The organism is Nitrosomonas cryotolerans ATCC 49181 (assembly GCF_900143275.1).
GTDB classification, from domain to species: Bacteria; Pseudomonadota; Gammaproteobacteria; order Burkholderiales; family Nitrosomonadaceae; genus Nitrosomonas; species Nitrosomonas cryotolerans.
This window is the reverse complement of sequence record NZ_FSRO01000001.1, coordinates 2,076,170-2,191,512: the sequence shown is the minus strand read 5'-3', so window position 1 is coordinate 2,191,512 and position 115,343 is coordinate 2,076,170. Positions and strand designations below refer to the sequence as shown.

The following is a 115,343-nucleotide window of genomic DNA, read 5'->3' as shown; positions in this document are numbered from 1 at the left end:
CAAAGCCCATATCACCGGGTTTAACTTTACCCAGTAACGCATTTAGATTAGCACCATCGTAGTATAGCAAGCCGCCTGCTTGATGAACAATCCTGCTCATCTCGCTGATGTTTTTTTCAAAGACGCCGAGTGTAGAAGGATTTGTCAACATTAATCCCGCAGTTTTTGGTCCTACGGCCGCTTTTAATGCAGCCAAATCTACGTTGCCTTCTTTATCGGTTGAAATTTCTACTACCTTGTACCCACACATAACCGCCGTAGCTGGATTGGTGCCATGTGCAGCATCTGGTACAATAATTTCGGTACGCTCTAGGTCTCCCCTGGACTCATGGTAGGCACGTATCATCATGACCCCGATGAGTTCGCCTTGTGCTCCAGCCATGGGAGTAAGGCTTACGCCTGCCATCCCGGTTATATTTTTCAGAGTTTCTTGTAATTCATATAAGCAGGCTAAAAAACCCTGACCAGTATCTTCTGGCGCTAGTGGATGTCGTGCCAGAAATTGTGGCAACATGGCCAATGCATTACATGCACGCGGATTGTATTTCATTGTGCATGATCCCAGTGGATAGAATTCTGTGTCTATCGAGAAATTCTTTTGCGATAACCGGGTGTAATGACGTACCGTATCCATTTCCGATACTTCTGGCAGGAGTGGGGGGGTTTTACGTAACAGGTTTTCTGGAATTTTCTCTGTTTTTGCTGTAGTCGTTGGGGACTGGGAATAATTACGCCGCCCTGGGCGGGAGTGTTCAAATATCAACATGGTTATTAAGTGGTATGTGTTATTTATTGTAAGGCAGCCAAAGCGGCATCATAATTTGGTTCATCTTTAATTTCTGAGACTAACTCTGCATGGATCACGCTGTCAGATTCATCGAGTATGATGACTGCGCGCGCTGTGATGCCAGCAAAAGGACTGTCAGTAATGGCAACACCATAATCACGCATAAAGTTTGCTCCGCGCATGGTAGATAGTGGTATCACTTGATCTAGATTTTCTGTATCACAGAAACGACTCATGGCAAAAGGTAAATCTGCGGCAATGATTAAAACAACGGTATTGTGCATATTACTGGCCTTTTCATTAAATTTGCGTGTGGAAATAGCGCAAACAGGAGTGTCCAGGCTGGGTACAATATTAAGCACTTTTCTTTTGCCCGCAAAATCGGCTAATGTAATATTTTCCAGATTTCTATTAACCAGAGAGAAAGGAGGGGCCTTTTCTCCTATCTTGGGGAAAATCCCATCAATCTTAATTGGGTTGCCTGCAAGCGTGACCATAGTATTTCCTTAATTAAAAATGGCTCTATATAATAAAATTACAGGTATATAAGCTAAAGATGTGGTTTATTGGTTTAAGGCTTGCCCGAGTTGCGCTACGAATGTCTTTAAATCATCCGAAGTTTTCGTCTCAGTTACGCATACGAGCATGGCATTTCCGATTTCTGGGTAAAATTCCTGTAAATCCAATCCAGCCAGTATTCCTTTTTCCTTCATGGTCTGTAAAACACTTTTGGCTGGGATCGGCAGCGATACAGCGACTTCGTGGAATAGCGATTCACTGAAAATCCGTTTAACGCCGGGCAATTTCTCCATTTGCGTCACAAGTTCCAAGGTATTAGCATGAGATTGCGCTGCTATTCGACGCAATCCTTCAGGACCAAGCAAGGACATATAAATGGTCGCTGCTGTGACCATCAAACCTTGATTAGTACAGATATTGGATGTTGCTTTAGAGCGGCGTATATGTTGTTCACGTGCTTGTAGCGTGAGCACAAAGCCAGGCTTATTGTCTAAATCATTGGTACGACCAATAATACGTCCGGGTATTTGCCGCACTAATGCATTCTTACACGCCATGAAACCAAAATAAGGACCGCCACTGGAAAGTGGAATACCTAACGGCTGGCCTTCACCTACGGCTATATCTGCGCCTTTACTTCCCCATTCACCAGGGGGGGTCAGCATTGCCAATGTTACCGGGTTAACGACACCAATAGCGAATGCATTCTTACTATGTGCCCAATCGGTAAGGGCGTCAACTTGCTCTAATACACCAAAGAAATTAGGCTGTGGAATGACCAATGCCGCGAATTCTTCCTTAGAAAAAGCCTCAAGAGATTCAGGTAGCGTTTGCCCTGATTGGGGGCAATATGGTAATTCCACTACTTCTATCTGTTGATTTTTGACAATGGCACGGACAACACTACGATAAACAGGATGTATGGTTTTAGGTATTAAAATGCGTCGTGATGTTTTATGCGACCGTACTGCCATTAACGCGGCTTCAGCCAGTGCAGAAGCGCCGTCATACATACTGGCATTGGATATATCCATGCCGGTAAGCGATGCCATCATGGTCTGGTATTCATACAGCAGTTGCAATGTTCCTTGGCTGGCTTCCGCTTGATAGGGCGTATAGGAGGAATAAAATTCTCCCCGTGTGGTAATTTGCCATACCGCAGCAGGTATATGGTGCTCATATGCGCCGGCACCAATAAAGTTAAGATAGAAACCGTCCTTTTGGGCGCGTCCCATCATCAGCCGAGAAATTTCCATTTCACTTAATCCGGGCGGCACTTTTTCTAACCGACCACTTTTTAAATCTTCTGGAATCTCGTCGAAAAGCTCTTCAATTGTATTTGCACCGATGCTTGTGAGCATCTCAGCAATATCTTCATCGGTATGAGGAATAAACGGCATGGTTTGTTTTAATAGATCTTATGGTAATGAAATATAGAAATCAGAAAGTCTGGAACACGTAATACTTTCAGCGGGAGTGAAACAATAAATATGAGTTCATTTGTTCAATGATCTTCACTCTTCAATAATGCCTCATATTTTACTGAGTCAAGCAGTTCTTCCAATTCAGCAGGATTCGTGGGTTTTAGTTTAAATAGCCATGCAGTATAGGCATCCTGATTAATTTTCTCGGGTTCCGATTCAAGCTCGGAATTAACGGCAATTACTTCTCCTGTTATAGGTGCATACACGTCAGCCGCAGCTTTTACGGATTCAGCCACTGCGCATTCCTCTCTTTGAGCAAGATTACGTCCAATCTGTGGCAGTTCGAGAAAGACCATGTCACCCAATAACTCTTGAGCATGGTGGGTAACGCCAATCGTTACCGTACCATCATTTTCAGGTTTTACCCATTCATGAGATTTGGTATATTTAAGATGTGTTGGGATATTCATTTTTTTCACTCCAGAATTAGATAATATTTCGCTACGGCTTCAGAATTAGACCAGAATTTTTCCATTGCGTACGAATGGATATTTTACCACTTTGGCGCGCAGCTTCTTGTCTCGTATTATCACATTCACCTCATCTTCGATTGAAACTTGTAAAGGAAGACGTGCCAATGCGATTGATTGATTAATTGTTGGCGAAAAACCACCACTGGTAATTTCACCTTCAAGCATATTGTTGTCGTGCTGCGCACTGACTTTTTGATGGCTGCGAAGTATGCCTCGATCTAACAGTAAGAGGCCGACCAATTGCTGTGTCGCGGGTTTTTCCAGCAGTGCTTGCTTACCAATGAAATCACGTTCGCTATTCAGGTCAATCGTCCAGCCCAAACCAGACTCTATTGGATTAGTCGTTTCATCCATGTCCTGGCCATAAAGATTCATGCCTGCCTCAAGTCGTAGCGTGTCACGTGCTCCCAGTCCCACGGGTGCCACCCCCGCAGTATGCAAAGCCTCCCAGAAAGCAGTCGCATCGGCTGCAGGCAAGATAATTTCGAAACCATCCTCACCGGTATAACCGGTCCGGGCAATAAAATAGTCACCTAAAATTGTTGATTGAAACAGCTTTAAAGTTTCTGTTGCTGACTGGGAATCCGGGATAGTCTGCCAAACCTTGGCGCGCGCATGCGGACCCTGGACGGCTATCATCGCTAGATCACGGCGCGGTATAATATCTAAATCCGGACTCAATTCATTCCGCTGCGCCTCTATCCAGCTGATATCTTTTTCGGCAGTTCCTGCATTTACAACAATACGAAACCAGGATTCAGATAGGAAATAGATGATGAGATCATCAATTACACCCCCTTGCGTGTTGAGCATGCAAGAATAAAGTGCTTTACCTGGTAGCGTGAGCTTATCGATATTATTGGCAACAAGTCGACGTAAAAAATGACGAGCCTGTTCACCTCGAAGGTCTATTGACAGCATGTGTGATACATCAAACATGCCTGCATCACTACGTACTTTATGGTGTTCATCTAATTGCGAGCCGTAATGCAACGGCATATCCCAGCCACCAAAATTCACCATCTTAGCATTCATGCTACGGTGAGTTTGATTAAGGGGGGTCATTTTCAACACGGATAGTTCTCCCGATAATAAAAAAGTAAGTCAACTAAGGTGACTCCGCCCCTCTGTCCTTTTACCTGAGAGATTTACGGATGAACGATTATCCGTGTGCCCCTTCGGTGGTCAAAAATTATTTGACACTCTCCAGATTGCCTGTCACAAACGGTTTTCAGGGAATAAGACTGGTTTAACCTTGCCTGAGCGGTTCCGGGGGGTTACGCCTTCGGCGGCGCCAAATAAAGCTAGCGCACTCTCCTGTTTGGACATGAAATGGCTGATTGCGGACTATACCCTAGCAGTAGTGGTTAAGACAAGATGCTGTACTGAATCGGCGGGTCAATTTAATCGGTGAATCGCTTTATCAGTAAAGTTTTCTGCTTGCATGTGAGTACATTAGGAGCTGTGAACCAAAATGTATTTACTGCATGGATATTTAACGAGACTTTTGCAAAAGCCCTCGCAAGAAGTTTTAGACTGTTGATTATAAAAGGTTGGTTTTTCAACTATTGGGATTTTGTAAAGGTCTCGCATAGTTTCAACATGATACCCAATATACGTTGGTATATGACATTACTTCTAGGTGAGAGCGGTTCTAGTTCCTTTAGATAATCAGCCGAAATAAGATTCTGACCTGACCAAAGATAACTTCACCATAGCGTTTTATACTTGCTTGTCGATATAATTCATTTCCATCCATTTTCTAACTCGATTAGCGTCACCGATGCGAGTGTTTTTGCCCCAGGAATTCAGCAGGATAATGATAATGGGTTTGCCTGTGATCTTTGCTTGCATTACCAAGCAGCGTCCGGCTTCATTCAAAAAGCCTGTTTTAGATATCGCAATTTGCCAATTTTCACTACGAACCAGGCTGTTGGAATTTATAAATTGTAGCTTATCATTCTTATTTTCTGGCACTACCGTATGCTGAGTAGTGGTGGAGAGTTCACAAATGAGATTATAGCTATATGCAGCAGCAACCAACTTTACCAGATCGCGTGCGGTGGAAATATTTTCACTACTTAATCCGGTGGGTTCTATAAAACGGCTATCAATCATTCCAAGTGAGCGTGCCTTTTTATTCATAGCCTCAACAAAAGCGCTAATTCCACCTGGATACGTGCGTCCTAGTGCTGCTGCTGCACGATTTTCGGAAGACATAAGTGCTATGCGTAGTAATTCATGACGTGTCAGCGTACTTCCTATTTGTAGACGTGAACGTGTATTTTTTAGTGTATCGGCATCAGCAGAATCGATGTTGATTTTTTCGTTGAGCGGGAGTCGTGCATCGAGGATAACCATTGCTGTTACTAATTTAGTGATCGAAGCGATCGGCATGATATTGTCTGCATTTTTGCTATAGACGACATGATTATTTTGTATATCGAAAATCATTGCGGCATGAGATTTGAGATCGGGGCCGTTTTGTTGCGCGAAGACATTGCTGGTAAAAACAAGGATAAAAAAAAATATGGGAATTACTGATTTCATTTTTTCTCCGATTGAAAAAGATTATCGCTCATCTTTATTTTTTGTATTGATTAAAATAGCCAGTATCAGGGAAAATCAGAATTAACTTTAATTTTATTAGCTCGGTAGGCAATAGTATATATCGAGCTTGTGGCAGTCTGAAGGATGTAATATGAGTTGTTGCTTTAGCCATGCGATCGGATCATTATTCATTGAATAATGTATTATATTATTAAATTCAATTGGATAAACAAGTTCGATAATTTAAAGTTTTTCAGGAGAGGAGATAATATGAGTTTTGAGAGTGAAATCAAGGCAAAATTTGGAGGATTTTGGAATTCAGTTCTTTTGTTGCTTGTTGTTATTGTCTGTCTGCGTTTTTCAAGTATTGAATTATTGGAAGAGGATTTGAGTGCCAGAGTACTTTATTCACTGTATTTGTTTCTAGGGTGTTTAGGAGGGGGAGCGTTAATTGCTTTGCTAAAAGTTATATTTTCTTTTTCCAATCAGCCTTATTTACGACCACCTGTGGCAGTTAATGTTGCTACAGGCCTAAAATATGGCATTGTAGCAGCTGGACTGTTAGTTTTTATTGTAGGTGTTATTCAACTTGATAATTTCATGGGACTATTTCAGCCGCCTATTAATGCGCTTTTTGCGAAGCTATCACAATTAATTTCATAAATCCTCTTAAAGGGCCAGCTGCGTTTGGTCCTTTAAGAGAAGGTAATCTGATTTTATTTATTTTTCATGCTCTAAGTTCATAATGTATTGATACAAATGTTCGTATTCTATTTTTGATGGCTTATTGAATAGGGGATCATTCTGAATTTTTACCTTAGTTTCAATCGCTTTCCATTCTTTAGCAGTAAAATGATCCATTAAGGGATAAATTAATTCATTCTTTTTCTCAAGATGAACAAGCTGTAGCTTAATAAAATATCGCACGCTACCAAGTAATTCGTTTGCAGGAACAATACAATCACTGGCAATCGTGCTAAATAATTGATTAATTTTATCTGTTTCTGAGATAATTTTTTTATGTTCCTGTTTAAGTTGCTCGATAAGATTACTTTCTTTTACGTTTTTTTTTAATAAAAGATCAAAAATTACATCTTCTGCAGGCTGATGCCATTTATTTGGATATACGCGAATATAATCTAATGCACTTAGTATGATCGCCATATCAGCAGAACGGTGGCTATTGAAGTCATAACAATCAATTTCTTTACTTAAGCAATTAAGTACAAGCTGTATGTGATGATGATCAGTATAAAGCTGATGTTGAATCGGATGCATGACAACTCCTCAGAATTATCTTTTCAATTCTATCCAGGTATCGGGGCTACTAGATTTGCTATATTTTGTCACTAAATTAAAATACTGGAAGCGCGTTCTGTATTATTTTAAGCTTGCCAACTGATCTCTTCTTTTTTTGTGGAAAAAAAGACAGAATTAATCGAAGTCTAGCACAGTAACCCTACTCGTAACGTTAGCATATCATAGTATATGTCAGAAGCTGAATTATTTTATTACTCATTAACTTGGCTGTTTCGTCAGATCAATTATTGAAGCTTTCGTATTAAATCAAGATGAGTGCGCGTGTTTGTGATTAAAAGTAGGGAGGTCTTTGCAAAACCCCAATAGCTTAAAAATTAACCCTTTTTTATAACCAATAGTAAAAAATTTCTGGCGAGGGCTTTTGCAAAAGTCTCGCAGGATCATTTTGTGGGGTCACCACCTGTTTATTCGATTTAACTAGGCAGAATAAGTGAACCGCTGATGAGAAAAATTTCGATTAGTGTTTATTGTTTATATATCCGGTATCGGTGGTTTAATTGACCAAAAATGATGACAGATTGAATTGAGGGAGAATCTAGATGAGCTAACGGATAGCGAATAGCCGGATGAATGATATATTGCTGGTTTTTCTATATTAGTATGATGAAAAGATATATTTTTTTATTACAATCGAAACAATTTTTTTTCTTTGTTATTTTCGCTTTCCTTATTTTCGTTTTTATTTCTAGGCTCGGTTACGCCTCTCAGGAAGCCGATACGCTTAGAGATCATGTGCGCGATCTGGAGGATGTTGTGGTACGTTATACCGAAATACCTAACATTGCTGGAGAAGGTGCTTCTTTACATATTTATAATGACGGCTATGCTGTTGTATCCTATCCCGCGTACATGCAACGAGCGGGAAATTACGGTATTTATTTGAATCAAGAAACATTGGATCACTTGTGGGTCTTAGTTACCGGCAAGGATATTCTGGAATTTAATGAACAGGCTGTTTTTCAGCGCAAATCTGCTTTGAATCAAGCACGGAAGGAATTGTTGTCAAAGCTATCCAATATTACGGACACTTTCGGTATGCGCCTTGAAATTTATCCAAATCGGTATAAATTTGTGGGATTTAGAAACGGGGATAGTGGTGAGCTAAAAGAAATTTTCTGGTCAGGTTTGAAATGGGATGCGTATCAATTTCCTGAAATTAAGGAGATCCAGATTTTAGCGAATATTCAGCAGGCATTAATGGCAGTTATGGCACGCTCTGATCTGAAAAAAATAGACTGACTATAAATTATTGATAATGATGAAAAGAGGATATGCGTTCAGTTACAGTCTATGTGAAATATCATTCTAAGCTATTTAACATGGCAGAATCCGACGTTACTGAATCTCAATTAATCAGGATCGTGATGTGTAGATGGGTGATAATGCTGCTGATGTTGGCGGTTTCACATCCTGCTAAATCAGGCGCATTTGAGTTTGCTGGTGATGCCAATGGGGTTGATATTGTGTCACATCCTGCTGGTTATACCGGAACCGGGGGTAATTTGATTGTAACTGTCGGTATTTCACCTGCATCTCTTTACGCTGATGAGATGCTCATTCCTGTGCAAAATGCAGTGAAGACCTGGAATCGCCAAATATCCACGATAGGCAATGTGATAGCTGATAGTAATCAGATTCTTCATGAGCAATTTGATTTTGAATCTGTAGCACTTCATGAATTGGGCCATTGTATTGGTTTAGCGCACCCAAATCTGGCTTCTGAATCCGGACTAACTGGAGCAAACAAGAATTATACGAGTACAACGAAAGGAATTAATAATCAGTTCGATCTAAATAGTGGCGCAGACGGAATTATCGGTTCTAGCGACGATGTCCGTGGGGATGATGTCAATTTGCACTGGTTTCGTAGAGAAAGCAATAATCCTTTTATTATTGCAGGATTGCAGGATATCACAACCTATAGTCGTAACTTAGCAGATCTTCCGTTGGGAGATTTATTTGTTGCCAACGGTGATCGGGGCGTCTCCGCACTATTCGGCATGCAAAATACCGAGGCAGTCATGCAGCAGGGTATCTCTCCTCGCGAAACCAAACGTTCTTTAACTGCTGATGATGTGGCGACATTACGTCTGGCTATGAGCGGGCTGGATATGATCGCAGGAACCGCTGATGATTACACTTTAACCTTAGTTTTTAACGGATTTACTGATACCGCAGATATCGTTTTTAATTTCGATAATATGGCTTCATTCTCAGCCTGCAGTATATCAGGAATATTTCTTAATGAAACCCATGTTGGTATTACTGAAGCTCACATTTCCTTTAATGCGGATTTTTCCTGGTTTTTTAACGATAAAATAATCCCTCATTCGAAAATACCAAGTCTTCCACTCGGGTCAATAAACCCTGTAATGAGTATTTCAGCTAGTGGTTTAGTGGATGACGATCTAGTTTTTAAACAGGAGGATAGGTTATCGCTTGTAGTAGCACTGAATCCTGGTTCCAGCGTTGGGAGTTTAGCTGATCATTGGGTATGGGCAAATACGCCATTAGGCACCTTCTGGCTCAATGGTGAATTACAGTTTATACGTTCTGATTCTCCTATTCGGGTATTTGGTGGACCTTTGAATTATATATCGCCTTTTACTATTCTGAACATTGCGGTTAGTGAATTGCCATCCGGCACCTATACTGTATTTTTTGCTGTGGATGGCAATCAGGATAATATTATTGATGCTACATTTCAGGATATGACGACATTTATAATAGATTAAATATATCAATCGATATATTTAATCTATAAGTCCCGGTATCTTTTCCTCTTATAAAAGAATTTAGTCTGGCAAATGAAATAAGCCGTTAAGAAAGTAGAACATTTTCTTTTGCTAAGAATATTAGCGACATTACAATTTTTAAGGATTTTATTATGCTTTGTCCAAAGTGTGGTGCTGAAAATAACAGTCAAGCTGAGCTTTGTATCCATTGCGGTGAAGGTTTATTCACCGAAAACAATCAGACTGTACGACCGAATACGGGTGGCCACCAGCGTATTCTTGATATTAATTTGAACTCAGGTGCTTCCAATACCAGCACAAAACCTGTCGTTTCAAAGGGGCTTAATATAGCAATCTGGATGGGAACCCTTATTTTTCCAATTATTGGTATTATGATGGGTTTTACTTACATGAGAAAAGGCCATCCAGATGAGAAAAAAGCGGGTAGAAATTGGTTAATACTTGGAATAATTATGATTTTTGCTCAAATTGTTCTGATTGCTTTGAGTAATACGCAATAATTTTCCTGTCTAATTATTTTAAATAAGCAAACAAGCTATCTTGGTGTTGCGGAATTGATATTTTTTAGAGCAGGGATAGTATAAAGTATATCCCTGCTCTATACGGTTTACTTATGAAGCGAGATTGAAGTTATTGACAGACTAAAACATGGGTTTGTCTTGAGTAGAATTAAAGCGTTCGATACCCGTCATAATTTCTGTTTTAGCCTTTTCTACACCATCCCATCCTTCTATTTTGACCCATTTCCCTTGCTCGAGGTCTTTATAATGAGCAAAAAAATGGGCAATTTGTGATCGTGTAAGTTGTGGTAAATCATCGGAAGACTGGATATCTTGGTAAAGATTGCATAGTTTGTCAATTGGAACAGCTAATAGCTTTGCATCCTCACCTGCCTCATCAGTCATTTTTAACAAACCCAATGGCCGACAACGTACTACAACACCGGTGATCAATGGTACGGGTGAAATGACCAACACATCCACTGGATCATTATCTTCCGATAATGTGTGCGGAATGTACCCATAGTTGCATGGATAGTGCATGGATGTCGACATAAAACGATCTACAAACATAGCCCCCGTTTTTTTATCTACCTCATACTTGATAGGGTCAGCATTCATGGGTATTTCTATAATAACATTGAAATCATTGGGAACATCATGGCCCGAAGTTACACGATCAAGGTTCATATTAGCTTCTAACAGTGGAAAAGCTATTATTATAACTGTGATAGCCATGAATACGCGTATGAACTAAAGCATTTTTCAACCTTTAACACCTTAGATAATCTGTGTCAACAGGAACAGGGGGTATTTAGAATTTGATCGGAGAGGAACATGTCTTTGCAGTACTCAGTGATGGCATGGGATTTACGATGAGGCGATCGGAATCAGATGAGTGCGACTCCTTTTGAAGGTATTTATCCTAAGAAAACTAATAATTATGACCATTAATTCAATAGCTATCTATATTTTTTTTCAGACCCAACTCCGCTCCATTGAGAAAAATAAGACGAAATGAATGAGCAAGACTGGAATCCCGGATTTTTAGAAATATCTCCAATATTTGAACCCTTTCATGTACTGGGTCGGTATCTTAGGAAGCTGCATAGCTGGCCTGATTTAGTTGATCTAGAGTATTTGAAAAATAATACCGCGATGCCTGTTGTTAACCATTCAGGAAAACCAATATGTTTTGTTCCTCAAATTAGTTCTGCGTCTGAGTTGGCTGATCAATATGAACCAAGGATATATCTTGCAGGCGAGGTGCAGACGCGTGCAGAAAACTGGCATGATTTTTTTAATGCATTGGTGTGGATAAGTTATCCACGTGCTAAGGCGGCACTCAATCAGTTACATTTTCAAGAGATGTTGCAGGCGTGCCAACATAAAAAAATGCAACGCGGTCCACTAAGGGATGCGGCAACGCTATTCGATGAATCAGGTGTAGTTGTAATCAGTAGTGATGTCCTGTTGATCGAGTTGCTAGAAAGTTTTGAGTGGAAGGAATTGTTTTGGCAACAACGCGCAGCTGTGCTGACATCGATGAAATTTTTCGTGTTTGGACACGGACTCTACGAAAAGGCACTGAATCCATATTTGGGTATGACTGGAAAGGGGATTATATTCAAAGTTGAAGCAGAATGTTTTGATCAGCCCACACCGACACAACTAGTTATGGTTGACATGATGCTAGAAAAATTCTTGTCTCAATATCTTCATGCTACTTCTAATTTAACGCCGGTGCCCGTGTTGGGCTACCCCGGCTGGTCAACTGACAATATAGATAGTAGCTATTATGATAATCAGCATTATTTTCGCCCTTATCCAGCACGCCGTGCCAAGTAACGTAGGGAGTAATAAGATGTTATTGCTAATCATTTGTAGTTAAATAGTTATTTACAAAAATAGAATGTTGGTTATTCATTGAAAATGCGATTAACTCAAATGTTACTATATCCTGTAGTATTGTTTTTTTGAAAAAGATTTGGGTGTTGAGTATTGAATACAGAAATGGGGTGTAGCGTAAAGAATTCACAACATTGTAGGAGAGAAAAATGACAGATATTATTACGATACTGGGTGATGAAAGCGATAACTTGCTTAAGCATGAATGTAAAGGAATCCCGAAAAGTAACTTACAGATTCCAGGACCTGATTTTATCGATCGAGTAATGATGGCGAGTGACCGTAAATCAAGTGTATTGCGCAACCTTCAGTCATTTTACAATCACGGGAGATTGGCAGGAAGTGGCTATCTGTCGTTATTGCCAGTTGATCAAGGCGTAGAACACTCGGCTGGCGCATCATTTGCACCTAATCCAATGTTTTTTGATCCTAATAATATTGCTAGACTTGCAATTGAAGGTGGTTGTAATGGTGTTGCTTCTACGTTGGGGGTACTTGGAATTATATCAAGACGTTATGCCCACAAGATCCCAATGATTCTTAAAATCAATCACAATGAATTACTAACTTATCCTAATAAATTTGATCAGACACTTTTTGCTAGTGTAGATCAAGCATTTGATATGGGTGCCTGTGCGGTGGGAGCGACCGTATTTTTCGGTTCTGAGGAATCACGTCGACAAATTCAGGAAGTTTCGGAAGCATTTGCGCATGCTCATGATTTAGGCATGGCAACCATACTGTGGGCTTATACTCGAAATGCAGCATTCAAGATCGGGGATAAGGACTATCACGCTAGCGCTGATCTGACTGGCCAGGCGAATCATCTGGCAGTAACAATCGGTGCTGATATTGTGAAACAGAAAATGGCAGTAAATAATGGTGGTTACAATGCAATCAAATTCGGCAAGACTCATGCAAAAGTATACAGTGAGCTCACTACCGATCACCCAATTGATTTGGTGCGTTATCAGGTTGCCAATTGCTATATGGGACGAATTGGTATGATCAATTCAGGCGGTGAATCAGGGGGCGATGATTTACGTCAAGCCGTTCGTACAGCTGTAATTAATAAACGTGCGGGAGGGATGGGCTTGATCTCTGGACGTAAAGCATTCCAAAAACCATTTGCTGAAGGAATAAAATTATTAAATATGATTCAGGATGTATATCTTTCTAAGCTGGTGACAGTCGCCTGATTAGATTAGGTATCTATCGAGTTATCGTGATTGAAATCGGTAAAGCAAAAAAATAAAGATGGATTGGGTTGATTTTGGGAATGTGGTGACATTGCGTAATGAAAAATCAATGTGGGATAAGCTTATAGTGTTGGTTTCAATTATGGATCAGTCTTCGTTCCATGAGTTTTTGAGTAACCGTACTTTAAATATGATTGATTGTGAGGACTATTTTCTGAACTAAATTTATTATCTCAACTTCCGGAAAACCCCGGTCTTAAGGCCGGGGATGGATAGGGAGTCAGCTTCGCTGATACTAAAGCCTGTTTTTTCACCTATTTCTGTTACAGTGTGTTAATGGAAATTAAGCGCGCACACAAATTCAGGTTTTACCCAACTTTTGAGCAAGAAACTATTCTGGCTCAAACATTCGGGTGTGTTCGGTTTGTCTATAATCGCATGTTGCGCGTTCGTTCTGATGCTTGGTATACCGAGAAAAAAAGAATCGGGTATCATGCTACCTCCTCTTTGTTGACCGAGTTAAAAAAAGAGCCTGAATTTGAATGGCTGAACAAAGTTTCCAGTGTTCCTGTGCAGCAATCTCTCCGCCACCTGCAAACGGCATTTGGTAATTTCTTTGCCAAACGAGCCAAATACCCGTCATTCAAAAGCAAGCATGAGAAGCAATCGGCTGAATACACGTCCAGCGCCTTCAAGTGGGACGGTAAGTCTCTGAAACTGGCGAAGATGAAAGATCCACTGAATATCAGATGGTCGCGCACCCTTCCTAAGGCAACAAAACTAACGATTGCAACAGTCTCTAAAGACTCAGCGGGTCGATGCCATGTTTCTATGCTTTGCGACGACTCTGTTGCGCGAAAGCCAAGGGTTAGCGGCAAAGTCGGCATTGACTTAGGATTAACGCACTTCGCTATTCTTTCTACGGGCGAGAAGATTGCGTCTCCTAACACGCTACGAAAGAATGAAACCAGGCTTGCTAAGCTGCAACGCAAGCTATCTAAAAAGCGCAAAGGGTCGGCCAATAGACAAAAAGCCAGACTGAAAGTAGCGCGACTACATGCAGGAATTGCTGATGCTCGTAAAGACTTTCTACATAAACTCTCAACACGGCTAGTGAACGAAAACCAAGTGATAGCTGTAGAGTCTTTAGCTGTTAGCAATATGAAGAAAAATCGTTGCCTCGCAAAATCAATTTCCGATGCAGGATGGGGTGAATTTGTGCGGCAATTAGAATACAAGTCGCTGTGGTACGGGCGAGAGCTTGTAGGTATTGACCGATGGTATCCAAGCAGCAAACGCTGCTCGGGATGCGGGCATACCGTAAACAAGATGCCTTTGAATGTGCGTGAATGGACTTGTCCGGAATGCGGATCAATCCATGATCGAGACATCAACGCAGCGCGTAATGTTTTGGCCGCTGGACTGGCGGTGTTAGCCCTTGGAGAATCTATAAGTCCTGTTTGCATTTAGGTGCGTCCGGGTTGGATTCGTTGAATTGGGAATCCCCTTCGTTTACGGAGGGGAGCAGTCAAAAGGATAGATAAGAAAAAATTTACTCTTGCTATCGGTTTTAGGGGTGGCTATATCGAACACAGTGGATGCTATGCGCTATGTGTTCTAATGATGATAGCAGATCGGATACTCGTTATAGCCGATGCGATCGCAGTCGGAATATGATGGTGATGATTTGCTGGCTGATTGCATGGGGAGTATCGTTTTAATATTTCTCACGAGAGATTGGATTATTAGCTATCTGGACATAAGGGGCTGTCTCGTAATAGAATTTCAAAAAAATCTCAATTCTTAATAATCAATAAATTGTATAGTAAAAAACGGATAAATCCTATATTACAAGACAGTCCCATAATGATTCGCACTTGGTCGCAAAGACCGCTGCATAACTGTGTTTTTGAGCTTTTCTGATTACTTGCAGCATTGATAAATCAAACACTTAAAACCTTGCCCAGCCCGAGATAACCAGTTATGCAGCGGTCTTAGATATCTGGTTTTATAGCGTTATTTGTCTATTTCAGCTTATTGCTTATTGAGATTAGCTGATTTTTTTGTGGCATTCTTGGTTTTTCCAGATTGTATGTGTGTTTTTTGTTAAAATACGTTTTTAATTTACTAATTTAGCGGAGTATTTGATGGCAGTCGAAAGAACATTATCCATTATTAAACCTGACGCAGTAGCTAAGAATGTAATTGGTGAGATATATACACGTTTTGAAGCCGATGGATTAAAAATCATTGCTGCACGTATGATGCACCTTTCACAAATTGAAGCAGAAAGTTTTTATGCTGTACATCGGGAGCGCCCTTTTTTTAATGATTTGGTGAAGTTTATGATCTCAGGGCCAGTTATGGTGCAGGTACTTGAGGGTGATGACGCGATTAAGAAGAATCGGGATTTGATGGGCGCAACTGATCCTCAAAAGGCAGCGAAGGGGACCATTCGTGCAGACTTTGCTGACAGTATTGATGCTAATGCAGTGCATGGTTCGGATGCACCTGAAACTGCGGCAGTTGAAATTGCCTGTTTCTTTCCAACATTAAATATTCATTCCCGTTAAAAATAAAATTACTGTGATCTATTGTGACCATTAATCTGCTGGATTTTAATGCAAAGCAACTCATTAATTTCTGTACAGAGATTAATGAGAAACCGTTTCGTGCTAAACAATTACTGCGCTGGATTCATCAGTTTAATAAGGCAGATTTTGTCGATATGAATGATTTGGCAAAAGAACTGCGCGAAAAACTTTCAAAGCTTGCGGTCATTGAGGCACCTGTTGTGACTCGCGACCATACTGCCGCCGATGGCACGCGTAAATGGTTGTTGTCAGTAGGTTCTGGAAACGGGATCGAAACAGTTTTTATTCCGGAAGTAAATAGAGGTACCTTATGTATTTCGAGTCAAGTTGGTTGCGCCCTGGCTTGTACTTTTTGTTCTACCGGTAAACAAGGATTTAATCGTAATCTGACAGTGGCAGAGATCATTAGTCAACTATGGCTAGCAAACAAGGCACTTAAAGCTGAGATCAATGAGGAGGCTACACCGGATATTGATGTGTCAGGCAATGGAAAGATAAGCTCAGTTTCTAATCGTAGTCGAGCGGTCAGCAATGTTGTTATGATGGGCATGGGCGAACCGCTGGCTAATTTTGAAAATGTAGTGATGGCGCTAGATTTAATGCTGGATGATAATGCTTATGGTCTATCACGACGCCGTGTAACAGTGAGCACATCCGGGCTGGTGCCAGCGATGGATCGTTTACGCGAACGCTGTCCAGTCGCGCTGGCAGTGTCTTTGCATGCACCGAATGACGCATTACGTGATCAATTGGTACCCATCAATAAAAAATATCCGATTAAAGAATTACTGGCCGCCTGCCGCCGTTACCTGCAAACGGCACCCAGAGATTTTATTACTTTTGAATATGTGATGCTTGATGGCGTCAATGATAGTGCCGAGCATGCTCATGAATTGGTAAAATTGGTACAGGAAACTTCTTGTAAGTTCAATTTGATTCCCTTCAACGCTTTCCCTGGTTCTGATTATAAGCGTTCACCGCCAGAAGCCATACGCGTTTTTCGCGAGATATTGATGCAAGCGGGTTTAGTCGTTACGGTACGCAAGACACGGGGAGATGATATTGCTGCCGCCTGTGGACAGCTAGCAGGACAAGTACGAGACAGGACCCGACGAACAATTGGTGTGACGATGAATGCAGTAAAATGAGAAAATTATTGTCCACTTTTCTCGCTTTACTGGCCATATGCTGGCTCAGTGGGTGTGTGCCACAATCGATTCAGAGAGGGCAGCTACTGGAGCAGTCTTCATCTCGAGCGAGGCAAAGCGCAAAAATTCATACCGAGCTAGCCGCGGAATATTATAATCGTGGTCAGCTTAAGGTGGCCATGGAAGAAGCTGCTGACGCATTACAGGCTGATCCTGATTATGCGCCTGCATACAATGTAACCGGCTTGATTTATATGTCGTTACATAAGGATATACTCGCTCGGAATAATTTTGAGCATGCACTAAAGATCTCACCGAATGATTCTGAAGTTCATAATAATTTTGGCTGGTTTTTATGTCAGCGTATTCCCAATAAAATAGATCGGGCAGTTGAACATTTTATGATGGCGCTCAATGATCCGCTTTATTCAACACCTGAGAAATCCTATACAAATGCTGGAATATGTGAATTAAAACGTGATCAGTATAAAACTGCTTCCGTTTTTTTTCATAAGGCGCTATCGATTCAATCAATGCATTCGCCTGCATTAATCGGCTTAATTGAGGTAGATTTAAGAAGTGGTGATCCCGTAACAGCTAAGTCGAAACTTTTGCGTTATATGCAGCATTCAGCGCTAACACCGGAAAGTTTATGGCTGGCAATACAGATTGAGCGCAAAATAGGTGATCGTTATGCAGAAGACAGTTATGTGTTTCAGCTACAAAAATATTTTCCTGATTCCAAAGAAGCTGCAGCACTGCGTGAAGGTGGGCTTAAATAATGAGTAATATTGAAAACAAAGATGAATATAAGGAAAAATCCGGTATTCAAGGGGCAAAATTTGAAGCAGAAGGCGTTGAAATTAATGAGACTGCGGAAAATAAGCTCGGAATTGGCGATGCTGCAACAATTGAAATGGATAGCAGCGAAAACGATCAGAAAAAAATAATTAAAGAAGGAATTGTTGAAAAAGAAAGAAATACGGCAGATACGGCGAGTGTAGTGCAGAGCGTGGGGCATCTGCTGCGAAATGCTCGGATATCACGCAGCATGAGCCTATCAGATGTAGCACGGCAATTACGTTTGTCAGTGCAACAAGTTGAAGCAATAGAGAAGGAAGATTATGACAAACTACCTGGTCGTACGTTTATGCGCGGCTTTGTGCGTAACTATGCCAACCTGTTACAGTTAGATCCAGTAGCCATACTCCAGCTACTGCCGCAATCAGCACCAACTATTTCTGTTCAGCGGACTCCATTTCGAATCAAAGAGATTTCACTTACTTCAAACCATGAACGAAATGGGCATAGTCTCTTTATTATTATAATAATATTAATATTATTCTCACTGGTTATTTATTGGATCTACCAAAATGGTGACTGGAGCAAAGAGTCAGTCGTGAAGAATTCAACAGAGACTACTTTTACTTTGGAACCCAAAGTTAAAACTGACCCAGAAACTATCGAACTATCATTGCCATTACCACCGCCCGTATCTTCTTTTGATATCCTGAACAATAAGCAGCTCAATCAGACTGCAAAGTCAGTCGAATTGGAAAACAACCGCCTGTCACCAGAGAAATCATTATCAACTGCTGAATTAGCTAATGCTACACCAAAAGATCACACTATTGGCATCTTGCATTTTCTCTTTTCAAAGGAATCTTGGGTTAATGTGAAAGATAATAGAGGAAAGACAATTTTCGAACAGACTAATGCCAGTGGCACTGAACGGGTCATTAGTGGCAAGCGACCATTATCTCTTGTGATTGGCAATGCAGCCGGCGTCAATCTCACCTATAATGATAGGCCGATCGACTTGAAACCATATACCCGTAAAAATGAAGGTATTGCACGCCTTGCACTTGAATAAAAGTATCATTCCGACAGGATTTATTTCTTGTAATCTTTTACGATCTTAAATTTACTCAAATTATGTCCCAAAATAGTTTTTCTACTCGGCGACGAGAAAGCGTTGGCGTTCAAGTAGGCTCAATTACTATTGGTGGTAGCGCACCGGTGGTGATTCAATCTATGACGAATACTGATACTGTGAATGAGGCTGCGACTGTTGCGCAGGTTGAGGAACTCGCGCGCACTGGTTCTGAATTGGTACGTATTACGGTTAACTCCGCTGAAGCAGCGAAAGCAGTACCGAATATTCGTGCAAAACTTAATGATATGGGTTGCTATGTGCCATTGGTTGGTGACTTTCATTTTAATGGTCATAAATTGCTGGCAGGCTATCCTGATTGTGCGGAATCCTTATCTAAGTATCGCATCAACCCAGGAAATGTAGGATATGGAAAAAAGCGCGATGAGCAGTTTGCAACGCTGATCGAAACAGCTTGCAAATATGACAAACCTGTACGAATTGGTGTTAACTGGGGTAGTTTGGATCCTGAGATGTTGGCACGCATAATGGATGAGAATGCTAAATCAAAAAAACCAGAAGATGCAGCCTATGTCATGCGCGAAGCATTGATTACTTCTGCCCTGGAAAGCGCGGCTAAAGCAGAAGAGATTGGATTAAAGCGTAACAGAATTGTATTGTCATGCAAGGTAAGTGGTGTACAGGATCTTATTATGGTATATCGTGAGTTAGCGACTCGTTGTAATTATGCCTTGCATCTTGGATTAACTGAGGCAGGAATGGGCTCCAAGGGAATTGTTGCATCAACGGCGGCACTTTCAATACTACTACAGGAGGGAATTGGCGATACGATACGTATATCACTGACTCCTGAACCAGGGGGTGATAGATCTCGCGAGGTGATTGTGGGACAAGAAATTCTACAGACAATGGGATTACGTGCTTTTGTGCCGTTAGTAGCGGCATGCCCGGGTTGTGGACGGACAACGAGTACCTATTTCCAGGAATTAGCTGAGAATATTCAAAGTTATGTGCGAAATGAAATGACGGTATGGCGTGATCAATATGATGGTGTCGAGAATATGACTCTGGCAGTGATGGGCTGTGTTGTTAATGGTCCGGGAGAAAGTAAACACGCTAATATTGGTATTAGTTTACCAGGTTCAGGAGAAAATCCGGTTGCGCCGGTCTATGTAGATGGGCAAAAGACAGTGACATTGAAAGGTAATAATATTGCGGACGAATTTCGTCAGATTGTTGATCAGTATGTACAAGAAAAATATCCCAAAAAGATACAGTAATGACTAGATCCGTCAAGGCCATACGTGGGATGAATGATATCCTGCCGGAAGAAACATATAAGTGGGAATTTTTCGAGCAAACTGTGCATGAATGGTTGGCAGCCTATGGTTATCGTAACATTCGCACTCCGATTGTCGAACAAACAGATCTGTTCGTACGTTCTATCGGTGCGGTAACAGATATTGTTGAAAAGGAAATGTATACCTTTGTCGATCATCTTAATGGAGATAGCCTGACATTACGCCCCGAAGGCACTGCATCCTGTGTTCGTGCGGTATTAGAACATAATTTACTATATGCAAGCCCACAGAGATTATATTATTCGGGGCCCATGTTTCGCCATGAGCGTCCACAAAAAGGACGGTATCGGCAGTTTCATCAGGTAGGTGTTGAAGCACTGGGATATGCTGGCCCGGATATTGATGCTGAACATATTGTGATGTGTGCACGACTATGGAGTAAACTGGGTATTTCTGGCGTGCGGCTAGAGATTGGAACATTAGGTAGTATTGAGTCACGAGCACTGCATCGAACGAGATTAATTAAATATTTTGAACAGTATTTAGACAAACTTGATGCGGATGCCCGTAGACGCTTATATAGTAATCCGCTACGAATTCTTGATAGCAAGAACCCGGAGATGAGAGAGATAATAGCGGCTGCACCTCGATTAATTGATGACTTAGATGAAGACTCACTCCTGCACTTTGAGACATTGCAGCATATTTTACGGAAGCAGAATATAAATTTTGAGATAAATCCACAGTTAGTTAGAGGATTAGATTATTACAATCGAACTGTATTTGAATGGGTTACCGATAAGCTCGGAGCGCAAGGTACGGTTTGTGCAGGCGGTCGTTATGATGGATTGATTGCACAAATCGGAGGGAAATCAGCGCCAGCTTGTGGTTTCGCTATGGGTGTTGAGCGGCTGTTGGCATTAATGCTGGAGTACGGCAGTGAGATAACGCAATCTGTGCCGCATGTTTATATCGTGTACCAGGGTAAGGCTGCCGGGGATCTTGCATGGAAAGCAGCAGAATATTTGCGTGATGAGGGACTCAAAACAATATTACATTGTGGTGGAGGGAGTTTCAAAGCGCAGATGAAAAAAGCGGATGCGAGTGGCGCACGTTTTGCATTAATCATTGGTGATGATGAAGTCCAGGCCGAGGAGGTTAGTCTTAAGCCATTACGGGATGCAGCAGAACAGACTAGAGTGGAACTAAGAACAGCAGTTGATTTGATTAAAAAGCAATATTAATTCTAGATATATTGCCATTGTATGATAAAAATCATATCCATCGCTATAGACAGCGTGAGTAATTCTGCCGCAATCTTTCTGATTCATGGATGGTTACAAGCAAATAATTCTATTCATCGGTGATAAGAATGCAATGTCAGAAGATTACGATGGTACAACTTCTTTCGACCATTAATTTAAGTTTGATCATTATGCTTTAACCTACTATTGCTGGTTACCCAAATAATTAAAATTAAGAACTTTAAACTTATTCAGGAAAAATAATGGCGACATATAATCTAGAAGAACAGGAAAAAATAGATGGGCTGAAGTCTTGGTGGGATAGCTATGGCGCATCAATAGTAATCGTTGCATCTGTGTTGATTGCGACGATTGCCGGTACGCAGGCATGGAAATACTATCATACACAACAAGCGGAGCAGGCTGCGGATCTGTATGGTTTGTTGCAGCAGGTCCAGTTAACTGAGGATGCAAGGAAAATTGATGATGCAGCGCATTTATTGATGGCGGGCTTTCCATCAAGCGGTTACGCTTCACGTGCAGCCATGATTGCCGCGCGTGCCAGTGTTGCCGCTGACGATATCAAACGTGCTAAAGAACAATTGCAATGGGTAATTGATCATACCGAAGAATATGAGTTGAAGGATCTTGCTCGACTAAGGCTAGCTGGTTTATTACTGGATGAGAAAAAATATAATGAGGCAGCCCATTTACTAGAGGCTGACCATGGCACGTCTTTTTCTGGCCTTTATGCTGATCGTAAGGGTGATGTGTTAAGCGCTGCCGGCAAGCTCGCCGAAGCACGAAGAGCTTACCAAATAGCCATCGACAGGTTGAATAAGAATAACACCTACCACAGTATCGTGCAGATGAAACTTGATGCATTGGGTGAAGAAGCCAAGTAGTAATTTGAAAATGATCGTATTTTGGTTTGTTGTATCTTTGCAACAGATTTTGCTGCTAGTGTTACTGCTATCGCTTGTTGGATGCGGAAGCACCCCAAGCTTATTTAATCCGAAAATTATTGACTCATTAAGTAGCCAGGTGATTGAGTTGCTTGAAGGAGAAGATAAAATTGAAATTGATGCGGAGGAATTGGCCATACTGGCAGCTGTTCCTCGCATATCTTCATTTTGGCAAAACAGTGTTAAAGCCAGTAAGATAGCGGTATTCTCGCCTGTATTTGCTAATGGTGCACTATATGCGGCGGATGAAGAAGGAAATTTAATACGCTTTGACCCTGTAACAGGCAAACAATCCTGGAATATTAATACTGAGCATCAACTGTCAGGAGGTGTGGGGGCAGGTGATGGTATGGTTTTAGTTGGGACGTTTAAAGGAGAAGTGCTGGCTTTTGATGAATCCGGCAATGCTTTATGGAAGGCAATTGTTACCAGCGAAGTGTTAAGTCCGCCACGGGTAGACAGTAATATAGTAGTGGTTCGTACTGGTGATGGTAGGATCTTTGGATTGGATGCTATTGATGGTAGTCGTAAATGGGTATATCAGGGTGCAACGCCCTCTTTGACTGTACGCAGTTCTGCGGGTGTGTTGATATCGAGAGGGGCAGTGTTTGCTGGATTCGCGGGGGGTAAACTGGCAGCAATGAGTTTATTCAATGGCAATATTGGCTGGGAAATAGCTGTGTCACTGCCTCGCGGTGTTACTGAGCTTGAACGGATGACGGATATTACAAGTCTACCAGTGGCTGATGAGCATTTGGTTTGTACGGTTGCTTATCAGGGGCGTGTTGCATGTTTTGGAATGGCAGATGGAAGTCAAGTCTGGACACGAGAAGCATCTAGTAGTATTGGTCTTGCCATGGATGATGATTATGTTTATGTGAGCGAAGATCAGGGTGCTGTTGTTGCTTATGACAAGAGAAGTGGTGCCAGTATCTGGAAACAGGGTAGATTGGGTAGTAGAAAATTATCTCCACCTTTGGTACGAGGACATAATGTGATAGTAGGTGACGATCAAGGCAATATCACCTTGCTCAGAAATTATGATGGTGCTATTGTTGCACGTTCTGCTACGGATAAGAGTGCTATTCTTGCTTCGCCTGAAGCTTTACCCGATGGTTTCGTGGTGCAAACTGCAAAAGGTGGGCTTTACGCATTCAGCCATCAGTTCTAGAAGATATTCCTGCCTTCTTTATAGAAGATAATTATCTTGTTTGTCGCTAAAACAGCTCAAAGAGCTTTCTACCATAATACCCTGAGATTATGAAACCTACACTCGTACTGGTTGGTCGGCCAAATGTCGGTAAATCAACATTATTTAACCGATTGACCCGTAGCCGTGATGCTATCGTTGCGGATATTCCTGGATTGACCCGAGATCGACATTATGGTCATGGGAGAGTTGGTGATAAGCCTTATTTAGTCGTGGATACTGGTGGTTTTGAGCCAGTTGTGAAGGATGGTATATTGCACGCAATGGCTAAACAAACATTGCAGGCCGTGGATGAGGCGGATATGGTGTTGCTGATTGTCGATGGTAGGCAGGGTTTGGCTGCACATGACAAAATCATAGTAGAGCAATTACGCAAAACCGAACGAAAAATTCTGTTGGTGGTTAATAAAACAGAAGGCATGGCAACATCGATTACGACAGCGGAATTTTATGAACTAGGTTTAGGTGCTCCTTGTGCTGTTTCAGCTATTCATGGTGATAATATCAATGAGTTAGTAGAACTGGCATTGGCTGATTTTCCGGATCAGCAGGAGAAAGAAGACGGCAACAAATATCCCAAGATTGCGATCGTAGGACGGCCCAATGTAGGTAAATCTACGTTGATCAATGCATTGCTGGGGGAAGAACGCATGATTGCATTTGATCAGCCTGGTACCACGCGTGATAGTATTTATGTCGATTTTGAACGTAATGGGAAGCATTATACTTTAATTGATACAGCCGGTTTGCGTCGTCGTGGAAAAGTGCTGGATACGATAGAAAAATTCTCTGTTGTTAAGACGTTACAAACGGTAGAGAATGCCAATGTAGTAGTACTTGTGCTGGATGCGAGAAATGAAATCTCTGATCAAGATGCCCATATTGCTGGGTTTATTTTAGAAACGGGGCGCGCACTGGTAGTGGTAGTGAATAAATGGGATGGTTTAGATCATTATCAGCGTGACACTATCAAACATGAGCTTATCCGTAAGCTTGCATTTCTAAGCTTCGCAAAACTACACTATATTTCAGCCTTGCATGGTAGCGGCCTGAATGAGCTGTTGCCATCAATTGATATGGCTTATGCTGCGGCGATGGCTGATTTGTCAACACCAAAACTTACCCGCGCCCTGTGGGCAGCCGTAGAAAAACATCCACCTCCTCGCGGGGGAATGTCTCGCCCTAAACTCCGCTATGCGCATCAAGGTGGGTCCAATCCCCCATTGATTGTTGTGCACGGAAGTATGCTCAATCATGTGCCTGAAACATATCGTCGCTATCTTGAGAATACTTTTCGTGAAACATTTCAACTGGAAGGTACGCCACTGCGAGTAGACTTCAAAATGGGCCATAATCCCTATGCTAATAAAAAATCCCCATTGCCGACTGAGATAGAAGCAAGGAGTGCACATGCTCGCCGTCGTCGAAATAGAAAGAAATATGGTTAATTTTGGATGCACCTGCAACTAGTATCTAACCGTAGGCATATGAGATCAGCACGGTTAGATTTCATGAATGATTCGCTTTATTTAACCCTATCGCAATGAGTTTGTTGACCTACCTATATATAAGAAATAGCTGATGGAATTATTTTGAAATAATATTCTGGATTAGGGTAATCACTTGTTTATAAATTAGAAAGTTGGTTTAAGGATATTTCGAAACACTCCTTTGATATGTGACGAGATCACCCTATTGAATTTATTCTTAGCAACATAGTTAGCAAATAAAAGTATATAAGCCTGAGTGATCAAGAATAGATATGTTTCATAATCATGGCCATAAAATAGGCAACTACAACCGTGCCTTTGCTATTGGCGCTATATTGAATATCGTTTTTGTAGCTATTGAAGCAGGTTATGGAATATTCTCTGGATCACTGGCACTGATAGCAGATGCGGGACATAACTTAAGTGATGTGCTCAGCCTTTTGCTCGCTTGGGGTGCTAGCTTTTTAGCATCAAAACCTGCTACAGAAACAAGAACATATGGTTTTAGAAAGGTAACCATAATGGCCCCCTTAATCAGCGCGATATTACTATTTATTGTGCTAGGCGGTATTGCTTGGGAAGCAATTGGCCGCTTTTTTAATCCGGAGCCTGTTGAAGGAATGGTGGTTATCCTGATTGCAGCAATCGGTGTTGTGGTGAATACATTAACCGCTTTGCTTTTTGTTTCAGGTCAAAAGCAGGATTTGAACATCAGGGGTGTTTTTCTCCATATGCTTGCTGATGCGGGTGTTTCGCTGGGCGTTGTGATTGCGGGTCTGTGTATTGTAATTAAGGACTGGTTATGGATTGATCCTGTCATCAGCCTGCTTATTGTCGTCGTTATTTTAATAGGTACGTGGAATTTGCTCAGAGACTCGACAAACCTCGCAATAGATGCCGTTCCTGAGCACATTGATATATCTGAAGTAAAGCATTACCTGACTAACCTTGGCAATGTTTATCAGATTCATGATTTACATATCTGGCCTTTAAGTACAACAGAATTTGCGTTGACCGTACATTTGGTCGTCACCGACAGTTCATTAAATAATGATTTTTTACAACAATGCCAGCAGCATTTGCATGATTATTTTGGCATAGCGCATTCTACGATTCAGATTGAGAAACGAGATGATGCAATTAACTGCATATTGGACAATAAAACGCTATAAATAAGTCGTTTTTATTTGGAACTGGATTAATACAAAATTTCCGTTATGCAAGAATTTCTCAGCAGTTATTTGAAATCATGCTAGGTTGCTGGCACAAAGGTAGACTCAAAAAGAGTCATTCGGTTATTGCGCTTTGCTCGAATTGGAGAACGCCAAGTATTACAACAAAGAAATGCGATGAAAACAGAAAGGCGATCAAATAGTACTTTGAATCCCTCAAGCAAATCCCCGCAGCACAACAGATTGAGACTTTTGCAAAAGTCCTTGCCGGAAGTTTTAGACTATTGATTATAAAGGGTTAATTTTTCAACTACTAGGGTTTTGCAAAGGTCTCAGATTATGAAAAAATAACCGTTTTATGCTGTGCTTTTCATCCATAAAGATATATAGCTCAAACTTTCTGCCCACGTAACCTGATACTCATTTAAGGCATAGTACAAATCAGCCTCGATAAAAACCAGTACGTTACTCCACACTTTATTCAATCGTAAGGTTAGACCTCTCGCAGTGCGACCATCGGCTTATCAGGGGAATGTGTCATCTGATAGCCCATCCATAATCGTTCTGCGATGCGATTAGCCATCGCAGTAGCTTGTTGTGCTAGTGCAGGGTTGTCAAGTTCCTGGGTAGTCTGTTTGAAAATTTGCAGCCATCGTTCAAATAATTGAGGACTAAGCTCCGGTATTGCCAGATGTTTAGGCATAGGCGCACCTCGAAAGCGATTAGTCCCTAGCAAGTTACCTGACCAGAAATTAATCATTTGAACAAAATGAGCATCCCAATCGGTAACATGGGCTTCAAAGATCGGACCCAGAGATGGGTCTTTTCTGGCTTTTGTATAAAAAGCATGAACCAAATGACTAATTTCTTCTTCGGTATAGGGACTAGGGTGAGATACAGGGATTTGTGATTGTGTCATATCTTAAATTTTATTTGAGAATCGTTATTGACTGAATATTGTTTTGTTATCATAACCGGTAGTAGTTAAAGAGAGAAGAAAATCAATCACACTACGCATCTACCACCTCAATCATGAAATCAACTCGCTACGGCTTTAGGACAAATTATATAGCTTAAGGTTCAAAACGAATAGCTGCAGTTTATTGTTACCTGCGTGTTGTTAACATGACACCAGGTATTCCTTTTATTAATCCTAATACTCGCTGTAACTGTGTTATTTCACTCACTTCCAGGGTTAGTCGTATAGTTGTAATCGCTTGGCGTTTATGAGTATTGATAGTAACAACATTAATTTTTTCATGCGACAAAATATCAGAAATGTCTCGCAACAACCATTGTCTATCGTGCGCCTTAATTACAACATCAACCGGGTAGCTGTTATTTTTTGATGAACCCCAGTCCGCTTCAACCAAACGATTGAGATGTTCATTCGATAATTGCCCCAAGCTGTTACAACCTTGACGATGGATGATGATACCGCGCCCTCGCGTAGATACAAAACCAATGATGGGGTCAGGTGGCGCGGGCTTACAACATTTTGCTAATACCGTTAATAGCTTATCAACGCCGACAATCAGTATGCCTGTGCCTGTTTGCTGCGAGGCTGGGGATGCAGTTGTCTTTCTGTCTGTTAGCAGATCTAACCGGGTGGCCGTCGATTCTATTTTATTATTTAAAGCTGTTCTTAGCTGGTAATGAGTAACATCACCTTTGGCAACTGCGATGAAAAAATCACTGAGCCTGTTGAAATTAAATTTATTCGCAAACTTGTCAAGACTCATTGTTATTGGACCGCGACGCTGTAATTCCTTCTCTACAATGACTCTACCTTGTGCTAATGCAGTTTTGGATTCCTGATTCTTGAACCATTGTTTGACTTTTAATCGTGCACGATGACTTTTGAGATAATTTAAGCCAAGATTAATCCAATCTCGGCTTGGCCCCCCCTGCTTGGCTGAAATAATTTCTACTCGCTGTGCATTTTGGAGTGAATAATCTAATGAAACCATGGTGCCATCGACCTTTGCGCCGCGACAGCGATGTCCAAGATCTGTATGTACATGATATGCAAAGTCTACCGGCGTAGAACCTTTAGGCAGCGCAATAACTCTGTCCTGAGGTGTTAATACATAGATTGAGTCTTCAAACAACGCGGTTTTGAAATGTGTAGCTAATTCTCCTGAATCTGAGATATCATTTTTCCATTCCAGAATTTGTCGTAACCAGGCAATTTTTTCTTCATAGCGAGCATCACGCTTCGCACCTTCTTTATAACGCCAATGGGCAGCAACACCCAATTCGGAATGCCGATGCATTTCATAGGTTCGGATTTGTATTTCCACTACCTTATTTTCAGGGCCGCATACGGCAGTATGTAATGAGCGATAGTCATTACTTTTAGGTTTGGCAATGTAATCGTCAAATTCTTTTGGAATAGGAACCCATAAATTATGCGCGATACCTAGTGCAGCATAACAATTCTGAACATCGTCAACCAGAATCCGTACCGCGCGCGCATCGTAGATTTCGCTGAAATCCAGATCCTTGCGCTTCATTTTCTTGTGGATGCTATAAATATGCTTGGGGCGACCAGTAATTTCTGCTTTGATACCCGCTTGTTGCAATTCATGTTGTAGTTTAGTAACAACCAAGGCAATATATTTTTCTCGACTGGAGCGAGTTTCTTCTAATAATAGGGCGATTTTCTTATAACGTTCTGGCTCGAGAATACGGAACGATAGATCTTCTAATTCCCATTTTACTTGCCATAATCCTAATCGATTTGCCAAGGGCGCAAATATATCCAATGTCTCATGTGCCAATCCCACACGCTCATGAATATTATTGGCAATAACATATCGCATAGTCTGTACACGGCTCGCGAGAGCGATAATAACGACACGAATGTCTTCTGCCATTGCCAGTAGCATTTTGCGTAGCGCTTCGATCTGCGTAACATGGTTAGAGGCTTTATCCGTAATATCAATTATTCGGAAGCGCCCCATACGCGTTACACCTTCAATCAAATGAACAACAGTGGGATTAAAATCTGTTTGTAATTTTTTTATATAGTCATCCAGATAATCCGGCACAGCATGAAGCGTGCCTGCCGCCAAAGTGTCGCTATCAACCTTTAGCATGATGAGTGTCGCTACAGTCCCTAATATATGCGGGATGACTTTCTCGCCAGTTGATAGACAATGATCTGCGTATAGCTGGATAGAATAATCCAGTGATTGCGTTAGTAACTGACTATCATCAGGTGAAAGTTTGGATATTGTAAATTCCAGCCAAGAGGATATTTCCGAATTATTGATGACGGAAGAAAAAGCGCTAGAAACCATTAGATCTCGATTTGATTGTTTAACACTATTCCTTAGACTTAACCCAATCGAATAGTTCTACATAATTAATTTTACCTGTTCCCAGTACCGGTATTTTGTCAATTAATAAAATGATTTTGGGTATACTTAATTCGCCAATACCTTGTTGTTTTGCATCTACTAATAGGTCATGTCGATTGGCTTCCGGATTAGTTGTAATGAGTACCAGTTGTTCTCCTTTCTTTGTATCCGGAATTTGAATAACTGCGTGCATATACTGGGGCCATATTCTACCAACATAATCTTCCACAGCGGCCAGGGAGATCATTTCTCCGCCAATTTTAGCAAATCGTTTGACGCGGCCCTTGATAGTAAGATAGCCAAATTCATCCATTGCTATAATATCTCCGGTGTCATACCATCCTTCTGTAGGGGGAAGAATCTTTCCCGGGCTATCCGCCAGATAATAGCCTTTCATAATGTTGGCACCAGAGACGAGCAGTCTACCTCCTTCTTCAATACCTGACACAGGTTCTAATCGATACGCAATGCCCGGCATCAGTCGTCCAACAGATCCGAATTGATTGTGCATGGGGGTATTCATACTCAGAATCGGGGCTGTCTCAGTTGCGCCGTAACCTTCAAAAATCCGTGTCCCAAACCGTTCCGTCCACTGATTACGGGTGCTCTCACGTAGTTTTTCAGCACCGGCAAATACATACCGAATACTATGAAAATCGTATGGATGCGCATAACGTGCATAACCATTTAAAAAAGTATCCGTCCCGAATAGAAGTGTCGCATTAGTGTCATAAACAAGTTCGGGGATAATGCGATAGTGGAGTGGGGAAGGATAAAAGAAAGTCCGGATGCCAGATAGTAAAGGCAAAATCGTCCCACCTGTTAATCCAAATGAATGAAAAATGGGAAGTGAATTAAACACAATATCTGTTGGGCCAAAATCGATGCGAGATGAAACCTGATAGCGATTTGCCTGAATATTGATATGACTGAGCACAACGCCTTTTGGTGTGCCTTCAGAACCAGAGGTAAAGAGGACGACTGCCGGTGCATCTGGATTTCGGTCTTTATTGACTAGATTGTAATATATTTGCGGCATAAATGCGGCAAGTCGGCCTTTAAATTTACTCCCTATCGAGATTTTATTGCGTAGATCTTCCAGATAAAGAATCGAAATATTTCGTGTTGCTAATGCTTCTGTAATGCCAGATAACTTTCCTGCCAGAATGAATTTTCTGGAAGTGATCACAAGCTGGATCTGTGCTGTTTGACAGGCACTCAATAAATTATGCTTGCTTGTGGAATAATTAAGCATTGCGGGAACACGCCCAAACACCTGCAAACCAAAAAAACAGATCAGCGTACTCACCATATTGGGTAGCAGTATGCCGATATTCTCCTGTTTCTGCGTATTTTTTCGCAAAGCATAGCCCAGGACAAAACAACGCATAATAAACTGAGAGTACGATAGTGGTTCACGCTCGATGTCCTCAACAATAATATGATTTCCACCATGTATCGTCTTTGCATCCAGAACGGACTGAAATAATGTTTGCTGCCTATCATTACTTTGGAACATCATGTTAGTCATGATATCGTAAAGTTGGTTTCCAGCCACTTGCCTTTTTTTTCTGCCTCTGAGGTGTTGTGGGATATCCAGTTGAATCGGTGCCATAATAGTCAACGTGATTTTTGGGAACCAGCGTATACGTACTTTTCCGCGTAATCTGGAAAAGGGGCTGTATTGAGCACCCGATATAATAATTGGCAATAGCTGTGCACCTGATTTGCTGGCAACCATGGAAGGCCCTTCATAAATTTTCATTAATGACCCGGTGATTGTCAGCCTGCCTTCAGGGAAGATAACGACCTTATTTCCTTTTTTGATGCGATCTATCAGTAATCGCGTAGACATTGGATTCGTTGAATCCAGGGCGATAGTATCGGCCAGTAGTAAAAAGGGTCTGACCCACCATTGTTTGGCGATATGCGTATTGATGGCAAAACTTACCCGTTCTGGTACAGCAACGGCAATGAGCGCTGCGTCCAGAAAAGATAAATGATTTGCGATAATAATTGATTTATTTCCTAACTTGTTAAAATGCTCCAATCCTTTAATGTTCAGACGGTATAGCGTATGAAAAACCCATTGTAATATAGACTTAGCCAGTGCTTCAGGCAGCAGGCTAGAGATATAAATAGCAACGAAACTATTCAGAATCGCGATGGTGAAAAATACCTCGGTTACGGTAAAATTATTGGCAAGCATCAAGCTGATACCAATAGCTGAAATCACCATAAACAAAGCATTTAGAATGTTGTTGCCGGCAATTGTTCTGGATCGGTGGGTTTCCTCAGTGCAATTTTGAATGATGGCGTACAGTGGGACAATATAGATACCGCCACAAATTGCGATTCCCAACAAATCTATCAATATCCGCCAATGGATCAGGGAATTCAGAAATACCGATACACCAATGAGCACTTCCCTGTTTTCGATCACTATACGGCTACTGGCAAAATATAAATCAACAGTAAAAATGCTCATGCCCAAAATACCGAGCGGCACATAAGTTGCTGCGATTTTACCTTTTAGTAATTTATTACAAAACAGGGATCCGATACCAATACCGATAGAAAAGACAGCGAGCAATAGCGTGATAATCTGTTCATTACCACCAATGATGTCTTTAGTGAAAGTTGGAAATTGAGATAAGAATGTAGCACCAAACGACCAAAACCAGGAAATTCCAAGAATGGAACGAAAGACTACTGGATTATTACGAATATGCTTAATAATTACGTGCGTTTCCAGCAGTACATTATATTTAAGTATGAGATGTGGTACAGCTGCTTTCGTACTAGGAATATATAGGCTACATATCCAGCCAATGAACGCAACCGCAATAACCAGGGCAGAAATAATAACAGCGCCATGATCAGTTAAGATGAGTAATCCTCCTAGAATAGTCCCGATAAGGATGGATACGAATGTTCCTGTTTCGATCAAGGCATTCCCGCCAATGAGTTCATTCTCACGTAGTTGATCGGGGAGGATCGCATATTTAACCGGGCCAAAAAAAGCAGATTGGGTTCCCATCAAAAATAGAATCGATAACAATAAACTAATGCTGTTCAAGAAAAAACCAATTGCAACTCCGACCATGAGTAAAATTTCTATAAACTTAATAGATTGAATTAGTTTAGCTTTGTTATATTTGTCTGAGAGCTGGCCCGCAGTAGCCGAAAAAAGAAAAAAAGGAGCAATAAAAATGCCTGCGGCAATGGTCACCATAATTTGTGGGCTTAATAGGGCGCTTTCTATGGCCGAGTAGGTTATTAATATAATTAATGCATTCTTAAAAATATTGTCATTGAATGCACCAAGAAATTGTGTCAAGAATAGTGGTAGGAATCGTTTTGTCTTAAGAAGATGCCCGTGATCTGGGTGCATGGAGTAACCTGTTTTGATAATAGTGAGAATAGATCGATAGGAATTAACACTAATTTCTTCGAAATTGCTCAAATACGCCCAAGTGCCAGGGACGCACCGCAATAACAGCCGTGATACTCATCCGATCGTTTAAATTGAGCTTGCGCTCATCCTTAACAAGGCTTTCAAATTCGAGTGCCATACGCTGGAATCTCTGATTAATTATTTCCAGGGAATGTGTAGATAACATGCCATTTAAAACCATGCGTAATTCTCCTGCCTGATCAAAACGTGATTTAAAAAATTCTGACTGTACTTTTTCTTCAAAGAATTGCTGAATAGGTCCATTCTTCAACCAGTTAAAATTTCTCGATAAACGTATGCGGATCTTGTTTTCCGGTAATAATTGAATAATCCCCAGATGGTCAAGTTTAGTTAGCAGTTGAACGCCCTCGTGTGCCTCGATCGCATATTGCGTAAGAATCTGCTTGTATGAGAAGTGATTTAAAAGTAAGAATGCAATCAATAACAGTTTTACGTTTTGAACTAATTGTTTTTCCTGTTCTTCACTTAGTTGATTTATATTGCGTTGATTTTCAGTAGCTTGATGGACCAATTCATTTAAATCTAATCCAATCAAATCACAAATTTGTTGTAAGCGTTTTAAACTGAAATCACAGCGGGCAAAATAACGTTTGATACTGGACTCGGAGAGATTCAGTTTCATTGCAATATCCGCATATGTATAGCCCCTTTGCCTAAGTATTATTTTCAGTGTAGCAACAATGTCTCGTATCATGGTCTTTTAGAAATGAAGTATCATAAAACGCTACTAGTTTAATAATATTTTTATACTTCAAGCATATCAGTTGCATCCGTTTGTTTCTCGGGCAAAACCCTCTGGCATTATTTATTCATTTCCTAGATGTTTCCGAAATATTTTCAAGTTCGCATTCTCTTTTAAAGTGAGATGTTTAGGATAAAACGGAGGAAAATATTATGGCGCTTATAAAAAACCTATTTACTATGCTCTATTCTCGAATTGATCATGTAGCCAACCAAATGGAAAATCATGATGCTGTCATCGAGGTTGCAATAAAGGATACACGTCGCGCATTAGCCCGGGCCAAAGTGCACCTTGCCAGGGTTCAAGCAGATGGCCAGAAACTCACTACGCAAAAAAATAAAATGATTGCTGCGGAATACAAATGGAAGCAGCGCGCAAAGGATATGGCAAGAGAAAACGAAATAACAGCCATGGCATGCATCAGTCGTCGGCGGGAATGTCAGCAGCAAATACAAACGCTGGCATCTGCCTTATCCCGGCATGAGGAAGTAGAAAAACGCCTTGTCGCTGATATCAACAAGCTTGAACAGCGCCTGAGCATGATTTCTCGCCAATCCAATCTTATGCGGGCACGACAATCAACAGCTCAAGCATTGAATGTAATTCAAAATACGCAGCACATGGATTGTCATGAAGAACAGGATATCGATGATTTGTTTGATCGCTGGGAGATAAAAATCTCTGAGTCTGAAATAGCCACAGGGCAATCTGAACCCCTGGATTCATTAGAAAGAAAATTCCAGGATGAGGAGGAAAAGAAAGACTTACGCACTGAATTGGAAAAGATTATAACTGATCAGGGAGAATAAGCATGCCTTTCACCATACCACAGTCAGATCAGGTCCCTGTGCAGGATATCAATCAGGATTCAAAACGATTTAATTCGACCGGTTCACTACTGAGCTATACAGGCTTATCAAGATTATTACGATTAATCGGTGCAGTTATATTGATAGTCACCATCTATATTTTTCTATTCCAAGGTTGGCATACTGGTAATGATATAGAACGTTATACCATTATGCTCGTACAAACACTGATATTAACGTTCGCCGGGTTTGCATGTAACTGCTGGCTAAATGAGAATAAAAGTGCTCGACTTTTTCTTGGTTTGGCGTTATTCAGTGTTCCAGTAAATTTTGCGATCCTTGGCGGGTTACTTTATTCTCAAATGCAATGGGATGCCAGTTTGAGTACTTATCCGGATTTTGCAAACTGGATGAGCGACTCATTACAGACGGTATGGGTGACTATTCTGGCTAGCTCATTTTTGCTGGCACCGGCTATCTTTATTGAGTTTAGGGTTCTAGCGAGAAAATCTGCAATCAGATTATCCTTATTACTGCTGTTTGGCTGTGTTGCAATCCTGATTCCTGTGCGGAGTGTTGAATCAGTCAGCGGAATATTAATCTTCTTAACAATTATTATATTGCAACAGTTAGGTATGAGGCTCCGCTACGATACCTCTTTACGTACCCTGGAAGGGCGTTTTGCCCGCGCCATGCTATTTTTTCCGCTTGGAATCATCATAGGGCGAACAGCACATTTATATACGACGGATGTGCTGATGTTTAGTGTGGTATCAGGGCTTCTATATGGTATTTTGAGACAAGTCGCTATGGATCAAGGACATTCGATAAGACTTCGCACAGTAATGGAATATTTAGGCGTATGTACTGCCTGTTGTATTGCAATCGGGTTAACACTGTTAGTGAATGATTACCGTTACTTGTCGAGTGACGTTCTCATCTTAGTATTTTCAGTTAGTTTTGTGAGCCTATTATTGGAAATTTCATTGCGTACCTGCAGAAACGGGGCGAGTTATCGTAGATCAGCTTCGGTAATTCTACTCATAGGAATATTGATAAATTTATTCTTTTTTTCGAGTGTCATTACTGCCAGCACCAGTTTGATTATAGGTATTCTGATATTGATATATGGTTACGTGGTACAACAACGTATTATTTTTATCTTTGGTTTATTTGCAGCGCTGGCAGGACTCGTTTATCAAGTTAGCTATATTCTAAAAATCTTTAATTTCGGTAGTTGGGTGGGCCTTTCGCTACTCGGTATCAGTATTATTTTTGTCGCATCAATACTGGAACGCTATGGTCTGCTGATGCATTCACAGATGATTCATTGGCAACGGCGTTTTAAATCCTGGGAATACTAATCACACGGATACCCTTCATAACCGAAGGGTATCGATTTGTATCGCTGATTCTAAAAAATCCAGAATATTAAACTATCCGCTGTTTATCACAACCGCTTTATTTCATCAGAGCCTTCAGGAATTCCGGCCTTCAGGCCGAAGAAATAAGGAAGCGCTTCCGTTTGCCGTTTCGGGCGATTCTTGCGTCGCACAGTATGTGGTACAACGCATTTTTGACAGCCAGATTTGCAGTTTCGTAGTAAAGGTGTGGCACTATAGGTTCTGTTTTGATATAGTATCGACACAATATATAGTGGTTTTTTAGGAAAACACACATTCTGCTTAATAGACAGAATGTTAGTGTTTTATTGCAATAAATTGAATAGAGAGAGGTTAGTAATGCAGCTTGCAAAGGACGACACAAATCTTAAATTAGTCTCGGAGAATGAAACGCCTTCAATCTCGCCAATTCGAGATTCGCGTTATTCTCAGTATAAGATTATTCGTCGTAATGGTGCAGTCGTTGCTTTTGAGCCAGGTAAAATTTCTGTTGCGCTGACTAAGGCTTTCATTGCTGTAGGAGGCGGACAGGGCGCGGCATCAGCCAGAGTACGCGAAGTTGTAGCGCGCTTGACGAATGATGTAGTCAATGCTTTATTACGCCGTCAACCCGAAAGTGGCACATTTCATATCGAAGACATTCAAGATCAGGTAGAGCTGGCGCTTATGCGGTCAGGCGAACATGATGTGGCGCGCGCTTATGTTCTCTATCGTGAGGAACGTGCGCGTGAACGCGCCAGGCTGAAAGAAAAGATTGTGGCAGAAGCACCCGCGGATGTATTGCATGTTCTGGAAAATGGGCATCTAATTCCATTAGACATAGCCAGACTATCGACTCTGATTGAATCTTCGTGCGCTGGATTGAATGGTACTGTAGATCATATGCTGATTCTTAAAGCTACCTTGAAGGATTTGTATGATGGAGTTCCCCTGGAAGAAGTCAGAAAATCTGCGATTCTGTCTGCGCGGGTTTTGATAGAGAAAGATCCTGCTTATAGCTTTGTTACAGCTCGTTTATTGTTACATACAATTTGTCTTGAGGTGCTCGGAGAGGAAGTCGTGGAGAATGAAATGGCTTCTCGCTACAAGGAATATTTTCCTTGCTTTATCAAGCATGGCATCGAAGCAGGATTGTTGGATGAACGACTTGCCCAGTTTGATTTATCTCGTTTAGCAGAAACTCTGGTAGCCGATCGTGATATGCAGTTTGATTATCTTGGTTTGCAAACTTTATATGATCGCTATTTCTTACATGTGAAAGAGAAGCGTATTGAGTTACCGCAGGTATTTTTCATGCGCGTAGCAATGGGATTGGCCCTGAATGAAATTGATCGTGAAGCACGTGCAATCGAATTTTATCATGTGTTATCCAGCTTTGATTTTATGAGTTCTACACCGACGTTGTTTAATTCGGGCACTTGCCGGTCACAATTATCTTCATGTTATCTGACAACCGTACCTGATAATCTGGACGGCATTTATGAAGCCATTAAAGAAAATGCATTGCTGGCAAAATATGCAGGTGGATTGGGTAATGATTGGACAGCAGTGCGAGCAATGGGCTCACGTATCAAGGGTACGAATGGGAAATCGCAAGGCGTTGTTCCTTTTCTTAAGGTTGTGTCAGATACTGCGGTGGCGGTCAATCAGGGTGGTAAGCGCAAAGGAGCTGTTTGTGCTTACTTGGAATCCTGGCATCTGGATATAGAAGAATTTCTGGAGCTACGAAAAAATACTGGTGATGATCGTCGCCGTACACACGATATGAATTCAGCGACATGGGTGCCTGACCTGCTCATGAAACGAGTCATGGAAGAAGGAGAATGGACGTTATTCTCACCTTCGGATGTACCTGACCTCCATGAAAAATTTGGAAAAGCCTTTGAGCAGGCTTATGTTGCTTATGAAGCTAAAGCAGCCCGGGGAGAAATTGCGCTTTACAAAAAAATTCCTGCTCAACAATTATGGCGCAAAATGCTCAGTATGTTATTTGAAACAGGGCATCCGTGGATTACCTTTAAGGATCCATGTAATATTCGCTCGCCTCAAAACCATGTGGGAGTGGTACACAGTTCCAACCTTTGTACCGAAATTACGCTCAATACGAATGAAAAAGAAATTGCCGTATGTAATTTGGGATCGGTCAACCTGATTGCTCATCTTAATGAAGGAAAACTAGATACCGATAAACTGAAGCGTACGGTCAGCACTGCGATGCGCATGCTGGACAATGTTATTGATATTAATTTCTATGCTGTAGCTAAAGCACGCAACGCTAATCTTAAACATCGACCGGTTGGATTAGGCATTATGGGATTTCAGGATTGCCTGCATAAACTGGGTATTCCCTATGCATCTACCGAGGCAGTAGAATTTGCAGATCGCTCAATGGAAACGGTTGCCTATCATGCGTACTGGGCCTCAACTACCTTGGCTGAAGAACGGGGCTATTACACTTCTTATCGTGGCAGCTTGTGGGATCGTGATATCTTGCCTCAAGACACACTGGCGTTGCTGCGCGAAGAACGGGGAGGGTTTGTTGAGGCCGATATTTCTACCACCTTGGATTGGGATGCATTACGGGCACGTATTAAACAGCATGGAATGCGTAATTCAAATTGTCTGGCTATTGCGCCAACAGCAACCATTTCGAATATCGTCGGTGTCTCGGCCAGTATTGAGCCGACTTATCAGAATCTTTATGTCAAGTCCAACTTATCAGGTGAATTCACGATTACAAATAAATTCCTGGTAAATGATTTAAAGAAACTCAATTTATGGGATGAAGTCATGATCGCCGATCTTAAGTATTTTGATGGAGCCATCAGCCAGATTGACCGGATACCAGCTGATCTGCGCGCACGATATGCCACCGCATTCGAGATGGATCCACGCTGGCTGATTGAAGCAGCTGCGCGGCGGCAGAAATGGATTGATCAATCACAATCACTCAATATCTATATGGCTGGGGTATCCGGTCAGAAACTGGATGAAACTTATAAGTTGGCCTGGTTACGTGGCTTAAAAACAACTTACTATTTACGCTCAATGGGGGCGACTGGAGCAGAAAAATCCACCGTTCAAAAAGGCTCTTTGAATGCAGTGCCCGTCGATGCTGCCTTAACAGCCCCACCAGTTAAATATTGTGCCATTGATGATACTGAATGTGAATCCTGTCAGTAATTTAATTATTGATAGTTGTGAATTTTTTAAATTTAAGAATCCAGAGGAATAAATAATGCTGATATTTGAGAATGAATCCGTGCAATCAGATAAGTCGTTGCAAAATGGCATATTAAATCGAGGGGACAAAGAGGAAAATAAACAGCCTTTGTCTGTCGCAAACAACATAGAAAACAATAAAAATGTTGATGCTGTCGGTAGCGAAATAGATAAGGAACATATGGATGATGCTACCAATCGTCGTATTTCTGTTGAAGATAAGCGGATTATTAACTGTAGCGCAGATGTGAACCAGTTGGTGCCTTTTAAATATAAATGGGCTTGGGAAAAATATTTGTCCGCTTGTGCCAATCACTGGATGCCGCAGGAAATTAATATGAGTCGCGATATTGCGCTTTGGAAAGATCCCAATGGGTTGACTGAAGATGAGCGCCGGCTGGTTAAGCGTAATTTGGGCTTTTTTGTAACCGCCGACTCGCTTGCTGCAAATAATATCGTATTGGGCACCTATCGGCATATCACTAATCCCGAGTGTCGCCAATACCTCTTACGGCAGGCATTTGAAGAAGCGATCCATACACATGCTTATCAATACATTGTTGAGTCGCTGGGGTTAGATGAGGGTGAGACCTTCAATGCTTATCATGAAATTGTATCTATTCGTGATAAGGATGAATTTCTGATTCCATTTATTGATACCCTGACAAATCCACATTTTAAAACAGGGACGCCAGAAACCGATCAGCAATTATTGAGAAGTCTTATTGTATTTGCCTGCATCATGGAAGGTTTGTTTTTTTATGTGGGGTTCACGCAAATTCTGGCTTTAGGCAGACAAAATAAAATGACCGGATCAGCTGAACAATATCAATATATTCTACGGGATGAATCAATGCACTGTAATTTTGGCATTGATGTGATCAATCAAATTAAAATGGAGAACCCACACCTCTGGACCAAGGCATTCCGTGATGAAATTAGTGAACTGATGCATAAGGCAGTCACGCTGGAATACCGCTATGCCGAAGATACTATGCCACGTGGTGTGCTTGGAATGAATGCACCCATGTTCAAGGAATACCTGCGGTTTATCGCCAATCGTCGATGCCAGCAAATCGGATTGGATATTCTTTACCCGGATGCCGGCAATCCATTTCCGTGGATGTCTGAAATGATTGATCTGAAAAAAGAGAAAAATTTCTTTGAAACTCGGGTAACTGAATACCAGACAGGTGGCGCACTCAGTTGGGATTAGCGTTATGGGGCATTCAATGTGTAGCGGCTGGATTTGTTTTGCTTATCTTTATTTAAGGTAGGCAGAAAAATTTATAATATAGCATGCCATTATAATCCGACAGGAGATTGAGAGTCTTTTATGAGTTATCGTGAAGAACGTGATGCCATGGGTGCTATACAGGTTCCCAGTAATGTGTTGTGGGGTGCACAAACACAACGCTCTCTACAAAATTTCAGAATATCTAATGAGTCGATGCCACCTGCATTGCAGCGTGCATTGGCATTAGTAAAACGAGCTGCAGCCCGTGTTAATCATGATTTAGGTTTGCTCGATGAAACAATTGCAACCGCAATTATTCGTGCCGCCGATGAAGTGATAGCAGGTCATCATGAAAAAGAGTTCCCACTGGTCGTTTGGCAAACGGGCTCTGGAACGCAAACTAACATGAATATGAATGAGGTATTGGCAAACCGTGCTTCAGAATTACTCGGAGGAGAACGTGGTGTAGCGCGTAAGGTTCATCCTAATGATGACGTTAATAAGGGCCAATCATCCAACGACGTATTTCCCACTGCCATGCATGTAGCGGCCATTCATACCGTCAGGCATCAGCTAATACCGGCCATTGACCTTCTGCGTCAGACATTGGCTGACAAGGCCGCTGCTTTTTGCAGCATCGTTAAAATTGGCCGTACCCATTTACAGGATGCTACACCACTCACATTGGGACAAGAATTCTCAGGTTATGTATCACAACTTGATCACGGCTTGCAACATATTGAAGCATCTCTGTCCCATTTATATGAACTGGCATTGGGAGGGACAGCTGTTGGGACCGGTCTGAATGCGCACCCCGATTTCGCTGAGCGGGTAGCAGCAGAACTGGCTAAACTAACGGGATTACCCTTTATAACGGCACCGAATAAATTTGAGGCTTTAGCAGCGAATGATGCTCTAGTGCATGCTCATGGTGCATTAAAAACATTAGCTGCATCATTAATGAAAATTACCAATGACATCCGTTGGTTAGCTTCCGGACCGCGTTGTGGTATTGGTGAACTGAGAATACCAGAAAATGAACCTGGCAGTTCCATCATGCCTGGTAAAGTTAATCCAACCCAATCTGAGGCGGTAACGATGCTTTGCTGTCAAGTCATGGGTAATGATGTTGCCATTAATATGGGCGGCGCCATGGGTAATTTTGAATTAAATGTCATGAAGCCACTGATTATTCATAATTATCTTCAAAGTGTACGGCTGTTAGCTGATGGTATAACAAGCTTTAATAATAATTGTGCAACCGGTATTACTGCTAATGCTGAGCGTATCGATACGTTGATGCACAATTCTCTTATGCTGGTCACAGCACTTAATCCACATATTGGTTATGATAAATCTGCTGAGATTGCTAAGAAGGCACATCGTGAGAATATAACTTTGAGAGCAGCGGCAATTGCTACCGGTTATGTCACTATAGAACAATTTGACAAATGGGTGAGGCCGGAAGAAATGGTGGGAAAGTAGCTGGAAGGCGCAATCAAAAACATCACCGTATTCTGTGTTGCTGGCAAGTGGTACACCAGCATTCAGACCGAGCGCAAGATTGAACAGGAGCTATAGTCAAATCTGATGAGACTTTTGCAAAAGCCCTTACTAGAGGTTTTTGACTATTAATTGTAAGGGGTTAATTTTTCAACTACTGGGGTTTTGCAAAGATCTCTGTTAATACAACTGAATCCTATGATCAAAGGATTACTTTTCGCTGATTTCATTTTCACAGGCAGTCATATTTTCAAAACAATCCAAATTCTGAATAGTCGTTGTCATAATATTATTTAATGCTGTTTCTGTGAGAAAAGCTTGATGGCTTGTGATGAGCACATTCTGAAAAGTCATTAAACGAGCAATGGTATCATCCAGAAGAATATCTTCAGAATGATCTTCAAAAAACAGTCCTTCTTCTTCCTCATAGACATCCATACCAAAATATCCTATCTGACCTTTTTTTAAAGCAGTGATGACATCATGCGTATGCACCAATGCACCACGGCCGGTATTGATTAGCATTACTCCCTTTTTCATGACGTCAATACAAGATTTATTAATAATATATTTTGTTTCATCCATAAGCGGAATATGTAGCGAGATAATTTCTGATCGACTACACAGCGAGAAAAAATCGGTATATTCAACCTTGAATTTTTGTTTCAATTCCTCGTTCTCATTCTTATCATAAGCTAGTAATCGACAACCAAAACCATGCAGTATGCGGACCAATACTGATCCAATTTTTCCGGTGCCAATAATACCCACTGTTTTCCCATTCATGTCAAAGCCGGTTAGTCCATTCAGAGAAAAGTTCAGATCCATGATCCGCCCATGTGCTCTTATCAGCCGTCTGTTTAGAGCAAGCATTAAGGCAACTGCATGCTCTGCCACTGCATAGGGAGAATACGCGGGGACCCTTGTTACACGAAATCCAAGCTGATTCGCTTCTTTAACATCCACATTATTAAATCCGGTGGAACGAAGGGTAATGAAACGGATTCCCTGCTGATGTAAGCTTTTAAGTACAGGGGCAGAAGCATCATCGTTTACGAATAAACTAACAGCATCAAATCCGACACAGAGCACTATGGTTTGCACAGAAAGCCGAACATCAAAAAAATGTAGCTCATGCTTGCCTGCGTTCGCTTTTTCTAAAAAAGGTTTTTCAAACTGGTGAAAACTATAAATGGCTACTTTCATTTTATAAAAGGCCTATTGTTTAGTTATACAATGAGATAGTCTGACTACTTTTAATGTATGTTTCTGTATTACCGAGCTCTAGCTCCTTCAATCAATAACTGTATAGTGATTATATGATGCGATATATCACAGCAGGTAATTATGCTCCTCCTCTCTGCTGATTCATATTAGCTATCGTGAATAATAAATAGCAAAAGATTAACTTAATAATCATCCATAGCGTTTGTTAGGCTAATCTCAGTTCCAACCGGTTAATTCATAACCTCGGTCTCGAAGACAACGACCGACAAAATTTTTATAGGCAGGGTTGGATTGATTGTTTCGAAACAGCCCATGAAGCAGTCCTGCGGTCGCTCCGGCAGCTGCTCCAACAGCTGCACCACTGCCGGCAGATCCTCTGATCGCTCCCGCAACGGCACCACTGGCTGCACCAACTCCAGCACCTGCTGCTGTGTTTTTTGCGATATTTTTACCCACATTGGAGGAAGATACATAGTTCTCTGCTATTCTCTGACATTCGGTGATATCCTGGTTAGCCTGGTTTTGCCCAACTTTATTGAGATAAGTATTAGGATAAAGAACCGGTCTTGGACCCGCACATGCAGCTATTTGAAAGCAAACTACGATCGAAATCAGGATCATTTTTGTCTTTAATCTGTTTCTTTTTTCCATAATAACTCCTTTTTTACATTTTTCTCTTTCTAACTTTATTTCAGTTAATAATGGGAAATATGCTGATGTTATTATTAATACTTCTTCTATTTTAGAGGGTTCTGTTCATTCAGAGTACTTCGTGTCTTTTATCAGAAAAGCATTCATCTTTATAGGTTGTGATTGCGCCACCATGTAGGCCTTAGATACGCTAAAACTAAGACCCGCACCTGAGATTACAGATGTGTCAGCAGGGGGACTACCACGCAGCCAAGCTCAACCATCTTTCTTTAATCTTCTTTATTCTGAGCAATCATGACACATCATCATCCGCGTGTATCAAATATTCTTCAATCTTCAAAAAATTTTACCTCGTAAAAAATAGATAGCTAAACATATCAAATTAGAATAGCCTCTTCTTTCATATTAATCCTATTTATTTTGATTGGTTATAGAAAATTAAATGGCAGCATATGATAAATTCGATTTACAACCTTACGATATTAAGAGAAACAGAGCAGGGAATTGCACAATCGATATGGCACAACTCCCTACGAGGATTGTATTTTAGATAATGTAGAAATCCGCGCTGGTGAGTATAAGTCCTGGCGTTAACTGAGCAAATTGTTGTGCCTCTGCACCACCTGCCGCATCAATATCAAAGTAAAGTGCGCCAGTTTCTGCATGATATATTATCCGATCTGAATTATCGTGTGCTTCAGCACCTGTATGAAAATTTGAAGCATGCAATCCGCCTGTATGCAGACCAGTGAAGAGGGTGTTTTCCAGAAGGATCGTATCGCTGATCGGAGAGAAATCGGTGATTGTGTCTACCGCACCGATAAAAGGCGTATCCAATATAAAAACGTCACCTCCCGATCCGCCGGTCAAAATATCTGCGCCCTCACCACCCCATAGCCGATCATTACCTTCACCGCCATCAAGGCGGTCATTGCCACTGCTACCATATAGCCTATCCCTACCACCCAGACCCTGAATTTCATCGTTGTTGGCAGCTCCGCGGAGGACATCCGATCTAGATGTACCGGTAATCATATTAAAATGCGGTTCCGGATTTGACGGGGATGTCGGTTGTGGAGCTGGTATGGATTCATCGTTACGGATAATCGGGTCGATAAGATCTAATTTTACATTCTTATTGCCGATACCGACCTGTAGATCTGTTGTAATAATTTCGTTTCCGGAAAAACTAACCGTATAGTTACCCGCAACGAGCTCTAGCGCATAGCCGCCCGCTAAATTTGTTGTTGTTATTTCGATTGCACCGGTCATATTATTTTTGGCACTGATCGTGAGATGGCCCAATTCTTCCCCGATATCATAACGTTTGTCGCCATCTTCATCCTTAAAAGCAACACCCGTCAAGAATGAGTCAGATGCCGTACGAGCAAAATTCTGTGTCACGAACGCACTTTCGGAGCGGTTGAACTGACCTGTTTCAAAACCAATTCCGACCTCTCGATAGGCATCATTTAATAAGCTCGCACGATGACCTGCTGAATTCATCAACATATCGTGTAGTGTTTGCACTTCATCTTGGAAGCCCTCGGGTGCCCGGGTGCTCATCCATGCAATATTTTCTGCCCAGGCCCAGGAGCCGGTAAAAACATAACCGACGGCATCCATGCGATCACCCGGACTGGACCCTCCTGCGCCAGTATGAGAAAAAACATCGGTCGATATCATCCAGTTACTATGGCTTTCGGATGATTCATTTAAATCTCCATTGAAGACGAGTGGTTGAGCGCCAGTTTTGGTGCGTTCAACATTAATCAGCTCGAGCATTAATTGTTCGTAAGTGCTGGCTTGAGACATAGGTAATAAAACTCCGATTTAATTAATTTGGTGGGTGGATTTAAATAAATCCCACATGAAGAAAGTAAAAACATGTGTTTCTCTACCGCTGATCGTTTTGACATGCGTCCGAGCAGTATGCGGACATAAACTAAGCCAAGCTGCAGTTAAATTAATTATTTTTATGATTCGGCTAAAGGCAAGTCATTAAAAGACTTTCGTCACCTTACATATCACAAGCACGATTTATGCCATGAATAATTCCTATTTAAAATCAATCGATTGACTGCAAGGTCCATAAATAATGAAGGAAGATTGTTGTCAATTATGGGTGTAGAATTATTAATATCTATTAGTATATTGTTTTATATATATTTTTATTGTTTCCGATTGGAGACAATAAAGGAAACTCAATTGATTTAGATAGAAGTGATCTGGTATGAATACAAACCAAGGCAGAATAAAAGTGGCGTTAAAACTAGCTGTAAAATAAAGGAATTAAGAGCGCTCCCCTGAAGTAAGCCTTGAGCTGACGTTTCAATATAAAGTTGTATTTTGATAATTTAAAAAGGAAGTGTAAGCTTTATTTTATAGTCCTTATTCCTAATTCAGACTAGGCATTATTCTTAGTCTAAATTAAGCCGTTTACTTATATTCATTTTCTCAAAATAATAATATCTTATGACCTAAGGATTTTAAGTATCTGTAAGATAATTAAATTCCTTAGGCTAATTTTTTAACTAGGATATAGGAAATGTAATGGCTACTGGTATCGTAAAATGGTTTAATGACTCAAAGGGCTTTGGCTTTATCACTCCCGATGGCGGTGGCGAAGATTTATTTGCTCATTTTTCAGCAATCCAATCCAATGGATTTAAGACATTACAAGAAAACCAACGCGTTTCTTTTGAAGTAACGATAGGTCCTAAAGGTAAGCAGGCTGCAAATATTCAATCTATTCAATCTTGAATTAAGCAGTAAAAAGAGCAGGATTAATGCCAGGCCTTGTATTGAATAAGGTATAGAACAGATTTTAATGTTCTCGAAATAGCCCAGGCTATTAACCTTTATAACATTGCATGGCCTGGCTTTTTAGTTGCCGAGTATTTCATGTTTATTAACTTTCCCCGAAAAAAAATAACATGCCGGCGCTTATTTATTCGTCATAACCGCTTGTTACTGTCAGGATATTGCTGTTTTTGGAATGGGGGTTAATGAGAAAATTTGTTATATTTTGTTTTAATCTAATCTGGCTAGTATTATAAACAAAATAATATAATTTTTTGAAAGATCATCAATCAAATGCGCCATGCAATGCTCGAGTTACCGTTCGATAACAGTTATGCACGTTTACCAACTCGATTCTTTGCGCGACTGAATCCCACGCCAGTCGCGGCTCCGAGATTAATTAAACTAAATGTCCAGCTTGCACGACAGCTTGGACTAAATCCAGATCTATTATCTTCGCCCGAAGGCGTTAATATGTTTGCTGGTAATAGCGTCCCACAGGGTGCAGAACCTTTAGCTATGGCTTATGCTGGGCATCAATTTGGAGTCTGGGTGCCACAGCTTGGTGATGGTCGTGCAATTCTACTGGGAGAAATTCTTGACCAGCATGGGGTTCGTTTTGATATCCAGCTGAAGGGTGCTGGGCCAACACCATTTTCACGCAGGGGAGATGGACGAGCTTGGCTTGGTCCTGTATTGCGAGAATATATAGTGAGTGAAGCCATGGCAGCCCTTGGTGTGCCCACTACGCGGGCACTTGCAGTTATCAGCTCGGGTGAAGTAATTCGACGGGAGGGACTCATGCCCGGCGCAGTATTGACACGCGTTGCGCGCAGCCATATTCGAATCGGTACTTTTCAGTTTTTTGTTGCACGACAAGATATGGATGCGCTCAGACAACTTGCTGATTATGTTATAGCACGCTATTACCCTAAGGCAGCTAGCGCGCAGGCTCCTTATCTCGCATTGCTTGATGCCGTTGTTGACCGCCAGGCGGAGCTGGTCGCACGTTGGCAATTAATCGGTTTTATCCATGGTGTGATGAATACAGACAATATGTCGATTGCAGGTGAATCAATCGATTATGGCCCATGTGCTTTCATGGACACATATCACCCAGAAACCGTATTTAGCTCTATTGATCAAATGGGACGTTATGCATACCAGAATCAGCCCCATATTGCTCAATGGAACCTGACATGTCTCGCGCAGTCATTGTTGCCGCTGATTAATGAAGATGAACAAGTTGCCATTAATCGTTTACAGGCGATTATTGATAGTTACTCCAATCGGTTTGAACATGCTTATTTGGGTGGCATGCGAAAAAAACTGGGGTTATCAAAAGAACGGGATGGTGATTTGGCGCTGGCACAAGATCTGCTCGAACGAATGGCAGAGAATAAAGCAGATTTCACGTTAACATTTCGCGGGCTAGGCAAACTACCCGTAAAAGCAATAACTGATCATACCAAGGCCAACAGGCCGGTTCGTGATTTGTTTGACAATCCCAGCGCATTCGATACTTGGGCAGTAGCATGGCGGCAGCGGCTCGCTCTGGAGGCATCTGATGATCATGAACGACAAGCAGCTATGAACACCGTAAATCCAGCATTTATTCCGCGCAATCATAGAGTTGAAGAAGCGATCCGGGCGGCAGTTGAAGAAGAGAACTTTGAACCATTTGAGAAATTGGTGACGGTATTGGCTAATCCTTACAATGATCAACCCATTTATTCGATATATGCTACGCCGCCACGCCCGGAAGAAATTGTACAAAAAACATTCTGCGGCACCTAAATCGAACTATTGTTTTCGATAACCAGATCAAGTTTACGCTGAGAAATGCTAGATGACAATGAACCTTATTCCAGGCCAGCAGCGTGATTTACTGCTGGTCTAAGAATTGGACTGAAACGAACCAGGCTTATTATTATTGAACTTGCGTGGGCGTGACAGATAATTGCTGGCTTGCGGCAATCATATTGCTGAGAGCAAGTTTAACTTCTTCCCAGCTACGGGTCTTTAAGCCACAATCAGGGTTGATCCATAATCTTTTTGCCGGAATGCGCTGTGTGGCCATCTGCATTAAATTAACCATTTCATCTACTGAAGGAATATTAGGTGAATGAATGTCATACACACCCGGCCCGATTCCATTAGGATAATGAAATTGATCAAATACATCTAATAACTCCATATCAGAACGAGAAGTTTCAATCGTGATTACATCGGCATCCATTTCAGCGATAGCTTCTATAATATCGTTAAATTCTGAGTAGCACATATGAGTATGTATTTGTGTCTCATCTTTGACGCCATTTGCAGTAATCTGGAATGCACGGATAGCCCATTGGAGATAAGATTGCCACTGTGTTTTTCTTAATGGCAAGCCTTCTCTTAATGCTGCTTCATCAATCTGGATAATACTGATGCCTGCTTTCTCGAGATCCAATACCTCATCACGCATTGCTAAAGCTAATTGCAGACAGGTTTCTGCGCGAGGCTGATCATCTCGCACAAAGGACCAGTTTAAAATAGTGACCGGTCCAGTCAGCATTCCCTTCATCGGTTTTTTGGTTAATGATTGGGCATAGCGAATCCAATCGACCGTTATCGCATGCGGGCGAGAAATATCGCCAAAAATAATAGGTGGTTTAACACAGCGTGATCCGTAGGACTGCACCCAACCAAACTGAGTAAAAGCATATCCGGTCAGATATTCACTAAAATACTCCACCATGTCATTGCGCTCCGGTTCACCATGTACCAGGACATCAAGTCCCAGAGCTTCCTGTTCTTGCACACAGATGCTAATTTCTTGCTGCATTGCCTGACGATATTGTTCTTCCGATAGGCTACCACTGCGGAAATCCTTTCTGGCTTGTCTGATCTCCTGTGTTTGTGGAAAAGAACCGATGGTGGTGGTGGGATAAAGCGGTAGATTAAATTTTTCGTGTTGTGTTATCGCACGTTGCGGATAAGGAGATTGGCGGGTACCCATTTGACCATTAATTTCGAGCACCCGTTTTTTAACTAATTCATTATGCACCCTATTTGAGTGTTTACGGTTATTGATCGCTGCGGCATTAGTTAACAGTTTTCCTGCGACGGTATTGCGTCCCTTGCTGAGGGCCTTAGCTAAGATACTGAGTTCATCTAATTTTTGTATCGCAAATGCCAGCCATGATTCTATATCGGGATCCAGTTCCCGCTCGCTTTCCAGGTCAACGGGTACATGTAGTAATGAACAAGAGGGCGCAAGCCAGAGACGATCCTGCAAACGAGCATGAATTGGCTCTAACCAATTCAGTGTTTCGGTTAAATCCGTTTTCCAGACGTTGCGTCCATTAATGATGCCCAGTGATAAAACTTTGTGGCAGGGCAACCAGTCAATGACTTTAGCGACTTCATCTTTTGCGGTGATCGCATCAAGATGCAGCCCATTCACAGGTAGCTCGCAGGCTAATTGTAGATTATCTTTCAATTGACCAAAGTAGGTCGTCAATAGTATGTTGACGGGTATGGTTTGTAATTGAAAATAGGCTTTTCTTAAGGCATGCTGCCATGTTTGGGAAAGTTCCGTTACGAGTACAGGTTCGTCTATCTGCACCCATTGAATTCCTATGCCTTCTAGTTGAGAAAGCAGCTCTGCATAGGCGCTCAGTAACTTATCCAATAGATCCAGTTTGTTCGATTGATCTTTCGCCTTTCCTAACCATAAATAAGTAACCGGTCCAAGGATAACGGGTTTCACCTGGACATTTTGCTGTTTGGCTTCTGCTATCTGTTGGAATAAGCGGCTTGTATCCAATGAGAATTGTGTGTTCTTATCAAACTCAGGTACGATGTAATGATAGTTGGTATCAAACCACTTGGTCATCTCTCCGGCACTAATACTAGAACAGCTTGAATCATCAGATACAGAACGTCCCCTTGCAACCCGAAAATAGCTATCCAGATCATCGCCTGGCAAATCAAGCACGCGTGAAGGAACATGGCCTAACATAAAACTGGTGTCCAGCACTTGATCGTATAGTGAAAAATCTCCAACCGGGACAAAATCAAGTTTGGATTGATCTTGCCAATGCTGTCGGCGAAGATCGGCGGTGGTTTCCTCAAGCACTTCTCTGGAAATTATTTTTTTCCAATATTTCTCCAAGGCAAATTTCAATTCCCGCTTTTTACCAATACGAGGAAATCCAAGATTATGTGTCGTTACCATGTTTTACCTGTGCTCAGTATAGAAATAGAATCACTATTGTAGTGTTAGTAAAAAATGAATAATAATGATAAATTTTTAACTTCTAATGAGCTTTATTCATATATGATCGAACACAGCCATCTTAGAATCATACAAGCGCTACATATCAATGGCACCTTAACAGAAGCGGCCAATACTCTATGTTTAAGTCAATCTGCACTATCACATCAGATTCGCTATCTAGAGAAAAAGTTGGCGGTAGTTTTATGGGAACGGGAAGGGCGTAATTTAAGATTGACTCAGGCGGGAGAACTTTTGCTGGAAGTCGCCTATCAGGTTTTGCCTGTCTTATCACAGGCAGAAAAAACACTCAAAGCTTATAGTGAGGGTCGGCAAGGCATCATGCGGATCGGGGTTGAATGCTATCCTTGCTTTGAATGGCTGACAGGAGTCCTGGGTGAATTTATGCAACAAATGCCCGACGTGGATATTGATATTATCCACAAATTTCAGTTCTCAGGATTAGAAGGTTTACTCAATCATCATATAGACGTTCTAGTCACTCCAGATCTCGTAAGAAAAGAAAAAATTTATTACGAAACGTTAGCTGAATACCAGCTTGTCTTGTTAGTTTCTGCTGATCACCCCTTAGCCGAGGTTGAGCAACTCATGCCAGAACATTTATCTGAGGAAATATTGTTTATTTTTCCCGTATCCAGGGAAAGACTCGATATTCTGAAATATTTTTTGGCACCTGCCCATATTGAGCCATTAAAATTAAAACAAGTTGAATCATTAGAAATTATGTTGCAAATGACCGCATTAAAACGGGGTGTCTGTGTCTTGCCAGAATGGCTGGCTGATAGCAAAGGTGGTCATTTCAAACTTAAGAAGATTCAAATTGGTAAAAATGGCTTGTACCAGAAATTATTTTTAGCAATGCGAATATCCGATAAAACAACCGCGTATATTAGAAAATTCATAGCAGTTGGGCAAAAAACAGCAAATAATTCATTTTGATAACTTTATAAGCAGTTATTGATTTCACCTATTTTGCCATCGGTTTAATGTATGAATTTCATCAAAACCCTTGAAAAGCCTCGACCTTCAGGAGGCCGAGAAGGTAAGAAGGCGGTTTTGGCCTATTATCGGAGCCGCTCTTCTCATTACTGAGTATTATGGATTTTTATGGGTTACTGCGGATAAGGGGGGGGTGACGGGAAGAGTGGGATTCGAAGCAGAATTTATTTTTTATAATCAATAACTTATTATTCATCCATACTATTGTTGTGTCAATTCTAAGTATTTTTCCGAGAATTTTAGAACTTCCGAATGGAATTTAGTCTAGACTTAATTGCAGATCGCTATCAAGTTTAATTGTTTAGTTATTATTACGTCAGAAGCAACAATCTATTAGCTTGCTACTCAATAGTTTGTTAATTACATGTGCTAGAGGCTCTTATATTCAAAGCCACATAAAAAAATAAAGATTTAGCGAAAATCAACCTTTATAAGACACTCTTTGTCGTATAAATTACGTTATATGCTATCTAGACTTGGGGATGCAAGAAAATGAGCAATCAAGATCAGGATCAAAAGCAAGAACAGGTGTGTACTGTTTGTGATGGTACAAAAATTCCCAAGGTTAATCTGCAAGATTTAAATGAGAATAAGCAGATAATGTTTCCTGCTATAGACTGCAAACACTGCAAAGGCACTGGGAAAGAACCAAATTAGGATAAGTTAATAAGAATAATAACCTTATAAAGATTAATGTCACATACGTACTTTATGGACGGCATATAACGTTATGCCTGAGGAAGAAAAATTGCTTACTGAAGCAATAAGACAGTCTACTACATGGCTAAGGGGATGCAGAAGCCTAACTGACGCACAGTCGGATATTAAGAATTCCGACCGAAACAGGGTTGCAGTTTCACTATTCCATCTGGCTATGGAACATCATAGCAGCATTCTTCATTTAGCAAGAACGAAACACTATGGTTCTGCATTCGCTTTAATTCGATCGCAACTGGAGGCTTATATCCGTGGTGTATGGATTCATCGTTGTGCGACACAGAAAGAAATTGCACATTTTTTAGCAAACAATCAACCACCAAAAATCGAGCAGCTAATCATTAATATAGAATCATTGCCAGTTTTTGAAAATGGTTCACTGTCTCGGTTTAAAAAAAAGATCTGGAAAATTTCGTGTGACTTCAATCACGGCGGATATGCCCAAATATCTTGGCGCTTATCAGGCAATAAAATTGTTAGTGATTTTGGAGATGAGCAGATCATAATGCTTCTTAATATTGCAAATACTTTTACACTGCAAACAGTAACTGAACTATCAGTGTTAGCAGAAAGCGAAGATATGGCACAGAAAGTCAAGGCCATCCACGAAGAAGAATTTGGTTCAAAGCATAGTTCTTCTGTGATTTGAGTCCGTAAGCCGGTCATATGCAACGTTAGTCGCATATATGTACGAAAATATCAAGCTGAAATCTTAATAAACCAGTTACCAGATTTATCCGTTTTGGCGAGCCGCAATAGTGCCGTATCGCCATAACACCCGATGACAACGGGGATAATCTCGCTAGTATTAAAATTCTGCCATTGCGCAGACAAACATGCATGCGCGAAAGGGTGATGAGTGTATAGAACTTTCCCACGCCCCCCTGATGATTTGCCACCATCTCGAACCAAAGGATGCGCCCCATCAATTCTGCGCAGACGCAGTATTTGAATTCGACGACACCACCAAGGGAGACTTTTGCAAAAGTCCTCACCAGAAGTTTTATGCTATTGATTGTAAATGCTTAATTTTTCAACTATTGGGGTTTTGCAAAGGTCTCACTCCAATCCTTATGACCCATTTGCTGAGCAACCCAGAGTGGATTTTTACCTCTTGAAAGTAGGGCGGATGCAAATGTATGGCGGGTTTGGTATGGGTTACGGTATTTGATATCCGTTTCTCTCAATGCTGGTGTCCAAACCGTTTTTCGGATGGGCTGGTCGTCTTTCCACGGTTTGTTAGTGCGTGGATCATGGAAAACGATTTCATTGTATTCCTCGGTGTAGGTTTGTTGACTAAGCAACGCTTCCCAGGCTTGAAGGTTGGAGCGTTACTTCACGTGTGATCCCGATATACCTTGGAGTTGATGGTTTGCCTGCTAAACTGGTGCGTTCAGCGATCTTGACATGATGCACTACCAAGCCTCCCGCAATAGAAGAAAGGTCGCTGAAAATATGCTGCCTTAATTGCCGGCAATCTGGTGCGCCAAAGTTTGCGGTCAGTTCGTCAGCCCGAATGATTCGTGGCAAATTTGTGTCACAGCTGAGGCCAATGAGGGCCAATCGAGACTAATGGGTGTTTGGATGGGGCCTGGGTCTAACACCCGGTTTAAACATGGGTCTTAGTTGGTCTTAAGCGGTCTGGATAAGACGGCTTATTGGCGGAGAAGGCGGGATTCGAACCCGCGGTACGGGAGAACCGTACACACGCTTTCCAGGCGTGCACCTTAAACCACTCGGTCACTTCTCCAATCAAAATGGCATGGAGTCAAGAATCGACAAGGGCGCCAAGGATAAACCAGAATAAAATTATGAGCAACCCTCATTTGAGTGACTGATATGTCAATTTATGATGTATCACGTACAACCATCTGTTAATAAACTTTATTCCATGATTAATATATATTTATATTCTATTAAAGTTCTAGTGAACAAAGTCGTTACTTAAGAGAGTAATTCACTTCTAGGATTTTTTATGCATAGGAATAAACTGAGATTATTGGTGGTTGGTTACTCAGAACCCGATGCAGATCTATTGTATTCTGAGCTTGTTGCGATTATAGATGATTTGAATTACAAGCCTATAACTAAAGTATTGGATATACATACTGCTTTATATGAATCAGAATGGGATGCGCTGATATCTAATCATGCAATGCCATCTTTTGATTTTATGGATGCTTTGAACGTATTAAAGGAGAGCGATAAGGTAATTCCTTTCATTGTTTATTCTACTGATATAGACGAAAAGATAATATCCACAACCATGTATAGTGGTGCAGATGATTACGTGCAAAAGGGTAACGCCATACAGCTTGTTTTCTCAATCCGGCGAGAATTGAAAAATAAGGCGATTCATTATGCCAAGCTACAGGCCGAGGTTCAGATTTATCGTTTGGCCTATTATGATGAATTAACCGGCCTCCCCAAACGAAATCTATTTTGTAAAGAAGTATCCGTAATGTTGTCGAATCGACCTCATTTAGAAGCGATTGCTGCAATATATTTTATTAATATAAATCGTTTACCACATATCAATAGCACTTATGGGTACGGCGTTGGTGATACTTTAATTCAACAGCTTACTCGCCATTTACTGGAATACGCCGGCAAAAATTGCTTATTGACGCGCGTTGAAGGCAGTAAATTCGCCTATTTTAATGGTGATGTTGCCAATTCTAGCGACATTCATGCTTTTCTGAATCGGATCATGGAACTGGCTGCTACTCCTTTTATGGTTAACAATCTTGAATTCTATATTACCTTTAATATGGGGATTTGTGTATATCCCACGGATGGGAAGGATATATCCATGCTGCTGGCCAGTGCTGAAAGCGCCATGCTGCTTTCCAGGAACCTATGGCAGAATAATTATAGGTTTTATATTAAAGAAATTGGTGAAGCTTCCGCTAAACGTTTGAAATTAGAAAGGTCTTTACGCAAGTCGATTGAGAAACAAGAGTTGTTAGTATATTACCAACCGATTGTGGATATGCAAACCGGAAGTATTACAGGTACAGAAGCACTCGTACGCTGGGATCACCCGGAATTTGGACTCCTCTCGCCGGATAACTTTATACCTCTTGCTCATGAAACTGGTTTTATTATCGATATTGGTAAATGGGTACTCAAGCAGGCATGCTTGCAAACCAAGTTATGGCATAGAGCAGGTTATGATTCAATGTCTATTTCTGTGAATATTTCTGCAATTGAACTTGATCAGTCTCAGTTGTTGAATCATATAGAAAATATACTCGCTGAAACAGACCTGTTTCCCGCAGCACTTGAGCTGGAAATTACAGAATCCGTGTTAATGCACGATGCTGAAGCCAGTGTCAGGATATTACAAGAATTAAAGAAAATGGGTATAAAGATAGCTGTGGATGATTTTGGAACAGGCTATTCATCATTAAGCTATCTTAAACGATTTCCGATTGATATCTTGAAGATCGATAGATCTTTTGCTAGAGATATTGTTATCGATTCTGATAGCTCGACAATTGTAACGACAATTATAGCGTTAGCAAGAAGCTTGGGGCTTTCTGTTCTAGCAGAGGGTGTTGAAACTAAAGAACAGTTCGATTTTTTGTACCAAGGACAATGCGATAGGGCTCAAGGATATCTTTTTAGTAGACCAATTGGAGCCGAAAATTTATTTTCTCTCCTGAGACAGCCCAAGACTGGAACGCTAGCATGAATGATAAATTACAGAAATTTTTATCGTAATGATTCATGTAGATCTTATTGATTTTTGATGTTTATTAATTCTAATTAGATTTGTGTAGGTAATATTCCTATATAGCGATAGGAGAATTTCCTACTTTGATATTGGTTTGATGTCTATTTACTTAAACTTGATCCAGGCTGAGAATAGACATGTAACTCATACATTTCATTTAACCTACGTATTAATGAAAAAGGAGTATTAGAATGGAAGCAAATCAGATTTTGGAAGAAATCAGAGAAATTAACCTTGGATATTTGCTGTTAGCACAACAACTGTTACGAGATGATAAGGTGGCTGCAATGTATCGGCTCGGCATCAATCAAGATATTGCTGATATTATTGAGCGATTGAGTTCTAGTCAGCTTTTAAGAATGGCCGCTTCTAGCATGTTATTGTGTCGTTTCCGTTTCGATGATTGTCTAATTGCAGATATGCTGTCGAATCACAATCAAGATCAGGCTATCTCCCAATCTCACGCAACAATACTCATGGCAGGACAACCAGCAGAATTTATTAGATAAATTGTTCTTTAAGAGGTATATGTTGTGCGTAATCGAAGTATTCTAACAGAAGCGAAACAAATTCAACTCGCATCAGAGCTTATTAAATTAGGTGCCCGATTGCAAGTATTGGAGATAAATTCTGATCTCAGTCGTGAACGATTGGTAAAGTTATATAAAGAAATAAGAGGAGTTTCTCCTCCTAAAGGCATGCTGCCATATTCGGAAGACTGGTTCATGAGTTGGCAACCAAATATGCATTCATCATTATTTATCAATATTTATAGCTACATTATTACTAATGCAGATATTCGGGGTATTGATGCCTTAATAAAAAGTTATAAACTTTATTTGGAGCATATTAAAGCAAATCAGCTGCAATGTGTACTGAGTCTGACGCGCGCCTGGACATTAGTACGTTTTATTGAAAGCCATGTATTATGCGTAACACCTTGCATCAAGTGTAATGGTAAATTTCTGGTCCACTCATTAGAGATTCATTCCAACCATGTGTGCGGGCTATGTAATATCCCATCTCGGGCTGGAAAAACCAAGAAAGCCATTGCTATGGCTGCACACTAGCAATTATTTTATTTATTCTCTGGTTTCTGTTATTGAATCTTTATTATATTTCAACAGGCTGGTTGATAATCAATGTCGTGAATATAATAAAGATTCAAAAAGTCAGATGAAGATCAACTTCTGGGCAATTACTTTTAAGTAAGCACATTCTGAATACGCTCTAACGCTGTTTTTAAATTTTGCATGGAAGTCGCAAAAGATAAACGAATATAGCCTTCACTTCCAAATGCAGATCCTGGAACAACTGCAACGCCGGCATGCTCCAGGAGATGCTCACTGAACGCAATATCGCTTTGAACACTTAACAATCCTTTGTCATATAGATTGATGATTGCTTGTCGTGTATCAGCAAAGGCATAAAATGCCCCATCAGCTGATAGACATTTCACACCTTTCATAGCATTTAATTGTTCGGTAATAAAATTGTTACGTTCTTTAAATGCTGTCAACATGGGTACCATACACGATTGATCGCCAGTTAACGCCGCCTCTGCAGCTACCTGAGAAATGGAACAAGGGTTTGATGTGCTTTGCGATTGTATGTTCTCCATCGCGGTAATAATATGTGAGGGGCCTCCACAATAACCAATGCGCCATCCCGTCATTGAATAAGCTTTAGAGACACCGTTCAACACGATCGTTTGCGGATACAGATCGGGACAGGCATTAAGAATATTTATAAACTTGTTGCCTGATAACGAGATGTGCTCATACATGTCATCGGTTGCGATGAGAATTTTTGGATATCTGAGTAATACTTCTCCTAAAGCCTTTAATTCATCTAAGGTATAGACAGCACCTGATGGATTGCCTGGGCTGTTTATAACAAACATTTTGGTTTTCGGCGTAATCGCCTTTTCCAATTGCTCTGCTGTTATTTTAAAATTCTGCTCAATACCTGTTTTGATGAAAACGGGTTTTCCCTTAGCGATTAAGACGATATCAGGGTAAGAGACCCAATAAGGAGCAGGAACAATTACCTCGTCGTCGGGATTAATAATAGACAGGACTAGATTAAAAAAGCTTTGTTTACCGCCACATGAGACTAATATTTGCTTGGCATCATAATCAAACTTATTTTCATGTTTAAATTTGGCAATAATGGCATTTTTTAAACTTGGCGTTCCTCCTACGGCTGTATATTTAGTAAAACCCTTATTGATAGCGACTATAGCCGCATCTTTTATGTGTTGCGGTGTATCGAAATCAGGCTCTCCAGCTCCGAGGCCGATAATATCTTTTCCTTCAGCCTTAAGCCTTGCTGCCCGGGCAGTTACGGCTAGGGTAGGAGAGGGCTTAATAGCCTGAACACGGTTTGAAAGTTCCACAACAAATCCTCACGCTAATGTAGGGTAATCGATACTACATGTTAAAATCGGTATGGAGAAACAAATTAATATCGGAATTATACCTGTGATCGTTACCTTCCCCAATAGTCCTTATAAATTACATCAGACATTCGAACCTGCGGGCGACCAACCCGAAGCCATTGCTAAGCTGATCGAAGGGATAGAAGATGGCCTTGCTTTCCAGACATTACTAGGAGTCACTGGCTCCGGTAAGACCTTTACGATTGCAAATGTAATTGCTCGTTTGGGTCGCCCTGCAATTCTTATGGCGCCAAATAAAACGCTGGCTGCACAACTTTATGCCGAAATGCGTGAGTTTTTCCCAGAAAATGCGGTTGAATATTTCGTCTCTTATTATGATTATTATCAACCAGAGGCTTACGTTCCAGCACGGGATCTTTTCATTGAAAAAGATTCCAGTATCAATGAACATGTAGAACAAATGCGTTTGTCAGCAACGAAATCATTGCTTGAACGAAATGATACTATTATTGTTGCAACGGTATCATGTATTTACGGCATTGGTGATCCGGTAGATTATCATGGGATGATTTTACATCTACGCGAACAGGAAAAGATTACACAGCGTGAAGCTATTAAACGTCTAACTGAAATGCAGTATGAACGCAATGAGTTGGAGTTTTCTCGTGGAACATTTCGAGTAAGAGGAGATGTGCTCGATATATTCCCGGCTGAAAGCTCTGAAGCTGCGGTTCGGTTATCATTGTTTGATGACGAAATTGAAAGCATATCCCTATTTGACCCACTGACAGGTAAATTATTGCAAAAATTATCACGTTATACGATATACCCATCTAGTCATTATGTGACGCCAAGAAGCACGACACTCAGAGCAATTGAAACCATTAAGATCGAGCTAAAGGATCGCCTTGAATTCTATCATCAGCATAACAAGCTGGTTGAGACGCAACGTATTGAACAACGCACTCACTTTGATCTTGAAATGCTTAATGAGCTCGGTTTTTGTAAAGGAATTGAGAATTATTCGCGTCATCTTTCTGGAAGAAAACCTGGTGATCCCCCGCCGACGTTAATTGATTACCTGCCCCGTAATTCATTAATGATAGTCGATGAAAGCCATGTCACGATTCCACAGATAGGTGGGATGTATAAAGGAGATCGTTCGCGCAAGGAAAATCTAGTGAATTATGGCTTTCGTTTGCCTTCGGCATTAGATAATAGACCATTGAAATTCAATGAATTTGAAGAAATGATGCCCCAGGCAATATTTGTTTCAGCCACCCCTGCTGAATACGAACGAGTACATAGCGGCCAGATTGCTGAACAAGTTGTACGACCAACGGGCCTAGTCGACCCTGAGATTGAGATACGCCCTGTTACAACACAAGTAGATGATCTAATGTCAGAAATTAGTTTGCGCGTTGTAAAAAATGAACGCGTATTGGTAACGACATTAACTAAGCGTATGGCGGAGGATTTAACTGATTACCTTTCTGATCATCATATCAAAGTTCGCTATTTGCATTCTGATATTGGCACCGTCGAAAGAGTAGAGATTATTCGCGACCTGCGTCTAGGTAAATTTGATGTCTTAGTAGGTATTAATCTGCTCAGGGAAGGTCTCGATATTCCAGAGGTTTCATTAGTTGCCATACTTGATGCTGATAAAGAGGGCTTTTTACGATCTGAGCGATCGTTAATTCAAACTATCGGAAGGGCTGCCCGCCATATTAACGGAACGGCTATTCTTTATGCCAATAACATAACCAATTCAATGCGCCGCGCGATCGATGAAACGAAACGTCGGCGTGAAAAACAAACGTTATTTAATCTGGAAAATAATATTACACCACGAAGTGTGCATAAACGTATTAAGGATCTAATTGATGGGGTGTACAACATTGAGATGGCACAACAGAATTTTAAGGCTGCTGAAAAACAAGCGTATTACGATTCTTTAAGTGCATCTCAATTAGCCAAAGAGATTCAACGTGTTGAAAAACAAATGTTGAATGCTGCAAAAAATTTAGAGTTTGAAAAAGCGACACAATACAGAGATGAACTAAAGAATCTTAAGGATAAGCTATTCGTCGGATTTATTGAAGTAAAATCCTAAATTATTGACTTATTTGCCATTGATTTATCTGATAATTATTTCTTTATCATAGTAGAAGATACAAAAATAATCCTGCGAAATGTTCGATTTAATGTTGGACTGGAAAAGTTGCTCATTACCATGCTTTCTACAAAGCGAATATGATCTCCAGCTTTAACTTGCGTAGTAGGGGCCGCTATCCAGAAGCGATTACCATTATTTTCTAATTCCATATAAGTATAGCCAGTTGTATCAATAGTAGAAATAATGATGCCTTCATTATCCGGCAGGTTTTTTGTTGTGTTTTCGGATGTGCTTTCAGAAGCATACTGCGTTGCCATTACCAATGGACTACAGAATAAGAATCCAATTAAAGCAATTACTACAGCCAAGTGAGAAATTTTCATTTTTTGCTCCAGGAAATCGAATTGGTATTAGTTATTAATCATATAATACAGCGCTATTATTTTAGTTCCAGCTGAATATTTATTGCTGGGTAATATAATTATTACTGATGATAACATTCTGGTTGAATGTTTTGTGTATCGAGGTGCTGTCGCACTCTTTCAAAAAAGCAGATAGCTGCTGCTGCCGCTGCGTTCAGTGATTCCGTTTTGCCTAACATGGGAATCATAATTTGTTCGTCAGTTACTTGTAAAAGATCATCGGATAATCCCATTCCTTCATTGCCGAATATAAATGCAACAGAACCTGTTAATTGTATTTGATAAAGGCTTCTATTAGCTTGCAGCGAAGTAGCAATGACTGTGCCATTGAATTGTTGTGCAATTTTCACTAAATTGGATTGTTCATGAATACGTAGTATAAAATGTGCGCCCATTGCTGCCCGGAGCGTCTTAGGTGCCCATGCATCAGTACAGTCATGCGAAAGATAAACATCACTTACTCCTGCTGCTGCGGCCGAACGTAGAATAGAGCCCATATTACCCGGATCCTGTATTGTTTCAAGTAATACACAGAAGGTTTTATCTTTATTTTCCGAAACAAGCTTCAGTTCTGGAATGGATATGGATGCAACGATGCCGGTTGGTGCTTTTACTGGAGAAACCTGATGAAACAGCGCATCGCTCAAAACAAAGATATTAGGCCTAGGTATTTTTTCTATGGAACAAAGAAAATCCTTTATTTCTTTATATTCGCGACCCGATTGACTGACAATCAGATTTGTCGGTGATCCGAATACAGCACAATAGGCCTGTATGAGATGTATTCCATCTAGTAATGTCAAGTTATCTTTTCTACGATAGCGTGCAGATTTCCCCAGTCTGACGAGCTGCTTGAAGAAAGGATGTGCGCGAGAAGTAATCGATTGCATCATTCAAAAAGATATAGCCAGTTTTTCTATCTGAATCATCATGTTATTTTAAGCTGGTTGCTATCGTAAGCTAACCGGCTTGAACAATTCAATAGGGATATTCTGATACTTGACTACTGTGATGCTTAGCTCGTTAATGCCCCCCGGCGTTTTTAATGTCACCATATCGCCTTGCTGTGCGGTCATTAATGCACGTGCCACTGGTGAAATCCAACTAATATAACCTTTGGATGGCTCAATCTCATCAATTCCAACGATAGACACCGTTTTCTCAATGCTCGACTGATTTATAAAAGTAACGGTAGCGCCGAAAAAAATTCGCGTTTTATCTTCTCGTGGTATTGTTGGGTCGATGATCTCCGCAGTATCTAATCGTTTTGTCAAGAAACGAATGCGTCGATCGATTTCACGCAATCGCTTTTTTCCATATATATAATCACCATTTTCTGAGCGATCCCCATTACCTGCCGCCCAAGCTACGCTTGCCGTTATCTCTGGACGTTCGGTGTTCATCAACCAATAAAATTCATCCATAAGTCGAGCATGACCACCTGGAGTAATGTAATTTTTACTACCAAATGGCAAAGGTACGATGTCCGCGTCATCATCGTTATCACCAATCAGGCTGAGTTCTTCTGTAGATACCTTGCTCATTGTTCTAAACAATCTTTAAGTAAACTGGATCAATCAATATTGATTGAATTATAGCGAACGAATTCTACTTATCTATTTTATAGCGATATTCTGCTGACATTGCATGCGCCTGAAGCCCCTCTCCGTGGGCTAATATAGAAGCTATTGCTCCAAGCTTTGATGCACTTTGCTGTGAAACCTGAATGAGGCTGCTTCTTTTTTGAAAATCATAGACGCCCAGTGGCGACGAAAAGCGTGCTGTACGGGATGTTGGTAGTACATGATTAGGGCCCGCACAATAATCACCAATAGCTTCACAGGTGTTTCGTCCTAAAAAAACAGCACCTGCATGTTTAATTTTTTCCAACCATATTTCTGGCTGATCAATAGATAATTCCAGATGTTCAGGTGCGATCTTATTAGCAATAGTACAAGCTTCATCTAGATTACGGACCTTGACTAATGCCCCGCGATTCTCAAGTGAAGTACGAATTACATTTTTCCGCGGCATGGTTTCAATTAATCGATCAATACTTTGTGCAACCTTGTCTAGAAAATCGGTATCAGGCGTTAGCAAAATTGCCTGCGCTAATTCATCATGTTCAGCCTGGGAGAATAAATCCATGGCTATCCAATCTGGATTAGTTTTACCATCACAAATAATCAGTATTTCAGAGGGTCCAGCAACCATGTCAATGCCAACTAAACCAAATACTCTGCGCTTTGCTGCAGCGACATATGCATTACCTGGACCAACAATTTTATCCACCCGTGGTATGGTCTCAGTTCCATAAGCTAGCGCCGCGATGGCTTGAGCTCCGCCGATAGTAAAAACACGGTCAACCTGACTAATTGCAGCAGCAGCCAATACCAGATCACTCTTTTCCCCCCTAGGTGTTGGTACAACCATGATTAGTTCACTCACACCCGCTACTTTAGCGGGTATTGCATTCATGAGTACCGACGAAGGATAGGATGCCTTACCTCCAGGAACATATAAACCGACCCGATCCAGCGGCGTTATTTTTTGACCCAGTATTGTATTGTCCGGTTCAGTATACTGCCAAGATTGAATTAACTGTTTTTTATGGTAAACACGTATCCGTTCAGCAGATTGCTCGAGTGCATCACGCTGATCTGAAGGCAGGTTTTCCAAGGCTTGCAACAGCTCATCTGGAGATAACTCAATGTCCGTAATGGACGCTATATTTAAGTGATCCAACCGACGAGTCAACTCGAATAATGCTTGATCACCCCGTTTTTTTATATCAATAAGAATGTTGGCAACAGTTGCTTCAATTGCATCATCTTGCTCATTCTCAAACGCCAGTAATTTTCCCAGTGTTGTATCGAAATCAGGGTCAGTGGAAGATAGCCGTTTTATTTGAATCATAGGGATAAGAGGGTATCGATATTATAGTTTTAGTTTAAGAAACTATTTTCTGACAGCATCTGAAAATGCATCTAGTATAGGCTGAATCGTTTTACGCTTTAGTTTTAATGCTGCCTGATTAATAATGAGTCTTGCTGATATGGGCATAATTTCTTCAACCGCTTTAAGATGATTCGCTTTTAATGTATTACCACTGGAAACAAGATCCACAATTGCATCTGCAAGACCAACTAACGGTGCGAGTTCCATCGAACCATACAGCTTGATGAGATCAATATGTACGCCTTTGCTTGCAAAATGATCCCGTGCTGTGCGTAAATATTTTGTGGCTATTCGAAGCCGCGCACCTTGACACACAGCAGACTCATAATCAAATCCTTCACGCACAGCAACCATCATACGACAACGGGCTATATTTAAGTCCAGAGGTTGATAAAGTTCTGCGCCACCATGTTCTAACAGCACATCTTTTCCACCTATTCCAATATCTGCTGCGCCATATTGGACATAGGTGGGGACATCGGATGCGCGCACTATAACGAGTCGTATGTTGGGCTGATTGGTAGCAATAATAAGCTTGCGTGATGTCTCAGGATCATCGAGTGCAATAATACCTGCCGCTTTCAATAAAGGCGCAGTATCATCAAAAATGCGCCCTTTTGAAAGGGCAATAGTAATATCAGTCATAGATCAGGAAATCATCCAAGATTAGCATTAGCAAAATCCCAGTTGATCAATTTATCAAGAATGGTATTAACGTAGTCTACACGCCGATTTTGATAATCCAGGTAATAGGCATGTTCCCATACATCAATTGTTAATAAGGGTCTTATGTTTTTGGTGAGTGGTGAATCCGCATTAGCTGTCTTAGCAACGGATATTTTATCTCCATCCAGTACTAACCATGCCCAGCCACTACCAAACTGAGTCATTGCTGCCGTTGCAAATTCCTTTTTACATGCATCCAGACTGCCAAATGATGCTTCAATTTTTTGTTTTAATACTGCAGATGGTTGACCGCCATTAGGACTTAGACTATGCCAATAGAACATGTGGTTCCAAACTTGTGCAGCATTATTGAATATTGCTGCTTTATCAGCCCGGCCTGCAGTTGCTAGTATTATTTTTTCTAGAGATTGGCCCGCAAATTCTGTCCCCGTGACCAGATTATTGAGGTTATCAACATAAGCCTTATGATGCTTTCCATAATGAAAACTCAGTGTATGAGCAGAAATAACCGGCTCAAGCGCATTATCCGCATAGGGTAGCGGTGCTAAAACATATTGAGACTCGGATTGTGCCGCGTTGGAAAAATTATCGACATTAATATTAGCCATTCTCTTCTCCTTTATTAGATACAAAAAATTAATGTATTAAAATGGTGTTTCTTTTTTTAAATTCTCTTTAAATAAGTGACTAACTTAATCATCACTCAGGCTTTTGGGTTTCAGTCGTAAAGGTAACTTTATTGTACCCTGCTAAACGAGCGGCTTCCATTATAGTAATGACAGATTGATGAGTGGCTTTTGCGTCTGCATTGATAATAATCAATGGTTCAGACTGATTGCCGGCCGCTAAACGGAGTTCATCGCGGAGACTTTCAACGCTAGAAAATTTTATAGGGGTAGCATTGATTGTATAATTGCCCAGTGCATTTACTGAAATATCTATAATATTAGGGCGATCAATGCTGTCGTCTACTTCCTTTGCTGTAGTGCTGGGTAAATTAATTTCAAGCTCAGCAAATTTTGAATAGGTTGTCGTGATTACCAAAAAAATTACAATAACGAGCAACACGTCGATCATTGGTACCAGATTAATTTCTGGTTCTTCTTTTTGTCTGCCACGTTGGAAATTCATAATGCAATGGTAAGTAATTTTCTATAAAAATATCTTGAGACTTATTCAGAATGCAACCGCACAGCTAAACAGTTCACAATAATTTAGTCTTTAGATAAACAGAATGCTAATAAACAAATCTTATCGCTTTTTAAAGCTAAATAACTGGCACAATTATTACACAGACTTGTAAAATAGCCAGCCCGGATTCTATTTTTTTATAAGCGACATCATCATTATCTTAATATTTTTAATTTTCATTGTTAAAATCAGCAGCACACCACATGCAAAAACCATTAATTAGTATCGTCATGGGTAGTAACAGCGATTGGCATGTCATGCAGCATGCGGTTAAAATCTTAAAAGATTTTAATATATCTCATGAGGCTGAAATAGTGTCTGCTCATCGCACGCCAGACTACATGTTTGAATATGCTGAGACCGCGATTGATCGGGGGATCAGATGTATTATTGCTGGAGCAGGGGGGGCCGCACATCTTCCCGGCATGATTGCTGCCAAAACTACATTACCCGTATTAGGTGTGCCCGTTAATTCGAAGCACCTTCAGGGCTTTGATTCATTATTATCCATTGTACAAATGCCAAAGGGGGTACCCGTTGCCACTTTTGCTATTGGCGAAGCGGGTGCAGTTAATGCCGGTTTGTTTGCTGTAGCATTACTGGCCACTGAGAACAGTCAGCTCATGAGACAGCTTGAATTGTTTCGTAAGAAACAAACAGAAATGGCAACAGCCATAAAGCTTCCAGGATTACTTTAAAAACTGAAGTTAAATAAAATGGAATACCTGTTTTTTAATAGATCTGCCCGCAGTAGATATCATAACTGTTTCATCACATAACTTATCGCATCGCAACGTCAGCCAAAAATAAAATAGATTATACGTAATGAGCAGTGGGCAATGAGCTGCGAATCAAATAAAGCTACCATTTATGAATAGATTTATGAGGGATAGAGTGCTGGATATACAATGGAGTGACCAACTGCAATTTTTTGAACTATGAATATTATGCCGGGAGCAATGTTAGGTCTACTTGGTGGTGGTCAACTCGGACGCATGTTCGTTATGGCCGCACACAGCATGGGTTATCGTGTTACCGTACTTGACCCATCAATTGATTGCCCTGCTGGATGTATAGCCGATCGTTTTATATGTGCTGATTATACCGATAGAAATACGTTACATGAGTTGGGCTCTACCTGTGCAGGCATTACTACAGAATTTGAAAATATTCCCGCAGAATCACTCCGTATTCTTGCGGAATACTGTTTCGTCAGTCCCGATGCGCGCTGTGTATCTATTACACAGGATAGAATACTTGAAAAACAATTCCTTGTGGCAAATGGCTTTTCAGTTGCTCCGTTTCTAGTCATTCAAAATCCTGATGAGCTATCAATTACCCAGTATTCCGATTTATTCCCTGGTATTCTCAAGGTTAGTCGGTTTGGTTATGATGGTAAGGGTCAAATACGCGTCAATACTCAAGCAGAACTGAATACCGCATTTGCTGATTTGAATAATAAATCATGTGTACTAGAACGTCTGATGCCGCTCGTCTGTGAGATTTCAGTTATTGTGGCACGAGGGGTGGATGATGAGCTGAGGTTGTTTCCAGTAGCGGAAAATCAGCATGATCATGGCATATTGGATATCAGTATTATTCCCGCAAGAATTTCTCGAGATATTGCACAAAAGGCACAAGAAATTGCAATTCGTGTCGCTGAAAAATTAAACTATCGAGGAGTCTTATGCGTAGAGTTTTTTATATTGGAAAATGATCAGCTACTCATAAATGAAATTGCACCTCGGCCGCATAATAGTGGACATTATACGATTGATGCCTGCATTACCTCTCAGTTTGAACAACAAGTACGGACACTTTGCGGGATACCACTAGGCAGTACGAGCATGCATAGTGCAGCAGTAATGGTGAATCTGCTGGGTGATTTATGGCAAAAAAATGAACCCAATTGGAAACAGGTATTGCAATATTCTTCTACCAAGCTTCACTTATATGGCAAACGTGAAGCTCGCCCCAGACGAAAGATGGGACACTATACGGTGCTAGATACAACGACTGAAACTGCATTGCAACAAGCATTAAAAATAAAACATTCACTAAACCCAAACCCAAGCCTAGACAATTAACCATGCCTAATGAACCTGCATTATTTGAAACAGATATTCAAAGTCTGCAACTATTACATCGAGGTAAAGTGCGGGATATTTATGTGATTGATGACGAGTATTTACTACTAATTCAGACAGACCGTCTATCTGCATTCGACGTAATTTTGCCAACAGCAGTTCCAGGAAAAGGTAAATTACTGACCGCACTATCCGTTTTCTGGTTTAATAAACTTGAGCATATTATACCTAATCATTTAACAGGAATATTACCTGAATCCGTAGTATCAGCGGCAGAGCGTGAGCAGGTAGCTGGACGGGCATTCGTGGTAAAACGGCTTAAACCATTGCCAATAGAAGCCATTGTGCGTGGTTATATAGCAGGATCCGGCTGGAAGGATTATCAGAAAGAAGGAACTATTTGTGATATCAAACTTCCCGAAGGATTACAAGAAGCAGAAAAGCTACCGGATGGCGCTATTTTCTCACCTTCAACTAAGGCAAAAACAGATGCACATGATGAAAATATCCCTTTTGCAAGTGTAATCACCCAGCTGGGTAAAACGCTGGCCGAGAAAATTCGCGAAAAATCGATTCGTCTTTATACCGAATCAGCTAATTATGCTGCAAGTAGGAATATCATCATTGCTGATACAAAGTTTGAGTTTGGACTAGATAATGAGGGCCAGCTTTTTTTAATTGATGAAGTGCTCACACCTGACTCTTCTCGTTTTTGGCCTGCTCGCCAGTATGTTGTCGGCAAAAATCCACCTAGCTACGATAAGCAATTTATTCGAGATTGGCTGGAAGGGCAGGTATGGGATAAAAAAGCACCTGCACCGACAATACCTCCTGAAATTCTCAATCAAACGAGGAAAAAATATCAGGAAGCATTAAGACTCCTAACTGAGTAGTCATTTGCTTAAAAATCACGCTAAAATAGGTTAATTAACATCTTAATAGCTAATAAGTAAAGCAAAATCACAAAGATTTTTTTCAGTGTTGTAGTCTGGGTGCTGTGAGTGACTCTTGCACCTAATGGTGCAGTCAGCATGCTCGCTAAAATTAACCATCCAAGTGCGGGTAAATAAACATAACCCAGACTATAATCGGGCAATAACTGCGGTTGCTGTGCCAAGCCATTGAGAATATAACCAATGGCACCCGCTATTGCAATGGGGAATCCTACCGCGGCAGCAGTTCCGATAGCATGATGAAGCTTGACATTACAAAAAGAAAGAAATGGAACTGTTAATAAACCGCCACCGATGGCAACCAGGCTGGATATCAAACCAATGCAACTGCCCGTTGCAAACATACCAATTCTCCCAGGAAGCTGACGATTAGAGCTCAGATTTACTTTTAATAGCATTTGTGTCGCAGCATAAAAAATAAACAAAACAAATATTATATTCAATAGCTGACTCGAAAGCGTTCCGGCTAGTGTCGCACCTCCCAGCGTTCCAATAATAATACCTGGAGTAATATTTTTTACGATTGTCCAGTTTACAGCGCCATGCGAATGATGCGTACGTAAACTAGATGCTGATGTAAATATAATTGTTGCCATAGTAGTGCCAAGAGCAAGGTGCAAAATACGGTCAGGAGGAAAATCTTGAGCGGTAAAAATAAAAGTCAAAACCGGTACAATCATTAATCCGCCACCAATTCCTAATAAACCGGCAAAAAAGCCAACAATTGCGCCTAATAGCAGATAAATCAGCCACCATTCCATTTATTTGACACCGCGAACGTTAATACTCACACCTTGAACGCTAAAGCTTATCTTGTCTTTAGTTATACAAGATAGCGTAGCGATCTCAGTTGTTTTAGCTCTTATCCAGGAAAATTGACGGAAATCTAATCGTTATTTTTATCTGATTACTTTAAAAAAACAGTGATAGTATAAAATCAATTAGATAAAAAAAGCTCCCCACAAATGCCGTCAGCCCTTCATCTTGAACCATAAGGTCCAAGGCGGTCGCTTGTCGGATGTATCAGGTGCTTCCTTGCAGGAAGCTCACAACAACATCACTCTGACTTACAACCTATTTCTTAAAATTGGTTCAAAGAATAGGGGTCTAAACTAACACCGCAGGGAGCAGTCTTTATATTTTCTTGGCACTAAAACTATCTTCTAAGATTAGCTTGGAAAAATTATTTTTATCCATAAACTGCCGCGTTAATTAAGCTACCGCTCAGCCTTTCTTTCCTATCAGAATTCAATTCTACGCTTAAATTCATTCATGTCAAAATTTCCCATAATCTTGGACAGATATGAATTATGTATCGCAGTTATCAATCATATAGAACGTTACGATAAACATTAAAGCTGTACGAATTATACAAATAACCGTAATGCACTTTTACTGCCCGCCAGAATTTTTTGTTTTTGCATTAATATTTGAATGTCGCTTAACTGCTGTCTGCTTCGAATCAGCCCTCTATCGCTGAGCGGAACACGATTATCATCTACTATAATTCCGCCTAAGGTTGAAGAAAAAATCCTTGCAAGATGTGTTAATTGGTCAAAAACTTTTTCTCCATTTGCTACTCTTGGTACGTCCAGTAAGAAGGTAATGCCATGTGTAGTCAATGTTCTGATATTTTCGGATATAAATGGTACCGACTCATAGTTACTTAGCGTGAATAAAACAGTATGATTATCATCGCGATATTTAAATATACCCTCTGGCTCAAGCTTAAACCCCGATGCTTCCGCTAGTGCCCGGATTTTTGTCCCAACAAATGCACCATCATCTTTACTAATAATATTGATACCAATCATAACATCCACTTCTGCACAAAATTTATCAAGTAATATAGCGCGATCATGTGCTGCCACGATATCAGGACAATCTGCCACAGTATTTACTTGTGACGCAAATTCCTGCACTATATCGCGGAATTTGGATAAATTAACCTCGCTAACAGGACCCGCACGATCGGCAAGTTGCAGGCAACCTTTTAAACCAATGTAACCTGCTTTATTCGCATTTGTTTCCAAAGTAATTTCTTCCCACGAGTCTCCCTTCTGTTGCTGTCCTAACCAGCGCACAGGCTTCCCAAAATCAAATTTTCCATGTAGAAGTACAGTTAAATCGGAACTAGAAATCATCGAGTCCGAGTACAGACTGGCAATATAGTTTATATTGTTATCGAATTCATCCGTCGCCGAATCAGTTGATGTGACTACCGGTGACTTTATTGGGTCATCTTTTTTGTCGTCTTCGACAGGTTCAATTGAGTCTTCAGGAAACTCAGGTACAGGCGCCACCGTCTTTTTTAATTGTGGCTCAATACGCTCATTTTTTTTGATGGTTTTATCTGTTTCAAGCAGCACATCTTCATATTCCCGATCAAACGATGCCTGTACCTTATTTCGATAACGTAATTGTTGCACCCAATTGAAGACAGCAACACCCACGATGATGACGACGCCGATAATGATTAAACTTATCTGCAAGTCACTCATATTCATTATGTTCATACTATCTCCCTTGCTATCTTCTTAAACGCCTAAACTTGCATTAACTTCACTGCCCAATTCAATGGCTTCCGTTACATCAACAGCAACCACACGCGAGACTCCTTGTTCTTGCATTGTAATGCCTAATAGTTGCTGCGCCATTTCCATTGTAATTTTATTATGACTAATAAATAGAAACTGTGTTTGTTTCGATATTTTCTTTACTAAATCGCAAAAACGATCCGTATTGCTGTCGTCAAGGGGTGCATCAACCTCATCTAGCAAGCAAAAAGGCGCAGGATTCAGTTGAAATAACGAAAAAATAAGTGACAGGGCAGTTAATGCCTTCTCTCCGCCCGATAACAAATGAATAGAGCTGTTTCTCTTACCAGGTGGTTGTGCCGTTAACGTTATACCGGAGTCCAGAATTCCTCCATCATTTAAAATGAGCTTTGCCTGTCCTCCCCCAAACATTACAGGAAAAATTTCATCTAAGTTATTATTGACCGAATTGAAAGTTGTCAGCAGACATTCTCGAGTTTCATGATCTATTTGATGAATTACCTTTTCCAGTATGCTGACTGCTGCATTCAGATCACGTAATTGTGAACCAAGATTGGCTTCTCTTGTTTGAGCTATCAACAGTTCATCTAAAGCAGCGAGATTAACCGCTCCCAGTGCCATGATTTCAGCATTAAGCCGTTTTATATCGGCTTGCAACATTGAAGGCTGCAAGTTATCAATTAATGGTAGTAAATCTTTCTCGTCTGCCTTGGCTTCATTTAGCTGTTCATCAAACCGACTCGCAGTAATACAAGCTTCTTGTTCTTTAAGGCGCACTTGATTAATTGACTCTCGCAATGCCTGTAATTTCTGCTCAGAAACGATGCGCGAATTATCTATTTCCTGTAGATAGCGTGTGGCATTGTTCAAACGTTCACGCACCTCAGCAACAATTTGTTCAAATCTTATGCGTTTCGCCAGACTCTCCTGTAACTGAGCTTCTAATGATGTTTCATCCAAGCTAGATTGTTCCGCTAATAACTGATCTCTATCTTTTGTCGATCTGCTTATATTTTCGTTATAGATTCGAATATTTTGTTCCAATTCGTTGATTTTGCTTTCGCATGTTTTTAAATAAAACCCTGCTTCTTGCATTTCTTTCATCGTATTTTGAACGAGTTGCCGTTGTGTAGCAAGTAATTGTTCTGCCATTACTGAAGCAAGATTCTTTTGTTCCACCTGCTTCTTTAATTCGTCAAGCTGCTCGATATATTGATTTATTTTTATTTCAGCATCTTGCTTCTGCAGGATTTCCATGGCCGACTGCTGTGTAATTTCCTTTAACTCATTATTAATCTGAGTGTGACGCTGATCAACACGTTCAGTGAGTTGTGAAAGTTTGACTGCTTCTAATTGTAAATTATGTTGTCTCTGCTGCAGTTGTTTGCTATCCGAGTGTAATCGTTTGATTGTTTCATCTAGTTTCTCACTAGCACACTCCGTTTTCGCTAATTTGGATTGTTGCTGATTCAGATTGATATTTAATTGATTTATCTCGGCACTAATTAGATTCAGCTCCTGTTGGCGTGCTAATACTCCATGTAATTGAGAATCAGGCGTATAAAAGGTCAAACTATAACGGGTAAAAATATGTCCCTGGCTTGTTACTAGCTTTTCACCGGAAACCAAATGAATCCTCTGCAATAAACCTTCCTGGAGATTTTCAGTCACATATATTTGACTCAACCATTCGTCTAGCACAGACTTGATCCCACTATGAGTACAGATTATATGATCCCGCAATAATTTCCACTGTGTTACGTTACAGGTCGTTTCTTCAGTTTTTTCAGCCAATCTACTATTAGCTGCGTAAACTGATGGCTGTTCTGTTTCGAATAATGTCCATTTTCCAGGTGGCAAATCATGTTCCCAGCTCTGTAATACATCTAGTTGATCAAACCCGATACTATTCAATTGCTCACGCAATATGGACTCTAATGCATTTTCCCAGTTTTTTTCAATTTCAATGTGTTGCCATAATCGGGGTAGCGCATCAAATTTGTATTTAGTCAACCATGCGGTCAATGCCGCATTATTTTCCAACTTCAGCTGTAAACGTTGCAATGCATCAAATCGTGCCTTCATCTGAGTTAACGCCTGCTCTAGTAACAGCACCTCTTTCGCAGCCTGTTTTTTGTTTTCGATTACAGATAATGCTTGACCTTCAGTCTCTGCAAGCATGTTTTTCTTCTGCCCCTGAATCATATTCAGATTTTCTATTTCCTTTTGTAAAGAAACCAGCTTCTCATAATCAGGTTGAGGTAGTGCATTTTGCTCCTGTATTAGACGATCATGACGAGACTTTAATTGCTGAGCGGACTTATCAGCATGCTCATAGTGACTTTTTTCTAAATGACTGGCTTGCTCGATCAACAATAAATTACGTTGATAATCATTAAGGTTTTCTTGAGCTAAGCGGAAGGCTGCTTCAATTGTTGGTAATTGATCATGTGCATTTGTATTCTTATCCATACTGGATTGGTGAACGGAATGAGCCAGATCAATCTCTTTATGCCAGTGAGCCAGACTATCAGTAGCACTTTTTACCTGTAGTTCGTTACGTTCCAGTTGTTTCTCTGCTTCGAGTATTTGATGTGATAAACGCTCGTTATTTTTGCGTAAATGTGCTATTTCTTGCTCTAAATAGATTACGCTTGCATTGACTGCATGGAGTTTATCCTGCGACTGCTGTAATTGTTCGCTGGCAGATGAGTGTTGGAATCGCACTGTTTCTAGTTTTTTTTCCAAATCAGATAGCCTAGCTCGCTCGGTTTCTAATTCTTGCTCTCGCCTGTGAATCTCATTTTCTGCATACACTTGCTTTGTAACTGCTTCCTGCTTACGTAACAACCATAATAAATTCTGTGCTGTTTGTAATTTTATTTGAGTTTCTTTTAATTGCTTAGCCGCTTTAGCCTGTTCTTCCAGATGCTGTCGCTGCGTGCTTAGCTCCTGATATATATCCTCTAACCGTAAGAGATTCTTTCGGGTATCGGCCAAGCGTAACTCAGTTTCATGGCGGCGTTCCCGATACTTGGAAATTCCTGCGGCTTCTTCCAGAAACAATCTTAATTCATGTGGCTTCGCTTCGATAATACGCGAAATCATACCTTGTTCGATAATGGCATAGCCACGTCCTCCGACCCCTGTGCCCAAAAAGATATCGGCAATATCACGACGGCGTACATGCGTATTATTGATATAATATGCGGAGGCTCCATCACGCTGAATCACTCTTTTAATGGCAATTTCAGCATAACTTGACCATTGCCCAATAGCCCTGCCCAGTTTATTATCAAATATCAATTCCACACTGGCACGACCAACTGGTTTACGGTTTGCTGATCCGCTAAATATAACGTCCTGCATGGATTCACCCCGTAAAGCGGATGCTTTTGATTCACCTAAAACCCAACGGACTGCATCGATTACATTTGATTTTCCGCAACCATTAGGGCCGACAATTCCAACCAGATTGCCAGGAGTAGAGATGATGGTAGGATCAACAAAGGATTTGAAACCAGCAAGTTTAATTTGAGAGAGGCGCAATTTTTCAGGTAAACCGGTTATAATTGAAAGATAAATAATAATATGAAAATGCAGTCTGGACGTTTATTTTAACTGATTTAATCTAATCATAGAGAATGACAAGCAAACCCGAAAAAAAACTGGAAGTATTTGCAAACCCCACACAAAAACGAGATTACCGTATTCATATAGAAATTCCCGAATTTACTTGCCTATGTCCAAAAACAGGGCAGCCTGATTTTGCTACTTTAATTTTAGACTATATTCCCGACAAAAAATGTATCGAATTGAAAAGCCTCAAACTCTATATTTGGTCATACCGCAACGAAGGTGCGTTTCATGAAGCGGTCACCAATCTGATACTCGATGACCTCATCGCTGCTTTAAAGCCGAGATATATTCGCCTCATTGCTAGATTTTATGTCCGTGGTGGTCTCTTTACTAATATTGTAGCGGAGCATCGTAAAACAGGGTGGAAACCATTGCCAGCGGTATTACTAGAGGAGTTTGATGAACAATCGAATACACGTAAATAATTTTAATCAAATAGAATCAAATTATAATAATTATTTATGCAAAAAACATATACAGCACAATATCTAAAAAAAACAATAATCGCCTGTTTATTAACAATATTTATATATTTTCCGGTGAATGCAGCAGAAACCAGAAGCTATAGCTCAACCGGACATGCAGCTGAATATTCGGCGGATGCCGCCACAGATTCAGATGACTTGTGGGAGCGGATTCGTAATGGCTTTACCTTGGGCGATCTTAATAGTAAAGAAGTACGCAATAATGAGGCTTCCTATACCCGTGATCCGAACTATATATATCGTATTGCCGAACGAAGTAAACGCTATTTACATCACATTGTTGAAGAAGTTGAGCGTCGTGGCATGCCAACCGAAATTGCATTGTTACCCATAGTTGAAAGTGCCTTTAATCCCAACGCCGAATCAAGCAGTAATGCGGCAGGACTTTGGCAATTCATTCCTGCTACGGGAAGAAGCTTTGGTTTAAAACAAAACTGGTGGCGTGATGAACGTAAGGATGTTATTGCAGCTACCCAGGCTGCTCTTGATTATCTACAGAATCTCTATGGTATGTTTGGTGATTGGAAATTGGCAATAGCCGCATATAACTGGGGAGAGGGGGCAATAAAGCGCTCATTAGCTAAAAATCGAGAAGAAGGCTTCCCCACCAGTTTTCGTCATATTAAACTCCCTCGCGAAACTCGGAATCATGTACATAAATTAATAGCAGTAAAAAATATTATTGCTAATCCAACAGATTACGGCATCGAGCTAAATCCCATACCCAATGAACCTTATTTTGACAAAGTTGAAGCTAATCACCATATAGATATCAGTTTGGTAGCAGAGCTTGCTGATATACCTATTGAGGAATTCAATGCATTAAATCCTGCATATAATCGACCTATCATTAGAGTTAATAACACTCCCCGCATTCTATTATTACCCATTGATAAGATTGAAACATTCTTAACTAATCTTGAAAGTTGCAATAAACCACTTGTTTCATGGCAGATTTATCAGGTTAAAAGAGGGGAGAATGCCAAAGAATTATCATCTCGCCATAACATCAGTGTCGCACAGTTAAAAGAAGTAAACAGTATCACGCAGAACGATAAAATTACTCAAGGTCAGACTATTCTGGTTCCGCGCATAGAGTCTGGCCATAATGTTGATACTTTAATCGTGAACAACAAATCAACTAAAAATATTAAATATTTGTCTAAGAATAATTTTTAATCTTAATGTGCAGCGATAGCTGATTGAAGGAATCGGGTTAATCTAATCCGATTCCTTTATGCATAATCATGAGGGAAAAGCATCATTTAGGAAGATGTTATCTTTTGCATGAGTTTAATCGCCCACCCCACACCAAAACCAGTAATATCGCTGCCTACCGCACCTAATCCACCTTTATGGCTGCAAGCAGAAAGATCCATGTGTATCCATGGTGTACTATTTATAAACTGATTCAGAAAGCGAGCTGCGAGAATATGATCACTCTCACCATCTAATGAACATTGTTTAATATCCGCAATTTTACTTTCCAGGCTTTCTTCGTAATCGGAGTCCATCGGAAATACACAAATACGCTCACCACTCGTTTTTCCCGCATCTACTGCATCCTGCGCCAAATCATCATTATTACTGAAAATACCACTATAACGAGAGCCTAAGGCTGTATGCATACTCCCTGTGAGCGTCGCAAAGTCTATAATCATCTCTGGTTTTTGTCGTTCTGCCAAGGTCAAAGTATCAGCCAGTACCATTCGCCCTTCAGCGTCCGTATGAATAATCTCGATTGTTAAGCCATTCAGTGCAGTGATTACATCATTTTGCTTATAAGCACGCGGACTAATATGATTCTGAGCTATGGCAAGCCAGCAATCAATATTAATTGGGATATTAGCTCGCGTGGCTGCCAATAAAATTCCTAAGGCTACCGCTGAACCATTCATATCTTCATGCATGCCATGCATAAAGCGGGCAGGTTTTAAATTATGCCCGCCAGTATCAAAACAGATGCCTTTACCTACCAGTGCAATCGTTTTGCTAGTTTCTGTATCACAACGTCTCTTCAAATACACGATAGCTGCATCCTCCGGATCGCTACCCTGTGCTACTGCTACAAATGCACCCGCTCCCATCTTTCGTAACGTATTGACATCAAATTCCTCGTGCTCCCATCCTTCATTTGTTGCAAGCTTTTTTATTTGCTCACGGTAAGTACGAGGAGTTAGTTCATTAGGAGGCAATATTGTTAATCCACGTGCCAGAAAATTTCCCTCAGCTTGTGCACTGAGCAGTGTAAAATTATCAGGATCCTGATGACCGAATAGCGTTATTTTAGCAAGCGATTGTCTTTCCTGCTTTTTCTTCCGCACAGGAAGGGCCGCGCCATTAACCCAAGCAGCATAAATAGCCAATTCTGCAAATATACTTTTCTGACTCGTGTTCCCATAAACAGCAATATGTATTTCTGCAGGGCTTTCCTCTAAGAGCAATTGAACTGCCTTGCGGATACAAGTCTGCTGATTAAATATGGGCTTGTCTAAATCAATCATTACCCAAGCACATAAAGCACCATTATCGAGGTTACTACTTATCGATATTTCGCTAATTTTACTCAGCTTCATATCGCGCCGTTCTAGCAATTTTTTCAGTGTATTTTCACCAGGAATGTCGTATTTTTTAGGTAGTCTTGCTAATCGGGGAAGTACTACGAGAATATGTGTTGCTTTAATGGATTTATCGAAAGGTGATTCGTTCTGAATAAGTGTTGCAAGCATTGATCGCTTCCCTGTCAAATATAATTTGAATGACAATTTATGATTATTGGTACGTGAAGAATCTTCATCACATAAACTGTTGCTATTATATACGCCATACCCATCTTTTGCCCAAGATAGCCTGTAATCGATGGCTTACTTTTAAAGATTAATTCGGAGATCCTAACTTTATGCGTCAATATCTCGAACTAATGAGACATGTTCTAAACCATGGCTGCCAGAAATCTGATCGAACTGGAACAGGCACACTCTCGGTATTTGGTTACCAGATGCGTTTTGATTTGACCGATGGTTTTCCATTGGTCACTACTAAGAAATGTCATATTAAATCCATTATTCATGAGCTACTGTGGTTCCTAACGGGGGATACTAATATTAGATACCTTCAAAATCATGGTATTTCTATCTGGGATGAATGGGCAGATGAGAATGGGGAGCTTGGTCCGATATATGGACACCAATGGCGCTCATGGCCAACTGCCGATGGCCGCGAGATAGATCAAATTACGCAGATAATTGAGCAAATAACGAATACTCCGGATTCGCGGCGTATGATTGTTTCAGCATGGAACGTAGGCTATTTGGACAGCATGAGGCTACCGCCTTGTCATGCATTTTTTCAATTTTATGTGGCTGATGGTCGATTGTCTTGCCAGCTATACCAGCGGAGTGCGGATATCTTTCTGGGTTTACCATTTAATATTGCGTCTTATTCACTATTAACCATGATGATCGCACAAGTATGCAACCTCAAACCTGGCGATTTTGTACACACTCTTGGCGATGCTCACCTATATCTTAATCATCTTGACCAGGCTCATGAACAGCTCAATCGAGAACCTAGAGTATTACCGACTATGAAATTAAATCCTTTAATCAGACAAATTTTTAATTTTAAATATGACGATTTCGTATTAACGAAATATGATCCTCACCCAGCTATCAGAGCGGTAGTTGCCGTATGAATGCTTCACATTTATCAATTCTAGTAGCAATGGCTAAAAATCGTGTCATTGGTAAGGATAATACACTGCCGTGGTACTTGCCCGCTGATCTGAGACATTTCAAAGCACTGACCTTGGGAAATCATATTATCATGGGTCGTAAAACATATGAATCGATTGGTAAACCCTTATCAGGTCGTACAAACATAATTATTACGCACCAGGTTAATTATCATGCACCCGGCGCAATTATTGTGAATTCAATAGGTGATGCACTACGCCTATATACAGATCGTGATGACAAGAATACACAGGGGTTTATCATTGGAGGCGCAGAGCTTTATCAACAAATGCTGGGGTTATGTCAACGTATATACATGACAGAGTTACAGCATAATTTTGAAGGAGATACATTCTTTCCTAACTTAAATCCTGATGAATGGAATGAAACGATACGCGAAAAGCATTATTCGGATGGTAAGGATCCACTGGAATTCCACTTTATCGTACTCGATCGTAAAATCTGACTCAATTTTATCCAGGAGAAAAATATATGGAATTCTTGAAGAAATGCTTAAGCTTAATATTGTTTTTTGTTTTATCAGTAAATTTATATGCGGCGGGGCATACTGAAATTACTTGGTATGGACATGCTGCTTTTAAGATAAAAACGCCTACGGGCAAGGTTATGGTTATTGACCCCTGGCTTACAAATCCAGCCAACCAGGCCGGGAAAGATAATCTTTCCAAGTTAAATAAAGTTGATTTAATCCTTATCACGCATGGTCACGCTGATCACGTTGGTGATAGTGTCGAAATTGCAAAAAAAACAGCTGCGAGACTGGTGACTACTTATGATCTGGGTGCCGCATTGGTTAAATATGGTGGTTATCCAGAGAAACAAGTGGGGTATGATACTCAAGGAAATACTGGAGGTGAGATTTCACTGCTAGATGACGAAGTGAAAATTGCCTTTATACCCGCAGTACACAGCTCAACTTTTACTGAGCCGCACGGAATCAAACATATTCGTAGTAGTGGTAACGCAGGTGGTTTTCTGATTTCCATCAAAAATGGACCTGTAATTTATCATACAGGCGATACAGATTTATTTTCTGATATGGCATTGATACCCAGGTTTCGCAAGGTCGATATTATGCTTGCTGCCATAGGCGACCATTTTACAATGGGTCCTCAGCGTGCTGCCGAAGCAGTCAAATTAGTTCAGCCTGATATAGTTATTCCTATGCATTTTGGTACTTACCCAATTCTCAGAGGAACACCAAAAGCGTTAGAAGAGGCAATAAAAATAAAAAATATTAACGTGGAAATCAAGGTAATGAAGATTGGAGAAACCTTAAATCATAAATAAATTTAAACGAAGGCAGTAAATCACAGAACCTAAATACCATTCTGGTAGCGTTAAGCTAAATAAGACGGTGAATATGATTTCATTCTATTTGATCAGTATCAGTATTAGCGAGTACAGATAAGAGGCATGATATTATTTGATTCTGGTAACAAAATGGCAGGATACAATCAATATATCCTACCATTTTTAATTATAGTGCATGAATTTAAGCTATTTGTTCGTTATTTGCTTATACCACGATAACATCTGGCAATGGAAACCCATTGAAGTTACTGGCGTAGGCAGTTGTATAAGCACCGGCATTAGGAATATAAATAAAATCGCCTTCTTGTATATCCTTGGGTAACATCTCATCATGCATTAGAATATCTACCGAATCACAAGTAGGGCCAGCAATAGACCAGGGAATATGGCTTCCCTCCCGATCCGTTAAAATTTCATATCGCAACCCTTCAGTAACCTCAATGATGCCACCAAACATGCCAGCATCCCAATACATCCACCGCTTACCATTACGTGTAGCTGTACCGACCACACGGCAAATAAAATAAGCCGAATCAGATACCAGATAGCGCCCTGGCTCAGCTATGATACGTATATCTTCCGGTAAATCAGCAATCGCAGCGTTAACCACTTCGCCAATTACCTCAATGGAAGGGATCGGTTTAATATGACGTACCGGATAGCCACCGCCAATATTCAGTAAACGTGGATTCAGTCCCGCGTTACGCATATCTGCAAAAACTTTTTTGGCACGCTCAATACCGACTCGCCAATTCTGCGGATTACGACATTGTGAGCCGACATGAAAAGTTACGCCAGCAAGGTCAGCATTAAGTCTGGCCGCCTCATTGATAATTTCATGAATATCCGCAAGATGTGTACCAAATTTCCCAGCTAATGGCCAGTCGCTGCCAATATTAGGCGTATCTATACGCAGATACATTTTCGCATCTGGCTTGACACTTACAATTTTTTGCAATTCTTCAATACTATCTAGAACATACCATTCAACTCCTTTAGCAGCGGCATATTCGAGATAAGCACGAGATTTCATTGGATTACTGTAATAGATTTCAGCAGCCGGAACACCTAAGCTCAGCAATAGATCTAATTCAGCAATCGAAGCAATTTCAAATCCAGCTTTCTCTTCAATCAATGTTTTTAATACCCGTGGATCAGGGTTAGCTTTGGCTGCATAGTGCGGATGAACACGTGGCATTGCAGCTTTAAATCGCCGTGTTTTATTGCGAATAATATCGAGATCAATCAGTAAAAACGGTTTATTGTAGCCTTTTTGTAGTGCCGCCTGGACATGCTCAAAACTCAGACTAATTTCGGAGTGAGTATCAAATACTACTTCAGCTTCAGTTTTTTTATAAAGAATAGTGGAATGCATTGACATGATATTTTCCTTTAAGGATTGCTATGTAACAGGGATATGAACATTGACTAAATCAGCTGGGATAGAAAAATTTACTTTGCATATCATGATGACCTCCTACGTGTAAGTTTACGATGCTTAAAAAAGTCCGAATTATAGTATGCATTCAGCGGGAATCAAGCTTTTTTTTTGACAAGGCAAAAGAAATTAAATTTCTGCTTATAGAAAAAATTTAATTTCCTAAATACATCTAGTTAGAGAGTGGTATTGGTTTGAATAATAGATAAGCAACAACAGCGATACAGGATTAAATCGACTGCTAATTTCCAGAGTTGCACAGCAGTCTTACAACATTTCGCGTCGACACGATTTTGGAATTAGAGAATTCGTGCTGACCGCCCTCACAGATATCCTTGAAAAGGATGAGAATCACAGCACGAATCAAGCGTTTCCCGAGGCCATGTTCAGGCCGCTAATGCAAAAGAGGGAGGGTCAGAAAGAGGTATTTGATCGTTTGCATCGAGCTTTTGTCTGTAAAGTTCACATTCTTGCCGATAAAGGCTATAGCAGCAATGACATTCGGAATGATCTAAAAAACGTAGTATCAAGTCAGTTATTCCACCACGTTTGAGCCGGAAAATACCAATTCATTACAACAAAAATACTATAAAAAAAAGCGCTTTTTGTCCGCATAGCTTAACAGCCAATTTGAAGAAAGCTAAGCTAGTAGTTTGATGAGGAACGATATTGATTGAAATATCCCCCCCAAAAAAATCTACCTTAAATCTTTGGAAGCGTCACGCCCTGCTGGCATTGATATTTACCATTCCGATCTTTATATGAAGTTTCACATACTTCATCTGACTCAAAAAAGATTACCTGTGCAACACCTTCATTCGCATATATTTTCGCAGGTAATGGTGTCGTATTAGAGAATTCTAATGTCACATAACCCTCCCATTCTGGTTCAAAAGGAGTGACATTGACAATAATGCCACAGCGGGCATAAGTAGATTTACCTAGGCAGATAGTCAATATATTTCTAGGAATGCGAAAATACTCGACTGTACGCGCTAATGCAAAAGAATTGGGTGGAATAATACAAACGTCACTTTTTACATCAACAAATGAATTCGAATCAAAATGCTTGGGATCTACAATGGTGGAATTCAAATTCGTAAACAGTTTAAATTCATCAGAGCAACGAATATCATAACCGTAGCTTGATGTGCCGTAAGAGACAATTTTACGGTCGTTTTTCTGCCTGATCTGTTCAGGCTCGAATGGTTCTATCATGCCACACTCTAAGGCCATGCGGCGGATCCATTTATCAGACTTAATCGTCATCCTGATATCACTAGAAAAATAGAAAAAACCGATATAGCTGTATACTGCGAAACAAACCGACTAGTCATTTTCCATTACAATCTTTGCAAATAATTCTGACTGATCTTCTGCTAGATCAGCGACTTTTATAGCAACACGACGCGCAATCGTACGATAGGTTTCAGCTATTTGACCATTTGGATCAGCTACTACGCTTGGTATACCCATATCAGTTTGTTCACGAATTTTAATATCTAGTGGCAATGCCCCTAGAAATTCTACTTCATAATCTTGACACATTTTTTTACCACCGCCAGTACCAAAAATATGTTCCGTGTGTCCGCACTGAGAACAGGTATGTGTACTCATATTCTCGACGATTCCTAAAATAGGAATACCTACTTTCTCAAACATTTTTAGACCCTTACGAGCATCTAACAAAGCAATATCTTGTGGTGTCGTAACAATTACAGCGCCGGTAACAGGCACTTTCTGTGCGAGTGTTAATTGTATATCACCTGTGCCAGGTGGCAAATCAACAATAAGATAATCTAAATCATGCCAGCGAGTGTCGTTCAGCAATTGTTGTAGTGCCTGAGTTACCATCGGTCCACGCCAGACCATGGGGGTTTCCATAGAAACCAGAAGGCCAATAGACATAGCCTGAATACCGTGTGCCTGCATTGGTTCTATTGATTTACCATCTGGAGATTCCGGACGCCCGGTAATTCCCAGCATTTGTGGCTGTGAAGGTCCATAAATATCAGCATCCAGAATACCAACCGAAGCACCTTCTGCTGCCAGCGCCAGCGCTAAATTTACTGCAGTAGCAGATTTACCCACCCCACCTTTACCAGAAGCAACAGCAATCACATTCTTCACACCTGGAATGAGTTTCACGCCACGTTGCACACTATGAGGAACAATCCTGCTGGTAATATTAACATTAACCGCCTCAATTTCAGGAATAGCACTTAATGCATCAGTAATACTGGCTTGGATAGAATTCATCACACTTTTTGCTGGATAACCCAATTCGATTTCAAGCGACACCTGATCATTTTTAATTTTGATGTGACGGATTGCCTTGCTCGTCACATAATCCTTTCCTGTCGTCGGATCAATCAATTCTTTAAGAATAGATTGTACTTGTTGCTCTGAGATAGTCACTATACAACTCCTTTGTATCGGTAATGCAATCTAAATCCGGGATAAGGTTTAATCGGATGTTAACAAATATCAGGATAACCTACACAGTTTGTTACAATTCGTGTTTAACCAATTCGAAATATAGATCGTTAATGAACAAGCGAAAAATCCTAGTAACCTCTGCATTACCTTATGCGAATGGCAGCATCCATCTTGGCCACTTGGTGGAATATATCCAGACCGATATCTGGGTACGCTTTCAGAAAATGCGAGGACATACTGTGTACTATGTATGCGCCGATGATACTCATGGTACACCCGTTATGCTGCGTGCCGAAAAAGAGGGCATAACACCGGAAGCCTTGATTACAAGGGTACATAGCGAACATTTTCGTGATTTTACGGGGTTTCACATTCACTTTGATAATTATTACACCACACATTCAGCAGAAACACGATTTTATTCAGAAGATATTTATACCAAGCTCAAGAATGCAGGGTTGATTGCAGTCCGTGGTATTGAACAGTTATATGATCCCGTCAGAGAGATGTTCTTGCCTGATCGCTTCGTCAAAGGTGAGTGTCCTAAATGCGCGGCAAAAGACCAATATGGTGACTCCTGCGAAGTTTGTGGCGCTGCTTATACCCCTACTGATTTAAAACATCCATATTCTTCAGTATCCGGGGCCATCCCGATCAAGAAATCCTCTGAACATTTCTTTTTTAGTCTGTCAGATGAGCGTTGTGTAAATTTTTTACGCCGCTGGACACGCGAAGCCGACCATTTACAACCTGAAGCTGCAAATAAAATGCGTGAATGGTTGGGTGACACAGAGAATAATAAGCTTTCTGATTGGGATATTTCACGTGATGCTCCTTATTTCGGTTTTGAAATTCCTCACGCGCCAGGAAAATATTTTTACGTATGGTTGGATGCACCAATTGGTTATATGGGTAGTTTCAAAAATTTATGTGATCAGAATAATATTCATTTCGATGAGTTCTGGAAAAAAGGATCAACTACTGAGCTATATCATTTTATCGGTAAAGATATTCTTTATTTTCATGCATTATTCTGGCCTGCTATGCTCGAGAATACAGGCTATCGGACGCCCACCAAAATATTTGCACATGGCTTTCTCACTGTGAATGGAGAAAAGATGAGTAAATCCAGAGGTACATTCATTACAGCGGAGAGTTATCTGAAACAAGGGCTAAACCCGGAATGGTTACGCTACTACTATGCGGCAAAACTAAATGGATCCATGGAAGACATTGATTTGAATCTGGATGACTTTATTGCACGCGTCAATTCGGATCTGATTGGTAAATATATTAATATTGCCAGCCGATGTGCTGGTTTTATTACCAAACGCTTTGACGGAAAGCTTATTGATGACGAGGGCTATCAGTTAATGCAAAAGTTAATTGATGAACGTTTTTCGTCATGGAAATCGGCCATAATAGAAAAAGCTTATGAGGATAGGGATTTCTCAACTGCAGTTAGAGCCATCATGAAGTACGCAGATGAAGCAAATGAAATGATACATGATCTAGCACCCTGGGAAATTGCCAAAGATCCGAAACGAAATAGTGAGCTACAGCAAGTCTGCAGTTTAGGTATACAACTTTTTTATTTGCTTTCTTGTTATCTGAAGCCCATTCTGCCTGAAACCATCAAGAGAATTGAAAACTTTCTTAATTGTGAGCCACTATGTTGGCCCGCGTTATCAGGTGAACAACAGTTATCCAATCTGTTATTGCCGGCTGGACATCGCATTAATACCTACCAACACCTGATGACACGGATTGATATCAAGAATATTCATGCCTTAATCGAGGCAAACAAACAAAGCCTTACACCTGTTACAGAGACGCACTCGCCCGCACGTCACGCTGAAAAACAACAACATATACAGGCACCTATCGCTGAGACAATTTTAATTGATGATTTCAATAAAATAGACTTGCGCGTCGCTATGATTATCCATGCCGAGCAGGTAGCAGGTGCTGATAAGTTATTGAAGCTGACACTGGATATTGGTACCGAACAACGAATCGTTTTTGCGGGAATTAAATCCGCTTATGATCCAGATCAAATCAAAGGACGACTGACTATTATGGTTGCCAATCTGGCACCGCGCAAAATGAAATTTGGCTTATCTGAAGGTATGGTATTGGCCGCAGGTGACGGAGAGGGCCTTTATTTGTTTTCTCCCGATAGCGGTGCCCAGCCAGGAATGCGCGTGAAATAATTATCCTGATCTCTAATATTCAAAAAAATCGATGAAGCCTCTTGAAGAGCAGATCAAGACACTGGAATTAAAACTATTACATACGGATACCGGAGCGGATCCTTCGTTATTCAATGCGCTGTTGTCTGAAGATTTTGAAGAAATCGGTAATACGGGCCACATCAGCTCAAGACAAGAAGTCATTAATTGGTTAATCAATAAGAGTAATGATGATCGCTGGTTATTAAAAAACTTCAGAATAAAGATATTATCAACTGATTGGATACTTGCTATCTACGAAGCACAGAAAATAAGTAACCCGGATAGCACTTCAACGTCCAGAGGATCGCTTAGGAGCTCAATCTGGAAGCGTCATGGTGACGATTGGCAGATGGTATTTCATCAGGGTTCAAAGGTAAGTAAATAACTCAATATAAAAATAGCGAACATGTCATGCTCTACTAAAATTATATTGATCATGATTCAAATTACTGGCACCTAGGAAAAGATCTAAAAACAATAGGCAGCCTGATCTACCCATTATCGTTATGGTGTCAAACGATAGGAAATCAAATAACTTCACGGCGTTTAAGTTGACCTGGTAAATTAGAATAATAGGAGGCGGCATTGGAACAAGCAGAACAACAGCTTAGTGAAATAAAAAATAATATTGCTAAAATTCAACAAAATATGGCGGCGGCATGTAAACGGGTGGGGCGTGAGCCATCTAGCGTTCGACTCTTACCCGTAACTAAAACCGTTCCTGCTGAAAGGCTGCGGATTGCCTATGCCGCTGGCTGTCATGATATGGGTGAAAATAAGATTCAGGAGGCGCGAGAAAAGTCCGAGATATTGAATGATCTAAACATTAAATGGTCGGTAATTGGTCATCTTCAGACCAACAAAGCCAAGTATCTGGCACGATTCGCACATGAATTCCAAGCACTGGATAGCCTCAAAGTAGCTGAAGAACTTGATAAACGTTTACAAATAGAAGGGCGGGCTATGGATGTTTATGTTCAAGTCAATAGCTCAGGTGAAGCCAGCAAATTCGGATTAGCACCGGAGGATGTCCATGCTTTTGTGGCAAACCTGCCTCACTATTCATCATTGCGTATCAAGGGGTTAATGACATTGGCTATTTTTTCTAATGATCATGAACGTGTTCGCGAATGTTTTATCAAGATGCGCACATTACGTGATATGCTCAGACAAGAGGCGCCCGCTAATTTATCATTTGAGGAACTCTCAATGGGTATGTCCGGGGACTATGAAATTGCAATTGAGGAAGGTGCGACCGTTGTGCGAGTTGGACAAGCCATCTTTGGCAAACGACCCTTGCCAGACAGTCACTACTGGCCCGGGCTTGCATAGTCCATGGCTTCATGAGATTTCATATTAGCCTTACCGGTTAGTAATTCCAGGTAGTGCGATGTTAACTTTTCCCCTGTGTTGCTTGTGGCCTCATTATTCTTCTGAATCATGAAATATTTTTACCTTGTTATCTGCCATTTATATTTATGCTGCAACTTGGATAAATCTGGATTTCCAGAAAAGTAATTAAATCAATGAGAATTTGTCGTTACTTGGTCCATGAAGAATCGTTACATTAACGGTTGGAATTTGAGGTTGACAGCAATCAATAAAGATAATGAGAGACCTTTGCAAAACCCCAATAGTTGGAAATCCAATCCTTTATAATCAATGAGTTGAAATTTCTAGCGAGGGCTTTTGCAAAAGTCTCAATGAGATTCTCTCTGAACATCATTGGATTATGCTACATAGAGACTTATTTATTCAAATTCATCAACTTAATTGTTAAATAAAAGTGACTATTGATAAAAATTACCGGGATCTGGTTGAGAAGCTAACCGAAATTTCCCGACTCAATGGCATCATGAGCACATTAAGCTGGGATCAAGAGGTAATGATGCCATCAGGTGCCTCGGAAGCACGGGCACGACAAATTTCCACACTGGCGGGGATCATCCATGAACGCACAACCGATCCGCAGCTTGGTACATGTTTAGCTGCAATACAAAAGGAAGGTTTCGGATCTCTTAATACATTAATGGCCTGCAATATTCGCGAGGCACAACGTAACTTTGATCTAGAAACTAAAGTCCCTAAAAGATTAGCCATGGAGATGGCCGAACTGAGTTCCAGTGCTCACTCCGTGTGGATCGCAGCCCGTAAAGAAAACAAATTTTCGAGCTTCTCGCCCGTATTAAAACACTTTCTTGAATTAAAGAAAGAATGGGCGCAATGTGTATTCCCAGACTTGAATCCATATGATGCCAATATTGATAATTTTGAGCGCGGGACGACTATGGCCGAAATTACACCCATATTTGAACTGCTAAAAAAAGAGCTCATTCCGTTCATTAGAATTATTCAGGAGAGCGAGCACCAACCTGCCAATTCATTTTTACAAGGCAGCTTTCCAATCGATAAACAGGAAGCCTTAGCCCGTAAAATCAGCCAGGATATCGGTTTTGAATTTAATCAGGGCCGTATGGATGTCTCTGTTCATCCCTTTTGTGGAGGCGGGCATCCAACCGATGTACGTATCACTACCCGTTACGATGAATCGAATTTTATTGAGTCATTATATGCAGTTATTCACGAAACAGGACACGGTCTTTATGAGCAGGGACGCATGCTCCAAGAGCGAGATTTACCTGCATCAGAATCGCTCACTATGGGTATTCATGAATCCCAATCTCTTTTTTGGGAGCGCATGATCGGGCAAAGCAAATTTTTCTGTGCTCATTATTTTGAAACGATTCGTACGGTTTTTCCACAAAATTTGCATGGAATATCAGCTGATTCATTTTACCAAGCCATTAATATCTGCAAGCCGGATTTTATTCGTGTCCAAGCGGATGAACTGACCTATCCACTGCATATCATTTTACGTTATGAAATTGAAAAGGGATTGTTCGATGGATCAATGAATGTCGATGACTTGCCCGAAATCTGGAATGAGATGATGATGCAATATTTGGGCATTAAACCGCCGACTGATACCTTGGGCGTTTTGCAGGATTCACACTGGAGTGGGGGAGCATTTGGTTATTTTCCCTCATATACCTTGGGTGCGATTTACGCCTGCCAATTCTATAAAACCATGCAGAATGAACTTCCTGATACAGAAAAGAATATTGAAGTTGGTAACTTCATTCCGATTAAAGCCTGGCTAAATCAGAAAATTCATAGTCAAGGCAGGCTTTATACACCACAAGAATTAGTGCAAAGGATAACAGGGGAAGTGCTAAATCCGAATCATTTTATTAGTTACCTCAAAAAAAAATATACCGCTATTTATCAGTTGAGTTAGGAATCAAGTTAAAAAATAGTGTAGTCGCTATTTTATTACTGATAAACATATCATGATTATGCTGTGATTAAAAAACCGAACATAGCTTGCATGAGTAGAGTTTGTCGAGTATTCAATTAATCTACGCCAGATTATGAGAGACCTTTGCAAAACCCCAATAATTGGAAACTTCTGGCCGAGGGCTTTTGCAAGAGTCTCTATGAAAGAAAAGGTGTGTCTTCAATGAACGAAAGCACTTTTCATAATAGTTTTTCCATACACTACTGTTTATTCAATATCGGTCCTATTTGATGCGCTCATTACCTTATTGGTATCTTTCTGGCTTCTATTTCTTTCATTTCGCATTTATTGGTGCATTTGCTCCCTATTGGAGCCTGTATCTTCAGTCGCTTTCTTTTAATGCCTTTCAAATCGGAGTGTTAATGTCGTTGCTGCAGGCAACACGTATTTTTGCACCTGCTGCATGGGGTTGGCTTGCTGATCATACAGGCAAACGGGTATTCATTGTACAGCTAGCAGCAATTACGGGATTAATAAGTTATTGTGGTGTTTTTTTAGGTGAATCTTTTCTCTGGATCTTTGTAGTTATGCTGTTTATGAGCTTCTTCTGGAGTGCATCATTACCGTTGATAGAAGCCATTACTCTTTCTCATCTAGGCAACAATACTGATAGATATGGGCGAATACGTTCATGGGGATCAATAGGATTTATCTTAGCTGTCGTCGGTACCGGCTATCTATTAGATAGAGTGGAAATTTATTGGTTGCTGTGGGTGGTGCTGGGATTTAAATTAGGTATCGCGATTTTTTCATATCAAATTCCCGAAGCAGAGATCACTACTCACAGCACTGATGATGATTCAGTACGGAAAATTTGTAATCGCCCTGAAGTAAGGGCTTTTTTAGTTGCCAGCCTACTGATGTTGTTTGCACATGGTGCATACTATACCTTTTACTCAATTTATCTTGTGGAAAATGGCTACGATAAGGGAATCATTGGTTGGCTTTGGGCAATCGGTGTAATCTGTGAAATCGGAATCTTTTTTTTCATGTCATGCTTAATGCGACACTTCTGCTTGAAACAGATTCTGGTTTTTAGTTTCGTATGCGCAATAGTGCGCTTCTTAATGATAGGCTGGGGAGTTGAATCACTCTTTATTATAGTATTTGCACAAATCCTGCACGCTGCAACCTATGGAACACATCACGTTGCGGCCATGATAGTCGTGCATCATTTTTTTCGGGGCCGCCATCAAGCCAAAGGACAAGCCATATATACCAGTATCGCGTTTGGTATAGGGGGTACATTCGGAAGTGTGTTCAGCGGTTATTCCTGGGAATGGCTAGGACCCAACATAACATTCACAGTCAGTGCCATAGCGGCCTTGCTGGGTTTGAGCTTGATAACCTGGAAAATGAAAGCGTTGATAATAGACAGCAACAAAAATGAGTGACCATTTTCAAAGATACCGAAATCGGCGTATTGATGTCGATATAGGCCACACATGATTTCGAATCTTAAGATATTGTTAAGATCACAAACGAATTTATAAAATTACTGTTAGGTTTAGATATCGATTATCATACTAAACTAAATGGATATTACCGAGTTGAAACTCGCTACATCGAGGTACCATCCTCAATCAATATCCTAATCATTAATGAATCCTATATTGCCTAGCACTGACATCGATTCAGAACTGCTAGCATGATAAATAATTTTAATCACGCAGCAATCAGAATTAATATTAATTTTGACAATATGGCTGCCAGGATTACCTATTGATCAGATGATTTGTTTGAAATAGCTTTATAACCATGTTGAATTCATTGCTATATTGGGGATTAAATTGATTGAAAAAATATCTGATCATGACAGTTTTTTTTCATCACGTAATGCCATCTCTGAGTTCTTGTTTTTATCTGATGAACCTGAACCTGTAGATTTATGCGTAGTATTAGGAGCACCATCTCCTACAAATATTGAGCCTGCAATTAGGCTTTATGGCTCTGGCTTGACAAAATATATCCTTATTACCGGTTTCGGTCCCGAGGTTCAGAAAGCTAATGATACTTTCATACCTGAATATGCCGTTCTCCGAGATTTGGCGTTAAAAGCTAAAATACCCGAGAATGCGCTCATTTTAGAAACATTCGCGATGAACACACTTGAGAATTTCACACTATCTTCTATTATTATTGAAGCGAAATTTGGGTGGAAAAATATATGCTCCGTTGCTATCGCAGGCAAACCTATGCATATGCGACGTGCTTTAATGACTGCTCGCAAACATTGGCCCAGTCATTTAAAGCTCATTATGCAGCCAAGCAAGAATACCATCGATCTTCAGATCGATACCTGGTGGCAAACTAAGAATGGTCAACAACGTGTATTCGGTGAACTAAAGGCGATTGCCGAGTATGCAATGAAATCACATATTGCCGGTTTCTAATGGATTACCCGAATGATCAAACACCTTCCTGATTCTATACATCTAATTGGTATCGGTGGAAGCGGTATGAGTGGTATCGCTCATTGTTTGCTGGATATGGGACACACTGTTTCCGGTAGCGATCTAAAACCGACTGAAACGACCAAAAAGCTATCCGAGCGCGGCGCAGTTATCAATTATGCACATAACGCCGAAAATATTCATAATGCAAAGCTAGTTATCGTCAGCGAAGCGATTCCTGGCAACAATGTAGAAATGACTGAGGCACGCCGACGTCATATTGATATTATGAAACGGGCTGCTTTTATAAATATTTTAGCTACAGGTAAAACGGCTATATGTGTAGCAGGCACACACGGAAAATCGACTACATCAGCAATGATAGCTAAAGTACTGCAATCTGCTGCCGCCAACCCGAGCTATATTGTTGGTGCCGACACCCTGACGCTTAATGAAACCAGCGCGTGCATGTCCACCGGACAACACATGATTATCGAAAGCTGCGAGGCATTTCAAGGCTTATCACATTATTCGCCCAGCATAGCGGTTATCACTAACATCGATGATGATCATATTGAACATTATGGTGGACAAAAACAGCTTGATCATGCATTCCAGGAATTTGCTAATCGCACAGCCGCCGATGGCTATGTCATTATAAATGGAGATGATGCCGGCATAACACGCATTAAACCTAGGATTAGGCAGGCCAGTGTTACCTTTGGAAGTTCATCGGATAATGATATTTCAGCCGTCGACATTATATTTACACCGACAGAAACAAGTTTTCATGTAATTGATAACAGGCGGAGAGTTGGTATAATCAAAATTCCCATACCGGGTCAACATATCGTTACCAATGCATTAGGCTGTATTGCGGCCTGTTTTTCACTCGGAATTTCATTTGATGATATCGCTCGGGGACTTTGTGATTTTACGGGAGTAAATCGTCGCTGGGATGATTATGGTGTTATAAACGGCGTACATATCATCGATGATTATGCGCATCACCCCACCGAGCTGCGTGCTGCGATCAAGACAGCTCGTTTACTTCTATCTGATAACCAACGACTTATTCTTGCATTCCAACCACAACTTTATTCGCGCACACGACGACTGAGAACTGCCTTTGCTGAAGTCATTGCAGATTGTAATGGCGCGCTACTGCTGGATATTGATCCCGGTGGCGAGGAGAGCAGTCATACTATCAACAGTCAGATCATTCTCGATCAGATCGACGATGCAAGTGGGAATTTTTTATTTTTTAAGAATATGGACGACCTTGTCGCTGGAGCGGCTGTATTTCTAAAAGCGGACGATGTTTTGTTGATTGCTGGAAGTGGAGAGATTGCGGGCTTTGCGCGTCTATTAATAAAACGCTTAGGCATGGGCAGTTACGGTTATACAGATTGTCTGCGCATGCTTACTTCGAGCAATCCCGCTAATGATCATAGCGTAACGACTGTCACTATGCAGCCTAGTAATGTTGTTTCTATGATCAAGACAAGTATTAAGTGTTTTCCTGATTCTATAGCCGTTTTCTGTGATGGAGTAACGCTCAGCTATACTGAGCTGGATCACGTTTCTGATATTCTTGCCCAGAAATTTATTGCGTACGGTATGCAAAAAGGCCATGTTCTTGGTATCGGCCTACCTCCATCATTAGATCAAATCTCTTGTCTGATCGCTGCACTCAAAATAGGGGTCGCCTATTTGCCAATGGATGAGAAACTACCAGAGGATCGGCTACGTTACATGGCCAAAAGTGCCACTGTAGATCTGCTAGTAACAGCATATGGCTCTAAGATAGATAAAATTATGGCGCAAACAAATAAGATGTATCTGGCGAGTCGACTAAATACAATGAAGTCGCCCATGGCAGAAAGATATTCTAGGAACGGTTTGCTACCGATTAATTTTAATAAAGAGAATATCGCTTATATCTGCTTTACTTCTGGTTCAACCGGTACGCCAAAAGGTATTCCTATCACTCATGCCGCAATATCTTCCTTTATTCACGATGCACTAGGCCTGTTTTATTTTACTCATGATTCTCGCACAGTGCTTAATTCATCCATGAATTTTGATGTCTCGATTGCTGAAATCCTTGTCACCTTATGTGCAGGCGGTACGATAATAATCCCTAAAACACGGGGAACATTATTGGGTCGACATCTTGATGTTTTCATCAAAAATCATGCCATAACGCATCTTCTTGCAACCCCCTCTGTACTCGCAACTTTATCTACCCCTACACCCAAATCTCTTGAGACAATTATTGCAGCTGGAGAAGCTTGTCCTCAAACGCTGGCGGACAAGTTATCCACTAATTGCCATTTCTTTAATAGCTATGGACCTGCCGAAGCGACTATTTACAGTACAACCTGGCAACATTCTCCCGGAAAACCCATATGCATCGGAAGTGCCATGTCGCATATTGATATTCATATTCTTGATCCACAAAATAAAATTGCGGCAGCAGGCGAAGTTGGCGAACTATGTTTGAGTGGAATAGGTGTATTCCCGGGGTATCTATGCGAGCCAGGCCTTTATAGAAACTCATTTATCTTTACTGAGGGTCATGATGGCAAGACTATTAGATTATATAGAACAGGTGACCTCGTAAGGCGACGCGGAGATGGTCAAATTGAGTTCATTGGCCGGCTAGATAATCAAATCAAGATTCGAGGAAATCGCATAGAGCTAGAAGAAATAGAAGCATCAATACAACAACTTCCTGGTGTTTGTGATGCCACCGTATGCGCTGAACATATCAACCATGACAGGGAAATTATTGCCTATTTTACTGCTGTGAACGGTGCTGCCATAAAAGTAGATGAATTCTCCCAACAGCTTTCTTCCTGGCTTCCGGAATATATGATTCCCTCCCAATATATACAGATAGAAGCATTTTCGTTGACATCTACTGGTAAAAAAAATCGCACTGAGGTTTCTGATAGGAATCGTCACAAAATTTCCCGACACGCTGTATTTATTCCTCCTGTAACAGATACTCAAATTCGCCTCGGAAAACTCTGGAAATCTGTACTTAGAATTAATGAGAAAATCGGTTTGGAGGATGATTTTGGTCATCTAGGTGGAGACTCATTAAATTCAGTTATCCTCATTGCCGAAGTAGAAGAAATTTTCAATATCTGCATTTCACCTGCTTTTTTCGGCCGAATAACAACCCTTGGAAATATGGCAAATCAATTGGATGGGCTCATTGGCTCCGGTATGCCAAGTATTCAGAATACGCTGGGATTTGAATCATCAGAAATCTTTATGAAACTAAGACGATTCACAGCCTCTTGGGCAGGAGAAAAGCTTGATGAAGACTCTCTCATCATTTCACTTGGCCCTGTCGATGCTAAATACAACTTATTCTGGTGCTTACAAAGCGAATATGAGCTCAAACAATTAGCTAAGCACCTTGGATCAGACTATCGTGTTCATGGCATGCGATCTGGCCATTTGGCAATGGACTACAATGAAAATAATCTAAATGCGCTAGTTACGTATTATTCGAATGCACTAACCCGCCTATATCCTGAAGGATCGATATTGCTCGGAGGGAATTGTCAGGGAGGGCAGATCGCCCATGCCATCGCTTTGCGACAAAAGAATCAAAATCGCCATGTTTCCCTTCTTATTCTTATGGAATCTGCACGTCTCCCCGCGTATGAGGATTCTATAGCATTTATTTATGGCAAACACAGTTACTTGAATCCATATACTCGATACCAAGACGAGCTTAAAGTATATAATGAAGCCTATTCACTGGGATATGCATTAGACATCATACTTGGCGAACATGGCACATTTTTCAAGGAACCCAACATTCATTTTCTTGCGTCTAGGATCAACACAAATGTAATTAATGCCACCGGCAAAAGCACCTTAAATTCAACAGTAAAAATGATCTAGCTGATCCTGTATTCTATTTTATTATCCTATACAGCATACATAATACTGGGAATCTAACACGAAAATTAATCGTATGATTCTTACATGGAAAATTAAGAAATTTTTTATGTAATTTGCCTATATTTATGAAACGTCCTGGAATCATAAAAAATGATTGATATTAAATTAAGTTTAAAGATTATTTTTAAACGACGTGCAGAATTGTTGTATTTTTTTATCATAACTCTATTAACTTCTACTCCTGTTCATGCTGCGAAGCAATTAGATATTCGGTCCTACGAAGCAGCCGATCCATGTAGTGTTGATACGGCACAAATCAGGGTAACCGTAAATGGCATTGGTTCTGAAGGAATGCTCAGCGTTGAGCTTTATCATGATCCAGATAACTTTTTAAACAAAAAAGGCCGTAAGCGCCGCATTCGTATTCCAGCAATGGAAAAACAACATACCGTTTGTTTTAGTATCGAACAGCAAGGTACCTATGCCGTTGCAGCTTACCATGATGTCGATGGCAATCGTAGGTTAAATAAACGCTGGAATATGATGCCCAAAGAACCTTTTGGTTTATCGAACAATCCACAACAACGATTTGGTTTTCCAAAATTTAGCGAGGCGGCATTCACAACTGATGCTCTGGGCGCAAACATCATAATCAATCTTCAGAAACCATAATTTTACTACTGCAATCTCATGTGTATTTGGTTTGAAACATTGCCAGAAGTAATTCATCGAAAAATATATCACCAAATGCTTTGCATAAGTATTTTCAAAACAGTATCTTGAGGTGAACTACAATCAGATTTTATTCCTGATGCCTCATCGAGGCCTACAGATAATCAGTCAGGTTTCTTTTTACCGTTTTTTTCTTTAGCAATCGGATTTTGTCTTTCTCTTTCATCTTATATCCGCCATAGGCACCAGCTCCTGCTGCTACTGCAAGCCAGCAACCTGATAATAAGGGTAGGGTAATCAAAAAAATAATCAAACAGAAACAATTCGTTATTCTCATTACAAATTCCTATTCCAAAACAAAACAAAACACATCATTTTATTGACCCTGCCATGTGCAGCTTTAACAAATTCCACTTCCCGTGTGCGATTAGCGGATGTGATCAATAGTGATCCAAATAGCTGACAAGATACAACCAATAAGCTCACCGTATGATAGTTGCTTCAAGCCCAGCATATCCTCTATCTGATAGGCCTATACTCGTTTAATTTAGTTCTATATTGAAAATAACGATAAAAATAAAACTGAGTGTTTGATTCTATTAATCTAACAGAAATATGAATAGAAATAGAGAAATATGAAAACGTCGATCAGGAATCGCTCATGATAAAGTAGTTCTTATGGCAAGGCGAGGAGAGATTGGATATGGAGAATTATGAAGCTTTATTAGCGACGATAGCATTGACGATGGGAGTGTCGTGGGCAAGTGGCGTGAATTTATATGCAACATTACTCGTACTCGGTGTTGGTGGATTAACAGGAAATATTGCTTTGCCCACCGAACTGGTGTTTTTACAAGATCCGATGGTTATTGGCGCAGCAGGCATAATGTATTTTGTTGAGTTCTTTGCAGATAAAATTCCAGGTATCGATACCGGCTGGGACTCCATTCACACCTTTATTCGTATTCCAGCTGGCGCCATGCTTGCAGCAGGTGCAGTGGGAGATATCACACCGGTCTTAGAAATTACTGCGGGCATTTTAGGCGGCGGCATTGCTGCGACAAGCCATGCGGCTAAAAGTGGAACACGTCTTTTGATTAATACATCACCGGAGCCACTCACTAACTGGTCTGCTTCAATTAGCGAAGATCTTTTAGTCATTGCCGGTTTATGGACGGCATTAAATCATCCAGTCATTTTTCTGATTCTGTTTATAGTTTTTATCTGTTTTGCCATTTGGTTATTACCAAGATTATGGTATCTAATCAAGACAGTACTATTGAAAATAGGCAGACTTTTAGGTAGAGTGAGCTGAATCGGTCAACACTGATGGCCCTTCAAGATTAGAGACCAGCATTCAAGAAAAGTGTAATCTCTGTAGATTAGAGTAACTGTTGAAATTTTTGCGAAAGTCCTCGTCAAAAGTTTTCTTGCTATTGATTATAAAGGGTTTATTTTTCAACTATTGGGATTTTGCAAAGGTCTCCTGTTACAAGTGAGTGGTGTATTAATTGAAAGTGGATTTTAAAGGCAAAAGCAGCACACTCCATGAGATAGATTTAAATAGCTTATTAAAGCTTTTTACCTATTTTTAATTAATTCAAATTGTTAAGCCCATACTAAATCAGAAAATATCGATATCTTTTTGCATGAGGCAAATCTTAACTAACGAATTGCTTTCGGATGAACCCCTTTTTTTAGCGCTCGAATAGCTTCTTCCGGACTTTTTACGATTTGCTTAACTGGACAGAAGAAATATTTTGCAAGTTCACGTTGAGCATAATACTGAATTACATTTTCTAGCATTTGCCACTCTGATGTACGTGGTTGAGACCAGGTTTTGTCATCACGTCCCAATGCATATAATTTTCTTTCATGGGTGTCGCAGCGTATTCCCTCATAGCTAACGTTCAAGGCACCTGCTGAAGATTGTATTACCAGGCTATATCGTATCACCCCATCCTTTCCTATTTTAATCGATGTGGTATCAACATAATGCAAATTACTGTTAGCCGCGCTCACAGTAAATTTAATTAAATTTCTCTGTTCAGGAAAAGCAGGTAGCTGTGTCTGTAATTCAACCCAGGATTTCTTATCATCAAACTCATCTTTAAATACCTTTTGATTGGCACAGGCTACCATGTGTAAGGCACATAACAACAATAGGAATTTTTTCATAGTATGAGATTATTCAGCAGGGATTTGCGTTGATTTGTATCGACTACATCGACAGATGCTTGATAAGCAGGGTGTTTAACCCCCATGCTCAGGGTTGCGCCCTGATGCAATGCCTGAATCATTGGTGCTGTTAATTCAAAACGTAGAAAATGTACCGAAGAAGTTTTATCGGCAATTCTTCGCTCCATATCTTCGTTTGCAATGGCATAAATGGGCATATGTCCGGCTACTTTTACCCATACTTTATCTTCTATGCCGATTAAAGTAGCCAGCTTTGCAGCCCGTTCAATCGGATCCGGATATTCAATCATCATCGTAGCTTTCCAATTACTGCCATCGGGAATTAATGGTGTGTAAATACTGAGTTCATAAAGAATCGCTTCTTCATCGAAGTTTTTTTCCGCATATAGCATCTCTTGAATTTGGTAGCGAATTGTCAATTCATCTTCGAATATCAGTATAATATTAGAACCTAGAGAAACTCTGCGGTATTTCTTATGTTCGATAACCTGAGCACGAAATGTTTGCCGAACTTTCGTATAGGCTTCCAGTGTCATTAAGCTGTCACGCGTAATTTTAGCCATATGTTTTCCTGTTATGGTGACCATATCAGAATTCCATTTATGCTGCACGGTTACATCATTATTCATGTGGTCAAAATCTGAAGCAGCATTTGTTTGTGTACTAATCGGCGGGTTCTAGTAAAATTAGAAAACTCATTCTTTACGCTTCAGGTCTCATCATGAGCCGAATAACATTCGACTACGTTCACTTTCTCACTCAAAATTAGTTGTCGCATATCCGAGCTCCCCATCAATATTCCGTATGTTCCAATGACAAAAGAATGAGAGGTTATTCTTTTCAGAAACTGTTTAAAATGGGCTCTTAGTGACTCACTTTTATTTTGTAATACAAGCATCCAAAAGGACCAAGCATGGCTACCGTGATTGTCTTCATGAGTAAACATAGAAAACGAAAACAGCACAATGGGAATTACCGAATTAGAGTAGAAACGGAATTTACATGCTACATTTAGGATCGGTTATTTCTAATTTGCAAATTTCCCATCCCTCATATGTCTGTCAAGTGACCAGTGGTTAGTTTGTAACAAATTAATCTACAAAATTATCCAATGCTCGTTGAAAGCGGTTCGCGTGAAAACGCTCAGCCTTAGCCAGTGTTTCAAACCAGTCAGCAATCTCATCAAAACCTTCATCTCTTGCAGTCTTGGCCATACCAGGATACATGTCGGTATATTCATGCGTTTCGCCAGCAATTGCCGTTTTGAGATTATCCCGAGAAGGACCAAAAGGTAAGCCTGTAACAGGATCGCCACAAGGCTCCAAATACTCCAAATGACCATGAGCATGGCCTGCTTCACCTTCAGCAGTAGAGCGGAAGGCTGCCGCTATATCATTTTGGCCTTCCACATCTGCTTTAGCTGCAAAATAAAGATAGCGGCGATTAGCTTGAGACTCACCCGAAAAAGCGGCTTTCAAATTTTCTTCCGTTTTAGATCCTTTAAGCGCCATGAATTACCCCCTTTTAATGTGATCGGTTTATTATGCTACAGGTAATTGAAATAAAAGAATCTAATTTTTAATCATAGTGTTAAATAAAATAATAGCTCATTTATCTCCGGTTTACTGGTTGTAAAATATAAAAATAAAAATTTACGCAAACCAAAGGATAACAATCACGCAAGAGTAAAACCCGAACGCATACCGATTTACAAAATCACATAGTAGGAGGTTTTTGAAAAAGCCCGCGCCATAAGTTTTATCATATTGATTATAAAGGATTAATCATTCAACTATTGGAGTTTTTCAAAGGTCTCAAGTTTTATCTGAAAAGCCTATCGAAGAGACTCTTGTTTGTCAACTATCCACTCATTCGCATAGCAACTCCATTCAAACTTAATCTAATGATCTGAATCGGGTGGATATAAACTATTCTGCTTACAACGCTAAAAATAAGCAGGCTTTAACAAATAAATACAATGCCCTTTTATGAGGTACCCGGGTATATAATTTAAGATTGTCTATTATTTGAATTTATGATGCCTATTAAATCACGAATCCGTACTATTCCACATTACCCGCACCAGGGTATTATGTTCCGTGATATCACAACGTTATTAAAAGACCCCGTTGGTCTACGTCTGACTATCGAAAAAATAACTAACCAGTATAAGGAAGCTAGAATCGATACCGTAGTCGGTATTGAAGCACGTGGTTTTATTATTGGCACGCCCGTTGCTTTTCAATTGCATACCGGTTTTATACCTATACGAAAAAAAAATAAGCTGCCTGCTAAAACAGCTGGACGTGATTATCAACTTGAGTATGGAAGCGATCGTGTTGAAATCCACGTAGATGCCATTCAGCAAGGAAATCGCGTACTTTTGGTAGATGATCTTATTGCCACCGGTGGAACAGCAGAGGCTGCCGTCAAATTAATAGAAGATATGGGCGGGGAAGTAGTGGCGTGTTGTTTTGTAATCGATTTACCAGACGTTGGGGGACGGGCGCGCTTGGAAAAATCAGGATATGAAGTTTTTTCACTGTGTGAATTCGAAGGTGGTTGAGGAAGCGCATAACCCGGCCAAAAATTGGTTGACTCATATCTATCAATTAAACGTAAAACCGATATTCCGGCTTTATTAATTTGATGATGCTTTTAGTTTAGGCGACGCGATTAACCCATACTCCGCAATTATAGCTTACACCGGCACTTATGATCAGTTGGCTGCGAAATCTAGTGGTTTTCACTCAATAGAGCTAGCAGTTTTTCATGAATGCCACCAAAGCTGCCATTACTCATAATGAGCACATGATCGCCCGGCCGAACTATGCTTGAGATCGATGTGATTAATTGCATCAGATCATCATGACAACTATATTTTTTATCTAATGTATGCAATGCGGCACGGGCATCCCATTCCGAATCGTTTAGATAACAGAATATCTGGTCAGCTTCCATTAAACTATTAGCAAAATCATCCTTCCATACACCCATTCGCATTGTATTAGAACGCGGCTCTAGTACAGCAATAATATTCGCAGAACCAACGTTATTGCGTAAACCACTAATAGTTGCCCGAATGGATGTTGGGTGATGAGCAAAATCATCATATATCGTGATGTTATTAACGATACCCTTGACTTCCATGCGACGCTTAACGTTTTTAAATTGTGCCAATGCTTCAATGCCGACTTGAATCGGCACCCCAGCATGGCGCGCAGCGATCATCGCTGCAAGTGCATTCAAAGCATTATGTGCCCCCAGCAGCCCCCATTGCAGCGTTCCTTGGAGTTTGTTCTTGTAATAAATCCCAATTTGATTATTTGCTGTGTGCGGCGCAGCCTGCCATTCCAAGTCTGTACCAAACTCCTCAACCGGTGTCCAGCATCCTGCCGCTAAAACACGTTTCAGGCTGTCTTCCTGACTATTTGAAATAATCAGCCCACCGCTAGGCACTAAACGGACTAAATGATGAAATTGGCGTTCGATTGCGGCAAGATCCGAAAAAATATCGGCATGGTCAAATTCTAAATTATTTAGAACAACGGTGCGAGGATGATAATGTACAAATTTAGAGCGTTTATCAAAAAAAGCAGTATCATACTCATCCGCTTCGATAACAAAAAAAGATGAGATTTCTGGCATGCATTGAGCTGGGCTCTCGGTATTATTCGATGCTCCATGACTCACTCCAATTCTTGCTGATATTCCAAAGTTCTCAGGTACACCTCCGATCAAAAATCCGGGGTTCATACCGGCATATTCCAGTATCCATGCCAGCATTGAGCTGGTTGTCGTTTTACCATGAGTGCCTGCTATTGCCAGCACCCATTTATTTTTTAAAATGTTCTCTGAAAGCCATTGCGGCCCGGATGTATAAGATAAGTTACGATTAAGTATTTCTTCCATCAAAGGATTGCCACGTGAAATGACATTGCCGATCACAAATATGTCGGGGTCTAAGAGTACTTGTTCTGGTGAATATCCTTCTATTAATTCAATTCCTTGAGATTCTAACTGAGTACTCATGGGCGGGTAAACATTAGTATCACACCCTGTAACTTTATGTCCGGATTCGCGTGCAATGGCCGCAATTCCACCCATAAAAGTGCCACAAATGCCGAGTATGTGAATATGCACTGGTCAGTACCTTTACTAAAGAATGAATTAATTTTTTTAATTAAATTAGAATTGCTTTTGCTCGTTAAGAATTATAGCCTATCGCAACAATGACAACGTAAATTGTAATGATGCATTTCTAATGACTGCAATTAGCATTGCAAAAAATCAGAAGATGCGCTATCGATTACAATGATATCCCGTGCCAGCTATTCCTTCTACTTCTTCTGCTTATCGCGGGCGTTTTGCGCCATCCCCTACAGGGCCATTACATTTTGGATCTCTGGTTGCTGCTGTCGGTAGCTATTTGGAAGCAAAACATCATGACGGCGAATGGTTAGTTAGAATTGAAGACTTGGATACACCTCGTACAGTTTCAGGCGCCTCCAGCAGCATTCTTAACGTGCTGGAAAAGCTGGGAATGGAATGGGACGGTGTCGTCGTTTATCAAAGCCAACGTAATAAAATTTATCAAAATGCATTGGCTTCTCTGGAAAGACAGGGCTTAATTTATTCTTGTCAGTGTTCGCGTAAAGAAATTGCTGACTCTAGTATCAGAGGAATAGGCGGCCTGATCTATCCCGGTACCTGCCGTAATCATTCATACGCACTTGAACAAAGCAGTGCGTCACGCATTCAAACTACGAATGATCCAATTAGTTTCAAAGATCGCCTACAGGGATTGATCTGTCAGCGGCTTAATAGTGATATCGGTGACTTCGTGTTACGTCGGGCTGATGGCATTTATGCTTACCAATTGGCCGTGGTAGTAGATGATGCTGAGCAACAGATAACACATGTTGTTCGCGGAAGTGATTTACTGGGCTCTACACCTCGTCAAATTTATTTGCAGCAGCTGCTAAATTATATAACTCCAGTATATATGCATTTGCCTTTGGTAATGAGTCAAACCGGTGAAAAGCTGAGCAAACAAACTTATGCTGCCCCCATTGATTTAATCAATGCATTATCACAGCTTGTAGCTGCCGCGCGTTTCCTAGGCCAAGAACCGCCGATAGAACTACTTAAGAGTGATGTTTCATCATTTTGGCAATGGGCAATAAAAAATTGGCAGTCACATAAAATTCCACCATCATCATTGCGTTAACAGCGCATTCAAGAGAAAACTATATCTACAATAACGTATAAATGATCATAATTTATGCTACGCTGCGGCGAGATACGCTACATTAGCATGTAAACCAAAAAATAGTTAAAAAATATTTCAGGAAGCATAGAGAGAACAATAACATAATATAAGTCTATCGTTCCTCAGTATTACAAAGGAGAAATTGTGGCTTTTTTGCCATTTTATATACCTAGGCATAAGCGATTAAAAATCGTGATTATAGGCGGTGGTTACGCTGGTATTGCGGCATTTACCACTTTATTACATTATGCGCAGCATATTGATATTACTATTGTTGATCCAAAAGATCAGCATATTAAAATTACTCACCTGCACGAAACATTTCGATATCCATTGTCTGATGTTATGGTGCCATATACTGATTTGGTGGCCCGCTTTGGTTGCCGCTATATTCGTTCAAAACTCATTCTAAAAGAACATATATTTCAACAATGGCAGAATAATAAATGCATTTTCCTAGATGATGAAGTGTTGCCGTTTGATTATCTTTTGATTGCGTCTGGTTGTGAGAAACAAGAGCTTGGGCAATCAGAAAATATTCTGAACTTGCAGGATTTTATGGTTGCAGCGGGATCAGATTTATTAACCAGTCATATCGTTAAACATGATAAAAGCGAACTGTTCATCTCTGTAGTGGGCGGTGGAGCAACCGGGATACAGTTTTTATTTGAGATCAAACAATTTCTCCGTCGACATAAAATTACAAACAAGCTACGTTTGATTAATTCAGGTAGCCAAGTGTTGGAACAGTTTCCTAAAGGTTTTGATTCTTACGTACAGTCACGCATGCGTGACTTAAATATCGATTTTTATCCCAATACTTATTATTGTGAGCAGCAGGCTGATAAAATTCTATTGAAAGATAAACTGACCGAAAAACAATTCAACCTGCCATCTAGCTTGTCGCTTTTGTTCCTGGGTAAAAAGACCGAAAAATTATTTAACGCCAATGCCTTCGGCCAGGTTATCGTCGATGAAAAAACGTTACCGAACATTTTTATTGCAGGAGATTGCTCTTATTATCATTCTCTTGGATCGAATACACTAACAGCGCAATCTGCAGTTCGAAAAGGTAAATTAGCCGCGCGCAACATATTACATCATTCGAGTATACTTAAACTGCTTGAACCTTATATACATCGCGAACTAGGTTACGTTGTGAGTCTTGGATCTACAGATGCAGTAGGCTGGCTAGTTTCAGAAGGCAATGTAGTGACGGGTATTCCGGCATTGGCAATTAAGGAATTAGTAGAAGCACAGTACGATTTATTATTGATGGGGATAGATACTTACTTAGTATAGTAAAATTAATCTAGCAATATTTACGCAGGAGACTTGGTTATGCTTGGTTTATTCAAAGATACCCCTGTTGTTGGTAAAGCCAGTGTATTCATTCAAAATCCGAGCGATAAACTTTTTAATTTTATCGGCACTGATTTACTGCTTAATTATCCCAGGTGGTCACCAGAAGTACGTGAATTGGAAAAACTGACAGAGGGTCCAGTAAAACAAGGCACCTTATGCCGCCAGGTACGCATCGACCAGGGTAACCGTTCAGAATCGACCTTCAAGGTTCAGATTTTTGAAGCAGGTTCGCGTATATGTTTTGAAGGCATTTCTAATCCTTACCGATGTGATTATATAATCGAAGCGGTTAACCCAACAGATAGCCGCATTACGTTTGTTTTTGAATTACTCACTATTGAATTGCATATGCGGCCATTTGAGAAACTCATTCGAATTGCTGTTCAAGACGGAACTGAAAGAACAGTGAGAAACATCAAAAAATTGATCGAATCAGCAAGCTCTGAATCTGTTTAATCAGCTATACTGACTAATGTGTTATGTCGCTAGTGGGTTTTATTCGCTATTGATTGAATAATCTGGAGGAGAAAGAACCATGGACTTTATCGTTGAAAAAGATCCTGGATTGATTCCGCAAGTATTATCTAAAATACTGGATTCTTGTGTAAATGGCGTGACATTGGCTGATCCTGACCAAACAGACTTGCCACTCGTATACGTAAATAAAGCATTTGAAAATATAACGGGCTATTCGCAAGAAGAGACATTAGGTAAAAACTGCCGTTTTCTGCAGGGGACGGAACGCGAACAGGGAGAAATCGATCAATTACGAGAAGCTATTAAAAACAAAAAACCGGTAGAGGTAACGCTCAGAAATTATCGAAAGAATGGTGAGTTATTCTTTAATCACCTGGTAATGACACCCTTATTTGACTCTAACGGAAATGTGCTTTATTTCCTGGGGGTTCAGTATGACCAGACTCGGCAGATTCGAGCTGATGAAGAGATTAAAAAATTAAATAAACGCCTTGAAGCACTCAAGAATTAATTTACTAAATTGCCTCTTAAAACTTTTAAACAGGTTTGGCTATTGGTCAGTTAGTTTCGTCCTTGTTTTCACTATACCTTGTGAAAACTGCGTAATTTGCTGGCCAAAAAGCTGACTAGAAGGTATTATTCGGTTTATTGATCTTTGGGAGGCGTGGCCGAGCGGTTTAAGGCAGCAGTCTTGAAAACTGCCGTAGGGGTGACTCTACCGTGAGTTCGAATCTCACCGCCTCCGCCATGCCCCTATCCGCAACAGTCTGCAAAAGTTCATAGTCTCCAGTAAATAAATCATATATAAAAATGAAGTATGCCGACCTTTATGAAATGAAGGTAAGAGATGGAGAAATTATCCCATACAAGATCAAAACAGAAATTCTGGGGGTAATTGGTTAGTTCCTTTAAAGAAAATGGACTAATACGGGTTGAAGCAACAAAACGTTTGTCGCTACTCAAATACAAGCTGAATGTGACGACTGATTTCAGGTACCATTTGAGATTTTTGCAAAAGTCCTTGCCAGAAGCTTTATTCCATTGATTACAAAGGGTTAATTTTTCAACTATAGGGATTTCGCAAAGGTCTCCATTTATTTGATAGCACACATCACATGTTCGTTCTTGGCTTTCATCGTAGCTTAACATCAGCACTTTCGCAATGGCTTCATAAAGCGGGTCTTTCCGCAGGATCTTATCTGATGCCGCCTGCAATCTCCAATCCAGATGGCCACTTTGAGGATATGTCGCTCGTTAGTCTGCATGATCGACTACTCGCCATGCAAAATACTAACTGGCAATTTCACAATGAAGTCCCTTTTAATCCCGCAATTCGCCTGGATCTGTTTGAACGTTATATCACCCGGCGAGAACAAAATGCAGTCACATCCTGGAGTGCCAAAGATCCGCGATTATGCCTGTTTATACCCGCCTGGCAGCAGGTATTAGGCTCGCAAGGACGTTATCTGATTGTACTGCGTCACTGGAGCGCAAGCATCCAGTCACTATATCGCCGGCATGCACGTATATTAGCGGCAGGTTCTTCCGGTACTATCCATGTTGATTTCTGGCGCAATCCCGCGCTAGCTGCAAAAATGTGGCAAGCGTATAACTCTCGGATACTAGCGCTAGCCGAAGCGATTCCCGAACAAGTCATGATAATTTCCCAACAGGCACTGATGGCCGGGCTGAATGTACCTCACCAGGTCAATCAGCGGTTTACATTGGGATTGAATGAACAAACGCCATCGCCCATTAAACCTGACCTGGTTACTAATCGCGTCGACACAACGATACGCAGCCTTATACCGGCAGAAGACATGATTACGATGGAATCCCAATGGCAGTCACTACTGGCACTAGCTGAACATCGATCTGAATATGAGAAACCGGAGTGGCAAACTGGCCAAACTGATGGCGTCACTCAAGCACTAGTGGAAACACTGTTGCTACAGGTGAAAACGGTTTCGATACCATCAGATCCTATCATTTTACCTGAATTGGACGAAATTCCGATCACAGAATGGCTGTCACTCGCCACTCAATCGGACCCACTGACGATTGAACCCGAGCAGATTTTAAGAAAAATTGAGCGGGATGCGCCATTCGATATTACTGTATGGGAAACTTATGCCAGGCTCATGTTAAAGAATAATCAGATTCTGATAGCAGAGCGGGCGATTACTAGAATACTTCAACTCGGAAAATCCGCACCTTATTTGTTCATGTTGCTGGGAGTGTGTCGCGAAGCTGAATTTGATGATGCTGCAGCTGAATATTTTTATCGGTTAGCTGGCCAACGTAACCCGCAGAATGCTGTTTTTGACGTCAAGTTGGCTAACCTGCTGATGGCATTGGGGCGATACCAAGAAGCTGAGCATACATTGGGATCAGCCTTACTCAGAGTACAGAATCCACCAGAAATTCTGGCTCGAACTCTGGCAAACTGCTTTGACCAGCAAGGACGTACCCGTGCAGCAATCGAGTATTTAAAATGCTGGCCTCAGTCTTCAGAGTTACTTAAAACTCAACTGGGGGCATTGGAAATAAAAGCAGGGGATAATCAGGGTGCTATTCGCTATCAGATGCTAGTACGTCAGCGACTGAGTCAACCGAGAGCCATCATGCCAATATTAAGTACACTGGCTTCAATACCAGAGCCTGCATCTCGGGCGGATCTGGCTGCTCGTTTAACAAGCGAATGGTTGACCTTGTTCTCAGCAGATGAATTGCGTCAGCTTTGGCAACAGAGTTTCAAATAAAGACGAGTAGAGACCTTTGCAAAACTTCAATAGTTGAAGAACTAACCCTTTACAATCAATAGTCTAGAATTTTTGGTAAGGACTTTTGCAAAGGTCTCCAACAGTCTAAACGAAGATATCGATGATCTCGCTTAATGCGACAGGACCAAGACGGTCGCGATTTCATCGTCAAGCTCGCCCGTCTTCGCCCTCGCTATCCAGATCAGCGCGTGGATCGAGACCCATTGCAATCGGCGCCGCGTCTGGGAGCGGCACGTATTTTTCCCGCTTATCTACAGGCAACGATGGCTCCTGCAAGATGCGAACAAGGACAAATACAGCGTAGAGTAAAGCCACGGCCGATTCGAACATAAGGAAGCTGGGTGGACCGTAGATCGACATGAGCGCCGAGGCGAGCAGTGGGCCGAACGTCGCGCTAATGGAATAGATCATCAGCAAACGCCCTGACGCCGCGACGTAGTATCTACGCTCCAGGCGGTCGAAGGTCTCCGCGACACAGAGCGGATAGATGCTGCTCATTGCACCTCCGAACCCCAGTGTCATAATCAGCAAGGCAAAAAACGGCAATCCGGAGGCGATGACACCCGCCAGCAACCCCCAAGTGATGCCGACGACCAGCAAGGTAACGGAGATGACGATACGCCGGTCATACCGATCCGCCAGCACGCCCATGGGGAGCTGGAAGACCAGACCACCGAGCACCACGACACTCATGAATAAGGCGGCTTCGGACACGCTCAGTCCGATCCTGCTCGCAAAAACGGCACCCAGAGCATAGAAGGAACCAACCATCAAACCCGCAACTCCGGCGCCGACCATACCAACAGGAGAAGCCGAATAAAGATCCTTGACGTTCAGTACCTGGCTCTCGCTGAGATTGGGCTCACCCAGCTTCGTCATTGCGACCGGGACTAGCGAAAGCACGATCAGCGATGCGGACAACATGAAGAGATCGGGCGCGCCGACATCAGTGAGGTTAACTAGGGTTTGGCCAAACGCCATTGCAAGATAGAAAGTCAACATGTAAAAGCCGAGGATACGCCCACGCGTTTTATTACTGCTTTTAGTGTTCAGCCAACTTTCGATTGTGGCCGTCAAACCGGCAACGCAGAAGCCGTTGACAATCCGCAGGAACACCCATACAGCCGGATGGGAAATGGTTGCATAAGCCAGTGTAGTTGCAGCCGCCAGCGCCGCGAAAACAGCGAACGCACGGATATGTCCGATGCGAAGGATCACGCGTTTTCCGCGTAGCCCCCCAAATGCTAGGCCCAGGTAGTAGGCTGCCATGATGGCCCCAGTCAACGCCACAGGATAGCCTGCCGCTTCCATGCGAAGTGGCAGGACAATACCGAGCAGACTGTTGCCTGCCACGAAGGCAGCAGTGCCGCCCAAAAGGGGTCTCACCGAGGCAAGAACCTCGCGTACGTTTCGCGTCATTGTCAGGATGGTAACTCATTGGTTTTTAGTATTGATGAAAGCCTCACTGGTAAACTGCACACCCTGATCACTATTCATGATTTTCAGACAGCCATGATCCTAGATGGCAGCTTCCAAAGCCTGGACACAGAAGTCAACGTCCAGTGTGTTGGATAAGTGCCAGCTCAGTACTTTACACGAATGCCAGTCCATAATGGCAACAAGATAGCCAAAACCTTTTTCCATCGGCACGTAAGTGATATCAGTCAACCAAACTTGGTTGAGACGACTAATGGCCTTGCCTTTGAGCAGATAAGAATGCTTCTTGTGCTGCTTGGTCGGAATACTAGTTTTGGGCTTTGGTGCTGTGCTAATAATGCCCAGCATCTTGATTATTGAAGTTGCTTTCTTGCGGCCTATCATCATCCCCTGGCGCCTGAACCACGTGGCATAACTGCGTGAACCATACTATGATGTTTTTAAATACAGCTCATCCATTTGACGCAACAAAATTAACTTACTCTCATCTGTGAGCTGTGGCTGATAATAATACGACGAACGTGTAACACGAAGTCAAATGGCATTAGCGAGATTGACTTAGTTCCTCGTGGTGCACGATCATTGTTTTACGTTCAACAACACTTAATGATCGAGTTTTCTGGCTCAAAAATCGCGTTCTACCGTCAATTGCTCAATCACACGATGTAAATCGTCGGCACTATGGCCACTCTTATTATTGGCGTCACTATTCTTGCCAAACAAATCACTGGCCTTTTCAATCAAATCACGTTTCCAGCTATTAATCTACGTGGGATGGATATGATAACGAGCGGCTAGTTGTGGTACCGTTTCTTCTCCACGTATTGCTGCCAAGGCTATTTTGGCTTCGAATTCTGTTGAATATTACGTGCGTTTCTTGCTCATGATGATGTCTCTCTATTTATCTCATATCAGAGCTTAACAACTTGTCCAGTTTTGCTGGTGCCACTTCAATAAAAAGGGGATTAGCTATTAACTAATCCCCTTTCTCATTTCGTTTGGTAGGCCGTGCGAGATTCGAACTCGCGACCAACGGATTAAAAGTCCGCTGCTCTACCAGCTGAGCTAACGACCCGAAGCGCAGTATTATACCGATTCAAGACACGATATAAAAGCCTTGTCTGATTTAAAAATAGTAATTTAGTATAAAACACTCACTTTTAAATTATTAAAAACCCATATTAATCATTTAAATTAAAATGTTATAAATAATAAAAAATATTACCAATAACGCTATTTATCAGGGTTTATAACTAATATAAAGGAATGATGCTGCGAAATAAGGCCTCTGTGAGAGATATATTTTATCACAATTAAGTAGATAAAAAAGATACCTCATTATTGATTTTCTATTTGTTAAGCTATCCTCACGATCGAGATAATCCATGCTTAGTACTTAAACAAGCAAATTATCGATGATGAATAGTTCTTCTCTTGACGAAGAAAGCCTGTCTGTCTACCATGATCGTGGGGAGCAGGCTAATTTTCAAACTACTTTATGTGCATTCTATTAACCATTTTTGAAGCCTTATTTTTATATATTCCAGCTAAAAAAGACATTATTAGATAGTGTTGCGCCACTATTATTATCCGGTGCATTAATTTTTCAGATAGCGCTTGTCAATGCCGGGGGCGATCATCACGAGCATCATAAAAATAAAAATTATGCCCAATTTAACAAAAATAATGACTTACTTCGCCCAAGAAACTATCGGGAATCGGTTTTTGTCGATACACCGGCAACTTCTAATGATATGAATGATGGAAAACCTGCATTTCCTGAATTTCACACTGTTTATATTGATCCAGCAAGCTGGAAATACTGGAAGAAACGGGAAAATTTCGGGGTGGTACAATGATTTTTAAGGAATTAGTTAGTGTTGATACAAAAGAATCAGCCAGCGGAAATCGATATTTCCAAGGTGGATACAACGACCTGGCTGCAACAGTAAGGAACACCGAACGATTTGCAGAGAAACCCGGTAATTGGGCTTATCTTGGTTTTTAATCCTATGAGTCACGCAACGCATCTGCACAACCTGATGAGGCTTGCTCAGCCTGTCACAAAGCTAACGCCGCCCAGGACATGGTTTTCACGCAGCATTATCCGATACTACCGCAGCTTGCCTATAAACTTCCTTACAAAAGTTGCACTTCAAAGTTGAATCCGCCCTATGAATAATGAACAGTTAATTATACAAATCAGAGAAAACTGCTTGTCATAGTGAGGTTATTCCAAAAACCCTCGCTAGAGGTTTTTTATTATTGATTATAAAGGGTTAATTTTTCAACTACTGGGGTTTTGCAAAGGTCTCATAGTAAGTATCGCGCTTCATAGAAAACGGGCATTTGTACAAGCGTGCCATGTTACCTGATCTAATTACCTATTTTGTCTAACGAATTCTTATGATATGACCCATATCTGTTCACACTGGTATTTTGAAAATACCCCTCATTTATCTAATAAATCGTATAAAAATCGGAGCTATCAGAGCAATGGAATCAAATAATGAAATTAAAAAAATCTTAGCCCCAGAATTACAGACATCGGCTTGGCTCAATACACCTCAACCGTTGACACTCGCTTCACTTCGCGGAAAAGTGGTTGTTATGCATGCATTCCAGATGCTTTGCCCTGGTTGTGTACAATCTGGTATCCCACAGACACAACGAGTATATGATGAATTTGATCCTGCACAAGTTGCAGTAATTGGAATACATACCGTTTTCGAACATCACGCTGTTATGGGCCGAGACGCATTAGAAGTATTTGCTTACGAATATCGATTACGCTTTCCAATTGCAATTGATAAGCCTGACGACCAGCAAGCTATACCCCATACGATGCGCTTATATCGCATGCAAGGTACACCGACACTTATTTTAATTGATAAAACAGGGCATCTCCGGCTACATAAATTTGGCCATGTCAGTGATCTTATACTGGGTGTATCAATCGGAACATTACTTGCTGAGGAAATGGAAGCAACTGAAACGGCGTCATCGACAGCGCAAGAAGACACAACCAAGGTCGTTCATAAGGATTGTGATGAGAATGGCTGCCATATTTGATTGATGACAGGGGTTACGTTACGTTATAGTTAGTAGAAGTAGATTCAACAGATTACTTAGAAATTGTTTTTCCAGTTACGTAATTCAGTAAATACGCTAACTGGATCAGACAATGTTCTTCCAGCATGAATACTCGTATTATTGATAACGTCTTTCTGATTGCAACGTAAAAATGGATTAGTTGCTTTCTCCATGGCTAAAGTTGTTGGTAGCGTGGGCATATCTTGGTTGCGTAGCGCTTCGGTTGCACCCTCAAGTTTCAATAACGCTGTATTTTCAGGCTCAACAATTCTAGCAAAACGTATATTATCCGATGTATATTCATGAGCGCAATAGACCAATGTTTTATCAGGCAAACAAATCAGCTTTTGTAGTGATGCATACATTTGCTCCGCTGTACCTTCAAAAATTCGTCCGCATCCACAAGCAAACAACGTATCACCACAAAATAGTAAATTTGTTTTATCCGAGGCATAATAAGCAATATGCCCTGCTGTATGACCGGGAACGCCGAGTACTCTAAGACTGAGTGACAGTTCGTCCAGATAAATTGTATCGCCTTCCCAGACCGGGTGAGTAAGATTTGGAATCAGCTCATTTTTCGGGCCATAGACAGGCACCGAAAATTTACTTAAAAGTATAGTGTTACCACCGACATGGTCATGATGATGATGCGTATTTAATATAGCAATCATCTGTAAATTATTATATTGCAAATAATCAAGCACTGGCACGGCATCACCGGGATCGACTATAGCAGCGTAGTATTGATTATGTATGACCCAGATATAATTATCTTTAAAGGCTCTAACAGGATAAATAGTTAACATAATATTCCTTGATAATTAGTTTATTAATTAAACTTTTAAACTCCGGAAACTTCTAATTATTAAAAGTGGTGGTTTGTATTTTATTTCTAATTCAAATTAATTGTAATTGCTTTATTTTCTAATACCAGTACATCAGCTATGTCTGCACAAAATGCACAGCAATGGTTCGAAACTTCACTTGGCAAATA

Annotated in this window: 98 protein-coding genes, 3 tRNA genes and 1 riboswitch (2 of these 102 running past the window's edge); of the genes, 59 read left to right on the top strand and 42 right to left on the bottom strand. The window is 40.8% G+C overall.

All coding sequences use genetic code 11. From position 1 onward, the window contains the following. From gcvPB to pbpG, 6 genes are all read right to left on the bottom strand, one after another. Window positions 1–766, bottom strand: the 5' portion of a protein-coding gene (gene gcvPB / locus BUQ89_RS09805) for an aminomethyl-transferring glycine dehydrogenase subunit GcvPB (RefSeq protein WP_028461816.1). Its footprint begins 680 nt before the window's first position; only the first 766 of its 1,446 coding nucleotides appear in the window; it begins with the start codon at window positions 764–766; its stop codon lies off the left edge, out of view. Between the two features lie 23 nt (window positions 767–789). Beyond that, window positions 790–1,284 (bottom strand): thiol peroxidase, encoded by a 495-nt coding sequence (gene tpx / locus BUQ89_RS09800; RefSeq protein ID WP_028461817.1) that lies wholly within the window; start codon window positions 1,282–1,284, stop codon window positions 790–792. A 66-nt stretch (window positions 1,285–1,350) separates the two neighbouring features. Then, complete coding sequence (gcvPA, locus tag BUQ89_RS09795) at window positions 1,351–2,706, bottom strand: aminomethyl-transferring glycine dehydrogenase subunit GcvPA (protein WP_028461818.1); 1,356 nt, start codon at window positions 2,704–2,706, stop codon at window positions 1,351–1,353. Window positions 2,707–2,810: 104 nt separating this feature from the next. Then, window positions 2,811–3,200 carry a glycine cleavage system protein GcvH gene (gene gcvH / locus BUQ89_RS09790; protein WP_028461819.1) on the bottom strand — a complete coding sequence of 130 codons (390 nt, stop codon included), beginning with the start codon at window positions 3,198–3,200 and terminating at the stop codon, window positions 2,811–2,813. Between the two features lie 45 nt (window positions 3,201–3,245). Next, window positions 3,246–4,337: a glycine cleavage system aminomethyltransferase GcvT gene (gcvT, locus tag BUQ89_RS09785; RefSeq protein WP_028461820.1), complete on the bottom strand. Its 1,092-nt coding sequence runs from the start codon at window positions 4,335–4,337 to the stop codon at window positions 3,246–3,248. 43 nt (window positions 4,338–4,380) lie between these two features. Continuing rightward, window positions 4,381–4,483: riboswitch (glycine riboswitch) on the bottom strand. Between the two features lie 502 nt (window positions 4,484–4,985). Next, window positions 4,986–5,813: a D-alanyl-D-alanine endopeptidase gene (gene pbpG, locus BUQ89_RS09780; protein ID WP_028461821.1), complete on the bottom strand. Its 828-nt coding sequence runs from the start codon at window positions 5,811–5,813 to the stop codon at window positions 4,986–4,988. A gap of 270 nt (window positions 5,814–6,083) precedes the next feature. Between pbpG and BUQ89_RS09775 the strand changes: the two genes are divergently transcribed. Then, window positions 6,084–6,476, top strand: coding sequence for a hypothetical protein (locus BUQ89_RS09775; RefSeq protein ID WP_028461822.1), 393 nt, complete (start codon window positions 6,084–6,086; stop codon window positions 6,474–6,476). 57 nt (window positions 6,477–6,533) lie between these two features. Here BUQ89_RS09775 and BUQ89_RS09770 read toward each other — a convergent pair whose 3' ends face one another. Then, window positions 6,534–7,091: a hemerythrin domain-containing protein gene (locus BUQ89_RS09770; protein ID WP_028461823.1), complete on the bottom strand. Its 558-nt coding sequence runs from the start codon at window positions 7,089–7,091 to the stop codon at window positions 6,534–6,536. Window positions 7,092–7,865: 774 nt separating this feature from the next. On the opposite strand from BUQ89_RS09770, the gene BUQ89_RS09765 reads away from it, so the two are divergent. From BUQ89_RS09765 to BUQ89_RS09755, 3 genes are all read left to right on the top strand, one after another. Continuing rightward, window positions 7,866–8,372, top strand: coding sequence for a hypothetical protein (locus tag BUQ89_RS09765; RefSeq protein ID WP_177183594.1), 507 nt, complete (start codon window positions 7,866–7,868; stop codon window positions 8,370–8,372). Window positions 8,373–8,404: 32 nt separating this feature from the next. Further along, complete coding sequence (locus BUQ89_RS09760; RefSeq protein WP_028461825.1) at window positions 8,405–9,868, top strand: hypothetical protein; 1,464 nt, start codon at window positions 8,405–8,407, stop codon at window positions 9,866–9,868. A gap of 152 nt (window positions 9,869–10,020) precedes the next feature. After that, window positions 10,021–10,389: a zinc ribbon domain-containing protein gene (locus tag BUQ89_RS09755; protein WP_028461826.1), complete on the top strand. Its 369-nt coding sequence runs from the start codon at window positions 10,021–10,023 to the stop codon at window positions 10,387–10,389. A 141-nt stretch (window positions 10,390–10,530) separates the two neighbouring features. On the opposite strand, the gene ppa is transcribed toward BUQ89_RS09755, so the two are convergent. After that, window positions 10,531–11,079: an inorganic diphosphatase gene (gene ppa, locus BUQ89_RS09750; RefSeq protein WP_028461827.1), complete on the bottom strand. Its 549-nt coding sequence runs from the start codon at window positions 11,077–11,079 to the stop codon at window positions 10,531–10,533. Window positions 11,080–11,406: 327 nt separating this feature from the next. Here ppa and BUQ89_RS09745 point away from each other — a divergent pair, with 327 nt between their 5' ends. From BUQ89_RS09745 to BUQ89_RS09685, 13 genes are all read left to right on the top strand, one after another. Further along, window positions 11,407–12,237 (top strand): DUF3025 domain-containing protein, encoded by an 831-nt coding sequence (locus BUQ89_RS09745; RefSeq protein WP_028461828.1) that lies wholly within the window; start codon window positions 11,407–11,409, stop codon window positions 12,235–12,237. Between the two features lie 209 nt (window positions 12,238–12,446). Next, the gene (locus BUQ89_RS09740) at window positions 12,447–13,496 is read left to right on the top strand and encodes a class I fructose-bisphosphate aldolase (protein WP_028461829.1); all 1,050 of its coding nucleotides are present in this window, start codon (window positions 12,447–12,449) and stop codon (window positions 13,494–13,496) included. A 336-nt stretch (window positions 13,497–13,832) separates the two neighbouring features. Then, the gene (locus BUQ89_RS09735) at window positions 13,833–14,966 is read left to right on the top strand and encodes an RNA-guided endonuclease TnpB family protein (protein ID WP_074202589.1); all 1,134 of its coding nucleotides are present in this window, start codon (window positions 13,833–13,835) and stop codon (window positions 14,964–14,966) included. 677 nt (window positions 14,967–15,643) lie between these two features. Beyond that, window positions 15,644–16,069 carry a nucleoside-diphosphate kinase gene (gene ndk, locus BUQ89_RS09730; protein ID WP_028460434.1) on the top strand — a complete coding sequence of 142 codons (426 nt, stop codon included), beginning with the start codon at window positions 15,644–15,646 and terminating at the stop codon, window positions 16,067–16,069. A gap of 23 nt (window positions 16,070–16,092) precedes the next feature. After that, entirely contained in the window at window positions 16,093–17,238 is a 1,146-nt protein-coding gene (gene rlmN / locus BUQ89_RS09725; protein ID WP_028460435.1) for a dual-specificity RNA methyltransferase RlmN, read from the top strand. After that, window positions 17,235–18,020 carry a type IV pilus biogenesis/stability protein PilW gene (gene pilW, locus BUQ89_RS09720; protein WP_028460436.1) on the top strand — a complete coding sequence of 262 codons (786 nt, stop codon included), beginning with the start codon at window positions 17,235–17,237 and terminating at the stop codon, window positions 18,018–18,020. Before rlmN ends, pilW begins: the two co-directional genes overlap by 4 nt. Further along, window positions 18,020–19,111 carry a helix-turn-helix domain-containing protein gene (locus BUQ89_RS09715; RefSeq protein WP_051537451.1) on the top strand — a complete coding sequence of 364 codons (1,092 nt, stop codon included), beginning with the start codon at window positions 18,020–18,022 and terminating at the stop codon, window positions 19,109–19,111. Before pilW ends, BUQ89_RS09715 begins: the two co-directional genes overlap by 1 nt. Before the next feature lie 62 nt (window positions 19,112–19,173). Continuing rightward, a complete protein-coding gene (ispG, locus tag BUQ89_RS09710; protein WP_028460437.1) occupies window positions 19,174–20,412 on the top strand; it encodes a flavodoxin-dependent (E)-4-hydroxy-3-methylbut-2-enyl-diphosphate synthase in 1,239 nt (412 codons plus the stop codon). Further along, window positions 20,412–21,677, top strand: coding sequence for a histidine--tRNA ligase (gene hisS, locus BUQ89_RS09705; RefSeq protein ID WP_028460438.1), 1,266 nt, complete (start codon window positions 20,412–20,414; stop codon window positions 21,675–21,677). The genes ispG and hisS overlap by 1 nt, the downstream gene beginning before the upstream one ends. A gap of 263 nt (window positions 21,678–21,940) precedes the next feature. Then, window positions 21,941–22,582 (top strand): YfgM family protein, encoded by a 642-nt coding sequence (locus BUQ89_RS09700; protein WP_028460439.1) that lies wholly within the window; start codon window positions 21,941–21,943, stop codon window positions 22,580–22,582. A gap of 10 nt (window positions 22,583–22,592) precedes the next feature. Next, complete coding sequence (bamB, locus tag BUQ89_RS09695; protein WP_028460440.1) at window positions 22,593–23,813, top strand: outer membrane protein assembly factor BamB; 1,221 nt, start codon at window positions 22,593–22,595, stop codon at window positions 23,811–23,813. An 89-nt stretch (window positions 23,814–23,902) separates the two neighbouring features. Further along, entirely contained in the window at window positions 23,903–25,300 is a 1,398-nt protein-coding gene (gene der / locus BUQ89_RS09690; protein WP_028460441.1) for a ribosome biogenesis GTPase Der, read from the top strand. Window positions 25,301–25,614: 314 nt separating this feature from the next. Next, window positions 25,615–26,514 (top strand): cation diffusion facilitator family transporter, encoded by a 900-nt coding sequence (locus BUQ89_RS09685; protein ID WP_028460442.1) that lies wholly within the window; start codon window positions 25,615–25,617, stop codon window positions 26,512–26,514. A gap of 493 nt (window positions 26,515–27,007) precedes the next feature. On the opposite strand, the gene BUQ89_RS09680 is transcribed toward BUQ89_RS09685, so the two are convergent. From BUQ89_RS09680 to BUQ89_RS09665, 4 genes are all read right to left on the bottom strand, one after another. Then, the gene (locus BUQ89_RS09680) at window positions 27,008–27,433 is read right to left on the bottom strand and encodes a group III truncated hemoglobin (RefSeq protein WP_028460443.1); all 426 of its coding nucleotides are present in this window, start codon (window positions 27,431–27,433) and stop codon (window positions 27,008–27,010) included. 187 nt (window positions 27,434–27,620) lie between these two features. After that, complete coding sequence (locus BUQ89_RS09675) at window positions 27,621–29,819, bottom strand: RelA/SpoT family protein (protein ID WP_028460444.1); 2,199 nt, start codon at window positions 29,817–29,819, stop codon at window positions 27,621–27,623. Window positions 29,820–29,844: 25 nt separating this feature from the next. Then, entirely contained in the window at window positions 29,845–33,273 is a 3,429-nt protein-coding gene (locus BUQ89_RS09670) for an acyl-[ACP]--phospholipid O-acyltransferase (protein ID WP_028460445.1), read from the bottom strand. Window positions 33,274–33,322: 49 nt separating this feature from the next. Next, window positions 33,323–34,051, bottom strand: coding sequence for a helix-turn-helix domain-containing protein (locus BUQ89_RS09665; protein ID WP_028460446.1), 729 nt, complete (start codon window positions 34,049–34,051; stop codon window positions 33,323–33,325). Window positions 34,052–34,251: 200 nt separating this feature from the next. Here BUQ89_RS09665 and BUQ89_RS09660 point away from each other — a divergent pair, with 200 nt between their 5' ends. The 5 genes from BUQ89_RS09660 to fumC all read left to right on the top strand — a co-directional run bounded on the left by BUQ89_RS09660 (window position 34,252) and on the right by fumC (window position 42,255). Beyond that, complete coding sequence (locus BUQ89_RS09660; RefSeq protein WP_028460447.1) at window positions 34,252–34,908, top strand: PspA/IM30 family protein; 657 nt, start codon at window positions 34,252–34,254, stop codon at window positions 34,906–34,908. A 2-nt stretch (window positions 34,909–34,910) separates the two neighbouring features. Then, window positions 34,911–36,272 (top strand): hypothetical protein, encoded by a 1,362-nt coding sequence (locus BUQ89_RS09655; protein ID WP_028460448.1) that lies wholly within the window; start codon window positions 34,911–34,913, stop codon window positions 36,270–36,272. A 378-nt stretch (window positions 36,273–36,650) separates the two neighbouring features. Then, on the top strand, window positions 36,651–39,494 hold the full coding sequence (locus BUQ89_RS09650; RefSeq protein WP_028460449.1) for a ribonucleoside-diphosphate reductase subunit alpha: 2,844 nt from the start codon (window positions 36,651–36,653) through the stop codon (window positions 39,492–39,494). Window positions 39,495–39,549: 55 nt separating this feature from the next. Beyond that, a complete protein-coding gene (locus tag BUQ89_RS09645; protein WP_028460450.1) occupies window positions 39,550–40,749 on the top strand; it encodes a ribonucleotide-diphosphate reductase subunit beta in 1,200 nt (399 codons plus the stop codon). A gap of 120 nt (window positions 40,750–40,869) precedes the next feature. Next, on the top strand, window positions 40,870–42,255 hold the full coding sequence (fumC, locus tag BUQ89_RS09640; RefSeq protein WP_028460451.1) for a class II fumarate hydratase: 1,386 nt from the start codon (window positions 40,870–40,872) through the stop codon (window positions 42,253–42,255). 228 nt (window positions 42,256–42,483) lie between these two features. Here fumC and BUQ89_RS09635 read toward each other — a convergent pair whose 3' ends face one another. The 3 genes from BUQ89_RS09635 to BUQ89_RS14405 all read right to left on the bottom strand — a co-directional run bounded on the left by BUQ89_RS09635 (window position 42,484) and on the right by BUQ89_RS14405 (window position 45,966). Then, the gene (locus BUQ89_RS09635) at window positions 42,484–43,479 is read right to left on the bottom strand and encodes a 2-hydroxyacid dehydrogenase (RefSeq protein ID WP_028460452.1); all 996 of its coding nucleotides are present in this window, start codon (window positions 43,477–43,479) and stop codon (window positions 42,484–42,486) included. A 237-nt stretch (window positions 43,480–43,716) separates the two neighbouring features. After that, window positions 43,717–44,151: a glycine zipper family protein gene (locus tag BUQ89_RS09630; RefSeq protein ID WP_245812973.1), complete on the bottom strand. Its 435-nt coding sequence runs from the start codon at window positions 44,149–44,151 to the stop codon at window positions 43,717–43,719. 546 nt (window positions 44,152–44,697) lie between these two features. Then, the gene (locus tag BUQ89_RS14405; protein WP_028460454.1) at window positions 44,698–45,966 is read right to left on the bottom strand and encodes a CAP domain-containing protein; all 1,269 of its coding nucleotides are present in this window, start codon (window positions 45,964–45,966) and stop codon (window positions 44,698–44,700) included. A gap of 738 nt (window positions 45,967–46,704) precedes the next feature. Here BUQ89_RS14405 and BUQ89_RS09620 point away from each other — a divergent pair. Beyond that, a complete protein-coding gene (locus tag BUQ89_RS09620; protein WP_028460455.1) occupies window positions 46,705–46,914 on the top strand; it encodes a cold-shock protein in 210 nt (69 codons plus the stop codon). 333 nt (window positions 46,915–47,247) lie between these two features. Then, a complete protein-coding gene (locus BUQ89_RS09615) occupies window positions 47,248–48,750 on the top strand; it encodes a protein adenylyltransferase SelO (protein WP_218146715.1) in 1,503 nt (500 codons plus the stop codon). Window positions 48,751–48,883: 133 nt separating this feature from the next. Here the strand turns inward: BUQ89_RS09615 and metE are convergent, their stop codons facing one another. After that, window positions 48,884–51,175: a 5-methyltetrahydropteroyltriglutamate--homocysteine S-methyltransferase gene (metE, locus tag BUQ89_RS09610; RefSeq protein ID WP_028460457.1), complete on the bottom strand. Its 2,292-nt coding sequence runs from the start codon at window positions 51,173–51,175 to the stop codon at window positions 48,884–48,886. A gap of 102 nt (window positions 51,176–51,277) precedes the next feature. Here metE and BUQ89_RS09605 point away from each other — a divergent pair, with 102 nt between their 5' ends. The 3 genes from BUQ89_RS09605 to BUQ89_RS09600 all read left to right on the top strand — a co-directional run bounded on the left by BUQ89_RS09605 (window position 51,278) and on the right by BUQ89_RS09600 (window position 53,600). Next, window positions 51,278–52,174 carry a LysR substrate-binding domain-containing protein gene (locus BUQ89_RS09605; protein WP_028460458.1) on the top strand — a complete coding sequence of 299 codons (897 nt, stop codon included), beginning with the start codon at window positions 51,278–51,280 and terminating at the stop codon, window positions 52,172–52,174. A gap of 552 nt (window positions 52,175–52,726) precedes the next feature. Continuing rightward, complete coding sequence (locus tag BUQ89_RS13740; protein ID WP_177183558.1) at window positions 52,727–52,891, top strand: hypothetical protein; 165 nt, start codon at window positions 52,727–52,729, stop codon at window positions 52,889–52,891. Between the two features lie 73 nt (window positions 52,892–52,964). After that, a complete protein-coding gene (locus BUQ89_RS09600; RefSeq protein ID WP_143071194.1) occupies window positions 52,965–53,600 on the top strand; it encodes a DUF6988 family protein in 636 nt (211 codons plus the stop codon). Between the two features lie 388 nt (window positions 53,601–53,988). Here the strand turns inward: BUQ89_RS09600 and BUQ89_RS09595 are convergent, their stop codons facing one another. After that, window positions 53,989–54,255, bottom strand: coding sequence for a tyrosine-type recombinase/integrase (locus tag BUQ89_RS09595; RefSeq protein ID WP_245812972.1), 267 nt, complete (start codon window positions 54,253–54,255; stop codon window positions 53,989–53,991). A gap of 355 nt (window positions 54,256–54,610) precedes the next feature. Continuing rightward, window positions 54,611–54,701 (bottom strand) — tRNA-Ser (locus BUQ89_RS09590). A gap of 225 nt (window positions 54,702–54,926) precedes the next feature. Here BUQ89_RS09590 and BUQ89_RS09585 point away from each other — a divergent pair. The 3 genes from BUQ89_RS09585 (at window position 54,927) to flhC (ending at window position 57,760) form a co-directional block, all read left to right on the top strand. Continuing rightward, window positions 54,927–56,648, top strand: coding sequence for a GGDEF domain-containing response regulator (locus BUQ89_RS09585; RefSeq protein ID WP_028460462.1), 1,722 nt, complete (start codon window positions 54,927–54,929; stop codon window positions 56,646–56,648). Between the two features lie 233 nt (window positions 56,649–56,881). Then, window positions 56,882–57,199, top strand: a complete 318-nt coding sequence (gene flhD, locus BUQ89_RS09580) for a flagellar transcriptional regulator FlhD (protein WP_028460463.1) — start codon at window positions 56,882–56,884, stop codon at window positions 57,197–57,199. 24 nt (window positions 57,200–57,223) lie between these two features. Beyond that, window positions 57,224–57,760, top strand: coding sequence for a flagellar transcriptional regulator FlhC (flhC, locus tag BUQ89_RS09575; RefSeq protein WP_028460464.1), 537 nt, complete (start codon window positions 57,224–57,226; stop codon window positions 57,758–57,760). A 134-nt stretch (window positions 57,761–57,894) separates the two neighbouring features. On the opposite strand, the gene BUQ89_RS09570 is transcribed toward flhC, so the two are convergent. Then, window positions 57,895–59,088, bottom strand: a complete 1,194-nt coding sequence (locus BUQ89_RS09570) for a pyridoxal phosphate-dependent aminotransferase (RefSeq protein WP_028460465.1) — start codon at window positions 59,086–59,088, stop codon at window positions 57,895–57,897. 85 nt (window positions 59,089–59,173) lie between these two features. Between BUQ89_RS09570 and uvrB the strand changes: the two genes are divergently transcribed. Next, entirely contained in the window at window positions 59,174–61,207 is a 2,034-nt protein-coding gene (uvrB, locus tag BUQ89_RS09565; protein WP_028460466.1) for an excinuclease ABC subunit UvrB, read from the top strand. Window positions 61,208–61,242: 35 nt separating this feature from the next. Here the strand turns inward: uvrB and BUQ89_RS09560 are convergent, their stop codons facing one another. From BUQ89_RS09560 to BUQ89_RS09530, 7 genes are all read right to left on the bottom strand, one after another. Next, on the bottom strand, window positions 61,243–61,593 hold the full coding sequence (locus BUQ89_RS09560) for a hypothetical protein (RefSeq protein ID WP_036572255.1): 351 nt from the start codon (window positions 61,591–61,593) through the stop codon (window positions 61,243–61,245). Window positions 61,594–61,694: 101 nt separating this feature from the next. Then, window positions 61,695–62,525 carry a TrmH family RNA methyltransferase gene (locus BUQ89_RS09555; RefSeq protein WP_342742978.1) on the bottom strand — a complete coding sequence of 277 codons (831 nt, stop codon included), beginning with the start codon at window positions 62,523–62,525 and terminating at the stop codon, window positions 61,695–61,697. A 57-nt stretch (window positions 62,526–62,582) separates the two neighbouring features. After that, window positions 62,583–63,176: a transcription elongation factor GreB gene (gene greB / locus BUQ89_RS09550; protein WP_036572258.1), complete on the bottom strand. Its 594-nt coding sequence runs from the start codon at window positions 63,174–63,176 to the stop codon at window positions 62,583–62,585. A 64-nt stretch (window positions 63,177–63,240) separates the two neighbouring features. Next, a complete protein-coding gene (gene hisD / locus BUQ89_RS09545; RefSeq protein WP_028460467.1) occupies window positions 63,241–64,548 on the bottom strand; it encodes a histidinol dehydrogenase in 1,308 nt (435 codons plus the stop codon). A 42-nt stretch (window positions 64,549–64,590) separates the two neighbouring features. Further along, complete coding sequence (gene hisG, locus BUQ89_RS09540) at window positions 64,591–65,235, bottom strand: ATP phosphoribosyltransferase (protein ID WP_028460468.1); 645 nt, start codon at window positions 65,233–65,235, stop codon at window positions 64,591–64,593. Between the two features lie 11 nt (window positions 65,236–65,246). Continuing rightward, complete coding sequence (locus BUQ89_RS09535) at window positions 65,247–65,885, bottom strand: superoxide dismutase (RefSeq protein WP_028460469.1); 639 nt, start codon at window positions 65,883–65,885, stop codon at window positions 65,247–65,249. 91 nt (window positions 65,886–65,976) lie between these two features. Next, window positions 65,977–66,408: an ExbD/TolR family protein gene (locus BUQ89_RS09530; RefSeq protein WP_028460470.1), complete on the bottom strand. Its 432-nt coding sequence runs from the start codon at window positions 66,406–66,408 to the stop codon at window positions 65,977–65,979. 263 nt (window positions 66,409–66,671) lie between these two features. Between BUQ89_RS09530 and purE the strand changes: the two genes are divergently transcribed. From purE to BUQ89_RS09515, 3 genes are all read left to right on the top strand, one after another. Next, complete coding sequence (purE, locus tag BUQ89_RS09525; protein WP_028460471.1) at window positions 66,672–67,166, top strand: 5-(carboxyamino)imidazole ribonucleotide mutase; 495 nt, start codon at window positions 66,672–66,674, stop codon at window positions 67,164–67,166. Between the two features lie 240 nt (window positions 67,167–67,406). After that, entirely contained in the window at window positions 67,407–68,555 is a 1,149-nt protein-coding gene (locus tag BUQ89_RS09520; RefSeq protein WP_028460472.1) for a 5-(carboxyamino)imidazole ribonucleotide synthase, read from the top strand. A gap of 2 nt (window positions 68,556–68,557) precedes the next feature. Then, window positions 68,558–69,448, top strand: a complete 891-nt coding sequence (locus tag BUQ89_RS09515; RefSeq protein ID WP_028460473.1) for a phosphoribosylaminoimidazolesuccinocarboxamide synthase — start codon at window positions 68,558–68,560, stop codon at window positions 69,446–69,448. A 20-nt stretch (window positions 69,449–69,468) separates the two neighbouring features. Here BUQ89_RS09515 and BUQ89_RS09510 read toward each other — a convergent pair whose 3' ends face one another. From BUQ89_RS09510 to smc, 3 genes are all read right to left on the bottom strand, one after another. Further along, complete coding sequence (locus BUQ89_RS09510) at window positions 69,469–70,269, bottom strand: sulfite exporter TauE/SafE family protein (RefSeq protein ID WP_028460474.1); 801 nt, start codon at window positions 70,267–70,269, stop codon at window positions 69,469–69,471. 606 nt (window positions 70,270–70,875) lie between these two features. Then, window positions 70,876–72,024: a cell division protein ZipA C-terminal FtsZ-binding domain-containing protein gene (locus BUQ89_RS09505; RefSeq protein ID WP_028460475.1), complete on the bottom strand. Its 1,149-nt coding sequence runs from the start codon at window positions 72,022–72,024 to the stop codon at window positions 70,876–70,878. A 21-nt stretch (window positions 72,025–72,045) separates the two neighbouring features. Next, on the bottom strand, window positions 72,046–75,615 hold the full coding sequence (gene smc / locus BUQ89_RS09500) for a chromosome segregation protein SMC (protein WP_028460476.1): 3,570 nt from the start codon (window positions 75,613–75,615) through the stop codon (window positions 72,046–72,048). A 95-nt stretch (window positions 75,616–75,710) separates the two neighbouring features. Here smc and queF point away from each other — a divergent pair, with 95 nt between their 5' ends. Further along, window positions 75,711–76,130 (top strand): preQ(1) synthase, encoded by a 420-nt coding sequence (gene queF / locus BUQ89_RS09495; RefSeq protein WP_028460477.1) that lies wholly within the window; start codon window positions 75,711–75,713, stop codon window positions 76,128–76,130. 36 nt (window positions 76,131–76,166) lie between these two features. Then, a complete protein-coding gene (locus tag BUQ89_RS09490; RefSeq protein ID WP_051537452.1) occupies window positions 76,167–77,369 on the top strand; it encodes a transglycosylase SLT domain-containing protein in 1,203 nt (400 codons plus the stop codon). Between the two features lie 86 nt (window positions 77,370–77,455). Here the strand turns inward: BUQ89_RS09490 and BUQ89_RS09485 are convergent, their stop codons facing one another. Beyond that, entirely contained in the window at window positions 77,456–78,919 is a 1,464-nt protein-coding gene (locus BUQ89_RS09485; RefSeq protein ID WP_028460478.1) for a M17 family metallopeptidase, read from the bottom strand. A 170-nt stretch (window positions 78,920–79,089) separates the two neighbouring features. On the opposite strand from BUQ89_RS09485, the gene BUQ89_RS09480 reads away from it, so the two are divergent. Genes BUQ89_RS09480 through BUQ89_RS09470 form a run of 3 tightly spaced genes read left to right on the top strand, consistent with a single transcriptional unit; the run spans window position 79,090 to window position 81,235 of the window. Continuing rightward, window positions 79,090–79,884 carry a thymidylate synthase gene (locus BUQ89_RS09480; RefSeq protein ID WP_028460479.1) on the top strand — a complete coding sequence of 265 codons (795 nt, stop codon included), beginning with the start codon at window positions 79,090–79,092 and terminating at the stop codon, window positions 79,882–79,884. Further along, a complete protein-coding gene (locus BUQ89_RS09475) occupies window positions 79,881–80,390 on the top strand; it encodes a dihydrofolate reductase (protein ID WP_028460480.1) in 510 nt (169 codons plus the stop codon). Before BUQ89_RS09480 ends, BUQ89_RS09475 begins: the two co-directional genes overlap by 4 nt. A gap of 59 nt (window positions 80,391–80,449) precedes the next feature. Further along, a complete protein-coding gene (locus BUQ89_RS09470) occupies window positions 80,450–81,235 on the top strand; it encodes a metal-dependent hydrolase (RefSeq protein WP_245812970.1) in 786 nt (261 codons plus the stop codon). 229 nt (window positions 81,236–81,464) lie between these two features. On the opposite strand, the gene BUQ89_RS09465 is transcribed toward BUQ89_RS09470, so the two are convergent. The 3 genes from BUQ89_RS09465 to apbC form a co-directional block, all read right to left on the bottom strand. Next, a complete protein-coding gene (locus tag BUQ89_RS09465) occupies window positions 81,465–82,640 on the bottom strand; it encodes a type III PLP-dependent enzyme (RefSeq protein WP_028460482.1) in 1,176 nt (391 codons plus the stop codon). 759 nt (window positions 82,641–83,399) lie between these two features. After that, window positions 83,400–83,966: a dCTP deaminase gene (gene dcd, locus BUQ89_RS09455; protein WP_028460484.1), complete on the bottom strand. Its 567-nt coding sequence runs from the start codon at window positions 83,964–83,966 to the stop codon at window positions 83,400–83,402. Between the two features lie 60 nt (window positions 83,967–84,026). Continuing rightward, window positions 84,027–85,115 carry an iron-sulfur cluster carrier protein ApbC gene (gene apbC / locus BUQ89_RS09450; protein WP_028460485.1) on the bottom strand — a complete coding sequence of 363 codons (1,089 nt, stop codon included), beginning with the start codon at window positions 85,113–85,115 and terminating at the stop codon, window positions 84,027–84,029. A gap of 131 nt (window positions 85,116–85,246) precedes the next feature. Between apbC and metG the strand changes: the two genes are divergently transcribed. The 8 genes from metG to BUQ89_RS09410 all read left to right on the top strand — a co-directional run bounded on the left by metG (window position 85,247) and on the right by BUQ89_RS09410 (window position 97,720). Then, entirely contained in the window at window positions 85,247–87,349 is a 2,103-nt protein-coding gene (gene metG, locus BUQ89_RS09445) for a methionine--tRNA ligase (RefSeq protein WP_028460486.1), read from the top strand. Between the two features lie 31 nt (window positions 87,350–87,380). Next, window positions 87,381–87,755, top strand: coding sequence for a nuclear transport factor 2 family protein (locus BUQ89_RS09440; protein WP_051537453.1), 375 nt, complete (start codon window positions 87,381–87,383; stop codon window positions 87,753–87,755). A gap of 200 nt (window positions 87,756–87,955) precedes the next feature. Then, window positions 87,956–88,702: a YggS family pyridoxal phosphate-dependent enzyme gene (locus BUQ89_RS09435; protein ID WP_028460487.1), complete on the top strand. Its 747-nt coding sequence runs from the start codon at window positions 87,956–87,958 to the stop codon at window positions 88,700–88,702. A 454-nt stretch (window positions 88,703–89,156) separates the two neighbouring features. After that, window positions 89,157–90,668: a carboxypeptidase M32 gene (locus BUQ89_RS09430; protein ID WP_245812969.1), complete on the top strand. Its 1,512-nt coding sequence runs from the start codon at window positions 89,157–89,159 to the stop codon at window positions 90,666–90,668. Window positions 90,669–90,958: 290 nt separating this feature from the next. Then, window positions 90,959–92,122: an MFS transporter gene (locus tag BUQ89_RS09425; protein WP_036572267.1), complete on the top strand. Its 1,164-nt coding sequence runs from the start codon at window positions 90,959–90,961 to the stop codon at window positions 92,120–92,122. 396 nt (window positions 92,123–92,518) lie between these two features. Further along, a complete protein-coding gene (locus BUQ89_RS09420) occupies window positions 92,519–93,121 on the top strand; it encodes a YdcF family protein (RefSeq protein WP_028460490.1) in 603 nt (200 codons plus the stop codon). A gap of 12 nt (window positions 93,122–93,133) precedes the next feature. After that, window positions 93,134–97,048 carry a UDP-N-acetylmuramate--L-alanine ligase gene (murC, locus tag BUQ89_RS09415; RefSeq protein ID WP_028460491.1) on the top strand — a complete coding sequence of 1,305 codons (3,915 nt, stop codon included), beginning with the start codon at window positions 93,134–93,136 and terminating at the stop codon, window positions 97,046–97,048. A 150-nt stretch (window positions 97,049–97,198) separates the two neighbouring features. Next, the gene (locus BUQ89_RS09410) at window positions 97,199–97,720 is read left to right on the top strand and encodes a DUF2141 domain-containing protein (protein ID WP_051537454.1); all 522 of its coding nucleotides are present in this window, start codon (window positions 97,199–97,201) and stop codon (window positions 97,718–97,720) included. Window positions 97,721–97,874: 154 nt separating this feature from the next. On the opposite strand, the gene BUQ89_RS13735 is transcribed toward BUQ89_RS09410, so the two are convergent. Continuing rightward, window positions 97,875–98,057, bottom strand: a complete 183-nt coding sequence (locus tag BUQ89_RS13735; protein ID WP_177183557.1) for a hypothetical protein — start codon at window positions 98,055–98,057, stop codon at window positions 97,875–97,877. A 366-nt stretch (window positions 98,058–98,423) separates the two neighbouring features. Between BUQ89_RS13735 and BUQ89_RS09405 the strand changes: the two genes are divergently transcribed. Beyond that, complete coding sequence (locus tag BUQ89_RS09405) at window positions 98,424–99,035, top strand: DUF4126 domain-containing protein (protein WP_051537455.1); 612 nt, start codon at window positions 98,424–98,426, stop codon at window positions 99,033–99,035. Window positions 99,036–99,385: 350 nt separating this feature from the next. Here BUQ89_RS09405 and BUQ89_RS09400 read toward each other — a convergent pair whose 3' ends face one another. From BUQ89_RS09400 to BUQ89_RS09390, 3 genes are all read right to left on the bottom strand, one after another. Next, a complete protein-coding gene (locus BUQ89_RS09400) occupies window positions 99,386–99,898 on the bottom strand; it encodes a CNP1-like family protein (RefSeq protein ID WP_028460492.1) in 513 nt (170 codons plus the stop codon). Beyond that, a complete protein-coding gene (locus BUQ89_RS09395; protein ID WP_028460493.1) occupies window positions 99,895–100,482 on the bottom strand; it encodes a DUF3501 family protein in 588 nt (195 codons plus the stop codon). The genes BUQ89_RS09400 and BUQ89_RS09395 overlap by 4 nt, the downstream gene beginning before the upstream one ends. A gap of 528 nt (window positions 100,483–101,010) precedes the next feature. Continuing rightward, the gene (locus tag BUQ89_RS09390; RefSeq protein WP_028460494.1) at window positions 101,011–101,430 is read right to left on the bottom strand and encodes a rubrerythrin family protein; all 420 of its coding nucleotides are present in this window, start codon (window positions 101,428–101,430) and stop codon (window positions 101,011–101,013) included. Window positions 101,431–101,957: 527 nt separating this feature from the next. Between BUQ89_RS09390 and BUQ89_RS09385 the strand changes: the two genes are divergently transcribed. Next, complete coding sequence (locus tag BUQ89_RS09385; protein WP_028460495.1) at window positions 101,958–102,485, top strand: adenine phosphoribosyltransferase; 528 nt, start codon at window positions 101,958–101,960, stop codon at window positions 102,483–102,485. Between the two features lie 170 nt (window positions 102,486–102,655). Here the strand turns inward: BUQ89_RS09385 and mpl are convergent, their stop codons facing one another. Further along, window positions 102,656–104,062 carry a UDP-N-acetylmuramate:L-alanyl-gamma-D-glutamyl-meso-diaminopimelate ligase gene (gene mpl / locus BUQ89_RS09380; RefSeq protein WP_028460496.1) on the bottom strand — a complete coding sequence of 469 codons (1,407 nt, stop codon included), beginning with the start codon at window positions 104,060–104,062 and terminating at the stop codon, window positions 102,656–102,658. A 181-nt stretch (window positions 104,063–104,243) separates the two neighbouring features. Here mpl and gluQRS point away from each other — a divergent pair, with 181 nt between their 5' ends. From gluQRS to BUQ89_RS09350, 6 genes are all read left to right on the top strand, one after another. Continuing rightward, on the top strand, window positions 104,244–105,149 hold the full coding sequence (gene gluQRS, locus BUQ89_RS09375; protein ID WP_028460497.1) for a tRNA glutamyl-Q(34) synthetase GluQRS: 906 nt from the start codon (window positions 104,244–104,246) through the stop codon (window positions 105,147–105,149). A gap of 186 nt (window positions 105,150–105,335) precedes the next feature. Beyond that, window positions 105,336–106,493: an NAD(P)/FAD-dependent oxidoreductase gene (locus tag BUQ89_RS09370; RefSeq protein ID WP_028460498.1), complete on the top strand. Its 1,158-nt coding sequence runs from the start codon at window positions 105,336–105,338 to the stop codon at window positions 106,491–106,493. Window positions 106,494–106,532: 39 nt separating this feature from the next. Then, window positions 106,533–107,012, top strand: coding sequence for an SRPBCC family protein (locus BUQ89_RS09365; RefSeq protein ID WP_028460499.1), 480 nt, complete (start codon window positions 106,533–106,535; stop codon window positions 107,010–107,012). 79 nt (window positions 107,013–107,091) lie between these two features. After that, entirely contained in the window at window positions 107,092–107,544 is a 453-nt protein-coding gene (locus BUQ89_RS09360; RefSeq protein WP_028460500.1) for a PAS domain-containing protein, read from the top strand. Window positions 107,545–107,691: 147 nt separating this feature from the next. Next, a tRNA-Ser gene (locus BUQ89_RS09355) sits at window positions 107,692–107,781 on the top strand. A gap of 454 nt (window positions 107,782–108,235) precedes the next feature. Continuing rightward, window positions 108,236–109,795, top strand: a complete 1,560-nt coding sequence (locus BUQ89_RS09350) for a tetratricopeptide repeat protein (protein WP_028460502.1) — start codon at window positions 108,236–108,238, stop codon at window positions 109,793–109,795. A gap of 168 nt (window positions 109,796–109,963) precedes the next feature. On the opposite strand, the gene BUQ89_RS09345 is transcribed toward BUQ89_RS09350, so the two are convergent. The 3 genes from BUQ89_RS09345 to BUQ89_RS09330 form a co-directional block, all read right to left on the bottom strand. Beyond that, the gene (locus BUQ89_RS09345; protein ID WP_051537456.1) at window positions 109,964–111,235 is read right to left on the bottom strand and encodes an MFS transporter; all 1,272 of its coding nucleotides are present in this window, start codon (window positions 111,233–111,235) and stop codon (window positions 109,964–109,966) included. Window positions 111,236–111,334: 99 nt separating this feature from the next. Then, window positions 111,335–111,640, bottom strand: coding sequence for a DDE-type integrase/transposase/recombinase (locus tag BUQ89_RS09340; RefSeq protein WP_074202587.1), 306 nt, complete (start codon window positions 111,638–111,640; stop codon window positions 111,335–111,337). A gap of 612 nt (window positions 111,641–112,252) precedes the next feature. Continuing rightward, a tRNA-Lys gene (locus BUQ89_RS09330) sits at window positions 112,253–112,328 on the bottom strand. Window positions 112,329–112,773: 445 nt separating this feature from the next. On the opposite strand from BUQ89_RS09330, the gene BUQ89_RS14250 reads away from it, so the two are divergent. From BUQ89_RS14250 to BUQ89_RS09315, 3 genes are all read left to right on the top strand, one after another. Next, a complete protein-coding gene (locus BUQ89_RS14250; protein WP_074202586.1) occupies window positions 112,774–113,112 on the top strand; it encodes a hypothetical protein in 339 nt (112 codons plus the stop codon). Continuing rightward, entirely contained in the window at window positions 113,109–113,261 is a 153-nt protein-coding gene (locus tag BUQ89_RS14245; protein WP_245812967.1) for a hypothetical protein, read from the top strand. The genes BUQ89_RS14250 and BUQ89_RS14245 overlap by 4 nt, the downstream gene beginning before the upstream one ends. A 488-nt stretch (window positions 113,262–113,749) precedes the next feature. After that, on the top strand, window positions 113,750–114,325 hold the full coding sequence (locus BUQ89_RS09315) for a redoxin domain-containing protein (RefSeq protein WP_028460503.1): 576 nt from the start codon (window positions 113,750–113,752) through the stop codon (window positions 114,323–114,325). A 56-nt stretch (window positions 114,326–114,381) separates the two neighbouring features. Here BUQ89_RS09315 and gloB read toward each other — a convergent pair whose 3' ends face one another. Next, window positions 114,382–115,155 carry a hydroxyacylglutathione hydrolase gene (gene gloB / locus BUQ89_RS09310; protein WP_028460504.1) on the bottom strand — a complete coding sequence of 258 codons (774 nt, stop codon included), beginning with the start codon at window positions 115,153–115,155 and terminating at the stop codon, window positions 114,382–114,384. Between the two features lie 138 nt (window positions 115,156–115,293). On the opposite strand from gloB, the gene BUQ89_RS09305 reads away from it, so the two are divergent. After that, window positions 115,294–115,343 carry the 5' portion of a class I SAM-dependent methyltransferase gene (locus tag BUQ89_RS09305; RefSeq protein ID WP_036572272.1) on the top strand. Its footprint extends 724 nt past the window's final position, so the window shows 50 of its 774 coding nt (coding positions 1–50); its start codon is at window positions 115,294–115,296; the stop codon falls past the right edge of the window.

Bases quoted from the DNA above. Each gene is read 5' to 3' on its own strand.
- tpx (WP_028461817.1), bottom strand. From the start codon at position 1,284: ATGGTCACGCTTGCAGGCAACCCAATTAAGATTGATGGGATTTTCCCC.
- gcvPA (WP_028461818.1), bottom strand. From the start codon at position 2,706: ATGCCGTTTATTCCTCATACCGATGAAGATATTGCTGAGATGCTCACA.
- gcvH (WP_028461819.1), bottom strand. From the start codon at position 3,200: ATGAATATCCCAACACATCTTAAATATACCAAATCTCATGAATGGGTA.
- pbpG (WP_028461821.1), bottom strand. From the start codon at position 5,813: ATGAAATCAGTAATTCCCATATTTTTTTTTATCCTTGTTTTTACCAGC.
- BUQ89_RS09775 (WP_028461822.1), top strand. From the start codon at position 6,084: ATGAGTTTTGAGAGTGAAATCAAGGCAAAATTTGGAGGATTTTGGAAT.
- BUQ89_RS09770 (WP_028461823.1), bottom strand. From the start codon at position 7,091: ATGCATCCGATTCAACATCAGCTTTATACTGATCATCATCACATACAG.
- BUQ89_RS09760 (WP_028461825.1), top strand. From the start codon at position 8,405: ATGCGTTCAGTTACAGTCTATGTGAAATATCATTCTAAGCTATTTAAC.
- BUQ89_RS09755 (WP_028461826.1), top strand. From the start codon at position 10,021: ATGCTTTGTCCAAAGTGTGGTGCTGAAAATAACAGTCAAGCTGAGCTT.
- ppa (WP_028461827.1), bottom strand. From the start codon at position 11,079: ATGAACCTTGATCGTGTAACTTCGGGCCATGATGTTCCCAATGATTTC.
- BUQ89_RS09745 (WP_028461828.1), top strand. From the start codon at position 11,407: ATGAATGAGCAAGACTGGAATCCCGGATTTTTAGAAATATCTCCAATA.
- BUQ89_RS09740 (WP_028461829.1), top strand. From the start codon at position 12,447: ATGACAGATATTATTACGATACTGGGTGATGAAAGCGATAACTTGCTT.
- BUQ89_RS09735 (WP_074202589.1), top strand. From the start codon at position 13,833: ATGGAAATTAAGCGCGCACACAAATTCAGGTTTTACCCAACTTTTGAG.
- ndk (WP_028460434.1), top strand. From the start codon at position 15,644: ATGGCAGTCGAAAGAACATTATCCATTATTAAACCTGACGCAGTAGCT.
- pilW (WP_028460436.1), top strand. From the start codon at position 17,235: ATGAGAAAATTATTGTCCACTTTTCTCGCTTTACTGGCCATATGCTGG.
- BUQ89_RS09715 (WP_051537451.1), top strand. From the start codon at position 18,020: ATGAGTAATATTGAAAACAAAGATGAATATAAGGAAAAATCCGGTATT.
- ispG (WP_028460437.1), top strand. From the start codon at position 19,174: ATGTCCCAAAATAGTTTTTCTACTCGGCGACGAGAAAGCGTTGGCGTT.
- hisS (WP_028460438.1), top strand. From the start codon at position 20,412: ATGACTAGATCCGTCAAGGCCATACGTGGGATGAATGATATCCTGCCG.
- BUQ89_RS09700 (WP_028460439.1), top strand. From the start codon at position 21,941: ATGGCGACATATAATCTAGAAGAACAGGAAAAAATAGATGGGCTGAAG.
- bamB (WP_028460440.1), top strand. From the start codon at position 22,593: ATGATCGTATTTTGGTTTGTTGTATCTTTGCAACAGATTTTGCTGCTA.
- der (WP_028460441.1), top strand. From the start codon at position 23,903: ATGAAACCTACACTCGTACTGGTTGGTCGGCCAAATGTCGGTAAATCA.
- BUQ89_RS09685 (WP_028460442.1), top strand. From the start codon at position 25,615: ATGTTTCATAATCATGGCCATAAAATAGGCAACTACAACCGTGCCTTT.
- BUQ89_RS09680 (WP_028460443.1), bottom strand. From the start codon at position 27,433: ATGACACAATCACAAATCCCTGTATCTCACCCTAGTCCCTATACCGAA.
- BUQ89_RS09675 (WP_028460444.1), bottom strand. From the start codon at position 29,819: ATGGTTTCTAGCGCTTTTTCTTCCGTCATCAATAATTCGGAAATATCC.
- BUQ89_RS09670 (WP_028460445.1), bottom strand. From the start codon at position 33,273: ATGCACCCAGATCACGGGCATCTTCTTAAGACAAAACGATTCCTACCA.
- BUQ89_RS09665 (WP_028460446.1), bottom strand. From the start codon at position 34,051: ATGATACGAGACATTGTTGCTACACTGAAAATAATACTTAGGCAAAGG.
- BUQ89_RS09660 (WP_028460447.1), top strand. From the start codon at position 34,252: ATGGCGCTTATAAAAAACCTATTTACTATGCTCTATTCTCGAATTGAT.
- BUQ89_RS09655 (WP_028460448.1), top strand. From the start codon at position 34,911: ATGCCTTTCACCATACCACAGTCAGATCAGGTCCCTGTGCAGGATATC.
- BUQ89_RS09650 (WP_028460449.1), top strand. From the start codon at position 36,651: ATGCAGCTTGCAAAGGACGACACAAATCTTAAATTAGTCTCGGAGAAT.
- BUQ89_RS09645 (WP_028460450.1), top strand. From the start codon at position 39,550: ATGCTGATATTTGAGAATGAATCCGTGCAATCAGATAAGTCGTTGCAA.
- fumC (WP_028460451.1), top strand. From the start codon at position 40,870: ATGAGTTATCGTGAAGAACGTGATGCCATGGGTGCTATACAGGTTCCC.
- BUQ89_RS09635 (WP_028460452.1), bottom strand. From the start codon at position 43,479: ATGAAAGTAGCCATTTATAGTTTTCACCAGTTTGAAAAACCTTTTTTA.
- BUQ89_RS09630 (WP_245812973.1), bottom strand. From the start codon at position 44,151: ATGGAAAAAAGAAACAGATTAAAGACAAAAATGATCCTGATTTCGATC.
- BUQ89_RS14405 (WP_028460454.1), bottom strand. From the start codon at position 45,966: ATGTCTCAAGCCAGCACTTACGAACAATTAATGCTCGAGCTGATTAAT.
- BUQ89_RS09620 (WP_028460455.1), top strand. From the start codon at position 46,705: ATGGCTACTGGTATCGTAAAATGGTTTAATGACTCAAAGGGCTTTGGC.
- BUQ89_RS09615 (WP_218146715.1), top strand. From the start codon at position 47,248: ATGCGCCATGCAATGCTCGAGTTACCGTTCGATAACAGTTATGCACGT.
- metE (WP_028460457.1), bottom strand. From the start codon at position 51,175: ATGGTAACGACACATAATCTTGGATTTCCTCGTATTGGTAAAAAGCGG.
- BUQ89_RS09605 (WP_028460458.1), top strand. From the start codon at position 51,278: ATGATCGAACACAGCCATCTTAGAATCATACAAGCGCTACATATCAAT.
- BUQ89_RS13740 (WP_177183558.1), top strand. From the start codon at position 52,727: ATGAGCAATCAAGATCAGGATCAAAAGCAAGAACAGGTGTGTACTGTT.
- BUQ89_RS09600 (WP_143071194.1), top strand. From the start codon at position 52,965: ATGCCTGAGGAAGAAAAATTGCTTACTGAAGCAATAAGACAGTCTACT.
- BUQ89_RS09585 (WP_028460462.1), top strand. From the start codon at position 54,927: ATGCATAGGAATAAACTGAGATTATTGGTGGTTGGTTACTCAGAACCC.
- flhD (WP_028460463.1), top strand. From the start codon at position 56,882: ATGGAAGCAAATCAGATTTTGGAAGAAATCAGAGAAATTAACCTTGGA.
- BUQ89_RS09560 (WP_036572255.1), bottom strand. From the start codon at position 61,593: ATGAAAATTTCTCACTTGGCTGTAGTAATTGCTTTAATTGGATTCTTA.
- BUQ89_RS09555 (WP_342742978.1), bottom strand. From the start codon at position 62,525: ATGATGCAATCGATTACTTCTCGCGCACATCCTTTCTTCAAGCAGCTC.
- greB (WP_036572258.1), bottom strand. From the start codon at position 63,176: ATGAGCAAGGTATCTACAGAAGAACTCAGCCTGATTGGTGATAACGAT.
- hisD (WP_028460467.1), bottom strand. From the start codon at position 64,548: ATGATTCAAATAAAACGGCTATCTTCCACTGACCCTGATTTCGATACA.
- hisG (WP_028460468.1), bottom strand. From the start codon at position 65,235: ATGACTGATATTACTATTGCCCTTTCAAAAGGGCGCATTTTTGATGAT.
- BUQ89_RS09535 (WP_028460469.1), bottom strand. From the start codon at position 65,885: ATGGCTAATATTAATGTCGATAATTTTTCCAACGCGGCACAATCCGAG.
- BUQ89_RS09530 (WP_028460470.1), bottom strand. From the start codon at position 66,408: ATGAATTTCCAACGTGGCAGACAAAAAGAAGAACCAGAAATTAATCTG.
- purE (WP_028460471.1), top strand. From the start codon at position 66,672: ATGCAAAAACCATTAATTAGTATCGTCATGGGTAGTAACAGCGATTGG.
- BUQ89_RS09520 (WP_028460472.1), top strand. From the start codon at position 67,407: ATGAATATTATGCCGGGAGCAATGTTAGGTCTACTTGGTGGTGGTCAA.
- BUQ89_RS09515 (WP_028460473.1), top strand. From the start codon at position 68,558: ATGCCTAATGAACCTGCATTATTTGAAACAGATATTCAAAGTCTGCAA.
- BUQ89_RS09510 (WP_028460474.1), bottom strand. From the start codon at position 70,269: ATGGAATGGTGGCTGATTTATCTGCTATTAGGCGCAATTGTTGGCTTT.
- BUQ89_RS09505 (WP_028460475.1), bottom strand. From the start codon at position 72,024: ATGAACATAATGAATATGAGTGACTTGCAGATAAGTTTAATCATTATC.
- queF (WP_028460477.1), top strand. From the start codon at position 75,711: ATGACAAGCAAACCCGAAAAAAAACTGGAAGTATTTGCAAACCCCACA.
- BUQ89_RS09490 (WP_051537452.1), top strand. From the start codon at position 76,167: ATGCAAAAAACATATACAGCACAATATCTAAAAAAAACAATAATCGCC.
- BUQ89_RS09485 (WP_028460478.1), bottom strand. From the start codon at position 78,919: ATGCTTGCAACACTTATTCAGAACGAATCACCTTTCGATAAATCCATT.
- BUQ89_RS09480 (WP_028460479.1), top strand. From the start codon at position 79,090: ATGCGTCAATATCTCGAACTAATGAGACATGTTCTAAACCATGGCTGC.
- BUQ89_RS09475 (WP_028460480.1), top strand. From the start codon at position 79,881: ATGAATGCTTCACATTTATCAATTCTAGTAGCAATGGCTAAAAATCGT.
- BUQ89_RS09465 (WP_028460482.1), bottom strand. From the start codon at position 82,640: ATGTCAATGCATTCCACTATTCTTTATAAAAAAACTGAAGCTGAAGTA.
- dcd (WP_028460484.1), bottom strand. From the start codon at position 83,966: ATGACGATTAAGTCTGATAAATGGATCCGCCGCATGGCCTTAGAGTGT.
- metG (WP_028460486.1), top strand. From the start codon at position 85,247: ATGAACAAGCGAAAAATCCTAGTAACCTCTGCATTACCTTATGCGAAT.
- BUQ89_RS09440 (WP_051537453.1), top strand. From the start codon at position 87,381: ATGAAGCCTCTTGAAGAGCAGATCAAGACACTGGAATTAAAACTATTA.
- BUQ89_RS09425 (WP_036572267.1), top strand. From the start codon at position 90,959: ATGCGCTCATTACCTTATTGGTATCTTTCTGGCTTCTATTTCTTTCAT.
- murC (WP_028460491.1), top strand. From the start codon at position 93,134: ATGATCAAACACCTTCCTGATTCTATACATCTAATTGGTATCGGTGGA.
- BUQ89_RS09410 (WP_051537454.1), top strand. From the start codon at position 97,199: ATGATTGATATTAAATTAAGTTTAAAGATTATTTTTAAACGACGTGCA.
- BUQ89_RS13735 (WP_177183557.1), bottom strand. From the start codon at position 98,057: ATGAGAATAACGAATTGTTTCTGTTTGATTATTTTTTTGATTACCCTA.
- BUQ89_RS09405 (WP_051537455.1), top strand. From the start codon at position 98,424: ATGGAGAATTATGAAGCTTTATTAGCGACGATAGCATTGACGATGGGA.
- BUQ89_RS09400 (WP_028460492.1), bottom strand. From the start codon at position 99,898: ATGAAAAAATTCCTATTGTTGTTATGTGCCTTACACATGGTAGCCTGT.
- BUQ89_RS09395 (WP_028460493.1), bottom strand. From the start codon at position 100,482: ATGGCTAAAATTACGCGTGACAGCTTAATGACACTGGAAGCCTATACG.
- BUQ89_RS09390 (WP_028460494.1), bottom strand. From the start codon at position 101,430: ATGGCGCTTAAAGGATCTAAAACGGAAGAAAATTTGAAAGCCGCTTTT.
- BUQ89_RS09385 (WP_028460495.1), top strand. From the start codon at position 101,958: ATGCCTATTAAATCACGAATCCGTACTATTCCACATTACCCGCACCAG.
- BUQ89_RS09365 (WP_028460499.1), top strand. From the start codon at position 106,533: ATGCTTGGTTTATTCAAAGATACCCCTGTTGTTGGTAAAGCCAGTGTA.
- BUQ89_RS09360 (WP_028460500.1), top strand. From the start codon at position 107,092: ATGGACTTTATCGTTGAAAAAGATCCTGGATTGATTCCGCAAGTATTA.
- BUQ89_RS09350 (WP_028460502.1), top strand. From the start codon at position 108,236: ATGCCGCCTGCAATCTCCAATCCAGATGGCCACTTTGAGGATATGTCG.
- BUQ89_RS09345 (WP_051537456.1), bottom strand. From the start codon at position 111,235: ATGACGCGAAACGTACGCGAGGTTCTTGCCTCGGTGAGACCCCTTTTG.
- BUQ89_RS09340 (WP_074202587.1), bottom strand. From the start codon at position 111,640: ATGATGATAGGCCGCAAGAAAGCAACTTCAATAATCAAGATGCTGGGC.
- BUQ89_RS14245 (WP_245812967.1), top strand. From the start codon at position 113,109: ATGATTTTTAAGGAATTAGTTAGTGTTGATACAAAAGAATCAGCCAGC.
- BUQ89_RS09315 (WP_028460503.1), top strand. From the start codon at position 113,750: ATGGAATCAAATAATGAAATTAAAAAAATCTTAGCCCCAGAATTACAG.
- gloB (WP_028460504.1), bottom strand. From the start codon at position 115,155: ATGTTAACTATTTATCCTGTTAGAGCCTTTAAAGATAATTATATCTGG.